This window comes from Flagellimonas alvinocaridis (genome assembly GCF_965248585.1).
GTDB lineage: Bacteria > Bacteroidota > Bacteroidia > Flavobacteriales > Flavobacteriaceae > Flagellimonas > Flagellimonas alvinocaridis.
The window spans coordinates 2,858,615-2,973,957 of record NZ_OZ252111.1 but is presented as its reverse complement, the minus strand read 5'-3'; the positions used below and the strand labels follow the sequence as shown (position 1 = coordinate 2,973,957).

The following is a 115,343-nucleotide window of genomic DNA, read 5'->3' as shown; positions in this document are numbered from 1 at the left end:
CGGGCTAGAGGGTTTTGGAATTCGAAAATACCCCAAATATAAATCTGATTTCGAACGATTCATGGATGACTTGGGTGGAATGAAAGCCAAATGGGGCGAATCTGTCCTCAAGGAGGAAATAGGGGCCGAAGCCTATCAGATTTTAAAGGAATTTAAACAAGCTTCCGAACAAAAGGGAATTCAGGCTAGGATGCCTTTCAGCCTCAACATTAAGTAAACGCATGACGCAAAGCGATAAGAAAAAAGCGTTTTCGATTTATCTCTATATGGGAGCACTGTTCATCACTTCTCTCGTGGTGTCCAATCTCATTTTTCAAAAATTCTTTTTCTGGAACCCTTTTGGGGAAGTCACTGTTTTTGGCGCACCTCTTTTTGAACTTTCGGTGGGGATTTTGCCCTATCCCATCACATTTTTGATCACGGACCTTATTTCCGAGATTTACGGAAAACGGAAGGCCAATCAGGTGGTAACTGCCGGGATTTTTGCCTCGGTGTTTTCCATGGCGATCATTTTGGTGGGCAATTATGTGCCGGCCATACCCTCCTCGCCTGTGGATGATGTTACCTTCACCAAGGTATTTGGCTTGTCCCCTTTGGGTGTTTTGGCTTCCATGTTAGCCTATTTGGCAGCGCAGTACATTGATATTTCTATTTACCATTTTTGGAAAAAAGTCACTGATGGAAAGATGTTATGGCTTCGTAACAATTTTTCAACCTTCACATCGCAGTTTGTGGATACGTTTACTGTAGTGGGCCTCCTCTGTATTTTTGGGGTATTGCCCTGGGACAAGTTTTACGGATTGGTCATCAGTGGATTTGTTTTTAAAGTGATTATTGCTGTGTTCGACACCCCTCTGCTGTATTTTTTCGTATATCTGATGCGGAAAAGATTTAACTTAAAAATAGGGGAAGAGATTCCGTTGGATTGAAATCTTCTCCTTTAATTTGTTGTAAAACATCATCTTATGAAGAGAAAAGTCCTGAAGATTACCGGAATAACCCTACTTATCCTACTAGCCTTGATCATTGCACTGCCCTTTTTCCTCCAGGGAAAAATTGAGCAGATCATTAAAAACAAGGTGAACAACAGTATCAATGCCACGTTGGATTTTGAGAAGGCCGATTTGAGCTTGCTCAAAAGTTTTCCCAATGCCAATGTGGAACTCACCAACATTTCTTTGGTCAACAAGGCCCCTTTTGAGGGGGATACCCTATTTGCCTCTGGCGAGATCGAATTGAAGATGTCCATCAAGGAGCTCTTTAAATCGGCAGACGAACCCATCGTCATCCAAAGCTTGAATGTGGACAAGGCCAAACTCCACATAAAAGTGGATGAAGATGCCAATGCCAATTACGACATTGCCAAGGCGGATGAATCTGCATCGACCGATGCATCTGAAGATTCTGGGGACAATTTTACCTTGGCCATGGATGCTTATGCCATCACCGATTCGGAAATCATCTATGAGGATATGGCCACGGGAATGCGTTTGGCCCTGCTGGAAATGAACCATTCGGGAACCGGGGACCTGTCCTTGGAAAAATCCCAATTAAAGACCTTGACCGATGCCTTGGTCTCCTTTGAAATGGACAGCACAAAATATCTGAATAACCATAAGGTTTCCTTGGATGCCTTGATTGATATCGACCTGAAGGAAAACAAGTACTCCTTTTTGGAGAACAAGGCCATGATCAACCAATTGCCCTTGGTGTTTGATGGTTTTGTAAAGTTGAATGACGATAATCAGGAAGTGGATATCACCTTCAAAACCCCATCTTCCGACTTTAAGAACTTTCTGGCCGTGATTCCTGAGGCCTATTCCAAAAACATAGAAATGGTACAGACCACTGGTAATTTTGAAGTGAACGGGCAGTTCAAGGGTATTGTGGATGACACCCACATTCCTGCGTTCAACATCAAGATCAATTCTGAAAATGCTTCTTTTAAATATCCGGATTTGCCCAAATCGGTGCAGAATGTGTTCATTGATACCGAAATCAATAATACTACGGGAATCACCGAGGATACCTATGTGGACATCAAACGCTTGTCCTTTACCATAGATCAGGACAAGTTTAACCTGACCTCCAAGATTCGTGACCTTATGGGGAACACCAAGGTAAATGCCCATATGGATGGCAGGATCAATCTGGCGAACATTTCCCAAGCCTATCCCGTACCGGAGGATTACAACCTAAAAGGTATCCTGAATGCGGATGTGACCACGGCCTTTGATATGGAATCGTTGGAGAAGAAACGTTACCAGAATACCAAAACAACAGGAAAAGCATCGGTCTCGGGGTTTGAATACGCTTCGGAGGAACTCAAGAATCCGGTGGCCATCAATACCGCTTCGGTCACCTTTAATCCCAATACGGTAACCTTGGATTCCTTTGAAGGAAAAACGGGAAGTACGGATTTCAATGCCAAAGGCACATTGACCAACCTACTCGGGTTTATGTTCAATGATGAAAAAGTGGAAGGAAACTTTTCGTTGGCCTCCAACACTTTTGCCTTGAACGATTTTATGGTTGAGGAAGAAGTGGAAGGTGAAGGTCAGAATGGGACCACTACCACTTCAGAAGGGGAGGAGCGCATCAAAATCCCATCCTTTTTGGATTGTACCATTGACGCCACAGCAGGTACGGTACTGTATGATAACCTAAAATTGAAGAATGTAAAGGGCAAGCTGACCATCAAGGATGAAACGGCCACTGTTGAGAACCTTACCTCGGACCTTTTTGGAGGTACTTTGGGGATGAAAGGGTCGGTGTCTACCAAAGAAGCGGCCTCTACCTTCAACATGGATTTGGGGATGAGCAATTTTAATATTGGGGAGTCATTCCAAGCATTGGAATTGTTCAAGGCACTTACCCCCTTGGCACAAGCGCTTCAGGGAAAACTCAATTCCCAAATTAAGATCGGTGGAAACCTGAAAGACGATTTCACACCCAACTTGGCCACCATTTCAGGGGATTTGTTGGCAGAACTCCTATCCACTAAAGTGGATACCCAGAAAGCACCCTTATTATCGGCATTGGATAGTAAATTGAACTTTTTGAACACTAAGGATATCGACCTACAGGGATTAAAGACCGCTTTGAGTTTTGACAACGGTACGGTAAAGGTGAAACCATTCACCGTAAACTATAAGGATATTGCCGTAAATGTGGATGGAAGTCATACGTTTGACCGTCAGATGGAATACAAGGCTACCTTGGATGTGCCGGCCAAATATCTAGGGAACGAGGTGAACAAGCTCATTGCGCAGATGAACGATGAAAGTTTAAAGGAGGTGACCATTCCTGTTACGGCAAACATTGGAGGGAATTTTACCAGTCCAACCGTGACCACCGATTTGAGCTCCAGCGTAAAGACCTTGACCACGAAACTGGTGGAAATCCAAAAACAGAAATTGGTCAATCAAGGAAAAGATAAGGCCAAGGACCTGTTGTCCGATGTGTTCAAGAAAGACAATGCCGATTCCACTGCCACACAATCTTCCGGGGTCAAAGAGGCCTTGGGGAACCTTTTGGGCGGTGATAAAGCAAAAGATACCACAACCACCAAGACCGAGGAGGACCCGGTAAAGAATACAGCCAAATCCATTTTAGGGGGATTGTTGAAAAAGAAAAAGGATACAGTCAATTAAAAAAAGATGCGGTTAAAACCGCACCTTTTTTTATTGTTCCAACTCTTGGTCGATGACTTTAAGAATGGATTCCAACTGAAATAGCAATGGGTTGTAATGCTCCGTTTCGGTGGATTGACTCGTAATGATAAACATGAGAATATTGTTTTGGAACGTAGTGGATTCCAATACGGATAAATTACTGACAGCCTTTTCATCCACGGGGATTCCCAATTTTTCGGACATGCCCGTATGGTCCAGGATGGTTCGGATGCTATGGCCTTCATCCCTAAAAGCATTGACCGTACTGTTTCGTTGTTCGTCCTGCATTTGTTCTTGATTGGAAATGTCGTCTATGGTGGCGATCCAATTGGTCAGCTTTATCCGTAGAGCATTATTGGTGATGTCCTTAAGACTTCCTGAATTGACCATTTCATTGAGAAGGGAGTTGTTGGGGTTGAAGAAGATATCATAGGCAAAGGCGGTAACGAACAGTTCGGATAGTTTTTCCTCCGAAGGACTTTCTTTTTGGTCCATGATCTTTACAATCTCAATAGCGGCATTGTAGCTGTTTGTATTGAACCTGATCAATTCCTCAAGTTTCAATTTACTGGTTTCAAATTCTTCTTTTAAGCCTTTAAGGTATACCTGTTCTTTTTGCCTTTTTATGCTTTGTTCATTGGCGTTGTTAATGGCCAAGGCAATGAGAATGCCAATCACTACAAGGACGATTTCCCCAAGGGCATATAAGAGGTAATTGCTGATTTTTTTCTCGGCAATCAGTTGCTTTCTAACTTTTCTAAAGAACTTTAGCATAGATGTTGGTTGGTTGTTCCCGTTGGTTTTGGGAAACTAATCTAACTATTTTTTGAACATCACATGTATTTAGGCCTATTGGTACCCTATGGCCACGGATACCACCAAAGCGATTGCGGCAATCAATAAAACGAGCAAGGTAGGTCTAAGGGCAAACTTCAACCATTTGTTATAGGGGATGTTACAAAGCGCCAAAACGGCCATGAGTGCACCATTGGTGGGAACGATCATATCGGCCATGACCGCTCCGTATTGATAGGCCAAAACACAGGTTTGTCTGGACAGCCCTATTAAATCTGAAAGCGGAACCAATATGGGCATGGTCAACACTGCCTGACCCGAATAACTGGGTACCGGAAAGTGCAAAAACGAATGGGCAACCATCATGGAGACGGCAGAGCCAGAAGGTGAAAGATATTTCAGAGGCCCAAAAAGGCCATATACAATGGTGTCCATGATCATGCCTTCTTTCAGGAGCAACGAAATGCTATTGGCGAGCCCCAACAGTATGGCGGCAAACATCATTTCCTTGAATCCGTCGATATAGGATTCGCCGGTGCCATTGACACCCAGTTGGCCAATGAGTCCAGCCACGATGCCCAAGGCAAAGAACGAGGCAGACATTTCATTGAAATCCCAATTCAAAAATAGAAGGCCATAAATAACGCCACAGAAGGTCAATGCGAGGAGTGATAATATGATTTTGCTTCGTGTGGTCATGGACTCGTGAGCGGAAGGCATCTTTATTTTGTCGATCCTGTTCTTGTTGGCGTATCGGATAATAAAGACTATCCATACGACAAGAACCACTGCCAAAACCACAAGCCTAAACTGACTGCCCGAAAGCAATGGGAGCCCAGCTTCTTTTTGGGCGATTATAACCGCAAACGGATTGGATGGACTAAAAGAACTGCCAATGACCGTTGATCCATAACTCATGAGTATAATGGTGAACGTATTATAGCCGAGACTTTTCCCAAACAAGAGTAAAATGGGTATCATGGCAATGACTTCTTCCTGCATGCCTATGGAGACCCCGCCGGCAGTAAAAAGGGCCGTGACTAAAATCAATGCCAAGGTCTCTTTGCCTTCCAAGATTTTGACCAATTTTACCAAACCTTGGTTGAGGGCCCCGGTTTTTTCGATGACATAAAAGCAACCTCCAATCAAAAGGATAAGGACTATGGCATCTGCCCGCCCTATGATCCCTCTTGGGATGGAGAGAATCAGGTCCATAAGGGAGAGATGTTCCGAAGTGACCGTTTGATAGGAGTCGTTCAGGACTTTTGTGGTCCCGGTAGCCTCATCCAGTATACGTTGGTAGCTCCCCTGAGGAATGATGTACGTTAGGATCCAGGAAAAAATGATGACAGCAATGAGTATGACGAAAGCATTGGGAAATTTTTTCATCCGGTTTGGTTTTGGTTATATGAAACAAAGGCCTTTGGGCCCTGTCTTGGTTTCAATGGATACCAATTCCCATACGTGCGGTCAAGTTATTTCTACGCTGCTATTGGGGCTTGTTTTTCATTTTTTCCAAAAAATTGACCATTTCCTTAAGGCTGTCCTGTAGTTCGTCATAGCCAATAACATCACCGATGGACATTAGGTCAAGTAAACTTTCCTTTGTTTTGGTTTTCACGGATTGCTCCAAAAAATCCAATGAATCCTGTACTTCTTGGGACGGGTTCTCAATGCGTTTCAGCATTTTGAGAGTTTGCAGTACTTCTTTTAGCATTTCTTGAGTTTATAGGTGTAAGTTATTAAATCTATATGGAACACACACAGTTGTAGTAAATCTATATAGCTGTTGGAATTTATACGTTTCCGTTGGGTCTCACTTCATCCAAACAGGGGTGGTATTGGATTCATGTTCCATTCCAATGATATCCCTGTACAGTTCGGGGCGTCTTGCGTTCTTATATCGAAAACCTCCGGATAGTTGCAGCTTGTCCTTTACGATTTTGGAAACCGTGATATCATTTTCAAAGGATTTTATTTCCGATAACACTTCGCCATAGGGGTCCAGAATCATGGAGTTTCCATTTTTAAGGTGTTCACCATCATAACCAATAGGATTGGTAAATGCATAATACACACCATTGTCATAGGCCCTTGCGGGCAGCCATCGCATCAGCCAACCTCTTCCTTTGGGGCCATCAAATTCCATACGTAGCGAAACTGGGTCTGTTTCCCTGTTCTGCCAAAGCTCATCCTTTACGAATCCCCGACCGGGCATCGCGGATGGAGTGCAACCGGTCACATGGGGTGCAAAAATGAGCTCGGCCCCCAAAAGGCTGGTGGCCCTTACATTTTCGATCACATTGTTGTCGTAGCAGATGAGAATGCCACATTTCCATCCCAATAGATCAAAGACACAGTATGCATCACCAGCGGACATGTACTTGCTGATGAACGGATGTATCTTTCGGTATTTGGCCAATAGACCGTTTTGATCAACACAGATATAGGTGTTGTAAATATTGCCTTGATCCTTTTCGACCAAACCGGCCAATATGGGAATGTTGAATTCCTTGGCAATCTGGATCAGTGTTTGGGTGCTTTCCCCGTTCGGGACCTCTTCTGCCAAATCCGTTATCTCTGCAAGACTTAAATCCTTGGTATATGTATAGGCGGTAATCGACATTTCGTGAAAGCTGACCACATCGGCTTTTTGTGCTTTTGCTTTTTCGGTCAGTTGTCTGATAATGGATAGATTATATTCCTTATCGGCATCCTTGGGTTGAAATTGGGCTACGGCTACATTCATTTTTTAATCAATATTTATCCCCACATAATACCCCTCACTACCCCGTACATTGAATACGGTGTTGTCCTCAAAAATTAAATACTGTCCCTTTATGCCCTTCAGCACTCCCATGTAGCTAGGGGTTTTGTCCAGGTTGAGGCTTTTTACTTTTTCAGGGTATTGCAATACGGGGAACTCTAGGTTGGTTTCGGAATTGTCCTCAATAAAATATTGGGAGACTTCCTCGGGGATATAGGGTTTTAGTTTGCTGCGCCATTCGGTCAGGTCCAGATCTTCAATATCGTTTTTTAGCATTTTCTGCCAACTGGTCTTGTCGCTCACATGGTCTTTTAGGGCCACCTCCGTTATACCGGCCAGATAGCGGTTGGGCACTTCCACAATTTCAATGGCCTCATGGGCCCCTTGGTCAATCCAACGGGTGGGCACCTGCGATTTTCGGGTCACCCCCACCTTTACATTGCTGGAATTGGCCAAATAGACAATGTGCGGTTGTAGCTGCATCTTCTTTTCAAACTCTAGGTCACGATCTTCTTGGTCCAGATGCGCTGTGCTCAACTCGGGCTTCATGATCCATTCCCCGGCTGTTGGGGTTTCGTAAAAGCAGGTTTTGCAGAACCCTTGTCGGTAAATGGGTCGGTCATGCCCGCAATTCAGGCATTGAAATTTGATGAAATCAATCTGAACCTCTTTGTTCAAGGCTTGGTTCATGTTGATGAAATCGTTCTCAAAGACCAAAAAATATTGGATGGGACTTCCATTTTCGGTTTGCATCTTGCGCAGGACCCCTTCGTAAAGCATAGTGGAATGAATGTTTAAAACTGATTTGAAAATGCGGGGCAGAAAAGCTATTTTAGCTATTACACCCAACTGAATTTCTTGGTTAAATATACCTAAAATGCCAATACCATTATTCAATTCCATTGCTTCTTGGTTACTACGGAAACGTTATCACCAAATAGAACTTTTTTTAAAGTACCCCTTGGATGTTCAGGATGAGGTATTGCGACAGCTGATGGATTTTTCCGAAGACACCATGATCGGGAAGCAGTACGGCTTTAAGGATATGCCCAAATATGACGAATTCAAGAACAGGGTGCCCATTGTGAGCTATGAGGATATTGCCCCGTTGATAGAACGGACCAGAAAGGGGGAACAGAACCTGTTTTGGCCCACCACCATTAAATGGTTTGCCAAGAGCAGTGGTACCACCAACGCCAAGAGCAAGTTTATTCCAGTGAGTGCGGAAGCCTTGGAGGATTGTCATTACAAGTCTAGCAAAGACCTGTTGTGCCTTTACCTGAACAATAACGAAAACTCCCAACTGTTCACAGGGAAGAGCCTCAGGTTAGGGGGGAGCAAGGAACTTTATGAGGACAATGGTACTTTTTTTGGTGACCTTTCCGCTATTCTGATTGACAACATGCCCCTTTGGGCCGAATATAGCAGCACGCCCAGTAATAAGGTTTCATTGATGAGCGAATGGGAATCCAAACTAGAGGCCATTATTGAGGAAAGCATCCGGGAGAACGTGACCAGTTTGGCCGGGGTGCCTTCATGGATGTTGGTATTGCTCAACCAAGTGTTGGAGAAGACAGGTAAGAACCATTTGTTTGAGATATGGGAAAATCTGGAAGTATATTTTCATGGTGGGGTAAGTTTTATTCCCTATAAGGACCAGTACAAAAACCTGTTGCCACGAAAAAGGTTCAACTATTATGAAACCTATAATGCCTCCGAAGGCTTTTTTGGCATTCAGGATAGGAACAATTCGGATGAATTGCTTTTGATGTTGGATTATGGCATCTTTTACGAATTTATTCCTATGGATTCCTATGGAAATGAAGAAAATGCCATTCCGCTCTGGGAAGTTCAGCTTGGAGTAAATTACGCCATGGTCATTACCACCAATGCCGGACTCTGGCGCTATAAAATAGGGGACACTATTCGGTTCACCTCCAAAGACCCATACAGGATACGGATCACTGGTCGAACCAAACACCATATCAATGCTTTTGGAGAAGAGCTGATCATTGAAAATGCTGAGGAGGCCCTAAAGCAGATTTGCCAGAAAACCGATGCAGAAATCATGGACTACACTGCAGCGCCCATTTTTATGAGCGGAAACGAGAAAGGGGCGCATGAGTGGATCATTGAGTTCAGGAAACCACCTGAAGATATTGCCTATTTCACCGAGTTCTTGGACAATGCACTTAAGTCTTTGAATTCCGATTATGAAGCGAAACGGTACAACAACATTACTTTAAAGATGCCTAAAGTACACATGGCACGCAAAAATCTCTTCCACGATTGGTTAAAGTCCAAAAACAAATTGGGAGGACAGCATAAAATCCCCCGATTATCCAATGAAAGGGCCTATTTGGACGAATTGCTTCAAATGAATGGTGAATAAAACTTTGCGAGAAAATAGATAAACTGGATTTTACGAAAACGTTTTCGTAAAGTTTTACCTTTTATCGAACAAAGACCTCTTTTGGACAAATAAAAATGGTCTTTTTGCGTTTAATGTTGAAATTTCCCCATACAAATCTTTGTATAAACACTAAACCATTACAATCATGGCAGAAAAACTCGTTGTTGTCTCAGACATGTGGGGAGCAAAAAAGGGCCTTTGGATAGCTTCCTATTTTGGATATCTCCAACAATACTATGATATCGTTTTCTACGATTGTCAGCAACTGGGAAATATTGACGTTCCCGTATGCACCGACGAAAATATTCACAAAGCTTTTGTTGAAGGGGGTATAGATACAGCTGTGGCACACTTGTTAAAGAAAGAGTCGGAGCCCGCACACTATTTGGCATTTAGTACAGGTGGTACCATAGCGTATAAAGCTGCTTTGAAAGGTTTGCCCATGAAATCATTGACGGCCATCTCAGCTACGCGAGTCCGATTGGAAACCGATAAGCCAGATACCTCCTTAAACTTGGTATATGGGGAATGCGATGAATTTAAACCAACCTTGGCTTGGGCGCGTAAAGTGGGTACGGATTTGAATGTTGTTCCAAATTTTGGGCATCAACTGTATTCCGATGAAAAAATCATCACCCAAGTATGTATGGGGCTTCTTGAACAGGTAACTCGTAAGGCGGTTTAAAGCTTTAAGAAACTGCTTTCAGTTTTTTTATGGTCTCGTAGGATAGTTTTTCCTCGGCATAGGCCTTGGTCACCTTGAATTCGGTATCCTCGCTACTAGGTAAAGTAAACATGGCATCGGTAAAGACCGCTTCACAAAGCGAACGTAGTCCTCTGGCACCCAGTTTATACTCCACGGCCTTTTGTACAATATAGTCCAAAGCCTGTTCAGTTATGGAGAATGTGATACCATCCATGGCAAAGAGCTTTTCATATTGCTTTATGATGGCATTTTTAGGCTCTGTTAGGATGGCTCTCAAAGTTTTTGCATCAAGAGGGTTCATGTGAGTCAGCACGGGTAACCTTCCGATGATTTCAGGAATAAGACCAAATTCCTTCAAATCTTTTGGGATGATATATTGAAGAATGTTTTCTTGGTCTAAATTTTCTTCCGCTTTTGACGCACTGTACCCGACAGCTTGCATGTTCAAACGTTTTGTGATGATGCGCTCAATGCCATCAAAGGCTCCACCTGCAACAAACAGGATGTTTTCCGTATTGACCTCGATAAATTTTTGGTCGGGATGTTTCCGTCCACCTTTAGGTGGAACATTGACCACGGTACCTTCCAATAATTTCAACAGTCCTTGCTGTACCCCTTCTCCTGAAACATCACGGGTTATGGATGGATTATCGCTCTTTCGGGCGATTTTATCGATTTCATCAATAAAAACGATACCCCTTTCGGCTTTTTCCAAGTTGTAATCGGCGGCTTGTAGCAACCGGGTAAGTATGCTTTCCACATCTTCACCAACATAACCTGCTTCAGTAAGCACCGTAGCATCAACAATGGCTAAAGGAACATTGAGCATTCGGGCAATGGTTTTGGCAATAAGGGTCTTTCCTGTCCCAGTTTGCCCTACCATAATGATATTGCTCTTTTGAATTTCTACGTCGTTGTCTTTGCCCTTGGTCTGCAACAATCGTTTGTAATGATTGTACACTGCAACGGACATGACCTTTTTGGTACGCTCCTGGCCAATGACAAAGGTGTCCAGAAAATCCCTGATTTCCATGGGCTTTTTTAAGACCAATTCAGAAGAAAGGTCTTGGTTTTTGGATTGTTTGGATTCTTCCGCAACAATACTATGGGCCTGTTCAATACAACGATCGCAGATGTGCGCATCTAGCCCTGCAATCAAAAGATTGGTTTCAGGCTTTTTTCTACCACAAAAAGAACATTCCAAGTTTTCCTTTGCCATATCAATATCAAATCAACATATATGTTCAACCACTAATAACGCAAAAAAAATGGATTTGGTCTACGTTTTAGCGCTGCTTTTATTTGGTTCTTTTTCTTGATCTAAGATTTTTCCCGGACCAAAATTTCATCGATCATACCATATTCCTTGGCCTCTTTGGCCTTCATCCAGTAATCCCGGTCACTGTCTTCGTAAACTTTATCAAAAGATTGACCGGAGTGTTTGGATATGATTTGGTATAATTCATCCTTTATCTTGAGTACCTCTTTGGCTGCAATTTCTATATCACTGGCTTGGCCTTGAGCACCGGAAAGGGGTTGGTGGATCATGACCCTGGAATGGGTAAGACCACTTCTCTTGCCCTTTTGTCCCGCACAAAGGAGAACTGCCGCCATGGAAGCCGCAATACCTGTGCAAATAGTGGCAACATCCGGTTTTATGAACTGCATGGTGTCATAAATGCCCAATCCCGCATATACACTTCCGCCGGGGGAGTTAATGTATATTTGGATGTCTTTGGAGGCATCTGCACTTTCCAAGAAAAGTAACTGTGCCTGTACAATATTGGCTACTTGATCATTGATTCCTGTTCCCAAAAAGATGATACGATCCATCATCAATCTGGAGAATACATCCATGGCAATGGCGTTCAATTGCCTTTCCTCAATAATGTTAGGGGTCATGTTCACGGGGTACATGCTGCTCATGATGTTGTCATAATGCATGCTGTTTATGCCGTGGTGTTGGGTAGCGTATTTTTTGAATTCTTTTCCGTAATCCATGGGATGGTGTTGAATTTTTTTTAAAAAAAAGGTGCCGAAAAAACAGCTTTTCGGCACCGTAAAGATACTTAATTTTCTTTTAGCCCAAGTTTAGCTGTAGGCTTCCTTGATAAAGTCATCATAACTGACTTCCTTTACCTTTAGATTCGCCTTTTCCTTGTATAAGTCCAATAATTTTTGGCTCATCAACTGCTCAGAGAGTCTTTTTACCTCGTCTTGGTTACCCAAAACCCTGGTGGCAATGTTCTCCAACTCTTCTTCTTTGGGGTCCATATGGCCGTATTGGGCCATTTGGGATTTAATAAAGCCTTTGGCAAACTCCTTCAATTCATCAAACTGAACCTGAAGATTATTTTCTTGGATAATCTTACCTTCAATAAGTTGATAGCGAAGTCCCTTTTCAGATTTTTCAAACTCTTCCTTGGCCTCATCATCGGTCAACAGTTTTTCGCCACTGATCTGAATCCATTTTTTCAAGAATTCAGCAGGAAGTTCAAACTTGGTCTCGTCTATAAGTTTTTCGGTGACATCGTTCAATAACTTTTGATCGGACTGCTGTTCAAACTGCTTTTCAGAATCTTCCTTAATACGACTTTTCAGTTCTTTTTCGGATTTGACATTGTCTTTACCGAACAATTTGTCGAATAACTCTTGATCTAGGGCAGCAGGCTCTCTTTCATTGATTTCCTCAATGGTGAAGTTAACCTCGATGTTCAATTTTTCTGCTTTGTCCGCACTGATTCCCAATGCACTGGGCAAAAGATAGTCTTCTTTAAAAAGTCCTTTTGTGGATACGGTGGCTGTCTCACCAACTTTTTTCCCGACCAAGGCATCGGTAGCTTTCTTGCTTTTTACCTTGCTAAGCTCTATGGTGGTTTTGTGTTCTATTTCCTCAGCTTCGTTCACAAAGGTGCCTGTAACCTCATCATTCTTGCCCACTTCAGTCTTGGAAACCAGTTTTCCGTATTGCTTTTGAATACGTTCCACTTGTTCATCGATCATTTTCTTGTCGGCAACGATCTTGTATTGGGTAACCGCTTTCTTTGTTTTTAGCTGTACATCAAAGTTGGGTGCCAATCCCAATTCAAATTCAAAATCAAGATTCTCACTGTCCCAATCAAAGTTTTCCTGTTGTTTGGGAAGCGGATTTCCTAAAACATCCAACTTTTCCTCAGTAAGATATTTGTTCAGATTATCTTGTAACAGTTTGTTCACCTCATCAACAAGAACGGCCTTGCCGTACTGTTTTTTGATCAAGCCCATGGGAACCTGTCCCTTTCTAAAGCCTGGGATATTGGCTTGTTTTCTGTAGTCTTTTAGGATTTTATCAACTTTCTCCTGGTAATCCTCTTTGCTGATTTCTACCTTCACAACTGCATTGAGGTTGTCAATCTGCTCTTTAGTAATGTTCATCTCCTGCCTATTTGCTATTCAAAAATGGGACGCAAAAGTAATGTATTTTCTGTTTGGCAGCAACTTTTTAAAGCCTTGAATGTCAAACAAAACGAAAACTATACATCTTCTTTGAGAATGGAATGTAAAATGGATTGTAAAAACGAAAGCAACAGGCTGAAGATTATGGCCCACCAAATACTGGTGACTTGAAAACCATCTATCAAATTCGCTGCAATAAGAATAATAATGGCATTGATGACCAGCAAAAAAAGACCGAGGGTGACAATGGTAATAGGTAGTGTCAATACTACGATAATAGGTTTTACAATAAAATTTAAAAGGCTGAGTACCACTGCCACAATAATGGCTGTTACCATGGAATCCACGCCTATGCCGGGCAGTACGTATGAAAGAATGATAACTGCCAGCGCATTCAATAAAAGTCTTAGTATCAATTTCATGGGGTCATGATTTTAGGGTTAAAAAAAAGCACCGTAAAACGGTGCCTTTAATATATGAAATTAAGTTTTTCTTAGTCAATATATAATCCTGTAAAATCTAAAGGCTCAACTTTAGGTAAATTGGAACCATATTTTGCATTGATTGCTGCGGTAAAGGCATTGGCCAGTATGGCATATCCTCTAGGGGATGGATGTACCCCATCCAATGAAAAACCACCACCAGTTGCAAAAGTGGCTGTAACCACGCTTCCGTCGGTTTGCTGAAATCCAGTGGTTTTCAGCTCATTCAATAAACTATTGGCATCCACAAAGGCAAGGTCATAGGCCGTAGCCAATGCTTCAATAGTTTGGTTGTAAGCAGTAAGTGCAGTTTCAACGGAGGCTTGCTCTTCTGGCGTTAACACCCATTTGTCTGCCAAAGGCACTGCAACTCCATTAATGGAAGTTGGATTGTTGGGGTCGGCAAGTGTACCAATAAAAGTTCGGGAAGTAAGTACCATGAGGTCTTCTTCAGTAGCCTGTCTCATACTTACAAGGGCTGGATTAATGCCAGTCAAATCCGTTAAATCCTCATCAAATAAAACTACGGCATTGGTATTGCCAGGGGAAAATGTAATGGTTCTTTTAGCTATTTCCGCATCAGCTTCCTCTTGGGTAATTGCCAATTGGCTGACAAGGAAATTCAAGGCTCCCGCAACACCTGCATTGTAAGCACCATAAGATTGGTTTAAAAGTGCGGCAGTTGCTGCATCCAACGGAACTGGATTATGGGGTACCGTGGTAAAATAGGGAATGTCAGTTACATTGGGTAAATTGGCTATAACACCACCCGCTCCGTTTGCTGTCATGGCTTGTAGCATAGCATCAAGCGAGCCTGCAAATACATTGGGGTCTGTTATATCACTTCTTGAATAGCTGCTGGGGTCCAAGTTTCCAGTTCGGTCAACCCCAGCGCCACCACCTGTAGCGTATAGAAGAATGTCATTGGCTCCTGTCCAAAGCGAGAAGAAGGTAGCGCCTTGCGCTGCGGCATCTCCAATCACTGTGGCGGTTTCCGAGGAAGAAAAGCGAACAAAATAGGGATTGGCGGCACCTATTGCCAAAGCTGCCAAACTCCCATATCCGGGGGCGAGCAATTCATAACTTTTGGAACCTGGAACCCCCATGTTGTTGAACGACCCAGAAAGTTTGTTGGTGATTTCAGTGCTTCCTTGTCCAGAAACTGGAGTAGGGGCCGGGCCGTTTGCGGTAAAGGCCAAAATCAATCGGTTGCCTATATCCGGACTTCCATCCATGTTCAAATCTGTTTCCCCATTGATGGTAGCCCCACCTAGGTTATCGGCCATGTAGGGAATCTCAAAGGAACCTCCACCCACCAATGCGAAATTGGTGGCCAACATATTTGGGAATGATGCTTCCTGACCGGCCCTAAAAAGTGCGTTGTCCGAGAATCCTGCGGTAAGCGAATTTCCTACGGCAACATATTTTGTGAAGTTTGCACTCCCTGCTGTATACTCAACCGGGGTTGGGTCGGGGTTTGTGTCGATAGGAGTGGTATCATCCTCACATGAAATCAAGAATAGGCCCAAGAATGGAAGCAAGGCAAATAACTTTTTCATATCTAAACGGTATTTTTTGAGTTAGTTTAAGTTAAACTTTGGGTTAAGCCGCATTTAACCAAATCTATGTCAAAATTGTTATACAGACAATAAAATAGCCAAAAAAATTATGCATGCATAATAAAAAACCGTCAATTTTAGGAATTCATAAAGCGGAGTGTCTTTTCGAAAAATTGTTTTGGATTTTCGGCATGTAGCCAATGTCCGGCATTATCCACGGTTTCTATGGATGCCTTTGGAAAGTGTTTTTTGATTTCCGGGTAGTCGCTGGGTTGGATGTATTCGGACCGATCTCCCCGAACAAAAAGAGTGGGCCCATTAAAAAGTGAGGTCGGTCCAATGTTGTCACCAATTTCTTCCATTCTATTCTTGAGAACATCAAAATTGAACCGAAAGCCCAATCTTCCAGTTTCTATCCAATAAAGGTTTTTCAGAAGGAATTGCCGTATGCCAAAATCGGTAAGGTGTCTTGAAAGCTCCTCATCAGCCTCCTTTCTACTGGAAATTTTGTTGAAATCCAATTGCGCCAGGGCATCAACAATATATTGGTGGTGTGGGGGATAGAATTTTGGGGCAATGTCGGCAACAATGAGTTTTTTTACTTTTTCAGGATGGGAGGTAGCGAGTTGCATGGCTGTTTTTCCTCCCATGGAATGTCCTAAAATCAGGGCGGATTCAATCTGGTGGTGATCCATGTATCCAACAAGGTCGCTGCTAAGCAGCTCATAATCAAAATCAGGGGAATGGAAACTCTTGCCGTGGTTTCTTTGGTCTACAAGATGTGCCTGAAACCCATTTTCAGCATATTGGCTGCCTAAGGTTTTCCAATTGTCAGACATGCCCAAAAAACCATGCAGAATGATTAAGGGTTCGCCTTCTCCCAATATTTTTGAATGTAATAACTCCATTATTTTAATCGGTCTAAGTACATGTTCACCACATTTTCAATACCTAAATAGATGGATTCGCAAATAAGCGCATGCCCAATGGAAACTTCCAAAAGGTGCGGGATGTGTTCCTTGAAAAATTTAATATTGTCCAAGCTTAGGTCATGGCCTGCATTGATGCCCAATCCAAGTTCATGGGCTATTTGGGCAGCATCCACAAATGGTTTTATGCCTGCTTCCTTCTTACCCAAGGCAAAATCATGCGCAAAACTTTCCGTGTAAAGTTCAATACGGTCTGTACCGGTTTCGGCAGCTCCACGAACCATTTGCACGTCCGGGTTTACAAAAATGGAGGTGCGTATCCCGTTCGCTTTGAAGGTTTTGATAACATCGACCAAAAAATCTTTGTGTTTTAAGGTGTCCCATCCAGCATTGGAGGTGATGGCGTCTTCGGCGTCGGGGACTAAGGTCACCTGGGTAGGTTTTACCTCAAGTACCAGATTTATAAACTTTGGAATTGGGTTTCCCTCTATGTTGAATTCGGTAGAGACTACCTGCTTCAGGTCACGGGCATCTTGATAACGGATATGTCGCTCATCTGGCCGTGGGTGAATGGTAATGCCTTCTGCTCCAAAGGACTCTATGTCCTTGGCGGAGGTGATCAAATTGGGTACATTGCCGCCCCTCGAATTCCGTAAGGTTGCCAGTTTGTTTATATTAACGCTTAGCTTTGTCATGAACTTCTCTTTAGGTGGACAAAAATAAGAATTAGGCACGCCTTTTGCGATTTAAAATTAGTATTTTGCGCCTAATAGTTATGTCATGCAGATTCAGAGCCAGATAATAAATACAGTTCCCATTTTTGAGGTTTCCGAGACCTTAAAGGAGGTAATTCGTTTTTTTGAGGAAACCACATTTTCGCATGTGGCGGTTACGGAAAATGGTATGTATCTGGGACTTTTGTCCGAAAATGATTTGGCTTGTTTTGAACCGGACAAGAGAATAGAGGAATTTAGGTACGAGATGGAAAGTTTTTTTGTCAACAAAGAAACTTCATGGTTGGATGTGCTTGAGATGTTTTCAAGAAACGAAGCCAATATTCTTCCGGTGTTGGATGAAAATCAGACGGTTACCGGATATTATGATCTTGAGGATGTAGTGAGTATGTTCATTGATACGCCTTTCTTCAAAGAGCCAGGTGCCATACTTGTAGTGGCAACTGGGATCAAGGATTATTCGTTCAGTGAAATTGCCCAGATCGTGGAAGGCAACAATGCCCGTTTGTTGGGGGCCTTTATTACAGATTCACAGAACGATGTGGTCCAAATTACCCTTAAAATAGGTGCGCAGAGTCTAAATGAGGTGGCCCAGACCTTTAGGCGTTATAATTACACCATTATTTTTGGAAACAGCGATGACCAGTTCATGGAAGATCTAAAACAACGATCGGATTATTTGGAAAAATACCTTAACGTTTAGCATGAAGGTCGCTATTTACGGACAAACTTTTTTGGAAGAAGACAAAACCAGCATGTTGGAGCTTTTGCACGAGCTCCAAAAAGTGCAGGCCGAGGTTTTTGTGGAAAAAAAATTTGAAGCATTGGTGTCGGACTGTACCATGGGCCGAATCAGTGGTACTTTTTCACAATCCAAAGGATTGGATTCATCTTTTGACATGTTCATCAGTTTTGGTGGTGATGGAACCATGCTCCGGGCAGTTACCTATATAAAGGACTATGGCATACCCATTGTTGGGGTAAATACGGGCAGGTTAGGGTTTCTTTCAACCTTTAAAAAAGAGAATGTACGGAAGTTGGTCACTGAATTTGTGGCCGGACATTATACCGTTGAGGAACGAACCTTGGTTGAGGTAGAAGTGAATCCGGACCTAAACGAATTTGAAAACCTGAATTTTGCATTGAACGAGGTCACGGTAAGCAGAAAGGATACCACTTCCATGATTACGGTGGAAACCTATCTGAACGATGAATACCTTACCTCGTATTGGGCAGATGGATTGATTGTTTCCACCCCAACAGGTTCAACAGGATATTCTCTCAGTTGCGGTGGACCCGTTATAGCCCCAACGGCAAAATCCCTTGTGCTGACTCCGATTGCTCCGCACAACCTGAATGCCCGTCCGTTGGTAATTTCAGATGACACCCAGATCCGGCTTAAGGTTTCAGGGAGGGAGCAGACCCATTTGGTGTCTTTGGATTCTAGGATTGCCGATATCCCCAATGGGAAGGAAATTAGGATCAGAAAATCAGATTTTACCGTCAAAATGATTGAGTATACCTCAGAAAGTTTTCTGAAAACACTTCGAAATAAACTACTTTGGGGGGAGGATAAAAGGAATTGAACCCCTCAAAAACAATAAAAGGAGCTAAAAACTGTTTTACAAGGGAGAATGTAATTAACACTAGGCCTATTGACTTTCCTTTACTTTTAACTTGTGTAATTTTTTGAATGGTATGAGGATAGTTTTGGCTATTTTTCTGTGCGGTATGCTCAAGTTGGGAGCACAGACCTATGAAGTTGGGATTTTTGCTGGAGGCACCAATATGGTGGGCGATGTAGGCCGTACGAACTATATTTTACCTTCGGGACCTGCCTTTGGCGGGCTCTTCAAATGGAACAAGAGCAAAAGGTATGCATGGCGCGCCAGTGTACTCTATGGCACCTTTACCGCAGACGATTCCAAATCCAGTATGCCATCGAGGCAACAACGCAAATATGAAGTGGACAACTCCATTTTTGAGACCTCTCTAGGGGTTGAGTTTAACTTTGTTGAATATAATTTGCACAAGCTCGGACCCGCGTTCACACCCTATCTATATACAGGTATCTCCTACTTCAGATACGATTTTATGTATTTTGATGCCCTCCAAGTGCAGGATATTAACCAAAAAGAAGGTAGTTTTGCAATTCCAATGACAGTTGGGGCAAAGTATCGGTTAAATCAATTTCTGATTCTTGGTGCCGAGATTGGGGCCAGATATACCTTTACGGATAATCTGGACGCAAGTAACCCTGAGGGTTCCAATTTCGAGCAATTTAGGTTCGGTAATATATTGAGCGATGACTGGTACGTGTTCACTGGGTTTACATTGACGTACACCTTTGGACGAAAGCCCTGCCAGGATTGTTTTCAATGACATGCACACGCTAGAGGACGTAAAGAAAGACAAGCAAATTCCAGAACATGTGGCCATTATTATGGATGGCAATGGCAGATGGGCCAAACAGCGGGGCAAGCTCCGTATTTTTGGTCATGAGAATGGGGTGGATGCCGTTAGGAACACTGTGGAGAATTGCGCCAAACTTCAAATAAAATGTCTTACCCTCTATGCATTTTCCACCGAAAACTGGAACAGACCAAAGGTTGAAGTAGAGACTCTTATGAAACTCTTGGTGTCTTCCCTCAAGAAAGAATTGAAGACCCTCAATAAGAACAACATTAAGCTAATGGCTATTGGAAACATAGATTCCTTGCCAAAAAAGGCCCAAAAAGAGCTTTCTGAGGTTATTTCAAAAACAGCGGAAAATACGGGAATGATACTCACTTTGGCCCTAAGCTATGGCTCAAGGGAGGAGCTGAAATCTGCTGTAAAAGAGATAGCTGCCAAAGTTAAAAATAATATAATTTCACTTGAAAATATTGACGAAACCGTTATAAATACACATCTTTACACGCATTTCTTGCCAGATGTAGACCTGCTTATCCGTACCAGTGGCGAGTGCAGGATCAGCAATTTTTTACTATGGCAAATTGCTTATGCCGAATTATATTTTATTGACGTATTTTGGCCTGATTTTAGAGAGCATCATTTGGTAGAAGCAATATTAAGTTACCAAAATAGAGAACGACGATTTGGAAAAACTAGCGAACAACTCAGTTAAGGGTATAAAAAAATCCATACTACCATACCTAAAACTACTCCTTCCTTTATTATTTATTACCGGACAAAGCTTTGCCCAGGAAACTTCATTTGAGGATGGAAAAAGATATATATTGGGCGGACTTACCGTAACCGGTCTACAAAGCTATAATGAGCAGACCGTTAAAACCTATACGGGCTTGCGTGTAGGGCAACCCATTACCGTTCCGGGTGACGAGATAAGTGCAGTGATCAAAAAGTTGTGGAGCTTGGAGCTGTTCAGCAATGTTGAGATGTACTATACCAAAATAGAGGATGATAAGATTTTCCTGGAGTTGAACATCTTGGAGCGTCCAACCCTATCCAATGTTACCGTGTATGGGGTTAAAAAACGTAAGGTTGAGGATATCCTTACTGATACGGACCTGAAAAAAGGCAAGAAAATCACCGAAAGCTTAATTGCCAATACCAAGAATTACCTTCAGAATAAATACAAGAAACAAGGATACCTCAATGCCAAGGTAAATATTGCTACCGCTACGGATACCTCCGAGACCAATACCCAAAACATGGTCATCAATGTAAACAAAGGAGATAAAGTAAAAATTCGGAGCATTGTTTTTGAGGGCAACGAAAAACTGTCCAACAAGCGACTTAGAAAGTCGATGAAGAACACCAAGAAGAAGAAGCTCTATCGTTTCTGGAAAAAATCCAAATACATCGAGGAGGATTTCAATGAAGACCTTTCCAGCTTGGTGGATGCCTATGCCGAACGTGGATATAGGGATGCAAGGATACTTTCGGACACTTTTGTGAAGGTGAACGAAAAGAACATCGACCTAAAGATCAAGGTAGAGGAAGGGGACAAGTACTATTTTGGGGACATCAACTTTGTTGGAAACACAGTGTACACAGATAGGTACTTGAGTCAAATACTGGGGATTCGAAAAGGGCAGACCTACAATGGAGTGTTACTTAAAAAACGTATCGCCGACGATTCCAGACCTGATGCGGCTGATTTGACTAATGAATACCAAAACAATGGGTATTTGTTTTCAAGTATCAATCCTGTTGAGGTCTCCGCAGTGAACGATACCATAGATTTTGAAATCAGGATCATAGAAGGTAAGGAAACCTTTTTGGATCACGTGACCGTTGTAGGTAACGATAAGACCAACGACCACGTAATCTTTAGGGAGTTGCGTACCCGTCCCGGTCAAAAATACAGCAAGGACAATATTGTGCGAAGTATTCGTGAATTGGGACAGTTGGGATTCTTTGACGCCGAACAGATTGTTCCGGACATTCAAAACCCAGACCCAAATGCCGGTACGGTGGACATTCAGTACAGTCTTGTTGAAGCCGGCTCCAGTCAGATAGAACTACAAGGAGGTTTTGGTGGCGGCGGATTCATCGGAACCTTGGGATTGTCTTTCAGCAATTTTTCACTTAAGAATATATTTAATGGGGAGGCATACAAGCCGGTTCCCATGGGAGATGGACAGACTTTTGCACTCCGTTTGCAGGCCAGTAGGTCGTTCCGTGTATATAGCTTGAATTTCTCCGAACCATGGTTGGGCGGTAAAAAACCAGTACGATTCAACCTATCACTTTCCAGGACCCAACAATTTGCGACAGGGTATGATAACAGGGGTAGGATTGATGTGCAAAAAGATCGTGGTTTTTCCATTACAGGAATTTCAGCCGGTTTGGCGAAAAGGGTGCAATGGCCAGATGACTTCTTCACCATATCCCATTCCTTAAGTTATCAACGATACGATTTCAACGATTATAATTTGGGACTTTTCAACTTCGGAAATGGTAGTTCCAATTCGGTAAACTACACATTTGGAATATCTAGAAGCTCACAAGGTCCCAGTAGAATATTTCCGCTTACAGGATCAAACTTTGAGATTACCGCCAAATTTACCCCACCGTATTCTTTGTTCAGTTCCAAAGACTATAAGCAACTTAAGATAGATATCAATGCAGCAACAGAAAGGTTGTTTGAAATAGGAAGTAACCCATCGAGTATTGAAGAGCAATTGGAATTTGCCCAATTGAGTGATGATTTGGAGCGTATGGAAGAGGAGCGGTTTAAACTTCTGGAATTCTACAAAGTAAAATTCAAAGGAGATTGGTACACCCGCTTGGTAGACAAACTGGTGCTTCGTACCAATGCCGAGTTTGGCTTTTTGGGAGCATATAACCATGATATTGGAGCTGTTCCTTTTGAACGTTTCTATGTGGGCGGCGACGGTCTTGGAAACTTTACTTTGGATGGTAGGGACGTTATTCAATTAAGAGGTTACGAAAACCAAGCCCTCACCCCATACGTAACCAATCCAATAACAAACTCCCTTCAGCAAGATGGAGGAACAATTTACAATAAGTATTCCTTGGAACTTCGTTATCCGCTTACCCTTAAACCCTCCGCATCCATTTATGCACTGTCGTTTTTGGAAGCAGGAAACGCGTTCAACAATTTTAATGAGTTTAATCCGTTTGAATTAAAAAGATCTGCCGGAGTGGGGCTACGTATTTTTATGCCGGCATTCGGACTCTTGGGGATTGATTTTGGATACGGCTTCGACACAGATGCCAGACCAGGATCAACAGGACCCAGTGGCTGGCAAACGCACTTCATCATCGGGCAGCAGTTTTAATCTAAGGAAAATAGGGCTTTGCTGATTTATAAGTAGCTTGTTTTTAATTAATTAGTTATTTTGGCACGATATTTTCTATGTAAAAAGCGGAAACAAAGATGAATACCAAAGTTCTTTTGTCGTTGATTGTTTTGATGACATCCTTTTATGGCTTTTCACAGCGCGGGGTACGCATAGGATATGTAGATATGGAGTATATCCTTGAAAATGTGGAAGAATATAGGGAAGCCACCACGCAACTGGAAGCCAAGGCTCAAAAATGGAAACAGGAGATTGAGCTGAAGCAAAGTATAGTGGAGCAAATGAAAAAGGATTTAATGGCAGAAAAAGTACTGCTAACGGATGAACTTATTGCAGAACGCGAAGAGGAAATCCAAATATTGGAAAAGGAAATGTTGGATTACCAGCAAGACCGTTTTGGACCCCAAGGAGATTTGGTCTTGCAGAAACAATTGCTGATTCAGCCTATCCAGGACCAAGTTTTCAACGAGGTCCAAAAAATTGGCGGTAATAAAAGATACGATTTTATTTTTGATAAATCGGCAGATGTTGTAATGTTGTACTCCGAAAAAAGGCACGATATCAGTGACTTGGTCCTAAGGGAGATAGGCCGAACAAGAAAAGTGAGCGCTTCCAACAAGAAGCAGGACGAAAGGAACAGGTTGCAACAGTTCATGGAAGAGGAAGAGCAGGCAGACGATGAAATCAGTGATGCCCTGAGAGAGCGCCAAGAAAAAGCGGAAGAAGCCCAAGAAGCAAAGGCCAAAGCGGCCGAAGACAGAAGGACGGAACAGCTGAAGCTCAGGGAGGAAAGAAAAAAAGCCTACGAGGCCAGAAGACAAAAATTATTGGAAGAGCGCGAAGCCAAACGACAAGCCAAATTGGATGAACGAAAAAAAGCGCAGGAACAAGAAAAGGATTCAATACAACAATAATATTGAAACACTTAATTTAACATCAAAATAGTAACTTAGAACCATGAGAAATGTAAAAAAAATCGCTGTAGCCCTAGTTTTGTTTGTGGCGGCTACAGGTTTTGTAAGTGCGCAGAGCAAGGTTGCCCACATTAATGTGCAGCAATTGTTGTCTGAAATGCCGGAGATGAAAACTGCGCAGGCCGAACTTAAAAAATTGCAGGAAACCTACAGGGCAGACATACAAAGTTCCATGAAAGAGCTTCAAAATAAATTGACTCAATACCAAAACGAAGCTACCTCAAAAACAAACGAGGAAAACGAGAAAAGAGCGTTGGAGCTTCAAGGTTTTGAGAAAAATATTCAAGAAGCCGAGCAAACTGCCATGCAGGAGTTGCAGAAAAAACAACAAGAACTATTTGCTCCAATTTCTGATAAGGCCAAAGCAGCCATTGAAAAGGTTGCGGCTTCACAAGGCTTTGAGTATGTAATCGATGCCAGCCCAGGATTGAGTTTGATCGTGGCCAAGGGAAAAGACCTTTTGCCCGCTGTTAAGCAAGAATTGGGATTCTAAGAAATACATTGTCCAATAACAAGATAGGAACCGCTTTTCCAGAAAGGTAAAGCGGTTTTTTTATGTCAAAACCGCAACAGTGTTTATTTTTAGATATGCAAAGACCAATTGGCATTTTTGATTCTGGGGTAGGGGGAACCTCCATTTGGAGGGAAATTAAAAAGATGCTGCCCTATGAACACACGCTCTATTTGGCAGATAGTGCCAATGCGCCCTATGGTGAAAGGTCCAAGGAAGAGATTGTTCAACTGAGTGTTAAGAACACCAAATTTTTGCTGGAACATGATTGTAAGATCATTGTAGTGGCCTGTAATACGGCCACCACCAATGCGATTGATCATCTACGGGCCAGCTACAAAGTTCCATTTATTGGTATAGAACCTGCCATAAAACCCGCTGCTCTTCAAACCAAAACCAAAAAGGTTGGGGTTTTGGCCACCAAGGGCACCTTATCCAGTAGCTTGTTCCATAATACTTCAAAGCTATTTGCAGAAGGTATTACTATACTGGAGCAAGAAGGAAAGGGATTGGTTGAATTAATAGAGGCTGGGGAGATTGATTCGCCGACCATGCAGGAGCTTCTCAAAAAATACCTGGATCCCATGCTGCAACAAGACATCGACTGTCTGGTGTTGGGATGCACCCATTATCCGTATTTGATACCCCAACTGAAAAAAATGCTTCCCAGCCATATCACAATTATTGATTCAGGCGAAGCCGTAGCAAGGCAGACCAAGGCAGTATTGGAAAAGGGGAATCTTTTGCAACTTGCAAAAAATACTCCCCGACACATGCTTTTTACCAACAGGGATATTGGAGTGCTGAAGAAGTTGGTCAATGATCCAATTGCTGAAATTGCCTATCGTGATTTTTAAAACCTATCTTCTTTTGTAGGTGAGATAGGTAAAAGGGTATTGGTGCCGATCATCCTTAGGATGATGTTCTTCTTTAAGCAATTCCCATTGGGTTTCATCAATTTCTGGAAAAAAAGTATCGGCTTCAAAAGTACCATGTACCCTAGTGAGTTCTATGTCTGTGGCAAGATTCATGGACTGCTTGTATATTTCACCACCCCCAATAATATAGGCTGTTTCTTGGCCATCCACCAAAGCAATGGCATCATCAAGCGAATGTACCACCGTGCAAGGAAATTTGGGTGTATATTTTTTATCCCGGGTAATAACAATATGCTCTCGGTTGGGCAGAGCCTTGGGGAAGCTCTCCAAGGTCTTTCGGCCCATAATGATCTTATGCCCCGTAGTTAGGGATTTAAAACGCTTAAAATCGTCAGGAAGGTGCCACACCAAATCGTTGTCTTTGCCCAAAGCATTGTTTTCGGCTGCTGCCGCAATAATGATCAGTCGCTTCACAAATCTTTTTTTTTATTGATGTTGGAAAGAGGGAAATCCGTTTCAATTTCCTTTTGGATTTCGGCAATCCGCTTTTTCTGGAGTTCCACCAACCGTTCACGCTGTCTGCGCTCCCAATCCTGTCCCATGAACTTGTGGGTCACAAAAACATTAAAGGCGTGCAGCACCAGTAAAAAAGCCCAGAAAAGGATGGCCCAAACAAACCAGTCATAGGCCTCCCCATATTTTAAAATCTTGTTGATCAAGATCAAAAAAACACAGCCTATCAAAAAAATGACAAAGTGGGAGAACAACCGTTTTTTTTGTTTGATGCGTTTCTGCGCATACTCCAAAAGTTCGTGTTGCTCCAAGTCTATTTCCGGTTTTTTCTTTTTACCAAAGGACAACATGGAATGGCTATCTTTAACAACAAATATAACGCAATTGTATCCAAAACCTCAGCTATGCAAAGCCTAAGAAAAAAATTCCCCGTGCTTAACCAATGTATCTATGCCAACACGGCCGCAACGGGATTGTTGAGTGAAGATTTAATGGAATGGCGCCAAGGACATGACTTGGATTATCTGATTGGGGGAAGCGACATGAAGGCTAAGAGTTTTGAGCACATGCCCAAGATCAAGGAAACCGTAGCGCGGTTCTTTGACTGCAAACCCAATAATGTGGCTTTGGTACCCAATTTTAGTTTGGGACTCAACATGCTTTTAGAGGGATTGGACAAAGACCAAAATGTGCTGCTCTTGAGCAATGATTACCCTTCCCTGAATTGGCCATTTGAGACTCGAAATTTCCCGAGGGATTATGTGGGGATCAATGAATACCTGGAGGAAAATATCCTTACCAAGATAAAAACGGGAAAGTTCAATGTTTTGGCCTTGAGCTTGGTTCAGTGGATTAATGGAATTCAAATAGATTTGGAGTTTTTGAAGCAGTTAAAAAAGGATAATCCCAATCTCTTGATCATTGCGGATGGCACCCAGTTTTGTGGTACCCAGGACTTCAGTTTTAAGGATTCTGGAATAGATGTTTTGTTGGCCAGTTCCTATAAATGGCTCTTGGCAGGATACGGCAATGGTTTTGTTTTGGTGAAGGACGGGGCAAGAGACCGATTTAATCTAAAGACCATGGGGAACGGCTCCGTGGACCGGGATGAATCCAAACGGGACAATGTGCACTTTTGTAAATATTTGGAACCTGGCCACCTGGATTCCTTAAATTTTGGGAGCCTTCAATTTTCCTTGGAGTTTCTGGACAACATCGGTATGCAGCATATACAGGCCCAATTGAAAAAACTGTCCAATACGGCAACTACAGTATTTGGGGAACTGGACCTTCTGGACAAATCTGTGCTGAAACGGGAGGTGCACAGCACTATTTTCAACATTAAGGGAGATGGGCAACTCTTTAAAAAGTTAGGTAAGGAAGATGTGGTCTGCGCCTTGAGGGGGGATGGAATCCGATTGAGCTTTCATTTTTATAACACCGTGGAGGAAATAGAGGCAATTGCCAAATTGCTAACAACTTGAAGACCCAGAATTTCTTTTTGAAAAAAACCGTCCCTGGTTTTTACCAAAAGTGATCTTATGGTTAGGTAGATTTTATCAATTTGATAAATCGAACTTAACTAATTGTAAATAAGCGGTTTTATATATTGCTTTGCAGTGGATTTTAATTTTAAGACCATGGCAATTAAGAAGCAATACCTAAAGAGCAAGCCTGTTTGCAAAGTTACTTTTTCAGTACCGGCAGAAGAGGCAAAGAAAGTTGCGGTAGTTGGTGATTTCAACAACTGGAACCCCAAAAGCAGCACGTTGAAGAAATTGAAGAACGGAACCTTCAAAGGAACTTTTGACCTTCCTACAGAGAACGCTTACGAGTTTAGATACCTTATTGATGGTGCCTACACCAATGATGATGAGGCCGATCGTTTCCAATGGAACGACTACGCCGGGACAGAAAACGCTGTTCTGGAACTTTAACTTATGCTATAAATCACCATTGGAGCTCTAAGCTTCAATGGTGACTCCTTTCCAAAATGCTACCCTGCCCTTAATGGCACGGGCCAGTTCACTGGTTTCGGGATAATACCACGCAGCATCGGGATTTTCTTTTCCCTCAACTTCCAAGGTGTAGTATGAGGCTTGACCTTTCCAAGGGCATGTGGTGTGGCTTGTACTTGGCTTAAAAAATTCTTTTTTAATACTGTCTTCAGGAAAATAGTGGTTGTTTTCAATCACCACGGTATCATTGCTTTCCGCTATTACCGTATTGTTCCAAATGGCTTTCATAGGCTTATTTTTTAAATACATGGTCTTTGTACCATTGTCTGTCATCTGAAAATTGGGTGACCATTTTAAGGTTTACCTGTTTGGCCAACCATTCTACAATGGCATCGTCATATTTTTGGGAAATCTCTGTATGTATGGTTTCCCATTCCCTTAGACGGATTTCAAGACCTAAACTTTCAATGGTCACCGTTTGGGCTTTCTTGGACACCAAATAGCTTTTGGCGGTTCCCGTTTCAGGGTCGTAAACTTCCCAGTGCAAAAAATTATCCAGCTCAAAATTGCCGCCCATTTCTTTATTGATGCGAGCCAATATATTCTTATTGAACGCCTCGGTAATGCCCGTTTTGTCATTATAGGCATCCAAAATGGTCTGCGGGTTCTTTTTCTGGTCGAATCCCATAAAGATCAAATCCCCATGGTTGATGGAACTTCTAAGATTTCCAAGAAATTCAACTGCTTGGGGGTGCAACAGGTTGCCAATGTTGGAACCCAGGAATAGGATCACCTTTCGTCTGCCATTGCTGTTTCCAATATCGCGGAGCGAATCAAAATAAGTGCCCTGGATTGGGTTGATCTCCACTTCGGGGATTTCCTCGTGCAAAGATTGTTCAAGCTGGTCAAGGGCATTCTGACTGATATCAATGGGCCTATAATCAAACGTAACCCCATTTTTAATAAGATGCCGAAGCAAGATCTTGGTCTTTTTACCATCCCCGGCTCCCAATTCAAATAGGCTGAAAGCACTCCCATCAGCCTTAAAAAGGTCCACGATCTCATCTTTATGGTTCTCCAGAATGGCAAACTCACAATCGGTAAGATAATATTCCGGCATGGCCATGATGTCCTGAAAGAGCTTGTCGCCCACTTCATCATAAAAATATTTGGAGGAAAGACGCTTGGGATGGGCCATGAGGCCCTCGTACACCTCTTGCTCAAAAATGGAGGCGAATGTGGTTGGATTTTTTTGCATAACAGGTGAGTCGGAATTATTTGGCCAACCTTAATCCAGTAAATTGCCAACGTAATTGTGGATGGAAAAAATTACGGTAGGTATGCCGTGTGTGTTTTTCGGGAGTGGCCACAGAACCGCCACGGAGCACTTTTTGGCTCACCATAAACTTGCCGTTGTATTCGCCTAGGGCACCATCCGGTTTTTGGTAGTTGGGGTAGGGCAGGTAGGCACTTTCTGTCCATTCCCAACGCTTGCCCCAAGGAAAAAATGCCTGGGCCACCTCCCATTCAAACTCGGTGGGCAGGCGATGGCCTTTCCATTGGGCGTAGGCAAAGGCCTCAAAATAGGAAATGTGGGTCACAGGGGTTTCCAAATCCAGTTTTTGAAGCCCTTGGGCTGCATAGTGGTGCCATTCCCCATTTATTCGGTGCCAATATAGCGGGGCTTTTATCTGATTTTGATTTACCCAGTCCCAACCTTCGGCATGCCAAAGATCAAAACGTTGATAGCCCCCATCCAAGATAAACGCTGCAAACTCACCATTGGTGACCAACTTGTTGGAAATTTCATAAGGTTGGAGATACACCTTGTGCCGACCCAACTCATTGTCGTAACAAAAAGATTCAGTGGCATGGCCAATCTCATACAGACCTCCATCAACAGCGATCCAATCTTGCGCATGTATCTCTTTGGGGTGGTCCCGAAACTGCTCCGAATAGACCGGCAAAAGCGGATTGTTCCCCAAAATGTATTTAATGTCCGTGAGCAATAGTTCTTGGTGCTGTTTTTCGTGGTGGATACCGATTTCCAGAACAGCCCGCAGTTCTTCGCTCTGTGGCCCTGAAAAGAAACCCTTGATAGCTTGGGTAACATGGTTTCGGTACTCGTACACTTTTTTTACCGAAGGTCGGGAGAGGTTCCCACGATCGGAACGTACCACCCGTTTACCTACGGTTTCATAATAACTGTTGAAGACAAAGGAAAAATCGGCATGAAACTCAACATAGTCCTTAGCGTGCGGTTTTAGGATGAATTCCTCAAAAAACCAAGTGGTGTGACCCAAGTGCCATTTGGGCGGGCTCACATCTACAATGGGCTGTACCACATAGTCCTCTATCTCCAGCGGTTGGCAAATGGATTCGGTGTGTTGCCGGGTCTCTAGAAAGAAATCTAACAAGGCATCGGTAAGGATCATAATGGGTGTGTTTGCTTAAAGATAGCCAATTATGATGGTTTGGTCGGGAGCATGCAGGTAACCTTAACGTCAAAAGCCCTGTTTTTTCTTGGGGAGGGCTTTTTCTTAAAGATACCTTTCCTTGACGATGTTGATATGGTGTACTTCGTGGCCGATGATGGATTTGAGGAAATCTTCGAGGGTAATGGTATGATGCTTTGCTTGGCCCTTCAACTGTAATTGATGTTCGGAAAGGGTGCCGATAAAACTTTGGGAGGCTTGCCTAACATGCAAAAGGTCATTGATCAATTGTTGTAGGGAAAGCTCATCAAAACGGCTGTTATTGACCAAGGATTCTTGATCGTATCCCCATAATTGTACCTCTTGTTTCCTGCTCAATTGGAAGGCCCTGAACATTTTTATACGCTCATGGTCGGCAATATGCCCCACGATCTGCTTGATGCTCCATTTGTTTGGGGCGTAGCGGTGGACTGCCTTTTCCTTACCAATGGATTGAAGAAACATAAAGGTGTCCGTGGAGAAAAAAAGCTGGTTAAGGTCCTTGTCTTGGACCAGTTCATAGTAGTAGGGGAAGCCGTCTTTTGGGGTATATTTCATAGAGTTGGGGGTTGTTTTGAAATCATAGATTATCTGCCATGTGCCCATGTGCCCATGTGCCCATGTGGACCATGGTCTTTACTTGCGGAATGGGCCTTGGCCTACTCGGCGGTGGTGGGATCAATAATGGTGGCCACCTCGCTCACCGAATTTACAGGAAACCCGCCCTGCTTGGCATGTTCCCGTACCATGTCCGTGTTGGGGGCTATGTACACGCAATAGACCTTGTCCCCGGTGACATAGCTCTGTATCCATTGGATCTCTGGCCCCATGTTCCTGAGAACACCGCAGCTAGTCTGCGATATTCCCTTGAGCTGATCGGCAGATAAATTACTGGCGCCCGGGATTTCCCGCTCAATGACATACTTTGGCATGATGTTGAATTTAGTTCCTACTCGTTTGGCTTTTGGGTTACGCCCCGTTTTTGTGTGGTTGCTGGACTCCACTTAAAGATAAGAAATAATGCAGCTTCTTGAAGGGATTCATACTGAAATCCCATAGTTTTTTGAAACAGTCATAATTTATTATGACCCTTAAAACCAAAAGCTTATCTACATTTGAGACATGTCCCAAAAGAGTGAAAAATTACAGAAGTTTATCAAGGAAGGCTACGGTACCCCGGCTCAATTGGCCGATATCTTGGACCTTGGGGTGGTGATGCTGTTCTATTTGGAAGAAGACACCTTTTCCCGAAGGGAAGTCCAAAGTGTGGTGGAGGCCCTAAAAGGGATTGAGGGTTGGTTGAGGGATTAGTGGTTTTGGATAAGGGAGGTTGTGCTGGTCATCCACATAGTTTTTAGTTTTATATACTGCCTATTAATAGGTATATATAAATGGTTCATGTAAATGGAACTATCTTTTTATGAAACTAATAATAATCCTAAAAGACTAAAAACAGTTATCCACAAGCCTAATTTACCAATAGCTTTCCAAATGCCCCATCTGGATCTGGTGGCATTGGCTTGTTTGAAACTATCAAATGCCATTCCACCACCTTGTGTTCTTCTGTTAAATTTCTCTTCTTCAACTTTGTAATTTAATCTTCCACCAATAATAAAAAGTGTAAAGCCAATAAAAAATATTGGACTTAGTAGTCTATGTCCAGTTAAAATGTCCCAAATATTGTAAAGGAATTCCATAATTAGTTTTTTTGATAAGGTTGTTTTAAAATATGGTGTCACTTTTTATTGGTATGTAAAATACACCTTTTTCTCCGAAGGAGAAGTCCAAAGTCTAGTGGCGACTTTTCATGGGAGATTATTTGCCAAATTCCGATATAAGCTTAGTTTCTGTCTTGTAAATACTGAAAAATGCCCATAAAAGAGTGCTTACAACTACTGATCCAATGCTCCACCCAATATGTTCCGTATCAATAAAAAACCCGAGAAGGGAGGTCAAAAAAGGAATTAAGGAATATTTGATCATATTTTTTGCGCCCAGTTTCTGTGCAAAATCCCACTGCTTTTGATTTTTCATAGAGCGTTTGGTCCGATACCCATACCACCAATTTATATGTTTGGGTGGATTGTTTTTAAAGATAAGCCCGCCAATTAAGGCTATAGCGCCAGTCAACAAACATGGAAGTATTATGATGCCATTAAAGGTCATGTGTTGCTTTGTTGGGCAATGTTATTTTGATTTAAATAATTCAACCTGAAATTCTTCTTTTTGCCAAAATACTTTAACTACAATTGATTCAGGGCCATTTGTCATTACTTCATAAAGGTATTTATCCCCTGGTTGGCTAAGTTCTTTTTTTAAAGGGTCATTACTTTCTTTAAATTCTAGCTCAAATTTGCAGTCGCTCTTCCATTCTATATTCAAAAGTGAATATGTTCGTCCATTATTCATTCTTTCTAAAAACATGTTATTTGAGATGGTGACATGTGTTGTATCTGGAGTGCTTGCATCCGAAGAACTCTGATTTAGGTAATAAAAATCGCCGGATTTTAGGTGCTCGCAAGTCAAATTATGTTGTTTTGCAACAATTTTTTTCTCTTCTTTTTGCTGGTTGGCAAATACCTTAAGAGCATAATCACAAGTTTTCAGCAATCTTGCACCAACTTTATTGCCCATTAAGTCCGTATCAATTTCGGTTATTGATTCAACGCCATTTTCTGCTTTTAGTGCTTCGACATTTTTAAGCATTGCATCTTCAATACATGGCATCATTTGATCGATGTTTTCAGCTCCATTAGAGCCAATGCACTTGCATATTTGATTTGACATAGTGTCGTATACATCTTGGCTGAATGAATATTTTGTAATAAGACTAATGAAAACTAGGGTAAGAAATATTTTTTTCAAATAATAAGTTTTAATATTCTACAACGGACTCGGGTATGGTTTGTTTCTGAGCAGGAATCGTCCGGCTTATAATTTTACGAACTGAAGTTATGGAAAATGTGGTAATAGATTATAGCCAATGTTATGCAACGCAGTTTTTATTGGTTTATCAGGGCAATTTTTTCATTTACCTTGTCCATGAACCCATGAAGAAATTCAGGAACATTGTCTTTTACTTGGTCAATTCTCCAACTTTTCTCTTTCCCATTTTCAGAGTACAGGATGAACAATCCACCACCATCGGCACAATCTGGGCAGCCAAAAACGGTCTCGCTTTGGTTCAATAGCCTATTGGGAAAGAAATCCGTGAGGTTTTTGACTTGTTCAAACAGGTCATTGTCCAATGCTACAAAGTCCGTGTTTTGGCCACTGTAGTCATCAACCGTATCTTCAAAAAGGGAATCATTGGTGAGTTTAAAGGTTTCAACACATCCTTCTCCACCACACTCCCCATAAAAATGGCCGAAAATCAAGTAATTTTCTTCATTGATATTAATGCCACTATCATCACTACTACAGGAAGACAAAATTCCAATGGTTGAAAGGACAAAAAACAATTTTTTCATAACAGCTTTTTTTTGAAGATGTCCTAACCATGGATTGGATGCGTGAAATTCCTTGTGACTCGTGAAATACATCCGTTTCCGTGAGCGGGGAGAAAACTATTCCTTGTTGTCCGCCAAAGGCGAGATCATAATATGGGCCCTGTGCGTTCCCGGATTCATGATCCAAGGGTGGTTGGCCCCCACAGGTTTTTCGGGTAACCCGGTGGATTCGGCCGTCGCAAAGGGCAGATAGACCACGTAGCGGTATTTGGCACCTTCCACTTTATGCGTTTCGGGGTCGTAGCGCTCATTGGGGCCGTAATAAATGTGCAGGGTGGCCCCGGCTATGCCCATATCCAGTTTTCCGGATTTAGCCTCTTCTTCCCGAATATCGAAAATTTCGGGACCTGTCTTTCCCTCTGCCCTGAGTTCACGACCTCGTGCCATGAATGGTTCCAGACTTTTGTGGTAGCAAGCTGCATTGAAGCCTGATTTTTTTGGGTCGTCCGTCAGAACGATGAATTCGTTGTCCCCTTCCTTGAGGGTCACCAGTTCACCAACATCGTTGTACCCTATGACTTTACACCCGGCACGACTTGCCTCTGGGGCGGCCATTAGCGAGGTGGCGATTAAAGCCTCTTCGGTGTCAATCGTAACAAATTGTATTGAGGTGCTGTCTGTTGATGCTTCTTTTGCGGTAGATTCTTCCGCGTTATCCTTGGTCTTGTTTGAGGTGTTGCAGGACATCAAGGCTCCTGTCAGGGCCAATACGGTGATGATATGTTTCATTTTCTCGGGTTTTAAGGGTTGCTGTTGGATCAGTCCTTTTTGGGACGGACAGGTTTAAGATACCACAAAATTTGCAGATTATTTGGAGTAGTCAATTCTCAAGTCGTTGGTACGGACCTCCTTCAGTTTATCCTTTAGTTTTTGTTGAAAATCCTCCACTACATCCGAATAATCAGGATGGTAGGCCAAGTTGGTGTATTGCTTTGGGTCGTTTTCCATATCAAAAAGTTCCATGCCCGATGCCGCATCTTCATCGTATTGGATGTAAGCCCATTTATCGGTCCGTAGCAAAAAGGTTTTTCCACCTTGCGAAACGCTGAAGGCCATATCCCTGACTTTTTCATTGGGGTCATCCAAGAGTTGCACCAAATTTTTCCCCTGTAGATGCTCGGAATACTCCACTCCGGCCAATGAAGCGATGGTGGGGTACAGGTCGATAAGCTCAACAAAAGAATGGCATACCGCGGGTTTTTTGCCCGGTACTTTTATGATCAAGGGAACCCGGGCTGATTCTTCGTGAAGGCTTACCTTCATCCAAAAATCATGTTCTCCCAAATGGAATCCATGGTCAGACGCGAATATGACGATAGTGTTGTCCTCCAGCCCTTCGTCTTCCAAGGTCTTCAATACTTTGCCCACCTGCTCATCCATAAAAGATACGGAAGCATAATAAGCGGCAACGGCCTTTTGTTGTTGTTCAAGACTCATTTGTCCATTTACACTGGTCACGTAATTGATGCCCCTTTTGGGGATGTCGTCCCAGTCATTTTCCACTTTTTTGGGTAGAACAATATTGGCATAAGGGTAGGGGTCAAAGTGTGATTTCGGTGCCACAAAGGGAACATGGGGGCGTACCATTCCCACGGCGAGGAAGAATTTTTCATTCTTGTGTTGCCGAATCAACTCACTGGCTTTTTGTGCTGTTTTTCCATCGGCATGGACCAAATCATTCCCATCCGCCTTCACGATGGTCATGACATTGCCTCCTTTTCGTTCTATGGTCCCATCGGGATTGCCCTGCACAAGTTCGGCCTCTCCCTTAGTTTGCCATTCTGGGGCCTGACTGTTGTATTTTTCATTCCACGAAGCGGGGTCGTCCTTACCATCGCTGCCCTGTTCAATATCGATGGGGACACCCATATGAAAAATCTTGCTCACCCGGGCCGTGTAATACTCATTGTCCTTGAAAGATTGTGACCACGTCTTGCGTTCATCACCAATATTTTCGCGACCGCTCACATATCCGTAGGTGGTGGTGGCATTGGGGTAGTATCCGCTCATAAAAGAGGCCCGTGAGGGACCACACACTGGATATTGACAATAGGCTTTCGTAAATAGGGTTCCTTCCGACGCCAGTTTGTCAATATTGGGGGTATGTACAGCGTTGTTTCCATAGGATGATACGGCCGTTGCGGTAAGGTCATCCGAAATGATAAAAAGTACATTATAGTCCTTTTCTTGTGAGTAGGACAATACATGTAGGCCCACACAAAGGATTAAACTTAGCAATGAACTTCTCTTGGTAAATGGCATTGGTATGGTTTTCTGATGTTGATTTTATATTTTGAATATATGCAAAATGCATCGTAATACTCAAAAACCTAAGATTCTTTATGGGGTGTTTTCCGTAACCCTGAACCGTACTATTTCAGCAATTAAATCAAAGGGAATGGGTTGGGTCAAAGGAAATTGAACGGAGCCCTTTCCTTGTTTGTATTGGGACAGTTGGGCCTCGAATGCACTATGCCCAGTTGGAGTGGCATAAAAACCGATATGCTTTGCATATCCCGCAAAATAGACCAAAGGTTTTTTGTGGAGCTTGTAGGCAGGCATACCATATGCAATGCTTTCAACGGCATCGGGTGCATTTTTTCGGATTACTTTGCGTACTTGGTTGAGCTTTTCCTGAATTTCCAGAGGAAACCCAGTAATATACCCGTCCACATTTTCTGGTTTTGTTTTCATTGTTCTAGTTTTCTTCCTGTGCGGCTTCCTTGCCTTCCACAATAATGGAAACCACTTCTTGTTTCAATTCCGGCTCTATGGCTTTTACGGTTTTATGTCCCGTATCGGTAATGGTAAATGTAGCGAATAGTGGCAAATGGTCGGAGCCAATGGCGGGTAAGGTCTTTATTTGATGCACTTCCATGTTCCTGGAGTGGAACAACAAATCTATAGGGAAGCGGAACAGTTTGGGTTTTACCGGGAAGGTGCTGTAGAACCCCTTTCCCAAGCGCGCGTCTTTTAGTTTGGACACTTTTGAGAACAGCTTAGAGCTTTTGGACCAGCACACATTGTTGAAATCACCCGAAACCAAGGTAGGTATCTTTTTTTTGCATATCAATTGGGCAACCATCATAAGTTCTGCGTCCTTTTGTTTAGAGGTGGGTTTTTCGGTGGGGCTTGGCGGCGGTGGATGGATGCCCCAAAAGATGAAATCGGTACCATTTTTATCTACCAAAGTAGCTTCAATGGAAGGGTGTTCCTCAGAAATCAAGTAATGTCCCTGGCAGGATTTTACCTTGAGCTTGGAGTAGAAATGCATCCCATACCGGTTCTCTTTGGGTATTTTGTGTGAAAAGGCAAAGTCATTTTCAAGCTCTGAAAGTGCTTTTTCCCATTCCAAGTTGCTTTCCATGGTCAGCAAAATATCCGGCTGTATCTGTTTGACCAAGCCAATCAGTTTTTGATGATCGGTATTTTTTTGCAGCACATTGACGCTGATCAGGGTAATGGCCTCTTTTGGAAGTTTTCCAGATTTTTTTCGGAAGGGAATGTAGGGCCAAATCACGAAGAACTGGTAGGTAATTGCAATCAAAAGTAACACTCTGGTGAGTGTCTCCAGAAATATGGGGGCACCACTGAAAAACAAACCAGCGATGAATAGTGCAACCAGTAGTGCCAAGAGCTGGAGCCTGATAAAATCAAATATCCTAAAAAACCAATGCTTGAAATCCAAAAAAGGCAAAAAACTCATCAAGGCACATATAATTGACAAAGTGTTCAGTACAATATGCCAAATATCCATGTGCAGTTTTTATTGAATTTTACTTCGAATGGGAGGTAAAGGAATCAATGGTAAGTTAGCACTAATTTTTTAATCCAACTGGTAATTTCTATACTGCCACCACCCCTTTAATGTGTGGATGTGGGTCGTAATTCAGTAGCTCAAAATCATCAAAAGTAAAGGAGAAAATATCCTTGACTTCCGGGTTGAGTTTCATGGTGGGTAAAGGTCGTGGGTCACGACTCAGTTGCAGTTCCACTTGCTCCCTGTGATTATCGTAGATATGTGCATCGCCAAAGGTGTGAATGAACTCCCCGGGCTGGTAGCCACAAACTTGGGCCATCATCATGGTGAAGAGTGCATAGGAGGCTATATTGAAGGGAACGCCCAAAAAGATATCGGCACTACGTTGATACAGCTGGCAGGAAAGTTTGCCATCGGCCACATAAAATTGAAAAAAGGCATGGCATGGAGGTAAAGCTGCCTTTCCATTGGCCACATTTTCCGAAAAGGATACCGAAGTGTCTGGAAGTACACTGGGGTTCCACGCGGAGACCAGCATTCTTCGGCTATTGGGGTTGTTCTTCAGGGTTTCGATGACTTCTTTGATTTGGTCGATTTCCTCGCTGTTCCAATTGCGCCATTGGTGTCCGTATACCGGGCCTAAATCCCCTTGGTCATCGGCCCATTCGTTCCAAATCCGTACCCCGTTCTCCTGTAGGTATTGAATGTTGGTGTCACCTTTCAAAAACCAAAGCAGTTCGTGGACAATGGATTTCAGGTGCAGCTTTTTGGTGGTCACCATGGGAAATCCTTCGGAGAGGTCAAAACGCATTTGATAGCCAAAAACGCTCAAGGTTCCTGTTCCCGTGCGATCACCCTTGGCATTGCCGTGTTCCAAAACGTGTTTAAGAAGGTCGTGGTATTGTTTCATTATTTTGGTACAAATTAGAGGTCATTTCGAACGAATACAATGAGGAGAAATCCAAGACATCTCGACTGCGCTCGATGTGACAAAAAATCAATCTGTCTAAATTACATCAAGAAAAAAGTATTCAAAATAGAAACTGGATGTACTTATAAAGATTTTATCAACGGACTTTTATCTATCCCAAAATCATTCCGGCAATGGTGGCCGAAAGCAAGGATGCCAAGGAACCGCCCAAAACGGCTTTCATGCCAAATTCGGAGAGGGTCTTGCGTTGTCCAGGAGCCAAGGAGCCAATACCGCCTATCTGAATACCAATGGAGGCAAAGTTGGCAAAGCCACAAAGCATATAGGTGGCCATAATTACTGATTTGTTATAGGCAAAATGCAAGTCATTGGTCATGTTCTTGAGTTCCGCCAATTGAATGTAGCCCACAAACTCGCTGGCGGCGAGTTTGATACCAAGCAGTTGACCCATAAGCATCATGTCTTCTCCCGATACACCAATGAGCCACATTAAAGGGGCGAAAATATAGCCCAAAATGAACTCAAGAGATAGTTTTTGGTATGGAGTGTTTTCCGCTATGATTTCGTTTAAGGAAGTAAAATGCCAAGCAAAATTCCATTTTTCTATAGTGATTCCATCAAAACTTGCCATTCCACCTAAAATTCCATTGATCATGGCAATAAAGGCCACAAAGACCAAGAGCATGGCCCCAACGTTCAGGGCCAGTTTTAATCCTTCCGTGGTTCCATTGGCAATGGCATCCAAGATGTTGGCACCTATTTTTTCCGATGAGACTTGGACATCAGTGTTCACTGTCTCGGTCTGTGGATATAATATTTTTGAAATGACAATGGCTCCCGGAGCTGCCATTACGGAAGCAGCCAACAGGTGTTTGGCAAAAACCAAGCGTAACTCAGGGTCATCTCCGCCCAAAAAACCAATATAGGCAGCAAGAACGGCCCCTGCCACGGTGGCCATCCCGCCAATCATCACCAAAAGAATCTCGGACTTGTTCATTTTTTCGAGATAGGCCTTGATGAGCAATGGGGCTTCGGTCTGCCCCAAAAAGATATTTCCAGCTACCGAAAGACTCTCCGCTCCTGATATGCCCAAGGATTTGGATAGCAACCACGCAAGTCCTTTTACAATAATTTGAATTATTCCAAGGTAATAAAGCACAGAGGTCAATGCAGAGAAAAATATAATGGTGGGCAATACCTGAAAGGCAAAAATATAGCCGAACTTGTCCATGTCCATCACCAAGCCCTCAAACAGAAACTGGCTTCCGGCACGGGTAAATTCCAAAATGCTGACAAAAACTTCCCCGACTTTTTCAAAGGCGTATTGTACAAAAGATACCTTGAGCACTCCAACGGCAATCAATAATTGTAATGCAAGGCCAATACCTACTGTTTTCCAGTTGATGGCTCTTCTATTGGAACTGAACAAAAAGGAAATAAAAATCAGTACGGCCATTCCCAAAGCCCCACGCCATAACGTATGAATGGAAAATCCTTGATTGGGTATGGCTTCGGTCACGCTCTGAACCGAAATATCATCAATAATAGTAGTGCCAATAGCAATGTTGAGGGAGTCGGTGGTTGAGGTATTTTGTCCTAAGGCAATAGCACATAGGAGTAGTAGTGTCAGGAAACTTATGGTCTTTTTCCCCATGTAGTCGGTTTATTTGCGCTTGGAAATTTCGTCCCGCAGTTTGGCGGCCTTTTCATAATCTTCACTGGCCACTGCTTTGTCCAATTCCTTATGGAGCTCATCCAGCGACATTTCCCTATACCCATGGGTGTCGGCTCCAGATTCTATCTCTACGGTTTCGCCTTCTTGAAGGATTTCATCCACTACAATACTATCGTCTTCCTCATTTTCATCATTCTCCTTCGGTGAGAATTTGAGAAAAATCCCAGCTTTGTCCAAGATGGTCTTGTAGGTGAAAATGGGAGCATCAAACCGGAGTGCCAAAGCAATGGCATCACTGGTTCGGGCATCAATGATTTCCTCTGCCTTGTCCTGCTCACAAATGATACTGGAATAAAAGACCCCATCCACTAGTTTATGGATAATGACCTGTTTCACGACAATCTGAAACCTATCGGCAAAATTTTTGAATAGGTCGTGGGTCAAGGGTCTTGGTGGTTTGATTTCTTTTTCCAAAGCAATTGCGATGGACTGTGCTTCAAAGGCACCAATGACAATAGGAAGTTTTCGGTCTCCCTCCACTTCATTTAAAATAAGGGCATACGCACCATTCTGCGTTTGACTGTATGATATTCCCTTTATTTTCAATCGAACTAAGCTCATAATCTCCTCCTAAAACCCCAAAGGGCCGTTCAAATAAGTGGCGTAACCAGTTATCTGAACAGCCCCTTGTTAAGGGCAAATTAACAAAATTTAAGCGTTTTGGGCTTTAAATTCCTTTAATTTTTCGATGAGCTTGGGGACCACTTCAAAGGCATCCCCAACTATTCCGTAATCTGCAGCTTTAAAGAAAGGAGCTTCTGGGTCATTGTTGATGACCACCTTGGTTTTTGAAGCGTTTACCCCAGCCAAATGTTGAATGGCCCCAGAGATTCCTATAGCAATATAAAGATTGCTGGCTACAGGTTTTCCAGTTTGACCTACGTGTTCGCCATGGGGGCGCCATCCCAAATCAGATACGGGTTTTGAACAGGCTGTTGCCGCTCCCAATACCTCAGCCAATTCTTCAACCATGCTCCAATTTTCGGGACCTTTGAGTCCCCGGCCACCTGATACCACGATGTCGGCGTCGGCAATGGATACTTTACCTGCTACTTTGTCCACTTCAATGGACTTAGTGGAAAAGTCTGCATCGCCCAAGGAGGGGTTGAAATCTTCAACAGAAGCTGAAACGTTGTTTTCCATTGTACCATAGGCATTGTTGGACACTCCTATAATTTTCACTTCCGAACTGATTTCGGTGTGTGCAAATCCCTTGTTGCTGAATGCGGTGCGCTTTACTACAAAAGGGGAGGTGCTATCCGGTGCGGCAACCACATTGGGCACGTAACCTGCGTTTAATTTAGCGGTTAGGATGGGTGCCAAAAACTTGGTGTCGGCACTGGAACTTACAATAATGACTTTGGCTCCTTCGGCCTCGGCAGCTTGGGCCAATGCATTGGCATAGGCTTTGGCGTTGAAAGTGGCCAATTGGTCATTGGATATTTTTAAGACTTTAGAAACACCGTAATTACCTAATGATGCATCATCGTTGGCATTAAAGGCAACTGCCGTAACACTTGTTCCAAGGTCTTGCGCCACTTTGTGGGCATAGGAAGCCACTTCGAGGGCACTTTTTTTGAATTTTCCTTTTTCGGATTCGGTATATACTAATACTGACATAAAAATTTCTTTAAATTTTTTCCTGAACTTATTTCAGGAACCTTATGACTTTTTCGAATGGATTCCGAAACGAGTTCGGAATGATTTGGCTGTGCCTTAAATCACTTTGGCTTCGTTATGCAATAGGGTTACCAATTCCCCAACATTATCTGCATCAACCAGTTTCACTGGTCCTTTTGGAGCTGGTTTCTCAAATTTTTGGTCTTGGGTAGGTTGTGAAGCTTCCATGGGTTCTACCACATTGAGTGCTTTTTGACGGGCCATCATGATTCCTCGCATGTTGGGAATGCGAAGGTCACTTTCCTGTACCAATCCTTTTTGGCCTCCAATAACCAAGGGTAGGGAAGTGCTTAATTTTTCTTTACCGCCATCGATTTCCCGAAGGGCCGTGGCCGTATTACCATCGACTTCCAGGCCAATACAAGTGTTCACAAAATTCATATCCAAAAGGGTGGCCAGGATTCCTGGGACCATCCCTCCATTGTAATCAATGGATTCCCTGCCTGCTATGACAAGGTCATACCCCCCATTTTTAACAATTTCAGCCAATTGTTTGGCCACGAAAAAACCATCGGTGGGTTCAGCATTAACCCGTATGGCCTCATCAGCCCCAATGGCCAATGCCTTACGAATGGTGGGTTCGGTCTGTGGACCGCCCACTGTGGCCACATGTACGGTGGCTCCTTGTTTTTCCTTGAACCACATGGCGCGGGTCAATCCAAACTCATCATTGGGATTAATCACAAACTGCACCCCATTTGTATCGAACTTGGTATCACCATCCGTAAAGTTTATTTTGGAGGTGGTATCTGGTACATTGCTAATGCAAACTAAAATCTTCATAGGTACTTAAGGTTTATGGTTTCAAAGATAGCTATTAAATTCATAAATTTATTATGCATGCATAATAAATTTCGCTGTTTTTTTTGATTTATCCCCAAGCATTGTTCTTTTAGTTTTTGCTATTTTTGCTTGCGTTTTTAAGCACACTAACAAAACTTTTAGCATCAGTTAATGAAAACACTACAGTTTAGGGAAGCAATTGCGGAAGCCATGTCCGAGGAAATGCGAAGGGACGACAGCATTTATTTGATGGGTGAGGAAGTTGCGGAATACAATGGGGCCTACAAGGCTTCCAAAGGAATGTTGGACGAATTTGGACCGGAACGCGTATTGGACACTCCCATTTCTGAGTTGGGATTTGCCGGTATCGGTGTAGGTTCCGCCATGAATGGCAACCGGCCCATTATAGAGTTCATGACTTTCAATTTCTCCTTGGTGGGAATTGACCAGATTATAAACAATGCCGCTAAGATTCGCCAGATGTCCGGTGGGCAGTTCAACTGTCCCATTGTATTTAGGGGGCCAACTGCTTCTGCGGGGCAATTGGCGGCTACGCACTCCCAAGCTTTTGAAAGTTGGTTTGCCAACTGTCCAGGATTGAAGGTAGTTGTACCTTCCAATCCAGCTGATGCCAAAGGATTGTTGAAAGCTTCCATCCGTGATGATGACCCCGTTATCTTCATGGAATCGGAACAGATGTATGGTGACAAAGGCGAAGTGCCCGAGGGTGAGTACACCATCCCATTGGGTGTTGCCGATATCAAAAGAGAAGGAACTGATGTAACCATTGTCTCCTTCGGAAAAATCATCAAGGAAGCCTACAAGGCCGCTGATGAATTGGATAAAGAAGGCATTAGCTGCGAAATTATTGATTTGCGCACCGTGCGTCCCATGGACCATGATGCCATCCTTAATTCCGTGAAGAAAACCAATAGAATGGTTATCTTGGAAGAAGCATGGCCTTTTGGAAATGTGGCCTCCGAAATCATCTATCATGTTCAGGATAAAGCATTCGATTATTTGGATGCCCCCATTGTAAGATTGAACACGGCCGATACCCCGGCACCCTATTCGCCTGTTCTTTTGGCCGAATGGTTGCCCAATCATGAGGATGTGATTAAGGCTGTTAAGAAAGTGTTATATAAATAGCTTGCGTATATTTGTAAGGTATATTAGCCCCGTCAACCATGTTGATGGGGCTTTTTTAACGGAACAGTTTTTGATAAGAAGTTACTTTTGAACCAAAATTTGACCTAAAGTACAGTTGGGAACCCGAGCGGTTATCCCAATGTCCCATATATCAACATATGAAGAGATTCCTAGCTGTTTTCTTTTTACTTTCTTCTTTGTCCATTTTATCCCAGACCAAGGTGGGCGGTATTATATTGGACGAATCGGGAGATCCCATTGCCTTTGCCAATATTATCTTTAAAAATTCCTCTGAAGGGACCATTACCAATGACAATGGTAGGTTTTATCTAGAATCAGATGATACTTATGAAACTATAACGGTCACTTTTATCGGTTATGAAAGCAGAGATATTCATTTGCCCCAAAAGGTGAACTACGGAATGGAGATTGTATTGAACGAATCCATGGAGCAACTCAAGGAGGTTATTGTGTATACAGGAAAGCAGTCCAAAAAAGATAACCCGGCCATTGATATTCTTAGAAAAATCTGGGCCAAGAAACGCGAAAACGGAGTTCGTAAGTTCAAACAGTACAAATACGATAAATACGAGAAAATAGAGTTTGACCTTAATACCATAGATAGTGCCCTGATTCAAAGCAAACTGTTCAGGGGATTGGAATTTATGTTTGAGGATTTGGACACTTCGAGGATTACAGGAAAGACCTATTTGCCTTTCTTTTTGAACGAAACCTTTTCCAAGGTGTATGGTGATAACATCCTAAATCGTGAGAAAGAAGATGTCTTGGGGAACAAAAGCTCGGGATTTGAAGGAAACCAGGCCATTACCGCATTTGTGGAAGACTTGTACTCTGATTATGACATCTACGATAACTACCTGCGGTTTTTTGATAAAAGTTTTACCAGTCCGTTGTCCAAGACAGGTATAGACACCTATAATTATGTGTTGTCGGACAGTACCTTTATTGATGATAAATGGTGCTATAACATCATCTATTATCCAAGGAGAAAGAATGAACTTACCTTTAAAGGAGATTTTTGGGTAAACGATACCACCTTTGCCATCAAGAAGATTAACATGCAGGTCACCAAGAGTGCCAACATCAATTGGGTAAAGGACATTTACATTGAACAGGATTTTGATGTGGTCAACGATTCGGTCTTTTTGCTGAAACGGGACTATATGCTAAGCGACTTTGCCTTTTCCAAAAAGGAAAAATCAAGAGGGGTGTACGGTAAACGCACCACGGTCTTTGATAATTATGAGTTTGATGTAAGTCGGCCCGAGCCTTTCTATAAAGCGGAATCAGACCCCTATGACCCAAGGGTTTTTTCCCAGGATACCACTTTCTGGAAGAATGCCCGCTTGGAAAGCCTTAGTGATGACGAATCAGGGATTTTTAAACTTTTGGACACCCTAAAGACCGTTCCCAAATTCCGAACGTACTATGATATTGTAAGTATTTTAGGTTCTGGGTACATCGAAATAGACAAGTGGAACATAGATATCGGGGATGTCTACAGCACCTTCGGCTATAATGATGCGGAGGGAATGCGGATTAGGGGAGGGGCCCGTACCTATTTTGGACAGAACGATACTTGGCGTCTGGAAGGCTATATGGCCTACGGGTTTAGTGACCATAAATTCAAGCACGGGCTTTCAGGCAAGTTCTTACTGGACCGAAAGACGCGGCTTATTCTTTCAGGGGGGAACAGAAGAGATATAGAGCAGTTGGGACTAAGCCTTACCAGCACCAATGATGTTCTGGGCAGGAGTATTGCTTCGTCCTCCTTAGTAACCGTAGGTTCCAATGATAGGCTTACCAATATCAATCTTTCCACATTGGGCTTGGAAATGGAGCCAGTAAAAAATTTCAGGATACGTTTGGGAAGTTCCTTGCGTACTCTGGGCTCAGCCTTGCCCGATGCCTTTAATTTGGATTATGTGGATGCCGATTCACCAACGGGCATTTCATCAGAAGTAAAACAATTTGATGTTAGCACTACGCTTATCTATACACCGGGAAAAAGAACCATTGGATACGGTGTGGAACGGGCCAACATTAATGATGACCATAGCGAAGTGGTATTGAATTATACCAAAGGTATAAGTGGCTTTTTGGAAAGTGACTTTGACTATGAACGCCTCCAATTTTCATATCGAAAACCTTGGCAGGTAGGCGGATTTGGAAGGTTGACCACCAGTGTGGAACTTGGAAAGACCTTTGGTGAAGTGCCTTTGGCTCTTCTGAGTGTTGTTCCTGGAAACCAAACTTTGTTTTCACTCTACAATGTATTTCCCAACTTGGATTTTTACGAATTTGTGACCGATACCTATGCCACCGTGCATTTGGAACACAATTTTAATGGGAGACTGTTCTCCAGAATTCCATTTTTGCGCAAGTTCAACCTGCGTGAAATTGTTGGATTGAGAGGGGCATGGGGCCAGCTTTCCGATGAAAACATCGCACTGAGTGCCCCCGCCAACATCCCATTAATGGCTCCAGAAGACCAGATTTATTGGGAATATTCCTTTGGGGTGGGGAACATCTTCAAGATTTTGCGAATCGATTTCAATTTTAGGGGGAATTATCTAGATAACCCAGATGCACGTCCGTTTGGAATCACCGGAACCTTCGGATTTAATTTTTAATTAATACGAATAACGCAATTTCATTACCCCATTCCATCTGTACAGGCTATTTTTGCAAAAAAATAAAACTTCAAACATGTCCAAAAGAGAACCCGTTACCTTTGATGTACTAATTGAAATTCCAAAAGGTAGCCGAAACAAATACGAGTACGACTTTACCTTGCATAAGATTCGGTTCGATCGAACCCTGTTTTCCTCAATGATGTATCCTGGGGACTACGGTTTTGTTCCCGAGACCTTGGCTTTGGACCATGACCCCTTGGATGTATTGGTGTTGGGTACCGAACCTACTTACCCCATGGTGGTTATGGAGGTGAAGCCTGTGGGGGTCTTCCATATGACCGATGAAAAGGGACCTGATGAAAAGTTGATTTGTGTTCCTGTTTCCGACCCTATCTGGAGCAAGAGGGATGATATCAGCGAACTGAATCCTCATAGACTAAAGGAAATCGAGCACTTTTTCCAGGTGTATAAGGACTTGGAAAAGAAAAAGGTCGACACCGGAGGCTGGGGTGGTGTGGACGAAGCCATAGCGATTTACCACGAATGTGTGAAACGCTATGATGAAAGTGAACACAAAAAGAAACGTACCTATACCATTTAAGGAACAATCACCAAGAATTTATGCGCTTTTACTAAATAAAAGCGCATTTTTTTTATTACTTCGTATTTTACTACATTAGCTGCCATTAAAAAAATCTTAAATAACTACAAACTATGGATTTGATTGTAAAGTTTTTGCCCGTATTTGGTATCCTGGGCCTACTGTACGTGTTCATTAAAAACGTATGGATCTCCAAACAGGAAGTCGGGGATGAAAAGATGGCAAGAATTGCCAAGAACATTGCAGATGGGGCAATGTCGTTCTTGAAGGCTGAATATAAAATATTGAGCATTTTCGTTGTAGCCGTGGCCATTCTACTGTTCTTTAAAGGTAGCAATGAGGCAGGTTCCAATGGCATGGTGGCCGTTTCCTTTATTGTTGGGGCCATTTGCTCTGCTTTGGCCGGTTTTATCGGAATGAAAGTAGCCACCAAAGCAAACGTACGTACCACAAATGCTGCTAGGACTTCTTTGGGTAAGGCTCTTGAGGTTGCGTTTGCAGGAGGTGCCGTAATGGGCCTTGGTGTTGTGGGCCTTGGTGTCTTGGGGTTAAGTGGACTTTTTATGATTTACAGTGGACAAGGTTGGGCCTTGGGTGAAGTACTGAATGTGCTTTCTGGCTTCTCCTTGGGCGCATCTTCCATAGCGCTCTTTGCCCGTGTGGGTGGAGGTATCTATACCAAGGCGGCAGATGTTGGTGCCGACCTTGTTGGTAAGGTAGAAGCAGGTATTCCTGAAGACCACCCTCTTAACCCTGCAACCATTGCGGACAACGTTGGTGACAATGTTGGTGATGTTGCTGGAATGGGTGCCGACCTTTTTGAATCATACGTAGGTTCCATAATTGGTACCATGGTATTGGGTGCTGTATTTGCAGGTCTTCCAGAGTTCCAAGCCGCTTTTGACGGTCTTGGGGCCGTATATCTTCCATTGGCTTTGGCCGCAGTAGGAATTGTAATGTCCATTATCGGGACTTTCTTTGTTAAAGTAAAGGATGGTGGAAATCCGCAGACTGCATTGAACATTGGTGAATTTGGCTCTGCCGCTCTAATGTTGGTGGCATCCTATTTCTTGATTTCAGGAATGCTTCCAGATTCATGGGTTGAAGGAGGAAAAGAATATACTTCAATGGGTGTTTTCTGGGCTACCATCGCCGGTCTTGTTGCCGGATTATTGGTAGGTAAGGTCACCGAATATTATACAGGAACAGGAACTAAGCCTGTTAACTCCATTGTGCGTCAGTCCGAAACTGGTTCTGCAACAAACATTATCGCCGGTTTAGGTGTGGGTATGATGTCCACTGCCATTCCAATCATATTGATTGCCGCTGCGATTTTGGTATCACATTATTTTGCTGGATTATACGGTATCGCTATCGCGGCCGTAGGGATGTTGGCCAATACCGGCATCCAGTTGGCGGTTGATGCCTACGGACCAATTTCCGATAACGCGGGAGGTATTGCTGAAATGGCAGAATTGCCAAGCGAAGTACGTGAGCGCACCGATAAATTGGATGCCGTTGGAAACACCACAGCTGCCATTGGTAAAGGTTTTGCCATTGCTTCCGCGGCTTTGACCGCTTTGGCATTGTTTGCAGCTTTCATGAAGACTGCGGGTGTAACATCCATTGATGTATCTCAACCGGATATCATGGCGGGACTATTGATCGGGGGAATGCTTCCTTTCGTGTTCTCTGCCCTTTCCATGAACGCCGTAGGTAGAGCTGCCATGGCCATGATTGAGGAAGTACGTCGTCAGTTTAGGGATATTCCCCAATTGAAAGCAGCCCTTGAGGTAATGCGTAAATACGACGCTGATATTTCAAAAGCGTCAGAAGAAGATAGAAAGATTTTTGATGCCGCCGATGGTGTGGCCGAATACGAAAAGTGTGTGGCCATTTCCACACAGGCTTCCATTAAGGAAATGGTTTTCCCAGGATTGTTGGCGATTGCCGTTCCTGTGGCCGTTGGGTTTATTGGAGGTGCCGAAATGTTGGGTGGATTGTTGGCTGGTGTTACTACAGCTGGGGTGTTGATGGCCATCTTCCAATCCAATGCGGGCGGTGCTTGGGACAACGCCAAAAAGACCATTGAAAGTGAAGGCCGCAAAGGCTCCGATGCCCATAAAGCTGCCGTGGTTGGAGATACTGTTGGAGATCCTTTCAAGGATACCTCGGGACCATCCTTGAACATTTTGTTGAAATTGATGTCCGTTGTGGCTTTGGTCATCGCGCCAAGTTTGGTAAGCCTATCCCCAGCAGATGAGTTGAGCATGGTGAAAGAAGACGGTACGGTCATCACTATTTCTGAGGAAGGAATGAAAGAGACCAAAACCATTGCCAAGAAGTTCTTGGTGGAGGTAAGCAATACTGCTGATGGTGCCTACAAAGCCATTGTTACTTCAACGTATGAGGCCAATGGGAAAGTAGTGGATGAGATAGAAGAGTTTACTGCTGAGACCAAAGAAGAAGTGGAACAATTGGCGGAAGCATACAAAAAGAAGATAAAGCACTAATTACTTTGTCTCGATACAACTAAAAACCACGCCAAAGGCGTGGTTTTTTTATTGTGAATTCAATTTATGCTAGATTTCTCAGTCGCTACGCTTCTTCGAAATGGCCTTACCGTTCCTACTGTAATTTCGAACCCACCTTGGGAGCGTGAGAAATTTTACATCAATTCAATTTAAACGTAATGGGTATGGAGAAGGGCACCTTTACGGCATTGCCCCGTTGCTTGCCCGGAATCATCCGGGGTAGTTTGGAGATGATGCGGGCCGCTTCGCCTTCCAAACTTTCGTGGGGGCCACGCATGCGTACATCGCCGATGGTGCCATCCTTTTGAATGGTGAACACCACATTTACCCGACCTTCCAGACCCATTTCTTGGGCAATTTCAGGATAGCGGATGTTTTTTTGGATATGTCTTTGCATCATATTCTGAAAACAAATCTTCTTTTCTTCTTTATCGGTTATATTTTCACAACCAGGAAATATGGGTGCGTCTTCAATCAATACCCAGGGAACAAATTCAGGTATGTCATCACTGGCTACCGCTATATCTTCAATAGGTGCAATTTCTGTATCCTGATCAGGTTCTATGGATTCGATAATGGTTTCAATAATTTCTTCATCGTCAGGGGCAATTTCAATAACTGGAGGTGCTTGGATGATTTTGGGTTTGGGAAGTTCAATTTTAGTGATGGGAACTTCTTCAATAAGCTCATCTTGAACGTGTAGTTTTGCATAATCCCAATCTACTTCAGGGTCATACGTTTTCCACTCCAATGCGGTGTAGATAAGGAGCAATACCAAGAACATCCCCATAAAAAAATAAAGGAGACTGTTCCGTTTCAATTCCACATGTTGATTTTTCTTTGGTTCCATGATTTTCAAGTTTTAATGGCCCGTGAGGGTCGCAGTTCGTACCCTTAAACTACTTTGAAAATCATCCGAAAAAAACCTGTAATGAGTGAACGCCCCTTTTGGATTAGGGAATGACCTTGATACGGTTCAAGATGGGTTTTATATGCCCAGAGTGGGGAGGTGTTTCACTTTGTGATAGATGAGGGCAGCCCGTATACAATGCTTGAGTTCATCCACGGGGATTTCATCATCCTTTTGGAAAACAAGGGCTCTTTTTCCTTCAAATTCAAAAACATTCTGGAAGGTTGCCTTGAACGTTTCCACCAATCGGCTGGTACACTTAAAGTACAAGGCATACTGGTTGGGGGCCTTGGATTTCCAATCCATCCGTATGGTGCTGCCATTTTTGGTCAAATAACTGGGTTCACCCCATTTCAGGGTCTCTTCCAGTGTGGATATATCCTCGGTTTCCTTGGCAGTTTCCACAATCAACTCCCGAAGTACTAACAGCTTTTCCCTGGCCCAATCAGGGTAGCGGTCGAACACCATTTGTACTTCGGGATTTGTGGTTATCTGAAGGTTTTCCATGAAAATCAGTCGGTCAACGCTTGGTAAATCAAAGCACGGAGTTTTCCATGGTCGTCAATTTTCCCAGCTGGGATTAATTGGGTAAAATAGACCACTGCCAATTCTTCCTCTGGGTCTACCCAATAGGAAGAGTGATAGGCGCCACCCCAACCATATTCACCTTTGGAGCCTAATACCCCGCGTCTGCCCAAATCCTCCACAACGGAAAAGCCCAGACCGAATCCGGTGCCATTTCCCCAAGGATAAATAACATCACTGGCCAAATGGTTCACGGTCATCAGTTCCACGGTTTTGGGGGATATGATTTGTTTACCATTGAACGTTCCTTTGTTGAGCGTCATTTGTAGGAATTTGGCATAGTCCATGGCGGTGCTCAAAAGACCGGCACCACCGGAAAAGCTTTTTCGGGGACCATTCACATACGCCCCTTGGCCTACCATATGCCCAGGTTCTGGGGCACGCTCCAATCCGTTTTCGGTAGCGGAATATACTGTGGCCAAACGCTGTCTTTTATCCTTTGGAAGATAAAAATGGGTGTCGTTCATGCCCAGAGGGTCCAGAATATTTTTCTTGATGAAAACATCCAAAGGTTCGCCAGAAACCACTTCAATCAAGGCGCCAAGAATATCGGTGTTATAGCCATACACCCATTTTTCACCGGGTTGTGATTCAAAGGGGAGGTCGGCCATACGGTTGATGGTCGCTTGGATGGGTTCGTCACGGTCGGCAAAATACCATCCTTGAATCTTGGCGGCTTCCCAGAGGTCTTTGGCTATGCCACTACCGTAGGAAACTCCCGAGGTATGGGTGAGCAAATCGCGAACGGTGATGGGCCTTTTGGCCTTCACTACATCATAGGAACCATCTTCTTTGGCCACGGCCACCTTGGTTTCCATAAAAGCCGGCATAAATTTTCCCACGGGATCACTGATGAGCAATTGCCCTCGTTCCTGCAAGATCATCACCCCAACACTGATAACGGCCTTGGTCTGCGAAGCAATCCTAAAAATGGAGCTTTCGGTCATGGGGACGTTGTTCTCCATATCGTTCTTTCCAAACGACTGCAAATAGGCCACTTTTCCTTTGCGGGCCACCAGTGCCACCGCACCGGACAGTTCGCCGTCATCCACATACTCCTGAAAGGTCTGGGTGAGTACGTTGAGGCGTTCGGAAGATAGGCCCACCTGCTCAGCAGGGACTTTGGCCAACTCTTGGGCCGTGGTGCCCACATAAAGCAAGGATACAAAGGCAAAAAGTAAAAACTTGGAAAACGATAGGGTTCTCATAATGGGTTGATTGTGATGATTATTTTTTTATTTCTGGATTTCCAACAGCTCCATGGCCTTTTTCAATTCTTCTTGGAGTTCATCATAGCCGATGATTCGGCCAATGCTGACATACTCCAAAAAATGGGTGCGTAGGTTTTGATAAAGGGTTTCCTTGATCTGGCTTTGCAGCTGGATGACCTCTTTGGTCTGTTCCATACTTTCCAACTGCTTGTAGAGCTTTATGATGTCTGAATTCATGGTATTGGGTTTTCTGATTATTACAGGGTAAAATCTTGAATACAAAAACTAAATATACCTAATATCTAAATATATAATCAATGGGCATAATGGTTTTTGGAGATTGAAGTCGAGGACGGTATAGAACTAAGCTGTAATATACAGCTGGATAGATATGATTATGTTAGTTAATAGCCCAATTAAAGAAATGACCCAGTTTTTAGATTTAGATATTAGTCTAGAAAGCAAATAGCATAGAATGGTTAGAAATGAGATAAAAGAAGGTGTGATGAGGTAGATTATGTTTCCGTGATTGCCACTTGGCGAGTATGGGGCTGATAAAGTGAAGAATGTTAACAAAAATGTGATGATGATAATTACAAGTACATTTTGACTTGGACTGTTAATGTCAATTTTATCTTCTTCCACCATAATCTATTCAAACAAGCCGTGGATCTCCGCATCAATGCGGTTGATCACCTTGCCCAAATCCTCGGGAGAGTCCACAAAGTTGAGGTTGTCCACATCAAAAATGAGCAATTTCCCTTTTTCGTAGGTATTGGCCCAAGCCTCGTAACGTTCGTTCAGTCGACTGAGGTAGTCAATGGAGATACTGTTCTCGTAATCCCGTCCACGCTTATGGATTTGGTTCACCAAATTGGGGATGGAACTGCGTAGATAAATCAACAGGTCTGGTGGTTGTACCAAGGTCTCCATCAACTCAAAAAGGCTTTTGTAGTTTTCAAAATCCCGATTGGTCATCAACCCCATGGCATGTAGGTTGGGCGCAAAAATATGGGCATCTTCATAGATGGTCCTGTCTTGGATCACATCCATACCAGTTTCACGGATTTTTAGAATCTGTCGGTAGCGACTGTTCAAAAAGTAGATCTGCAGGTTAAAACTCCATCGTTCCATTTGGGTATAGAAGTCATCCAGGTACGGATTGTCCACCACGTCCTCAAAATGGGCGTCCCACTTATAATGTTTGGCAAGTAAGTTGGTTAAGGTGGTCTTTCCGGCGCCAATGTTTCCTGCTACCGCAATATGCATGGGATGATGTTGTTTAAAGTTGGTGTATTAAGTTGGGGAACCAATGCGCAATATACAAAGTATATCCAGTAGAAGAAAAAAAACCGGTTGAAATGGGAAACTTGTGAACAGTGATCAAACAAAGTTTTAAAATATGTGGCAAATATGTACTTTTGCCCATCTGAATGAGGATAGATTTGACTGATTGCAACCTCGGCCGCCAACAGAAGGGTGTACAAAAATGCTAAAGCAGTTTATACTGAACTAGATTCGGGCTTCTTGATGAAGCATTGTAAACTTCTTGGGGCTTTTCCGTCAAAACCATCCACACTAAAAACGAAATACAATGGCTTATTTGTTTACCTCAGAATCGGTAAGTGAGGGACATCCAGATAAAATTGCAGATCAGATCAGTGATGCCCTTTTGGATAATTTTTTGGCCTTTGACCCCGAGAGCAAGGTAGCTTGTGAAACCTTGGTGACCACGGGCCAAGTGGTCTTGGCGGGCGAAGTGAAGAGTGACACCTATTTGGACTTGCAGAGCATTGCCCGGGAAGTCATAAACAATATTGGTTACACCAAGGGGGAGTATAAGTTCAGTGGCGATTCCTGTGGGGTGATTTCCTTGATTCATGAGCAATCCCAAGAAATCAACCAAGGGGTGGATCGTGGCAGCAAAGAAGAGCAAGGTGCAGGTGACCAGGGAATGATGTTCGGGTATGCTACCAAGGAAACTGACAACTATATGCCCTTGGCCTTGGATATTTCGCACAAGATTTTACAGGTTTTGGCAGAATTGCGACGTGAAGGTACCCAGCTGACTTATCTACGACCTGATGCCAAGGCACAGGTGACCATAGAATATTCGGATGATAACGTGCCACAACGTATCGATACCATTGTGGTCTCTACCCAGCACGATGAGTTTGGAACAGATGTCGATATGCAGGCCAAGATCAAGGAAGATGTAATCAAAATATTGATTCCAAAGGTCAAGGAACTTTTGCCCGAAAACATCCAGAAACTATTCAACGATACCATAAAATATCATGTAAACCCCACCGGAAAGTTTGTGATTGGTGGTCCGCATGGCGATACAGGCCTTACTGGCCGTAAGATCATCGTGGATACCTACGGAGGAAAGGGAGCGCATGGTGGTGGTGCCTTTAGTGGAAAGGACCCCAGCAAGGTGGACCGTAGTGCGGCCTACGCTGCTCGACATATTGCCAAAAACTTGGTGGCCGCGGGAGTAGCCGATGAGATTTTGGTGCAGGTGAGCTATGCCATTGGGGTAGTGGAACCCACATCCATTTTTGTGGATACCTATGGGACCGCCAATGTGGATTTAACCGATGGCGAGATTGCCAAAAAGGCTTCCGAACTCTTCGATATGCGACCCTTTGCCATTGAAGAACGCCTAAAACTACGTAATCCCATTTATTTGGAAACGGCGGCCTATGGCCATATGGGGAAACAGCCCCAAACCTTGACCAAGGTCTTTGAATCACCTTATAATGGAAAAATTGAAAGGGAGGTAGAGCTGTTCACTTGGGAAAAATTGGATAAAGTGGATGCCGTGAAAGCAGCCTTCAACCTATAAAGAAAAATAACCACACTAAACGAAGGAGTCTCGAAAGGGGCTCCTTTTTTGTTTGGGATACTCTGCGGAACTTTAGTAGTTTTAGGCAATCAAAATACAAAGCGATGAAAAGTTTGGTCAAGGTTCTGTTTCTAAGTGTTGGTCTGTTGTTTGTAATTGGCAGTTGTAAGAAGACCGTAAAAACCGGAGTTCAACAAGTTGATACCTATGTACAAGATCATTATACCAAGCAGGAAGTGGATATTGAGATGCGGGATGGGGTAACACTGCACACCACCATATATTCCCCAAAGGACACTTCCAAGGAATATCCCATTCTGATGCAGCGCACCCCCTATAGTTCCCGACCCTATGGTGAAGGGAATTTCAGGACACAGATCGGGCCCAATGTGCATTTAATGAAGGAAGGGAACATTATTGTGTACCAAGATGTGAGGGGGCGTTGGCTCAGTGAGGGACATTATGAAAATATGCGGGCTTATATTCCCAACAAGACCTCCAATGATCAAGTGGATGAAAGTTCGGATACCTACGACACCATTGATTGGTTGGTGAACAATGTGGAGAACAACAATGGCAATGTTGGGGTCTGGGGGATTTCCTATCCCGGGTACTATGCCACCTATGCCACTGTGGATGCGCATCCGGCCTTAAAGGCCGCTTCGCCCCAAGCCTGTATCGGGGATTTCTTTTTTGACGACTTTCACCACAACGGGGCCTATTTATTGAGCTATTTTAGGGCCACTTCCCTTTTTGGGACCCCGCGTCCCAATGGCGATCAGCCTATCGACACGGCTTGGTATGTGTTGCCGGAATTGCCTACGGAAGACCAATACCAATTCTTCTTGGATGCCGGCCCCTTGAAAAACCTGGACTACTTTTTTGAGTATGAAACTGCGGATACCCCAAAAATGCGCCCAGAAGGCGTGACCGATGACTTTTTCTGGAATGAGCTCAAGGAACATCCCAATTATGATGAGATGTGGCAACGCAAGGGTCTTATCCAGCATCTAAAAAATGTAAAGAGCCATGTGGCCACCATGATCGTGGGAGGGTGGTTTGATGCCGAAGACCTTTACGGTCCGTTGGAAACCTACAAAAACATTGAAAAATACAATGAAGGTAACTACAATACCATGGTTTTTGGTCCGTGGGATCATGGACGTTGGTCCAGACGGGATGGTCGAAGCTTGGTGGGCAATTATTATTTTGGGGATTCCATTGCAGAGTTTTATCAGGATAATATCGAAACCAAATTCTTCAACCATTTCTTGAAGGGTGATGGTGATATGAATTCCGGCCTTCCCGAAGCCTACGTGTTTGACACGGGTAAAAAGGAATGGAAACAATACGATACATGGCCACCAGCAGATATGATGAAACAGACCCTATACCTTTCAGAAAATCAAGAATTGACCTTGGAACAAAAAGGAACCGATGGAATCCAGTTTATCAGTGATGTAAAAAAACCGGTGCCTTATTCCGAAGATGTAAAGACTGTGTTCACCCCGCGAAAGTACATGACGGATGATCAACGATTTGCCGCAAGGCGTTCCGACGTTTTGGTGTTTGAAACCGAGGTGATGGATGAGGACCTTACCCTGGCAGGCGATATTATGGCGCATTTAAAAGTGGCCACCACGGGAACGGCGGCTGATTGGATTGTCAAGGTCATTGATGTGCATCCTGCTGATGCCGAAACCAATGAGGAAATGCAGGACCACCTTAAAATGAGCAATTATCATTTAATGGTACGGAGCGAGGTATTGCGAGGACGCTTCCGTAACAGTTTTTCCAATCCGGAACCTTTTACGCCCAATCAAAAGACCGATGTGGATATTAAGCTCCAAGATGTGTTCCATACGGTGAAGAAAGGACATAAATTACAGATTCAGGTGCAGAGTACGTGGTTTCCCCTTATCGATTTGAACCCGCAGACCTATGTGGACAATATCTTTAAAGCGGATGAGTCCGACTTTAAGACCCATACGCATACCGTTTTTACCGATTCGAACATTGAGTTTTCGGTTTTGCGCTAATTTTTTCCAAAAGATTAGGAATTTCGGTGTTTCCATCAGTATATTTGTGCCCACAAGTTCAAACACGTATTGATTAGTTATCAAGAAAGGTGGAGGGAATAGACCCTGTGAAGCCTTAGCAACCCTTGGCCCCTAGTGTCAAGAAGGTGCTACATTCTATCCCAGTTGGGAATAGATAACGACGATCGATTTTTCGATTTCACTTTCTTATAACTTTTTGATTTATCTATGGGCCATGCCCTTGGGTTTGACTTTTACGTATTGTTTTAAAAATTAAAAAAAAGAAAAGTCATGAGTGATCAAAAATTTGCAACCAACGCATTACATGCCGGACACGATACTACCCAAACAGCGGGTACCAGGGCAGTGCCTATTTATCAGTCAACCTCGTATGTGTTCAACAACACGGACCATGCCGCCAACTTATTTTCATTGGCGGAACTGGGCTTCATCTACACCCGATTGAACAACCCTACCAACCAGATTTTACAAGATCGTTTGGCGGCAGTTGAAGGTGGAGTCGGCGCAGTGGTATTTGCTTCCGGGACATCAGCCATTTCAACAGGGTTGTTGACGCTATTAAAGGCTGGAGACCATATTGTGGCTTCGAGCAGTTTATATGGGGGTACCTATAACTTGTTGAATGTGACCCTGCCTAGATTGGGTATCACAACCACTTTTGTGGATGCATCCGATCCTTCCAATTTTGCGGCTGCTGTTCAAGATAATACGCGTGCCTTCTTTGTGGAATCTTTAGGGAACCCCAAGTTGGATGTGCTCGATTTAAAAGGAATATCCAAAGAAGCCAAAGCCGCACAAGTACCTTTTATTGTGGACAATACGGTGGCTACTCCCGGGTTGTTGAATCCGATAGAGCATGGGGCCAATTTGGTGATCCATTCTTTGACAAAATACATTGGCGGCCAGGGGAACTCCTTGGGTGGGGCCATCATTGACGCCGGTACGTTTGATTGGGCCAATGGAAAATTCCCTGAGTTTACCGAACCTTCTGCAGGCTACCACGGTTTGGTGTACCACGAAGCCTTGGGTGCTGCAGCCTTTACTTTTAAATTGATTTTGGAGGGACTGCGTGATTTTGGTGGGGCTTTGAGTCCGTTCAATGCCTTTCAGATTTTGCAAGGTTTGGAAACTTTGCCCGTTCGAATCAAACAGCACAGTGAAAATGCTTTGGCATTGGCCGAATGGCTGGAAAGTAGGGATGAGGTTGCTTGGGTCAATTACCCTGGATTGAAAAGTAGCCAATACAATGATTTGGCAAAAGAGTACCTGCCAAAAGGCCAAAGTGGAATCGTTACCTTCGGGGTAAAAGGTGGGTTTGAAGCGGCCAAACAACTGACCGATGCTACCCAGATATTCTCATTGTTGGCCAATATTGGTGATACCAAATCCTTGATTATACACCCAGCCAGCACCACGCACCAACAATTGAACGAAGAACAACAGGAAAGTGCCGGTGTGACCCAAGATTTAATTCGTTTGTCCGTAGGTCTTGAGGATATCGAAGATTTAAAAGCCGATTTGGAGCAGGCCTTTGCAACCATCGGATAAAAAAATAGAACACGCATATTACAGACACGTACATGTTACAGCATCTTAGCATACCACAATTCACCACACAGAATGGCACCACACAGGATCTGCAATTATCCTATCAGCTTTTTGGGCAGCCCTTATATTCGGCCCCAATTGTTTTGGTGAACCATGCCCTTACCGGAAATTCCAATGTGGCCGGTGAGCATGGATGGTGGTCCGATCTTATCGGTAAGGATAAATCCATCAACACCGATATCTATACCATTTTGGCCTTCAACATTCCGGGAAATGGTCATGACGGTTTTGTAATCGACAATTACAAGGATTTTGTGGCAGGGGATATCGCAAGGATTTTTCTTTTGGGATTGCAACAGTTGAAGATAGACCGGTTGTATGCCATCATTGGAGGATCTTTGGGTGGGGGGATTGCTTGGGAAATGGCAGCGTTCAACCCAGGTATCACGGAACATATGATTCCTGTGGCCTCGGATTGGAAGTCAACTGATTGGCTCATTGCCAACTGTCAGATCCAAGAACAATTTTTGATCAACTCCAAACAGCCCGTTCACGATGCTCGTATGCATGCCATGCTTTGTTATAGGACCCCTGAATCCTTCAAGGAGCGGTTCAAACGGAGTACCAATGAGGAACTTCAGGTCTTTAATGTGGAGAGCTGGTTGATGCACCATGGAAAGAAACTTCAGGAACGGTTCCAACTATCAGCTTATAAGTTGATGAACCAATTGCTGAAGACTATTGACATTACCCGAAATGGGGATGAGGCATTCAAGGCACTTCAAGACAGTGATACCAAGATCCACATCATCGGGGTCAATTCGGATTTGTTTTTTACGGCCGAGGAAAACAAGGAAACCTTTAAGCGATTGGCTCAGGCCAATACCAATGTCACCTATGGTGAAGTACAGTCACTGCATGGCCATGATGCTTTTTTAATGGAATTTGAACAGCTGGAAAAGCTTTTGGAAGCCGTTTTTCCAAAAAAAGGAAAGCAGGAGCGCATCAAGGTCCTAAAGTTTGGTGGCAAGTCCTTGGCTAATGGGGAAGGCATTGAAAGGGTGTTGAACATTATCACCAAAAGGGCGGCCGCCCATGAGAATTTTGCCGTGGTGGTCTCGGCCCGTGGCAAGGCTACGGACCAATTGGAGAACATGCTTGAAAAGGCGGCAAGGGGAGAGGAGTTTGAGGAAGCTCTGGCTACTTTTTCTACCTACCAGAAGAATGGTTTTTCCGTAGCTATTGAAGACGAACTCAAATCCATAGAAAAAATATTGAGCGGAGTCTTCCTTACCGGGGATTATAGTTTGAGAACCAAGGACGAGTTGTTGTCTTTTGGGGAATTGATCTCCGGAAAGACCGTTGCCGCACTTCTGAACAAAGGAGGGTTAAAGGCACAGTTGATAGATTCCAGAAGCTTGATCAAGACCGATGACACCTATAGCAATGCTGAGGTGGACCAGAGTCTTTCCAAAGAGAATGTGATCCGTTGTTTCCATGACTTGGATTCGGATACCATACCTGTGGTGACCGGTTTCATCGCCTCCAATAAAGAGGGTATAACCACAACTTTGGGCAGAAATGGCACCAATTATTCAGCCTCTTTATTGGCTAATTTCTTGGATGCCTCCGAACTCATCAACTATACCCATGTGGATGGTATTTTCACGGCCAACCCGGATTTGGTGAGCGATGCCAAGCTGATTGATATGATATCGTACGATGAGGCAAATGAGCTGGCCAATTTTGGGGCGACCATTCTGCATGCGAAGACCATAATTCCACTTATTGAAAAGAACATCCCCTTGCGTATCTGTAATACGTTCAATGATGACAATGAGGGAACCCTGATTGGTCCGAAAACCCAAAATGGGGGGATCAAGTCCCTTTCGGTTTTGGATAATATGGCCCTCATCAATTTGGAAGGAAGGGGTCTTTTGGGCAAAGTGGGCATTGATGCTAGGATTTTTAGGACATTGGGCCAGAACGATATCAGCGTTGGGATTATTTCCCAAGGTTCCTCGGAAAGGGGAATTGGTTTGGTGGTTGATTCTTCCAAAGCTGAAAAAGCCAAGAAAGTCTTGGATGCAGAGTTTGAGACCGATTACTCTTCGCAAGACATCAACCAGATTACTGTGGCCAAGGATGTGTCTGTGATCTCCATTGTGGGAATGGATTTGAGCAGTTTCCACAAACCCTTTAACGCCCTGGTCAAAAACCAAGTGATCCCCTTGCTTTTCAACAATACTGTTACGGGCAAGAATGTAAGTATGGTGGTGAAAAAGTCAGACCTTCATAAGGCCATCAATGTGATACACGGACAGATTTTTGGTATTGCCAAAAAGGTAAATCTGGCCATTTTTGGGCATGGCAACGTTGGGGGTACGCTTATCGACCAAATATTGGATTCCCAAAAAAGCATAGAAGAACGAAAAGGGATTGGGCTTAAGGTCTTTGCTGTAGCCAATTCTAAGAAAGTACTGTTGGATGCTTCGGGAATTGGTGCTGATTGGAAGAAAAGATTGGAAAAAGAAGGAATCCCCTATCAGATGGAGAGTGTGGTATCTTTTGCCCAAACCCATCACTTGGAGAACCTTATTGCGGTTGACAATACGGCAAGCAAGCCTTTTGTGGAGAACTATGAAACCTTGATCAAGCATGGTTTTGACTTGGTCTCCTCCAATAAGATTGCCAATACATTGAGCTTTGAGAAATACAAGTCCATACGAAAGTGTTTGGACAAGAACCAAAAGCAGTATTTGTACGAGACCAATGTGGGGGCAGGGCTACCCCTGATCGATACCATTAAACTATTACACCTTTCCGGAGAGAACATAACACGAATCAAAGGGGTGTTTTCAGGTTCGTTGAGCTATATTTTCAATACCTTTTCAGAACAGGATAGCCCATTCTCATCCATTGTAAAGGAAGCTATGGAGAAAGGATATACCGAACCAGACCCTCGCGAAGATCTATCAGGCAACGATGTGGGTAGAAAATTGTTGATTTTGGCCCGTGAATTGGATCTTCAAAACGAGTTCTCGGATATTGAAGTGGAAAATCTGATTCCAGCCGAATTGAGGACACTTGAGTTCGATGCCTTCATGAAGAAGGTTGAAGATATGGATGCCGTTTATGAGGATATCAAAAATGCACAAAAAAGAAACCATGTACTGCGATATGTGGGAGACTTGCATGGAGATCTTCAACAGGACAAAGGGGTTTTGGAGGTGAAATTGGTGTCCGTACCCAAAGAAAGTGCGTTGGGACAGGTAAAGGGTTCCGATTCCATTATTGAGATCTATACCGAATCCTATGGGGAAAACCCATTGGTTATCCAAGGAGCTGGAGCTGGGGCTGCGGTCACAGCCAGAGGGGTCTTTGGTGATATATTAAGAATAGCAGAAAAGATATGAGCGAGCAGAAGAAACAATTTGAAACGGAAGCGATCAGAACGCAAATCGAGCGTTCCCAATTTTTGGAACATTCCGTGCCTATGTACCTTACCTCGAGCTTTGTGTTTGAGGATGCCGAGGACATGAGGGCCTCCTTCGCAGAGGAAAAGGACCGCAATATTTATTCGCGTTACGCCAATCCAAACTCCTCTGAGTTTATCGCGAAGGTTTGTAAAATGGAGGGGGCCGAAAGTGGTTTTGCCTTTGCATCGGGTATGGCCGCGGTGTTCTCAACCTTGGCGGCCCTGTTGGATAGTGGCGACCATATCATCTCTTCCAAGAGCATATTTGGGTCTACCCATAGTCTTTTCACGCAGTTTTTTCCAAAATGGAACATTGCCACCAGCTATTTTGATGCCAATAATTTGGACAGTATTGAGGCATTGATTACGCCCACAACCAAGATCATTTATGCCGAATCGCCCACCAACCCAGGTGTGGATGTATTGGATTTGGAGGCGTTGGGGAACATTGCCAAAAAACACGGACTTATTTTTATTATTGATAATTGTTTTGCTTCTCCCTACCTACAACAGCCCATTAAATTTGGTGCGGATTTGGTGATTCACTCCGGAACCAAATTGATAGATGGTCAGGGAAGGGTTTTGGCAGGGATTACTGTTGGAAGCCATGGATTGGTGGACAAAGTATACCGCTTTTCCCGCATAACCGGGCCTTCCCTTTCTCCGTTCAATGCATGGGTGTTGTCCAAAAGCTTGGAAACTTTGGCTGTTCGGGTAGACAGACACTGTGCCAATGCTTTGGAATTGGCTACGTATTTAGAGAAACATGATAAAGTAGAATGGGTAAAATATCCGTTTTTGAAGTCGCATCCCCAATATGAAATCGCCAAAAAGCAGATGAAGGCCGGAGGATGTGTGGTGGCCTTCGAGGTAAAAGGCGGATTGGAAGAAGGACGCAGGTTCTTCAATAGCATAAAATTGTTGTCCCTTTCTGCCAATTTGGGAGATTCGCGAAGTATAGTAACGCACCCGGCATCGACCACGCACAGTAAACTCACCAAAGAGGAACGGGAGGCTGTTGGAATTTCAGATGGTACGGTACGGGTTTCAGTTGGCTTGGAACACATACAGGATATTATTGCGGATATTGAGCAAGCTTTGGGCTAAAACTTATGCGGCCTATATTTTTGAATAGCGGATTGTTAATTTTCGCTATATTCGTGGGATGCTCTCCAAGAAGACAAAATATGGCTTAAAGGCTTTGGCCTACCTTGCCTCGGTAGGGGATAAGGAACCTGTTCAGATTGCCGAAATCGCCAAACATGAGAACATCTCCCAAAAGTTCTTGGAAAGCATTTTGCTTACCCTCAGACGAAATGGTTTTTTGGGTTCCAAAAAAGGAAAAGGTGGAGGGTATTACCTCATTAAGGAGCCTAAAGATATCTTAATGACTTCTGTAATGCGGGTCTTGGAAGGACCCATTGCCATGGTTCCATGTGTCAGCCTCAATTTTTATGAAAAGTGTGATGATTGTCCTGACGAAGGAGAATGTTCCGTGCACAAGTTGATGCTCCAGGTGCGGGACAGTGCTTTGGAAGTCTATCGAAACAACACCTTGGCAGACCTAATTTCATAGGTGAAAATCCATTAATTTTTAGAGTTAATGATCAATGAATTGATAAAAGTTGGTGTATTATCCAATTAATCTACTAAAACGATAGGATAAAAGTAATTTTATATCGATTTTAACGATTTACTTTGATAATTAATTCTATTTTTGAAATCCCTAGTAAATCGATAGGATAAAAAATAACAGATGATTGCAGACCAACTCATAGTTCACAAGACCAAAGAAGAGACTACTACTTATAAAAAGGACAGTAGTTCTGAAAGTCCTAAGCGTAGTATTGTAAAATCTATAAGTTGGAGGATTGTGGGTACTTTGGATACCATTATTATTTCATGGATCATAACCGGGACCTTGTCTTTGGCCTTTTCCATTGGTCTAGTGGAATTGGTTACCAAAATGGTGCTCTATTTTTTTCATGAGCGAATTTGGAATACAATCAAGTGGGGTAAATAAAATTTGATGATATGGCATTGTCAGTAGAAGAAATTCAAAATTTGAACCGTCAGTTTAAGGGCATTCCGCCAGAGGAAATCATTTCTTGGGCCATCGGTCATGGGAAAAAATCCGTGGTCACTACTAATTTTAGACCCTATGAGGTCGCTATTCTTCATGCGGTGACCGAGGTGGATAAGAACACTCCTGTAATTTGGTGTGATACTGGGTACAATACCCCAAATACCTATAAACATGCGGAAGAGTTGATCTCACGTTTGGGGTTGAACATTAAGTTGTATGTGCCCAAACAAACTTCGGCCCATAGGGATGCGGTCATGGGAATTCCCCAAATAGATGACCCAAAACATAAGGAGTTTACTGAGCAAGTGAAGTTGGAGCCTTTCAGAAGGGCTATGGAAGAGCATCAACCCGATGTGTGGTTCACCAATTTACGCAAAGGTCAGACCACCCACCGAGATTCTTTGGATGTGTTGAGCTTGAGCAAGGACGGAGTACTTAAGGTAAGTCCATTTTACCACTGGAGCGATACCCAGTTGGATGCATATCTCACTACACACAAATTGCCCAACGAGCATAAATATTTCGACCCAACAAAAGTATTGGAGAACCGCGAATGCGGTCTGCATACCTAAATCATAAACTAATTGTACCTCGAGTGTAATCGAGAAATCATAAACACAAGACATTGAGCACGATCACAGAAGAATTGCAAAAACCAGAAACCCAAAACCTGACCGATAGGCCCAAAGCCAATGCATTGGAGCATGAGGCCATTTACATTATCCGTGAGGTTGCGGCACAATTTGAAAAACCCGTACTGTTGTTCTCGGGAGGAAAGGATTCCATTACCTTGGTCCGTTTGGCCCAAAAGGCATTCTGGCCTGCCAAGATTCCGTTTCCCTTGATGCACATTGATACAGGACACAACTTTCCCGAAACCATTGAGTTCAGGGATAAATTGGTGGAAGAATTGGGAGTGGAACTGATTGTACGTAATGTTCAGGATTCCATCGATCAAGGAAAGGTAGTCGAGGAAACTGGAAAATATGCCAGTAGGAACATGTTGCAGACCACAACCCTGTTGGATGCCATTGAGGAATTCAAGTTCGATGCCTGTATCGGCGGTGCTCGTCGCGATGAGGAAAAAGCCCGTGCCAAGGAACGTATTTTTTCCGTTCGGGATGATTTTGGCCAGTGGGATGAGAAAAACCAACGTCCAGAACTGTTCGATATGTTGAACGGTGAAATAGAAATGGGACAGAATGTTAGGGTATTTCCTATCAGCAACTGGACCGAGTTGGACGTATGGAGCTATATCCAAAAAGAAAATATTGAGATTCCTTCCATCTACTTTGCCCACAAAAGAAACACTTTCTTAAGGGACGGACTGATTTGGTCCGCTGAGGACGATGTGGTTTTTAGGGCCGATGACGAACAAGTGGAAGAGCGTGTGGTGCGTTTCAGAACGGTAGGGGATATGTCCTGTACCGCTGCTGTGGAATCCCACGCCGATACCATTGACAAGGTAGTGGCAGAGATCAGGAGTTCCAAAATCTCGGAAAGAGGTGCACGAATCGATGATAAACGCTCCGAAGCCGCCATGGAAAAACGTAAACAACAAGGATACTTTTAAAATGGTTGATGGTTTATAGGTGTTGGTTTTTAGAAATATTGATGACCACTAACAAACAACCGTTAACGAACAACAAAATATGGAAGTTTTAAAAATAGCAACAGCAGGAAGTGTAGATGACGGTAAAAGTACCTTGATCGGACGCTTGCTTTACGATACCAAATCCTTGACTGAGGATAAACTGGAGGCTATAGAGCGCACCAGTAAACAAAAAGGATACGATTACCTGGATTTTTCCTTGGCTACCGACGGATTGGTGGCTGAAAGGGAGCAGGGCATCACCATTGATGTGGCCCACATCTACTTTTCAACCGAGTCCAAGAGTTATATCATTGCCGATACCCCCGGCCATGTGGAATATACCCGTAACATGGTTACCGGTGCTTCCACGTCGCAAGCAGCCATTATTTTGATTGATGCCCGAAAAGGGGTCATTGAGCAGACCAATAGACACTTTTTCATCAATAACCTACTGCGGGTGAAGGATGTGATCGTGGCCATCAACAAGATGGATTTGGTCGATTTTTCAGAAGATGTTTTCAATGATATCAAAGCCGATTTTGAGGAATTGATGGGAAAAAGGGATTATCAAGAACAGAAAATCACTTTTATTCCTGTGAGTGCCCTTAAAGGGGACAATGTGGTGAACCATTCCAAAAACACCCCTTGGTATAGTGGTCAAACCTTATTGGAGCACTTGGAAGAATTGAATCTTCAGGATATATACAATACCGGAACCCCAAGGTTCCCGGTCCAGTATGTAATTCGACCCAAAACCGAGGAATTCCATGATTTCCGTGGATTTGCCGGAAAGGTATATGGAGGTGAATTGAGTGTGGGTGATGAAGTAGTGGTATTGCCTTCTATGACAAGGTCCAAAATAAAGGCGATATACTTTTATGATAAGGAATATCAGACAGCACCAAGACGCTCGTCCGTGACCATTACCTTGGAAGATGAGGTAAATGTAAGCCGTGGGGATATGTTGGTGAAGACCGATGACTTGCCTACCATAGACAAGCAATTGACGGCAACGGTATCTTGGATGGATGCCGACCAGTTGACAACGGGCGGCAAGTATATTGTGCAACATGGTGTGAACAAGGTGTTGGCCAAAGTGGATGCCATTGAACATAAGATTCATCCCGATTACTCCGGTATAGAAGAGAATGCCACATCGTTGCAGATGAACGATATTGCCAAAGTGCGTTTCAAATTGAACAAGCCCATTTTTTATGACAAGTTCAAGAATCACCGGACCAATGGCTCGTTCATCATCATCGACAGCAGAACAAACACTACCGCAGGAGTAGGTTTTATCAGTTGATTTTACCATAAGAATTAGCAACCCCGGAAAGGGATAGAGGATTTATAACAAAATCCTATAAAATTGATAGGAAAAATAGAATATGAAAAGCTTCAGAACAGAAATAGAGAACCCGATAGTTGAAAAGGACATCATTGAATTGGAGAAAAAAATCCGCCAGTTCAAAGGAGGTGAAGTGGACGAGGAAAAGTTCAGGAGCCTTCGTTTGGCCCGAGGGGTGTACGGACAACGTCAGCCCGGGGTACAGATGGTACGGATAAAATTGCCCTATGGCAAGGTAACTTCCAATCAACTTTTGGGGATTTGCGACGTTTCCGATGAGTTTTCCAGGGGAAGATTGCATATTACCACCCGTCAGGATATCCAAATCCACTACGTGGACTTGGAAAGAACCCCTGAACTTTGGGCACAATTGGAAAAAGATGAAGTCACCATTCGCGAAGCCTGTGGAAATACGGTCCGAAACGTGACCGCTAGCGAAACCGCAGGGATAGATGTGAACGAACCTTTTGATGTTTCCCCATATGCCCATGGAATTTTTGAATACTTTTTAAGAAACCCCATTGGGCAGGAAATGGGACGTAAATTCAAGGTTTCCTTTTCATCCAGTGATGAAGATACCGGCTTGTCCTACATGCACGATTTGGGCTTCATCGCCAAAATCCAAAACGGGGAAAGAGGCTTTAAGGTCATGTTAGCTGGTGGATTGGGCTCGCAGCCCCGCCATGCCGATGAACTTTATGAGTTCTTGCCCACAGACAAAATAGTTCCCTTAATGGAAGGCGTGATTCGTGTTTTTGATAGATACGGGGAACGTAAAAGTCGTGCCAAGGCCCGTATGAAATTCTTGTTGAAGGATATTGGCTTGGATGGTTTCAAGGCACTTTTGGAAGAGGAACAATTGGCCATACCTGTAAAATCGTATCCGATTGAATATCAAAACTATCCTGAGGTGAAAGTAGCTGAGGTGGAGACGCCCGAAGTCACCATCGAGGACAAAGAAGCGTTCGAACAGTGGAAATCCACCAACTTGGTGCCCCAAAAACAGGATGGCTACGTAGCCATTGGCATCAAGGTGCTTTTGGGAGATTTTTATACCGATAAGGCTAGGGAATTGGCAAAACTGGTTCGCGATTATGCAGCCGGGGAAATACGACTTTCCTTAAGACAAAATATATTGATTCCGTTTGTGAAGGAAGAGTTGGTGCCTTTCTTTTATGTGGAGCTCCAAAAATTGGGTTTTGCAGAAGCAGGTTACAACAAGGCTTTGGACATCACCGCATGCCCGGGTACCGATACTTGTAATTTAGGTATTGCCAGTAGTACGGGGATTGCCGATGAGTTGGAGCGCGTGATCAAAGCGGAATATCCACAATATATAAGCAACCCTGATGTGGTGATCAAGATCAGTGGATGTATGAACGCCTGTGGGCAGCACAATATGGCCCATATCGGATTCCAAGGAATGTCTGTTCGTACCAAGGATAAATTGGTGGCTCCTGCTTTGCAGGTGCTATTGGGAGGTGGAAACCTTGGAAATGGAAACGGTAAATTTGCCGATAAGGTGGCCAAAATACCTAGTAAAAGAGGTCCAGAAGCCCTTCGTTTGATCTTGGATGATTTCGAGGCCAATGGTAATGGAGCATCCTATACCGAATACTACGAAAAACAAGGCCAGCATTATTTTTACGATTTCCTAAAACCGCTCACCGATGTGGAAAACCTTGCCCCGGAAGACTTTATTGATTGGGGGAATGAGGAAAAATACAAACAAGAGATAGGTGTAGGTGAATGTGCCGGTGTAGTGATCGATTTGGTGGCTACGTTGTTTTTCGAAAGTCAAGAAAAAATAGAGAATGCCCAAGAGGCCATTAAAGAAGGAAAATGGGCGGCCAGTATCTACTACTCGTATCAGTCCATTGTAAATTCGGCCAAGGCATTGCTTACTTCTGAAAAAGTGAAGACCAACACCCATGCCAGTATCATCAAGGATTTTGAGGAACTCTATGTGGTATCCGGGAAGATTGCCTTTGAGGGAGGTTTCGATACTTTGGCCCTTCAACTGAACAAAAATGAACCCTCTGAAGACTTCGCCAAAAGCTACTTGGAAGATGCCAAGACCGTTTTGGAACGATTGGAAGCCTTTAGAAAATTGGAATTGCAACATGCGTAGTGGAAAATTGACAGTGGTTGGGGCTGGCCCCGGGGATGTGGATTTGATTACCCTGAAAGGAATCAAGGCCCTTCAAAATGCAGACGTTGTCCTGTTCGACGCATTGGTAGATCAGGAACTGTTGGGATATGCCCCACAAGCGGAGCAGATTTTCGTGGGAAAACGAAAAGGCTGTTACCGATATCAACAGGAACAAATCAATGAATTGATCGTACAACGGGCCAATTTGGGCTTGCATGTGGTACGCTTAAAAGGAGGTGACCCATTCGTGTTCGGAAGAGGAGCGGAGGAAATGGAGTATGCGGCCCAATATGGTCATGAAGTGGCCGTGGTACCGGGAATTTCATCTTCGGTATCCGTACCTGCTTCGCAGAATATCCCAGTGACCAAAAGAGGAGCTTCCGAAAGTTTTTGGGTAATTACCGGAACCACAAAGGAGCACAAACTTTCCAATGATGTGGCTCTGGCCGCCAAGTCCAGTGCTACCGTGGTCATTCTTATGGGTATGTCCAAGTTGGGAGAGATCATGAAGCTCTTCAGGCAAGAGGGCAAACAGGAGGTTCCCGTGGCCATTATCCAGAATGGCACCACGAGTCAGGAACGAGTGGGGATAGGAACTGTGGCTACCATTGAAGATACGGTAAGGGAACAAAAATTGGCCAATCCGGCCATCATTGTGATTGGCGAAGTGGTACAACACCGCCAGCAGATATTGGATATCCAAAAAGCATATCAAGAAAAGGGAAAAGAATTGTTTGAAAAAGTGTAAAAGCGGTCTGGTAAACCATCGTCAAGACCGAATAAAAGTAGTATTATGATTAAAACAGACATCATTATAATTGGAGCGGGACCCACAGGATTGTTCACCGTTTTTGAAGCAGGTTTGTTAAAGCTGAAGTGTCATTTGATTGACGCCTTGGCCCAACCGGGAGGACAGTGTTCCGAGATTTATCCAAAAAAACCCATTTACGATATTCCAGCCTATCCCGAAATTTTGGCAGGAGACTTAGTAAGCAAGTTGATGGAGCAGATAAAACCTTTTGAACCTGGATTTACCTTGGGCGAACGTGCCGAAACTTTGGAAAAGCAAGAGGATGGGTCTTTTATTGTCACAACCAGTAAGGGTACCCAGCACCATGCCCCCGTTGTGGTCATTGCAGGGGGATTGGGTTCATTCGAACCCAGAAAACCTTTGATAGCCAACCTTAACTTGTTTGAAAGCAAGGGGGTGGAGTATATGATCAAAGATCCTGAGGTGTTCCGAAATAAGAAAGTAGTCATTTCTGGAGGTGGGGATTCCGCTTTGGATTGGTCTATTTTCTTGGCCGATGTAGCTTCTGAAGTTTCCTTGGTACACCGAAGAAATGAATTTAGAGGCGCTTTGGACTCGGTTGAAAAAGCAAGGGAATTGGCCAAATTGGGTAAGATTCAACTCTACACCGAAGCTGAGGTGAAGGAAATCCATGGGAAGGAAGATCTTCAAGCCGTTGTGATCAAATACAACGACGAGACCAAGGAAGAGAGCTACGTGGAAACCGATTTCTTCATTCCGTTGTTCGGTTTGTCCCCAAAGCTGGGACCTATCGGCAATTGGGGCTTGGAGATAGAAAAGAATGCCATCAAGGTGAACAATGCAAAGGATTACCAGACCAACATCCCTGGTGTATTTGCCATTGGTGATGTAAATACCTATGAAGGTAAATTAAAGTTGATTTTATCCGGTTTTCATGAAGCAGCCGTAATGTGCCAGTATGCCTATCAGATTATCAATCCAGATAAGCGCTACGTGATGAAGTATACCACTGTAGGCGGCGTGGAAGGATTCGATGGATCCAAAAAAGAAGCCAAAAAAGAAGTGGTACAGAGTATTTCATAATAGATACTATTACTAAAGTAAGAACACCCTCCAAATACTTTTGGAGGGTGTTTTGTTTTATGACGTATATTTGAATTTTACAATTCCATGCAGAGCCTTTTTACCTTACGGGATTTTTACAGCAATCATGGCCTGCCTATTCCTGAAAACATAGGAAAGGATATTGGGCATTTCAATGTGTTTAAGATTGATGAATATATAGCTCGCCTTAAAAGCGGTGAAATGCGTTATGATAGACGCTCGTATTTTAAGATCAGTCTCATCAATGGAAGGAATAGGGCAGAGTATGCGGACAAGGTCATCCATATAGAAAACAAGGCACTTTTGTTTGCCTCTCCCAAGATACCGTACCATTATGTGCCGCAGGATAAAGTTCAATCAGGATACTTCTGTGTGTTTACCGATACCTTTCTTTCCAAGGATAAAAGTGGGGTCATTTTGGATAATCTCCCCTTGTTTCAGCCGGGAGGGTTTCCCATTTTCAATATTTCTGATGAGGATTATACCGAATTGGAGCAATTGTTCAAAAAAATAGATGGGGAACTGTCTTCGGACTACGCCTATAAATTTGACCTTATCAGGGCCTATGTGGTGGAGTTGTTACATCTCGGACAGAAGTTGCACCCAACACAACCTCAGGAAAACAACAAAAATGCCGCTACCCGAATTACGGATCTGTTCGTGGAACTGTTGGAGCGTCAGTTTCCCATCAATTCTCCGGCACAGCGTTTGGGGTTGAAAACGGCCCAGGATTTTGCCGAGCGATTGGCGGTGCATGCCAATCACCTGAACAAGGTACTGAAAGAGACCACCGGAAGCACTACAACCGCCATTATCCATTCCCGAATTTTTGAGGAAGCCAAGATTTTGCTCAACAATACGGATTGGAACGTTTCCGAAATTGCCTTCAGTTTGGGGTTTGAGGAAGTGGCCCATTTCTCCAATTTCTTCAAAAAACACGCCGCACTATCCCCTTTGCACTACCGAACGGGAACAAAAGTTTGATTTTTACAAAAAGTGGATTGATGGTCGCAATTCCTTCGGAAGGGTATGGATGATCTTTGTCCCATACTTAAAAATCATACAAAATGGGAAATTCAAAGATTGCGTTGGTGACCGGGGGCAGTAGAGGCCTCGGTGAAAATATGGCCATCAGTTTGGCCCAAAAGGGATTGGATGTGATATTGACTTATCGAAGTAATGAGAATGAGGCTCAAAAAACAGTCAATGAAGTGGAGCAATTGGGCCAAAAAGCCCATGCGCTTCAACTGGATGTGGCTGATATGGGCAGTTTTGATGCCTTTGTCCAAGAGGTCCAAAAAGTGGTTGGATCCCGATTTGGGACGGAAAAAATCGATTTTTTGATCAACAATGCCGGTATTGGGATCAATGCCACGATAGATGAAACCACGGAAGAACAGTTTGATACCTTGGTGGATATCCACTTCAAAGGAGCATTTTTCCTGACGCAGAAGCTGTTGCCTTTGTTGGCGGACGGAGGTGGAATCGTAAACATTTCTAGTGGGTTGGCACGGTTTTCACTTCCAGGATTTTCAGTCTATGGCTCCTTGAAAGCGGCCATGGAAACCCTTACCAGATACCAGGCCAAGGAATTGGGGTCAAGAAGAATCAGGTCCAACGTGGTTGCACCGGGAGCCATTGAAACCGATTTTGGGGGCGGCGTCAATAAAACTGATGAGGAAAAGAGAACGATCATTGCCAATGTAACCGCTTTGGGAAGGGTTGGTTTGCCCGATGACATTGGGGGAGTAGTGGCCTTTTTATGCACGGAGGATGCCAAATGGATCAACGGACAACGCATTGAAGCATCGGGGGGAATGATGATATAATGTACTACTGAAATGGTTTAAAAAGGATTGGGCTTGCCCAATCCTTTTTTATTGCCCCAAAACCTAAAATTAGTGGCTCTTTTTTTGCTTTTCAGTCAGGAGTGCCGTTATTTTGTACCCTAGTTCATTTATAAACTGAAGTGGTTATCAAGAAAGGTGGAGGGAATGGACCCTGTGAAACCTTAGCAACCCTCGTCTTCGAGAAGGTGCTACATTCTACCCCTGTCCGGAATGGTACTGAACATGTTTCAGTATGATTTGGGAACTCATGGAAGGAAAACCGTCCATGGTAAGGGAAGGATAACAAAAATACATTCCTGTTGTATTTCCATATTTTCTTGATACCGTTTTATTTCCTGTATAGGGAGATTGTGTAGTTATGGAAAAGATTGAAGACATTTTACAAAAACGCATTTTAGTGCTGGATGGTGCCATGGGTACCATGTTACAGCGGTATAAGTTCGAGGAAGAGGATTTTAGGGGGGAGCGCTTCAAGGATTGGGAGCATCCTTTGAAGGGGAACAATGATTTGTTGTCCTTGACCCAGCCCCAAGCCATTGCGGACATTCATCGCAAATATTTTGAGGCGGGTGCCGATATCGTGGAAACCAACACGTTTTCGGGGACTACCATAGCCATGGCCGATTACCACATGGAAGATTTGGTGTACGAGCTCAATTACGAGTCGGCCCGGATTGCCAAGGAGGTAGCCAACGAGTTTACTGCCAAGGAACCCCATAAACCCAGATTTGTGGCCGGAAGTATAGGTCCCACCAATAAAACGGCTAGCATGTCCCCCGATGTGAATGATCCGGGTTTTAGGGCCATTTCCTTTGATGAATTACGTGAAGCCTACAAACAGCAGGTGGAAGCCTTGTTGGATGGAGGTTCGGATTTGTTGCTGGTTGAGACCATTTTTGATACCCTGAACGCCAAAGCGGCACTTTTTGCCATAGAAGAAGTTAAGGACGAACGCAATATTGATGTGCCCATCATGGTCAGTGGAACCATTACGGATGCATCAGGGCGGACTTTGTCCGGACAGACGGCAGAAGCTTTTCTGATCTCGGTTTCCCATATCCCCATTTTGTCAGTTGGCTTTAACTGTGCCTTGGGGGCCAAACAGTTGGTTCCCCACTTGGAGGTGATTTCGGCCAAGTCGGATTTTGCCACATCGGCCCACCCCAATGCGGGTTTGCCCAATGCCTTTGGGGAATATGATGAAACCCCGGAGCAAATGGCATCACAGATCAAAGAGTATTTGGAAAAAGGATTGGTGAACATCGTAGGCGGTTGCTGCGGTACTACACCGGAGCACATCAAGGCCATTGTGGAATTGACAGAGCAATATTCACCCAGAAAATTAAAATCGACCCATGAAACGTATGCATAACATAGTGATGATTTTAGGAGTCATGATGACCTTGGCTTCCTGTGGAAAAAAGGAAAAGGCCGAGGAAACCATTTCAACCCCAATTGAAGAAGAAAAAAGTATCATGGGCACTTGGAAACTGGTCTATGGTGAAATAAAGACCGAAGATTCGTTGGAAATAAAGGATTTGTCCAATACCGAGTTCGTAAAGATTTTGAATGAGGACCATTTTGCCTTTTTCAATCAAGTGAAGGATACCGCAGATGGATTCTATGGCGGTGGTGGAACCTATGTTTTGGATGGAGACACCTACGTGGAACAATTGGATTATGTGGGTGTGAGGGAAATAAGGGGACACGAGTTCACTTTCAATGTGGAGATCAAGGGAGATACCTTGATTCAATCTGGTATTGAGGATGTGCCCGAAGCCGGCATCAAGCGGCATATTGTGGAAAAATATATTAGGATCAAGTAAGGAAGAGATACATGGCCCAAACAAGAGCTTTAAAACTATCAGGTCTGGAACCGTTGGTCGTTACCCCGGAAAGTAATTTCATCAATGTGGGGGAGCGAACCAATGTGGCGGGCTCCAAGAGGTTTCTTAGGCTTATCAAGGAAGAAAAGTTTGATGAAGCCCTGGAGATTGCCCGTCATCAGGTAGAGGGAGGAGCACAGATCATAGATGTGAACATGGATGATGGATTGATCGATGGCAAAGCTGCCATTGTCAAGTTCCTGAACCTTATCGTATCCGAACCGGACATCGCCAGGGTGCCTATTATGATCGATAGTTCCAAATGGGAGATCATCGAGGCAGGTCTCCAAGTGGTACAGGGAAAATGTGTGGTCAATTCCATCAGCCTGAAAGAAGGGGAAGAGGAGTTTATACATCATGCCAAACTCATCAAGCGTTATGGGGCGGCAGTAATTGTCATGGCCTTTGATGAGGTAGGACAGGCGGATACCTATGAACGCCGTATAGAAATAGCCAAACGTTCCTACGATATCTTGGTCAATCAGGTGAAATTTGCCCCTGAAGATATCATTTTCGACCTTAATATTTTTCCCGTGGCAACGGGAATGGAAGAACACAGGCGTAATGCCCTCGATTTTATTGATGGCACCAAATGGGTGCGCGAAAACCTGCCCCATTGTAGTGTAAGTGGGGGGGTTAGTAATGTGTCTTTTTCTTTTCGTGGGAACAACCCCGTACGTGAGGCCATGCACTCCGCTTTCTTGTTCCATGCCATCAAGGCTGGAATGAATATGGGTATCGTAAACCCTGCTATGCTGGAAGTATATGACGATATCCCGAAAGACCTGTTGGAACACGTTGAGGATGTTTTGCTCGATAGACGCGATGACGCCACGGAACGCCTTTTGGAATTTGCCGAAACCGTGGTGGGAACTGCAAAGGAAAGCAAAGTGGACCTGTCATGGCGGGAAGACCCCTTGCAGGATAGGATCACGAGGGCTTTGGTGAAGGGAATAGACCAATACATCATTGAAGATGTGGAGGAAGCCCGTCAAAATGCCAAAAGACCTTTGGAGGTCATTGAAGGAAATCTAATGACTGGAATGAACGTGGTTGGAGATTTGTTTGGAAGTGGAAAGATGTTTTTGCCGCAGGTGGTAAAATCGGCCCGGGTCATGAAGAAAGCAGTGGCCTACCTTACCCCATATATTGAGGCGTCCAAGGATGCCAATGCCAAGGCGGCCGGAAAAATATTGATGGCCACCGTGAAAGGGGATGTCCATGATATTGGAAAGAACATTGTTAGTGTGGTGCTGGCCTGCAACAATTATGAGATTGTGGATATGGGGGTTATGGTACCGCCAGAAAAAATCATCAATAAGGCCAAAGAAGAGCAAGTGGATATCATTGGCTTGAGCGGATTGATCACACCGTCATTGGATGAGATGGTCTTTTTGGCCAAGGAAATGGAGCGCCAAGATTTTGAAGTTCCCCTTCTGATCGGTGGTGCCACTACCAGTAAGGCCCATACCGCGGTTAAGATTGACCCCGTGTATAGCAATGCTGTGGTTCATGTCAACGATGCTTCGCGGGCGGTTACCGTGGTGGGCGATTTGTTGCAAACTGAAACCTCTGATGCCTATAAGAAGTCCATCAAATTGGATTATGAGAGCTTTAGGGACAAGTTTTTGGGAAGGTCCAAACAGAAAACCTATTTGAGCTTGGAGGAAGCCCGAAAGAACAAACTCCAAATAGATTGGAATCCAAATGATATTGTGGTCCCTAAGCAACTGGGTATCGAGGTCTGGGATGATTTCGACCTGAAAAAATTGAAAGAGTTTATAGATTGGAGCCCTTTTTTCCGAAGCTGGGGATTGCATGGAAAATATCCCGATATCCTCACCGATAAGGTTGTAGGGGAACAGGCCACGGAACTTTTCAAGGATGCCCAGATCATGCTGAAGAAGGTGTTTGATGAAAAATGGTTGACGGCCAAGGCCATCTTTGGCTTGTTTCCAGCCAATCAGGTGAATGACGATGATATTGAACTTCAGACAGGGTCATTGGATGAATCGAGTGCAGGTGTGAATGATACAGCCATGTTCAGGACACTTCGGCAACAGCTCAAAAAGAGGGATGGCGTGCCCAATATTGCCCTTGCGGATTTTATTGCCCCCAAGGATAGCGGCCTGCAAGATTATATGGGCTGTTTTTGTGTTTCCACCGGTTTTGGGACCCAAGAACTTGCGGCTGATTTTGAGAAAAAGCACGATGATTACAATTCCATCATGATCAAAGCCATTGCCGACCGTTTGGCAGAGGCTTTTGCGGAATATCTCCATAGGCAGGTGCGAACCAAATTCTGGGGCTATGCTGCCGCAGAATCACTGTCCAATGATGAACTTATTGAGGAAAAATACTTGGGAATCCGTCCGGCACCGGGATATCCGGCCTGCCCTGACCATTTGGAGAAACTTACCATTTGGGAGTTGCTGGGTGTCAAGGAGAAAATTGGAGTGGAACTCACCGAAAGCTTGGCCATGTGGCCGGCGGCCAGTGTAAGTGGCTATTATTTTGCGCATCCGCAGGCAAAATATTTCGGATTGGGAAAAATAGAGCAAGATCAAGTAGAGGATTTTGCAAAACGAAAGAATATTGAATTGGAGAAAGCCCAAAAATGGCTGGCTCCCAACATAGTTGAAGGCTAAAAAGTCAATAGTTGATGGTTATTTGTTGATTGTATTATGGAGTATACGGATTTAGATGTTTGGATAGCGTCCCGAAAGCTTGTCAATTCAACATATGATTTGACCAAAACCTTTCCTGTGGAAGAAAAATATGGATTGGCGAATCAAATGAGAAGGAGCAGGATATCGGTTCCTTCAAATATTGCGGAAGGATGTGGTAGGCGAACTTCGGCAGATACAATCCAATTTTTGCATATAGCCAGAGGTTCCTTATACGAACTGGAAACGCAACTTTATCTAGCTTTTGACCAAAAATACTTGAGTGAATCCGGATTGAAGTCACTTCTTTCCGAAATCAAAACGTGTAAAAAGTTGTTGAATGGCTTTATCAATTATTATTCAAAGTTGTAAATGGCTATCAACAGACAACCAAAAACAGACAACTAATTTCAATGAAAGTAACCGACCATATTAAAAAGGCAAAAGGGAAAACCCTTTTTAGTTTTGAAATCATACCTCCGGTAAAGGGAAAGAGCATTCAGGAGCTATACGATAACATTGATCCCTTGATGGAGTTCAAACCCCCATTCATTGATGTGACCACCTCGCGGGAGGAGTACGTATACATTGACCGTGATGGGCTGCTCGATAAAAAACTGACCCGGATGCGTCCCGGGACTTTGGGCATCTGTGCATCCATCAAACACAAATATGATGTGGATACCGTTCCCCATGTCCTTTGTGGAGGATTTACCAAAGAGGAGACCGAATACCTTTTGGTGGACTGTCATTATTTGGGAATAGAGAATGTGATGGCCCTACGTGGCGATGCCATGAAGGAGGAAAAGTATTTTGCCCCAACACGGGGAGGCCATCAATATGCGTCAGAGTTGGTAAAGCAGATCCATGACATCAATGGTGGAAACTATTTGCACGAGGTCATAGAAACCGATGACTGTGCCAGTTTCTGTATTGGAGTGGCCGGGTATCCGGAAAAACACATGGAAGCGCCTTCTTTGCAATCGGATTTGAGACGATTGAAGGAAAAAGTGGATTTGGGAGCGGATTATGTGGTGACCCAAATGTTTTTTGACAATCAAAAATTCTTTGCCTTTGTGGAGGCGGCACGGGAGATGGGAATCAATGTGCCCATTATTCCCGGAATTAAACCTATTGCCGTCAAAAGGCACTTGCAATTGTTGCCCCAAGTGTTTCGGGTGGACATTCCGCAGGATTTGGTGGATGCCGTGGATGCCTGCAAGACCAACAAAGATGTGCGCCAAGTGGGTGTGGAATGGTGTATTCAACAATCCAAGGAACTCAAGGAAGCGGGAGTGCCGGTTTTGCACTATTATTCTATGGGGAAATCGGATAATATCAAGGCAGTTGCCAAGGAGGTATTTTAATTTCCTACTTTAGCGGCCCATGAGGCACCTACTTTTTTTGGTTATTGTTTTCTGTGGTTATTTTGGATTTTCCCAAAAAGGGGAGACTCCCAAGAAGTATGTGCTGGACGCCAGTCAGTTCTACGGTTCCATTTTACTGCACAACCCAGATATTTCCCATTTGATTACGGCCCATCCCGGAGGGATTATTTTGGGATTCAACCGAAAACGTTTTGGGCATGAGGATTGGGAGGCCAGTTTAGGGTATCCTGATACGGGCTTTTCGTTTGTGTATCAGGACATGAACAATCCTACCTTGGGCAAGCACTTTGGGTTGTATGCCCACTACAATTTCTATTTTTTAAGGAGAAACCTACAATTTCGGATAGGGCAGGGGGTGGCCTATAACACCAACCCCTATGATAAGGTTGAAAATTTTCGGAACAATGCCTACGGAAGTCATTTGTTGAGTTCTACCATGGTCATGTTCAATTATCACAAAGAAAATCTATTGGCCGGACTGGGATTCAAAGCAGGGATTTCCCTAATCCATTATTCCAACGCCAATTTTAAGGCGCCCAACACCTCTACCAATACCATGGCTTTGAATTTTGGGCTCACCTATGATTTGGACGGCGGTGAAACCTATGAGTTTCAAGAAGCAAGACCTCAAGAGAAGATTGTTGAACCCATCCGATACAATTTTGTGTTACGGGGTGGTGTAAACGAGAGTGATGTAATCAATTCGGGCCAGTATGGATTTTGGATTTTGTCTGCCTATGCTGATAAGCGGTTGGGCAATAAAAGTGCCCTGCAACTGGGAACAGATGTGTTCTTTTCCAACTTTTTGAAGGAGTTGATTCGGTTCCAATCCACTTCCTTCCCAGAGATGGATGTGGCCCCGGATACCAATTTCAAGCGTGTGGGTGTATTTGTAGGTAATGAACTCTTTATCAACAAAATGAGTGTAGTGGCTCAATTGGGATATTATGTGTATTATCCGTTTGATTTTGAAGGGCAGGTATACAACCGTGTGGGATTGAAAAGGTACTTTGGGGACAAGCTATTTGGGGCCGTGACCTTAAAATCGCACGGAGCCAAGGCAGAAGCAGTCGAATTTGGAATCGGGATTAGATTATAGTGATGATGCGAATTGTAAGAAGATATAAAAGAAGTAGGAATGTCACCTCGAGCGCAGTCGAGAGGTCTTGCCTTGCGTTACTTCTACTAGTGTTGCTTTCCTGCAATGGTGACAATGTGCCTGATTGTTTTCAAAATGCAGGGGATACGGTAAGATTGACCGTGGATGTCCCGGAATTTAGTACCATTACCGTTTTTGAAAATCTAAATGTGGTGCTCAAACAGGGTGAGGAACAACGTGTTGAAATTGAAACCGGGGAGTTCCTTCAGAATGATGTATCAGTAGAGGTCAAGGACAATCGACTCATTGTACGAAACGAAAACAGCTGCAATTATGTTCGAAAGTATGGTTTGACCACCATTTATGTAACATCGCCCAATATTACTGAAATACGGAGCAGTACGGGACTCTTGATTTCCAGTGATGGAGTCTTGCAATATCCCAACCTTTCCTTGATTACCGAAAGTTTCAATAATCCAGAAACCGAGACAACGGATGGTTCCTTTGATCTGCAATTGGATACCGAAAGGGTCAGTATTGTGGTAAATGGCATTGCCTATTTTAAATTGGCAGGGACTACCAACGATTTGAATGTGACCATTGCCGCCGGGGATTCCAGAATAGAGGCGGAGAACCTTGTCACCCAACGTGTAAGCCTTAATCATAGAGGTTCAAATGATGTTCTTATCAACCCACAACAACGCATCAGTGGGACAATTAGTGGGACAGGTGATGTGATCAGTCTAAACCGCCCGCCTGAAGTTGAGGTGGAGGAGCTATTCAATGGCCGATTGATATTCAAAGATTGATGTTTGGCTTCAACTTATGGGAAAACCCATGGATGCCACCTAATTTCTCATTACTTTCGAAAGTATCAAACCTAGACCTTTAAAGTCTGTGTTCACGTATTTAAAAAAACTATTTTATTCAGGCCCCAAGGTCAAATCCCTTGATGGGCTTCAAGGCCTGGAAAGGGCCGATGCACTCTTTCACAACTTGGCCGTGGAAGGTCAAATCCCCGGTATGGCGGTTACCATTCTTGAAAACGGTAATCCCATACTCCAGAAGGGATATGGTTATGCCTGTGTGGAAGAAAACATCCCAGTGGATCCCAAGGATACATTGTTTCGAATAGCCAGTATTTCCAAATGTATCACAGGATTGGCTTTGGGCAAGATGTTGGAGGAGGGTATTTTGAATTTGGACGATTCGTTTTATACCCATGTGCCTTATTTTCCAAGGAAAAAGTATGATTTCACCTTGCGCCAACTGGCAAGTCATACCGCAGGTATTCGATGCTATCGCGGAAAGGAATATGCCCTGAACCGGCCTTTTGGAATTAAGGATAGCATTAGTGTGTTTCAGGATGATCCCTTGGTCTTTGAGCCGGGAAAGGGGTATCTGTACAATAGTTTTGACTTTGTATTGCTCTCTTTGGCCATGCAAGGGGCTTGCGGTATGCCCTTTGAGGATTATGTGGAACAAAAAGTACTGCATCCGCTGGGGATGCTGCATACATTCCCTCCAAAAACAGGCGACACTGATACTTCGGCCCAATGGTATACCAAGACTGCTTTGTGTTTTAAAAAGGCCGTTGAGGTGGATAATTTCTATAAGTTGGCCGGTGGAGGGTATTTATCTACCAGCGAGGACGTAGCTCGATTGGGACAAGCCATTCTGGACCAAAAACTGCTCCAAAAAGAAACCTATGATGCACTCTTGACCGCACAAGAAGTCAATGGAAGATTCACCTTCTATGGTTTGGGCTTCCAAGTGAGCCAAGACGCCCAAGGTAGACCCTTTGTAGGCCATGTGGGCAGCAGCGTTGGGGCATATACTAACTTTTACGTATATCCTAATGACAAAGTGGTAGTTTCCGTGTTGATCAATTGTACCGATCCCAAGGTGCAGCAGACTTTGGATGATGCCATTACAGCCATTTTGGATTTGCGAAGCTTATGATTTTTGCTGAAATTTATTCCAAATGAGAAGGATCTTGAAATTTATACGCCTGTTCACCGGAGCTTTTTTGCTTTTGGCGATTTCTTCTTCCTATGCCAATGAGTCAAAGTTTTCCTTGGAACAGATTGAGGTTGAAAAAGATAGCCTTTCTGATGGCTTAAGCACCCAAGAATGGAAAAAGTTCAAATATTTTGAGGATCAGTTGGAGGCTTCCACCTTATCGACCAAGGAAAAAGAAAGCCAATTGGCAGGATATGCCCGGGATTCCCTGAATATTTTAAAGGTGAAACTGGTCGCCATCAAGGTTCTGGACCAAAAGAATCTTTTGGACAGGGATATTGCTGAAAATATAGCATACTACACCTCGTTGCTTACGGATTTTAAGGAAAGTGATATCGCGCCATTGGAATACCGTTTCCTTGAAGAGAAATTGGCTTACCTGAATCAGGATGCCCTTGGGCGGGAGTTACAGTGGAGTAGAGGGCTGAATATGGGTCTTGCTTTACTGGTACTTTTTCTAGGTTTGGCCATGTGGTTCCAGTATTGGAAGCGGAAAAAAGGGGCCACTCCCCAATTGAGCAAGCAGGAGACTTTGGTACATGGTCTTATTGTGCAGGGAAAGAGCAATAAAGAAATTGCCAACGAGCTATTTATAAGTTTGAGCACCGTTAAAAGCCATATTACCTCTATCTATGGTAAGCTCAATGTGACCGGAAGGCAGGAACTTCTAAAAAATAGTACGGGTACTAGCACCTAATCCATACCCCAAATTCTTTACATCAAATCTTTTGCAAGCTTTTTTTGTCTCAAAAACAGATGGTATTGAAACATGCAATTTGGTGGGTGCTTCTTGGGGTGCAATTTTTACAAGGGCAAGAACAGATTTCTCTAAAGGGAAAGGTTTTGGATAGGAACAAGGTCCCGGTGGACATCGGGGATGTGTTGCTCTTGGTTCCCGAAACTAGGGAGTTGGTATCCTATACTACATTGGTACAGGGAAATTTTGCTTTTAAAGAGGTGCCCAAGGGCGAATACCTATTGGAAATCTCCGCCTTGGGATATACCACATTCTCCAATGAATATGCGCTCCATGGTTCGTTGGAAGTGGTAATTCAACTGGAGGAAGAGACTACCCAATTGGAAAATGTTGAAGTAGTGGCCTCCAAGAACCCGATAACCAACAAAAACGGAAATTTTAAGATTGATGTCCAAAACCCTGTTTTTTCATCCATGGTAGACCCTCTGGAAGTGTTGGTGAAACTTCCCAATGTCCAGATTTCACCAAATAGGGAGTCCATTTCGGTCCTTATGAAAGGAACACCCTTGATTTATCTCGGCAATCAAAGAATCAGCTTTGGAGAGTTTGCTGCCTTATCGGTAGACTCCATTGAAAGTATTGAGCTTATCAACAATCCTTCGCCAAAGTATGAAGCTGAGGGGCGGGCGGTGATTTTGATTCAGCTTAGGAAAAATAATGACAAAGGCACCACAGTAACGTTGGGTGAAACACTTTCTTTCAGACAAAACACCAACAACTATATCAGTGCCAACGGAAACCATTCCAACGGAAAATGGAACCTTCGGGGAAACCTTAATTACAATACCATTGGCCAATGGGAGAGCAATACCTTTGCATTTGCCATTCCTACGGAGAATATCCGTTCTGATTATTTGGTGCTCATCCCGGATAATAAGCGGATGCAAATCAACAGTGGAATGGGATTCTATTATCCCATCAATGCCAATGACTACATTTCCCTGAATACTATTTTTCGCCGTCAAACTGATGATGCGGGTTTTGAAACCAGCACTTTTCTTCAAAATGGGGGTGAAACGAATGAAATCACGTCTGAAACACAGAACGAGAACCGGAGGGATTATTTTAGTGCCAATTTCAATTTCAACAAAAAGCTTAGTGAAAACTTGAACCTTTTTACGGGAATCCAATATTCCTCTTTTGATCAAAAGCTGCAAACGGATATCGCAAACAACTACAATGATGAAGGCTTGGTACTGGACCAAATCAGAAACCAGGATTATAAAATTGAATCCTTGGCGGCCCGCATGGATTTTGAACAGGTGATTTCCGAAAATTTGCAGCTGGATTTTGGTACAAGCTGGAACGAGGCCAAAGCTGATGCGTTCAGTCAGATTGATCAACCTGAATCAGCCAATGAGAACGTTACCAACTACGATTATAAAGAAAGTCTTTATGCCATTTATGCAAATGCGGCATCAAGTTTTGGGGAGAAGTTCAAGTTCAACCTAGGAGCCAGAGTGGAGTATAATCAAGTTGAGGGCCAGCTTGAAAAGGACCTGCAACCTTTGGTTGAACGTGAAAATACCCGGGTTTTTCCCAAAGTGGGTTTGAATTTTACCATAGACACCACCAAAACCCTTTCGTTGAACTACTCCAGAAACATCAATCGGCCCAATTTTTCCCGAACCAGCTCCGTGAGGGTGTTCATAAACCCCTTTTTGGAAGCAGGGAACAATGTGGATTTGATACCTACGAGCACCAATGAAATTTCCACGAATCTTCAGGTAGGGAACACATCTATCTTTGGAGGTATCTACACGAATAAGAACCCCAGATATTTTATGATTGGATACAACGAAAACGACACGGCTGCCCTGCTGGCTGAGAATAATCTGGATGAAGAATCCGGTTATTATCTTGGATTGACAGTGCCATTTTCCCATAAAATCTGGTCTTCGACCAATTCAGTGAGCATGACCTATAATAAGATCAAGGATTCATCTGCGGTGTTCACCAAGGTCAAACCCTATCTGTACGTCTACACCGATCAACAGTTGAGAGTAGCGAAAGACACCATCTTTTCCGTAGGAGGATATGCTTTGACCCAACGTAAAGAGGGGATTATTGAAAGAAATGGAATGGTAGTGCTGAATGCCTCTGTGACCACCACTTTATTTGAAAAACTGCAATGTGCCCTGCGGTTCAACGACATTACCAAAGCCATGAACTATGGAGAAAACTATTCCATCAACGGAGTGGAGGCCCATGGAACCTATTATGTTGACGGGCGCGAAATGGCCCTATCCCTAAAATATAGTTTTGGAGGAACTGCATCCAATGCATTCAAAAACAAGAATGTGGATGAGAATCTGGATAGAATCAACTAAGACTCTATCCTTTTGCCAATTTTTCCTCTATTTCGGCGGCAAAGCCTCCGCAGAGTTCCAGGGTTTCCTTTACATCATCCAAGGTGGTTCTGGGGTTGATCAAACACATCCGCAATACCACCTGTCCGTGGAGGATGGTGGTGACCAGTAAAGCCTTTCTGGAGGACACCACTTTTTCAGAAATGTACTGGTTGATGCCATCCAGTTCCTTATCGGTATACCTTTTGGAAATGGGATTGTACCTAAAATTGATGACGGCCAAAGTAGCCGGAAAAACTACTTCCCAACGTTTGCTTTTGCGTAAAATGCCTTCTGTGGCCTCGGCAAGCTCAATATTATAGCTGATGGCATTGCGGAACTCTTTGAGGCCAAAGGTTTTTAGGGACATGTAAAACTTGAGTGCCCTAAACCTTCGGGTCAACTGGATACCGTGATCGTAAAAGTTGATTTCAGACGTGTTCCCCTCAATGTCCCTCAAGTATTCAGGCTTTTCGGTAAAGGTGTGGCTCAGGTATTTGTGGTTGCGGACCAATAAACAGCCCATTTCATAGGGTTGATAAAACCATTTGTGGGGATCTACAGTAAGCGAATCTGCTTTTTCGATGCCCTTCATCAATTGTTTCCCTTTTTTAGATAAGATAGCCGCTGCGCCGTAAGCGCCATCGATGTGGAACCAGATATCTTCCTTTTTACAGATGGCCGCCAACTCGGAAAGGGGATCCACCGTCCCCGTATTGGTGGTTCCTGATGTGGCAATCAGGCAGAAGGGCATAAGACCTTCCAATCGGTCTTTGGCAATACAATTCTTCAGTTTATTCACCGAAAATTTAAACTCACTATCCGTGGGAATGATGCGGATTTGTTCCTTTTTGAATCCCAATACCCGAATGGCCTTGATGTTGGAGGAATGGGCTTGGTCTGAGAGATAAATGATGGCTTTGGAAAAATCATCCCCACATTTGATCCTTCTGGCGGTGGTCAGGGCGGTTAAATTGGCCATGGAGCCACCACTAGTGAAAATGCCTCCCCCTTTTTTCTTTGGAAACCCAAAAATCTTCAGCAGCCATTGAATAGTAACGATTTCCAACTCTGCCGCGGCTGGGGAAGCTGCCCATCCCCCAGAGAAAATGTTGTATCCCGTGGCAAGGGCATCGGCCATGGCGCTGATATAGTTGCTGGGACCGGGAACAAAGGAATATGATTTGGGGTGCGACATGAGCGTGCTCTTCGTCATGACCTTTTCCAATACAAAATCAAGTACTTCGGTAGGTTCGGTGCCCATTTCGGGTGCTTCTTCCAAAAAGAGGGAGTCCATTTCTTCCCTTGATCCCAAGGCTACGGGTAATTTTTCCTTTTGGGTATCATGGTGCTCCACTATGGCATCAATAATCTGATAGCCATAGGAGGTCATTTCTTCTTTCGTAAGTTCCAGTTGGGAACGATTCTTCTTCATGAGGTTGCTTTTGTTTCCAACCGTAAAAGTACCATATTTTGTTGTGGAAGCTAGTTTCAAAGGGGGTGGTTTACCTGTGTGGCCATATATTATTGGTCGGATAAAAAGCAAAAAAATAGAGCTATAATTTTTATTATAAGGAATCCTAACTATATTTGCATAGCAATAGTGCTACAACTTAAAATAAACAAAATGAGTAAAGCAATTTTTTATCATGCAGGCTGCCCTGTGTGTGTAGGAGCGGAAAGTGAAATCCTTGATTTAGTGGGAATTGAAAACCTAAATATCGTTCATTTAGGTAAAGAAAAAGACCAAATTCCAGTGGCTGAGGATTTTGGTGTTAAATCGGTTCCTGCTTTGGTGACGCCCAACGGGCATGTATTACATATCAACTTTGGAGCTTCTATGGAAGATGTAAAGTCTTAGTTTGAATTTAATAGTTAGGAATCCTAAATTTATAAAAATGAAAATGTTTCGAACAATTATACTTGGTATTGCAGTTTGTGGTTTTATCTATAATTCCATTGCTCAAGAAAGCAATTATGATACCGATGATTTTGCTATCCAGTCCGTACAAATTTCCCATGACCCAGATTTGGGTGTCCTAGTATGGGAAGTAATGGTCAAAGGTCAAGCAGGTAATACGGTGCCCGTGCCAAACGGACAGTTGGATGGTGCACCCGTTTTAGGTTATGTTTTTCCCACAAGTTTGAAATCCACGGATGTTGGTTTTGGAAATACAGATGGGATTGTGGCTTTGGCCCTAACATCGCATCCAGATTTTGACGACACGCCTCTCTGGGACGAAAACAATGATGCCAATTATACGAATGATGGTATTGTTTGGCATCCCCATTGGGTAATTTTGACTGAAGACAAACGTGTACAGGGAGGGTTGTCGGTAAAACAGTTCAAAAAAGCGGATGAAACTGTAGTACTGCCTCCAACCAATCCCGGAATGCCTATGTATATGGATTCACCAGGATATCCTGTGATCACTAAACGGCAAACCATTAAGGTTGTAGTACCCAAATATCGTATGAACAATAGAACGGATTTTAAGTATGATGGTGTAGCCGCTTTCATGAAGGTGAACACGAGCATTGATAACAAGCCCATGCTGGGGGTGTATCAAGTTTTTAGTGTTGCTAGTGGGGACTTGTCACTACCTTATTCTGTTAGATGGATACCATGAAAGTTTCTGTTTGGGATACCTATGTACATCGTATGGATGGGAATACCATGCACTTTGATATTTTAGTGCCCAATACGTTGCAGGATACCATTACCATTTTTTCCTATGGTAGGGAGTATTTAGAAACCAAACCTTTCGGGACAGGACAATTATCCACTGAAGAATGTAGGTTTTGCCATATACAAGCTGTGCCAGATGAAGTGGCCTTGAAAATCCAAGAAAAAGGATATTATATTATTGAAATGGAAAATTGCACCTAATTTAATTAGGATTGCTAACTTTGCCTGTCGAAAAGCCTTTGGCAGGCATTGTTTTTTATGAAGAAAAGTATTTTTGATACAAAACAGCAGCAGCAAGATGTTTCCAGCAAAATTGTGGCAGGCCTAGAGCGTATTTCCCAAGCTTTTAAAGTATTGTTATGGGAAAAAGCAAAAAGTTTGGGGCTTAGCCCCATTCAAATTCAAATCCTGATTTTTGTGGCCTATCACAAAACAGGCTACAACAATGTTAGTTTTTTGGCCAAGGAATTCAATGTAACAAAGCCAACTATTAGCGATGCCATTAAAGTTTTGGAAAGAAAAGGTCTTATCACAAAAGACCACTCTTCTGAAGATAGTAGGAGTTACTCCATTTTCTTGTCGGACAAGGGAAAGCAAATGGTAGCGCAAACCGAAGATTTTGCCAACCCCTTGGCATCGCAATTGGAGAGCGTATCCAACGGTGAAAAGGAAATACTATTCAAGACCTTGGGCAACCTTATTTATCAGTTGAACCAGCAGGGAATCCTAACGGTGCAACGAACTTGTTTTGCCTGTAAATTTTATACAAAAGATGGTACCGGTCACTATTGTCGCTTACTGGAAAGAAAGTTGCGCCACTCGGACATCCGCCTGGATTGCAATGAATTTGAAGAGAAACCATAATCTTGGTCATGGAAAGAAAGGATATTGAAAACAGGGAGGATGTTTCAAAATTGGTACACCGGTTCTATGAAAAAGTTCGCGCCGATGCCGAGATAGGGCATTTTTTTAATGATACCATTACAGATTGGCCCGAGCACATGGAAAAACTGACCGACTTTTGGGAAACCAACCTCTTTTTTGTCCAAAAATATAAAGGGAACCCCTTGTTGGTGCATGCTGAGTTGGATAAGGAAAAGGGGTATTCCATAACCGATTATCATTTTGGAATATGGCTACGCCATTGGATAGCTACTTTGGATACGTATTTTATTGGTCCAAATGCGGAGAAGGCCAAGCAGCGGGCCAGAAACATCAGTGTTCGTATGTTCATCACCATTTTTGAACAGCGAAAAAGGGATGGTGTACTCAATCAATCCAAAGATTAGCGGGTAAGTTCGGTGAACAGACTTTCCAGATTTTTGTTCTTTCGGCTAAGTTGCAATGTTTTGAGTTGGTTGTCGTGGGCGAAATCAAACACTGCAGGGCGCATATCGGTTGAGGTGTTAAAACTGATTTCATAAACAAAACCTCCTACATTCATGACATTGGAAACATTCGGCAGCTGCATAAGCAATTGTTCCTCTACCCGAAAATCAAACTCAACTTCGATAATTTGCTCCTCTGATGTGCGCAGCTCCTCCAACTTCTTATCCGCAACAAGTTTACCTTTGTTGATAATGATGACCCGATCACAAACCGCTTCTACCTCTTTCATGATATGGGTAGACAGGAGAATGGTCTTTTCTTTTCCAATTTCCCGAATCAGTTTTCGAATCTCTATCAATTGATTGGGATCAAGGCCAGTAGTAGGTTCGTCCAAAATCAATACCTCAGGGTTATGGAGCAATGCAGCTGCCAGTCCCACACGTTGACGGTATCCTTTGGAAAGCTGACCAATTTTTTTGTGGGCTTCAGGGCCCAATCCTGTTTGTTCAATAACTTCCTGTACCGTATTCTTGGATACGTGGTATACATCGGCATTAAAGGATAGGTACTCCTTTACATACATTTCCAGATAGAGTGGATTGTGCTCGGGAAGGTATCCTATGCTTTTCTGTACATCGGTTTCCGATTTCAGTATATCGAAACCGTTTACTTCTGCATTTCCGCTGTCTGGTTTATAATAAGTGGTCAAGATGCGCATCATTGTGGATTTTCCCGCACCGTTTGGTCCCAAGAACCCTACAATCTCTCCTTTTTGAATGGAGAAAGAAACATTGTTCAAGGCTTTTTGCGGGCCAAAGCTTTTGGAAACGTTCTGAACAGTGATGGACATGCTTACGTTATTTAAGTCTCAAAAATACATTTTTAGACGTTTCCATAAGAGGTAGTCCACTTTTTTTGAAGCCAGTTTTGTGCAAACCGTCCAAACCGAAAAAATAGAATTTGTCAAAAAATGAAGCTTTTTTCAAATCGAAATGCAACAAAAAATCATATTTCAAAAAAAATCGAAAAAAAATGAAGCTTTGCTGTTGGTTTTGGTTTGAATGCCTATATTAGCCCCATATTTATCACAAATGACAACAACGTATTTCTGGAACCGTTTTTATTTTTACTTCTTTTTTCAGGGAGGAACGGGACTATTGTAGATACGCTTAAAGTATATTAACATGATAAAGTCCCGATAAAATCGGGGCTTTTTTTTTGCCATGGGTTTAAAAGTAGCCATTCAGGGAATTAAGGGATCCAACCACCATCAGGTAGCCAAGGATTTTTTTGGAGACGACATTGAATTATTGGAATGTTTATCCTTTGATGCAATAATTGACCATTTACAAGATGGTACAGCGGACAAAGGGGTTATGGCCATAGAAAATTCCATAGCAGGGTCCATTATACCAAATTATAATTTGGTGTACCACAACAATATGCACATTATTGGGGAGCATTATCTCAGTATTCACCACAACCTTATGGTACTGAAAGGTGGATGTATGGAAGACATCAAGGAAGTGCACTCGCATCCAATGGCATTATTGCAATGCAAGGAGTTTTTTAAGGAGTATCTCCATATAAAGTTGGTGGAAAGTGTGGATACCGCGGAAACCGCAAAGCGTATCAAAGAAGGTCAATTGAACCATATTGCCGCAATAGCACCCAAGATGGCCGCTGAACTTTACGGTTTGGACATTATTGCATCTGAAATCCAGACGATTAAAAATAACGCTACCCGTTTCATCATATTAAAAAAGAAAAATAAGGTGCTGCCTGAAGAGGAAATCAACAAGGCTTCGCTGCGGTTCATTACCGACCATAAAAGAGGCAGTTTGGCCACGGTGTTGAACGTTATGAGCGATTGTAACCTCAACCTCACCAAGATTCAATCCCTTCCGGTCATTGAAACCCCATGGAAGTACGCCTTTTTTGTGGATGTCACTTTTGAGAAGTATAGGCACTTTGCCAAGGCAAAGTCGTTGTTGGATATCATGTCCGAAGATTTTAGGGTCTTGGGCGAATATAAAAATGCATTGTTGATATGATCACCGCAAATAGACTGAATAGTGTACAGGAATACTACTTCTCAAGAAAATTAAGAGAGGTACGGGAACTTATGGCCCAGGGCAAGCCTATTATAAACATGGGTATTGGAAGTCCAGATTTGGCTCCATCCCCTGAAGTGCTTACCACTTTAAGGGATTCCATAACAGACGCTGGTGCGCACCAATACCAAAGTTATCAAGGCTTGCCAGAACTGAGGGCTGCCATTGCTGAGTTCTATCAGCAAAAATTTGGGGTGAGTATAGATCCGGCCAATGGGGTATTGCCTTTAATGGGCTCAAAGGAAGGAATCATGCATATTAGTATGGCATTCTTGAATGCGGGCGATGAGGTGCTCTTGCCCAATCCAGGTTATCCTACCTATGGTTCGGTGACCCGGTTGGTGGAAGCCGTTCCAAGAACCTACGATCTTTCTGAAGAGAATGGTTGGTTTCCAGACCTAGAGGCACTTTCCAAAGAAGATTTGTCCAAAGTAAAGCTGATGTGGGTGAGTTATCCACATATGCCCACAGGGGCCACCGCCACCATGGAACAGTTGACGTCCTTGGTTGATTTTGCCAAGGCAAACGATATTTTATTGGTCAATGACAATCCGTACAGTTTTGTGTTGTCCAGCAACCCCACCAGTATTTTGTCCATAGATGGAGCCTTGGATTGCACTTTGGAACTGAACAGTTTGAGTAAAACATTCAACATGGCCGGGTGGCGAGTAGGAATGGTGTTGGGAAGTCCGGAGAACATCAATGCGGTGCTTAAAGTAAAGAGCAATATGGACTCCGGTATGTTCTACGGTATCCAAAAAGGAGCCATAGCGGCATTGCAAAGTGGTCCGGAATGGTTCGCGGAATTGGACAAGGTATATACCAAGAGACGAAAGCTCATGTTCCAACTAGCGGATAAATTGGGTTGTAAATATAGCGAAGACGCAGTGGGTATGTTCGTGTGGTGCAAACTTCCCGAAGGTGCTCCATCTTCGGAGGCATTTGTGGATGAAGTGTTGTATGACAAAAACATCTTTATAGCTCCAGGTACCATATTTGGGAGCAATGGAGAGGGGTATATCCGTTTTTCACTTTGTGTTAAAGAGGAAAAAATAAAAGAAGCCATAGAAAGATTTTAAGAAATGAACGTAGTCGTCATAGGAATAGGGTTGATCGGAGGTTCTTTTGCCAAGGATGTGAAGCAATTGTTTCCCGAGGCCCATATTATTGGGATTGATAAAAACAGCTCTCATTTGGATGAGGCCTTGGAACTGAACCTTATTGATGAAAAAGGAGATTATGGGGTCTTGGCCTCGGCCGATGTGGTCTACGTAAGCATTCCGGTAAACGCCTTGGTACATGAATTGCCGAAGATTTTGGATGCTGTGGGGGATGAGACCGTGGTATTGGATGCAGGATCCACCAAAAGGTTGATCTGCGAATCTGTAGCCAATCACCCAAAGCGGAGAAATTTTATGGCATGTCACCCCATTGCGGGTACAGAATTCTCAGGACCTTCCGCAGCCATAAATGGTTTGTACGAAGGAAAGACCAATATTATCTGCGAGGTTGAAAAAACGGCCTTCAAGCTTCAGGAAAAAGCCTTGGATGTTTTTCAAAAGATGCAAATGCGCATCCGGTACATGAATCCTGAGGCCCACGACAAGCATATTGCCTACGTATCACATTTGTCACATATAAGCTCATTTATGTTGGGAAAGACGGTAATTGAGAAAGAAAAGAACGAGCGTGATATTTTTGACATGGCGGGCAGTGGTTTTGAGAGCACGGTGCGTTTGGCCAAAAGTTCCCCAGACATGTGGACCCCCATTTTTGAACAGAACAGGGACAATGTGGTAGAAACTTTGGAGGAGTATATCCAAAACCTTGAAAATTTTAAACAACTCCTTTTGGACCAAGAGTATGGAAAGGTGCATACGGAGATGAGCAATACAAATAAGATAAAACAAATATTAAAAGGAATTCCACTCACAAAAAACAGAACATAGTATGGAAAACAGTAAGCAAATGAGGAAATGGTTGGATGACATGAACCTGTCGCATCCCTTGGTCATTGCAGGACCCTGCAGTGCCGAAACCGAAGAGCAGGTGCTTAAGATAGCACATGAGCTTAAGGATACGGATGTAAACTACTTTCGTTCCGGTATTTGGAAACCAAGAACCCGCCCTGGAAATTTTGAGGGCGTAGGTGCCATTGGCCTCAAGTGGTTGCAAAAAGTAAAGGAGGAAACTGGTTTAAAAACGGCTACCGAAGTGGCCAACAAAGCCCATGTGGACTTGGCCTTGGAACATGACATTGACCTACTTTGGATAGGAGCACGATCTACCGTGAGTCCGTTCATTGTACAGGAGATTGCAGATGCCCTCAAAGGAACCGATAAGATTGTATTGGTGAAAAATCCAGTAAACCCAGATCTTTCGCTTTGGTTGGGAGCCGTAGAGCGTCTATATTCTGCGGATATTAAAAAGTTGGGGGTAATCCACCGTGGATTTTCAACCTACGAAAAAACCAAGTACCGAAACATTCCGGAATGGCAGTTGGCAATAGAACTACAGACCAAGTTTCCAGATTTGCCCATCATTAACGACCCTAGCCACATTACAGGTAAGCGGGATATGATTTTTGATGTATCGCAAACCGCTTTGGATTTGAATTTTGATGGGTTGATCATTGAGACCCATTGTGATCCAGACAATGCATGGAGTGATGCAGCTCAGCAGGTAACACCCAAAACATTGATACAAATCATGAAAGACTTGCGCATCAGAAAAGAAACCGATGAGGAGGCAGAGTACAACAATAATTTGAGCAACCTGAGAGCACAAATAGATATATTGGATAATCAATTGATTGACCTTTTGGGTAAGCGTATGAAGGTATCCGATGGCATTGGCGAATTAAAAAAGCAGAAAAACGTTGCTGTATTGCAAAGCAACCGTTGGAATGCCATTTTGGGCAATATGATCTTGGAAGGCGAGCAACGTGGATTGAGCGAGGAGTTTGTGTTGAGAATGTTCAAGGCCATTCACCAAGAATCCATTAATCACCAAGAGAAGATTATCAATTCTTAAGGTGAAAAGTGTACAAATGAATATGAAAAAGGCCCAACATTTGTTGGGCCTTTTCTTTAAAGGAATAGTTCTTGGGAATTATTTCCTAAAGATGTATCGGGTAATGAAGATACCTTGGCCATCGCCTTTTCCTCCTTCACTTTCCACACCACTTACTACAAAAGCAAGCTCCCATCCATTGGAAATCATATCATTGATCATGGAAGTGATCATGGCATCATTGGCGGCAATGTTCTGGAAACGGATACCACCTAGGTTGTAGAAGTTCAATAATTTGGTCTCCTCAAAATTCTTTACACGGATATCACTTCTATCCGATTTGTTCCTAGTGTTGTCCTCTTCCGTTTGTACACTGGTGTATTCCCTATAATCCTTATCCTCAAGGGCATTGATGATTCTAGATCTACCCAAACCATTGGGTACGATGGATTCTACACTGGTGATTACCTTGTATTCTTGTGCATTCATGGAGAATAATGAAGCAAGGGCAATCGCAGCGGTAAAAAAGATTTTTTTCATAATGGTTACGTTATTGATTGTTAAAACTGTAAACAAAGATATACGTACAAGAACAAGGATTATTGTTTCTTTGCAGAGAAATATGAACAAATAGTGAAAGGAACTGTCTATAAATCCACTGGAAGTTGGTACACCGTGAAGGCGGAGGATGGTCTTTTTCACGAATGTAGAATAAAGGGTAAGTTCCGTACTCAAGGCATAAAAAGTACCAACCCTATTGCCGTAGGTGACCAGGTCACATTTTCTTTGGAAAACATTGGTGATGAAGCAGTGGGGGTTATTTCTGAGATAGGCGAAAGAAAGAACTATATCATTCGGAAATCGGTAAAACTTTCCAAGCAGACCCACATCATAGCAACAAATCTTGACCAAGTTTTTTTGTTGGTCACGCTGAACAATCCTACTACTTTCACCAGTTTTATAGATCGATTTCTGGTCACTGCCGAAGCATATGACATCCCCGTAGTGCTATTGTTCAATAAGATGGATGTGTATGATGATGATGAGACTGTGGAGGTAAGTTATTTGGTGAATCTATATAGGCAGATTGGATATACATGTCTGGAGATTGCGGCCAAGGAAGGGAAGAATGTGGACCAAGTTAAGAATTTGATGATAGATAGGACGAGTATGTTCGCAGGTCATTCCGGCGTAGGAAAGTCAACATTGGTAAATGCCTTGGAACCCGGACTTCACTTGAAGACGGCAGAAATTTCGGAGCAACACTTACAAGGGCAGCATACCACCACTTTTGCTGAAATGTACGATTTGTCATTTGGTGCTAGGATCATAGATACTCCAGGAATCAAAGGATTTGGTATAGTGGATATGGAACCCGATGAAATAGGGGATTATTTTCCTGAATTCTTTGAGTTGAAATCAGAGTGCAAGTTCAATAATTGCCTTCATATGGACGAACCCAAATGTGCTATAAAAGAAGCGTTGGAAAACAATGAAATTGCTTGGAGCAGATACCGGAGCTATGTGCAAATGATTACTGGGGAGGAAGATACATATAGAGAAAGATAATGAGGGCAGTTATACAGCGAGTATCCAAAGCAAGTGTTACCGTGGAAGGGGAAAACATATCCAGTATTGGCCAAGGCCTTCTGATACTATTGGGGATTGAAGATGAGGATGGAAAAGAGGATGTTGAATGGTTGTCAAAAAAAGTGGCCAACCTTCGTATTTTTAATGATGGGGACGATGTGATGAACCTGTCTGTATTGGATGTTGGGGGAGATGTGATCGTGGTCAGTCAATTTACCTTGCACGCCCTGACCAAAAAAGGAAATAGGCCATCCTACATTAAAGCTTCAAAACCCGATGTGGCCATTCCAATCTATGAAGAGTTTGTTGAAAAAATGGAGAAAGAACTTGGTAAGGAAGTGGGTACGGGTATCTTCGGTGCCGACATGAAAGTAGAACTCTTGAACGATGGTCCTGTGACCATAATTATCGATACCAAAAACAGGGAATAGCGGTTTTTTGTCGATTTAGTTTTTTGTTTTTGTAAGAAATTGGTCATATTGCTGTTATTAAATAACCGACCAATCTTACAATGCGAATATTTCCAATATGTCTCCTGATCCTTAGCGTCCATTTTTCATTTTCCCAGAATTACAGCTATCATACTATTCCTGAGGAGCTTATGGAGAATGCCAATGCAGTGGGGCGACTTGACGAGATGGATATCCGCATTGACGCTATGGATAAGATGACCTATTCGGCAAAACAGGTGGTTACGGTACTGAACAAATCTGGTGACGCCTTTGCCCGAACAAGAGCATTTTATGATAAGGAGAAGAAAATCAAGAAAATTGAGGCTGTGGTCTATGATGCCTCGGGGAATGAAATTCAACGGATCAAGCGCAGAGATTTTAGCGATATAGCCGCAGTAGATGGCTTTTCCCTCTATTTGGACGATAGATTACTGTATTACAGATATGTGCCCGTTCAATACCCATATACATTGGAATTTAGTTATGAGATTGAAACCTCTGATACCGGCATTTTGCCTCCATGGTATTTTTTATCGGGATATGGTATCAGCGTAGAGCAAAGTAGCTATGCTATCAGTTACCTTTCCAATGATTTAAAACCCATTATTGAGGAGGAAAATCTTTCCAATATTGTTTTTGAAAAGAATGAGAACCAAGGAACAATAAGTTATACTGGGACAAATATCCCAGCCATGGTTGCTGAAAGCCTAAGCCCATCGTTTAATGCAATCTGTCCTAAATTGTCGGTTCGATTGCCCAACTTTCACTACAAAGGGTTCAATGCCAAGGTGGGCAACTGGAAAGATTTGGGGCTCTGGATACAGAAAGAGCTTTTAGCAGGTCGTGCAAACTTGGAGGACGCTACCATACAAAAAGTAAAAGAACTTGTACAAGGGGTGGATGATGATATTGAGAAGGCAAAGATTGTCTACCAGTACATGCAGGACAATACCAGATATATTAGTGTGCAGATTGGAATAGGGGGCTTTCAACCTATAAGCGCCATTGAGGTTGATAGGGTGAAATATGGGGATTGTAAAGGACTTTCAAATTATACAATGGCTTTGCTGAAAGCAGTTGGGGTAGAATCGTACTATGTTGTGGTTGAGGCTGGAGGTACCAAGGTTGACTTTAAAGAGGGTTTTGCGGATCTATCGCAAGGCAACCATGCTATTGTGGCCATCCCTTACAAAGGAGAATATTTTTGGATAGATTGTACATCCCAGGTACACCCCTTTGGGTTTATAGGCGATTTTACGGACGATAGAAAGGTTTTGGTAGTAAAACCCGACGGTGGTGAAATTGTAACTACCACGTCCTATTTAAATGAGCAAAACCTTAAGAAAATTCGTTCCACTTATAAAATTCTTGAAGATCTTTCCCTTGAAGCCAAGGTCACAATTGAGACCATGGGAGTGCGCTATGATGATCATTTTGGATTGGAGCGAGACAAAAAGGAAGATGTCATTGAATATTACAAAAAGTTTTGGGGGAACATCAATGGATTAAGCGTAACAGGTTACAGCTTTGTAAATAATAGAGAAGATGTGGTTTTTACTGAAGAAATTCAACTAAAAGCACATGATTTTGTTTCTAAAAATGGGGAGGATTATTTACTCACTTTAAATCCGTTGGACAACAATTCTTTTGTGCCGCCCAGATATCGAAACAGAAAGCAATCATTTGTTATACAGAGAGGGTATTTGGATGAGGATGAATTTATCATTCAGTTGCCCCAAAATTTTTCTTTCACTTTTTTGCCAGAGAAGCATACCGAAGAAACCAGATTTGGAACATACGAAGTAGAGGTTCATAAAAAGAGTGATACGGAGTTGTTGTATAAAAGGAAACTACTCATAAAAAAAGGACATTATCCAAAAGAGGACTACAACAAGTATAGATCCTTTAGAAGGAACGTTGCCAAGTTAGATAACCAAAAAATTGTTTTAAAACGTAGAGACTTATGATTCGAATACTTACGATACTGATTGCCTTGGTTTCTGTCCATATGCAAGGACAAGACTTAAAATTTGGAAAAGTATCCAAAGAAGAACTTTTGGAAACCACCTATGCCAAAGATACTTCAGCTCCCGCTGCTTATCTGTTAAAAAAGCGGCAATCTTACTATACCTACAATAGTGCAATAGGACTCGAACTTGTGACGGAGGTGCATGAACGGATAAAAATCTATAATGCTGATGGATTTGATTATGCCACAAAGGCAATTAATCTTTATGAGAGCGGTGCCAGCGATGAAAAGGCAACTTCCATAAAAGGCTATACCTATACACTGGAGGGAGATAAAGTAATTGAGACAAAACTAGATAAAGGGAGCATCTTCAAGTCGAAACAATCCAAAAACAGGAACCAAGTAAAATTTACCATGCCCAATGTGAAAGCAGGTTCCGTTGTGGAGTATCAATATAAGATAACTTCGCCTTTTGTGCAAAGTATAGATGAATTTGTATTTCAGCATTTTGTTCCCATTAAAAGGTTGGAAGCCGAAATGAGAATTCCAGAATATTTTAAGTTCAACCAAAGACAAAAAGGGTTTCTTCTTCTGGCGCCAAAAGTAGATCAGAATAGGGATGCAAGCTTGGGTATGGAGGTGACAAAGGTTTCTTATAACCTACAGGATATACCCGCTTTAAAGAATGAAAGCTTTGTATCCAACATAATCAATTTCAGGTCTGGAGTTACTTTTGAGATAAAATCCTTGGAAATCCCCGGATCCACCTATGATGTTTATTCCAAAACATGGGATGATGTGGCAAAAACAGTTTACGAGTACAGTTCTTTTGGAGACGAAATGAAAAAAAGCAATTATTTTGAAGAAGAACTAAATATGGTCTTGCAGGGAGCAAGTGACCCACATGAAAAGGCCAAAAGGATATTGGCATTTGTTAAGGAGAAGGTCAAATGGAACTCCTTTGTGGGATACACTTCGGACGAGGGCACCAAAAAGGCGTACAAAGAAGGAACAGGAAACTGTGCCGACATAAACCTAATGTTGGTATCAATGCTCAACCATGCCAATGTTCCTGCATATCCTGTCTTGGTGAGCACGCGGGACAATGGTATTCCACTTTTCCCAACCCTGCAGGGGTATAACTACGTGGTAGCTGTCAGCAAAATAAATGGGGAATATCATTTGTTTGATGCGACAAATGCCTTTAGTACCATGGATGTATTGCCTACTAGGACATTGAATTGGTATGGAAGAATGATTTCTGAAAATGGGAATTCTGAAGAAATTGACCTGATGCCCAAGAAAAGCTCTATGGATGCCATAACTATGACGGTTGAACTTAATGAAGACGGATCCATGGAGGCCAAGTGTAGGCAACAGTATACCAATCACAACGCACTTGTTTTTAGAAACCGATATAACAAAGGAACAGAGGAATCGTTTCTTGGGAATTTGGAAAAAGAAATGGGGGATATTGAAATTTCCGAGTACAATATGCAGAACAATCTAAATTTAGATAAACCGGTAGTACAGAATTTTAACTTTTACAAAGAAGACGCATTTGAATCCATTTCAGGGAAATTATATCTCTCTCCCATGTTTCACCTTGCCATGGGTGAGAATCCGTTCAAATCAGAAAAAAGGGAATATCCGATAGATTATGGATTTCCTTGGGAAGATAAATACTTGATTACCATAAACATTCCAGAAGGATATAAAGTAGAGCACTTGCCAGAGCCCTTTGCCATGGTACTCCCAGATAATTTGGGGCAATTTAAATACAACATTTCCACTAATCAAAACTTTATTAATGTTCGAGTGGAAATGAGAATGAATACAGCTATTTTTCCTCCAAGTTATTATTTGGGACTGAAGGAATTTTATCGACAAGTGGTTGAAAAAGAGTCGGAGAAGGTGGTTTTGGCCAAGATTTAATCGGAAAGGAATTGTACAGAAAATTAATTTTATTGACCCTATTTGGCTTTGTGGGGGTGCTCTCTGCCCAACAGGCCAATGAATTTGGGGTGCTGAACCAGTTTGAAAGGGATTTCAAAACCTATGACAAGGACACTACTGCCAATGCCATATACCTCTATGAAAAGGGAGAGAATTATTTTGAAGTGAGACAAGGATATATCTGGCTGATTACTAAGTACCATGCAAAAAAGAAAATACTGAAAAAGCAAGGTTTTGATGAGGCCGAAATAGAGATTCCATATTATCACTCCAAAAAAGGAAGGGAAACGGTCAATAAAATAAAGGCCATGACCCATAACGGGGACAGAAAGCAGATGATTCCGGACAACAAGATTTTTGATGTTGATTTGAATGAAAGCTGGTCCCAAAAGAGATTTACTTTTCCAAGCGTGCAAGTAGGATCGGTATTGGAATATAGTTATGAGGTCCAATCCCCTTTTTTCTACAATCTCACGGGATGGGAGTTTCAAGATGGAATACCAAAAGTATACTCGGAATACAATGCAATGATTCCAGGAAACTTTAAGTACAATAGGTCCTTGGTCGGGGAAATTGGTCTGGATGTGAATGATGCCACCATCAAAAAGAACTGTTTTAGTGTGCCGGGCATTCCTAAAATGGCAGATTGCGAAGTTTTAAAATATGTCATGAATGATGTCCCTGCTTTTAAGGAAGATGAGGAATACATGCTTTCGCCCGACAATTACAGAGCCATATTGGAGTTTGAACTTTCAGAGTATGTGTCATTGGACGGCATAAAACAAAAGTTCACCAAGACATGGAACGATGTGGACAAGGAGTTTAGATCGGACAAGGATATTGGTGGACAATTAAGAAAGAAAAATTTTTTTGAAAGAAACGTCCCTTTGGAGATAATTACTGGGGATGAAGGTGATTTGGAAAAGGCCAAAAATGTCTATGAATTTGTCAAGAGCCACTACACATGGAACAACAAATATGGTATTTTTAGGAACAACAATGTAAAGAATGCCTTTGATGAGAAAAAAGGAAATGTGGCTGAAATCAATATTACCCTTATAAACCTGCTCAATGCAGCAGGGATAAAGACAGATATCATGTTGCTTTCTACGCGATTGCACGGGTTGCCCAAACGTAATCATCCGGTGATGTCCGACTTCAACTATGTGGTGGCCAAGACCACAATCGATGGAAAAGAATACCTGCTGGATGCCACTGAAAAGCAAATGCCTTTTGGAATGCTGCCCTATCGTTGTTTGAATTATTATGGAAGGGTCATGGATTTGGACGGGGACAGTTATTGGTATGACATCCTCCCAGAGAAAAATAGCAGCCGAAGTATACAGGTTAAAGCAGAACTAATGGATGATAGGGTAGTGGGAATAATGGATGACATTACCATGGGGCATGAAGCCTTTTCCAAACGGAATGAGATAGCCTCGACCTCGGAAGAGGAATATCTGGGGAAAATCGAAAAGGAAATGGATGATGACTTTGTCATACATACATATGAAGCTGACAACGAAAAATCCGATGAAAAAGCATTGGTTGAGCGTTTTGGGTTTGAACTGGAAAATGTGAAAATGGACAACACTGTATTCTTCAACCCATTTTTGGTTCGTTTTTTTGGAAAAAACCCTTTCAAATCTGAAAAACGATACTACCCAATTGATTTTGGATTCCTTAGGAATTATAGATACATGGCAAAACTGAAAATTCCAGAAGGGTATAAAATAAAACAGCTTCCTGAGGCCCTTAACTTGGCCCTTCCAGATAGAAGTGGTTTACTTCGGTTTGAGTGTAAAGACTATCAGGATGTCATAAATGTTTATTTTACCTTTAAGCTCAATTCAACACAATACAACAGTCAAGGCTATGCCTACATAAAGAAGTTTTTTGAAATGGCAGTAAATGTCCAGAACCAAAGCTACTTGGTGCTGGAAAAACTAAAGGATTAGTCCAGAGCGTATTAAATTTGTGCGAGAATATTTGGTAACCTAAACAACATCATTGTGAATATACAGAACGCCCAACTAGCCGTAGACGAATGGATCAAGAACCACGGGGTTCGTTATTTTAATGAGCTCACCAATATGGCCCAACTTACGGAAGAAGTAGGGGAGGTGGCCCGGATTATTGCCCGACGCTATGGGGAACAGAGCGAAAAAGAATCCGACAAGGCCAAGGATCTTGGAGAAGAATTGGCCGATGTGCTTTTTGTGGTACTCTGCTTGGCCAACCAAACTGGAATAGATCTTCAAGAAGCTTTTGATAAAAAACTGGAGTTAAAGACCAAGCGGGATCACGATCGTCATCAAAACAACAAAAAGCTTAAATAAAGTTGCGTGGCTAAACGGCCATTAGGTACGTTTTTTCTAGCTTTGGAGATTCATTCAAACCAAAGCAGTTTTGAGACTTCAACTTAGCACCCCACAAGACAGAAAACTTCAAAAAACCATTCAGATTACAGGTTCTAAAAGCGAGACCAACCGATCTTTGTTGCTTCAGGCCCTTTTTCCCAATGTAAGGATTGAAAACCTTTCCAATTCTGATGACGGTGAAGTCATGCAAAAAGGGTTGAAGAAGGTTAGTGGGGAAGTGGATATCCACCATGCAGGCACCGCAATGCGGTTTTTAACGGGCTATTTTGCTTCGCAAGAAGGCAAAGAAGTCATATTGACAGGTTCCCAGCGAATGCAGGAACGTCCCATAAAAGTTTTGGTAGAAGCTCTGAGAAGTCTGGGGGCGAGTATTGAATATGTGCAGGAAGAAGGATATCCTCCCATAAAAATATCTGGGAAAAAATTGGAAAAGGACAAGGTTTCCTTGCCGGCCAACATCAGTAGTCAGTACATTTCATCCCTGCTTTTGATTGCACCCAGCCTAAAAAATGGATTGGAATTGAATCTTGTGGGAAAGATCACTTCCGTGCCCTACATCAAAATGACCTTGTCTCTTTTGGAACAGATAGGTGTCACCACGTCCTTTGAAGGAAACACGATTAAGGTAGAACCAAAAGATATGGTTCAGGATACCACTCTTGTGGTGGAATCGGACTGGAGTTCGGCCAGTTATTTTTACAGCATTGTGGCGCTTTGTGAAGTGGGGACGAAAATCCAATTGTCGTCCTACAAAAAGAACTCACTCCAAGGTGATAGTGTTATGGCTAAAATCTATAAAGATTTTGGGGTGGAGACTACCTTTGGTGACCATACCATTACCTTGACAAAAACCTCGGATGAAATCCCTCAACATGTAGAATACGATCTGTCCAATGCGCCCGATACAGCCCAAACCATATCTGTTACTTGTTTGGGGTTGGGAATGGGTTGCCATCTTACGGGATTGCATACCCTCCCCATAAAAGAGACCGACCGTTTGGCTGCCATGCAAACCGAACTGTCCAAGTTTGGTGCAAAAGTGGATATTGATGCCGAGAGCCTAACATTGCAACCTACATCAAGTCTGAAATCGGGTGTGGCGGTAGATACGTACAACGATCACAGAATGGCCATGGCCTTTGGTCCCTTGGCGGTTAAAACTTCCTTTAAGGTCAATGATGCCGAGGTGGTTTCCAAATCCTATCCAGATTTTTGGAACGACCTAGGCACCCTAGGTTTTGGGGTTGCCGAACTGTAATGGGCATTTAATCACCAAATTACTTGACATCCCCTATGGTGAGGTTGTATATTTGCCGCTCTTAAAAAAATCGAAAAAAAGCTTAAATGAAATTATCAAACTTCAACTTTGAACTACCCAAGGAATTATTGGCCGAATATCCTGCTGAAAACAGGGATGAATCCAAACTGATGGTAGTTCATAGGGACACTGGAAAAATTGAACATAAAATGTTTAAGGACCTAATCGATTATTTTGATGAAGGTGATGTAATGGTCCTGAACAATACCAAGGTCTTTCCTGCACGACTTTATGGAAACAAAGAGAAGACCGGTGCCCGTATTGAAGTTTTTTTGCTTAGGGAGCTAAACCAAGAACAACGCTTGTGGGATGTTCTGGTAGACCCGGCCAGGAAAATCCGAATTGGGAACAAGCTTTATTTTGGCGAGGATGAAAGTTTGGTGGCAGAGGTCATCGACAATACAACTTCCAGAGGGAGAACGTTACGCTTCCTTTATGATGGTTCCTATACCGATTTCAGGAGAAAACTCCGTGAATTGGGAGAAACACCACTTCCCAAATACATCAAAAGAAATGTTGAGCCAGAGGATGAGGAAAGATACCAGACCATCTATGCCAAATATGAAGGAGCCGTTGCGGCCCCTACAGCCGGATTGCACTTTTCCAAGCACTTGTTGAAACGTTTGGAAATCAAGGGAATCGATTTTGCCGAAGTGACCCTTCACGTTGGTCTGGGAACCTTCAACCCGGTTGAGGTGGAGGATTTGTCCAAGCACAAAATGGACAGCGAGGAGTTGGTCATCGATGAAAAAGCTACCGAAGTGGTAAATTCGGCCAAGGACGACAAGAGAAAAGTCTGTGCCGTGGGGACTACGGTAATGCGGGCCTTGGAAAGTGCGGTTTCGTCTGAGCACACGCTCAATACTTTTGAGGGATGGACCAACAAGTTCATTTTCCCCCCTTACGATTTTAGTATAGCCAATTGCATGATCACCAACTTCCATTTGCCAAAGTCGACCTTGTTGATGATGGTATCTGCGTTTGCAGGTCATGACCTGATAAAGAAAGCATACAAGCAGGCCATTTTGGAAGGGTACCGTTTTTATTCCTACGGGGATGCGATGTTGATTCTGTAAATAGATTATTTGAGAGTTTTATCGTTAATAAAGCTTTAGTCAACCTGAACTTGATTCAGGTTCTCATAAAGTATGTTTTCCCTAATCGTTATGAGATTCCGAAATAAATTCGGAATGACGCAGAGAGGGATTAAAAAGTACAACAGATATCTAATGAGATAAAATGGAATCCCGCTCGGTATGTAGCCAACGGGATTTTTTCTTCTGTATCTTTAAGTAATGGAAATCAAAAAGAAAGACATACGGGCCTTGACCAAGGAACAACTGCGGAATTTTTTCGTGGAGCGCGGTGATAAAGCTTTCCGGGGCAATCAGGTGTATGAGTGGCTCTGGCAGAAATCGGCCCACACCTTTGAAGCCATGACCAATGTTTCCAAAGAAACCCGGCAAATGTTGGAAGAACACTTTGTGATCAATCACATTCGGGTAGACCAAATGCAACGTAGTTCAGACGGAACCATAAAAAATGCAGTGCGCCTCCATGACGGTTTGGTGGTGGAATCAGTACTTATTCCTACGGAGACCCGCACTACAGCCTGTGTATCCAGTCAGGTAGGATGTAGTTTGGACTGTAGATTTTGTGCTACGGCACGGATGAAGCGCATGCGCAACCTCAATCCGGATGAGATTTACGACCAAGTGGTGGCTATAGATAATGAAAGTCGATTGTATTTTGATCGACCCCTGAGCAATATTGTCTTCATGGGAATGGGAGAACCACTTATGAACTACAACAATGTCCTGAAGGCCATAGACATGATTACTTCACCTGAAGGATTGGGCATGTCTCCCAAAAGAATTACAGTTTCCACATCGGGGGTTCCCAAGATGATTAAGAAAATGGCTGATGAGGAGGTCAAGTTTGGCTTGGCGGTTTCCCTGCATTCCGCTATTGATGAGGTTCGAACTTCCATAATGCCCTTCAATGCCACTTTTTCCTTGGCTGATTTACGGGAAGCTTTAGAATATTGGTACAGTAAGACCAAAAGTAGGATTACATATGAATATGTAGTCTGGGAAGGTATCAACGACACCCAAGAAGCCGCTGACGCCTTGGTCAAGTTTTGCAGGTTTGCCCCATCTAAAGTCAACCTGATTGAATACAATCCCATTGATGATGGCGAATTCCAACAAGCTTCAAGTACCGCAGTGGATATGTACCAGCGTACCTTGGAGAAAAATGGAATTACCGTTACCGTGCGCCGGTCCAGAGGAAAGGATATTGATGCCGCTTGTGGGCAGTTGGCCAATAAGACGTAGTTTTAAGATGTCTGATGTCTGATGTCTGATGTCTGATGTCTGATGTCCGATGTCCGATGTCCGATTTCTGATGATCAACCATCATCCAATCATCGAGCATTTGGTTCATCTGTCCTAAAACTTGCAGCATCCTATGACCAACTCTCGCATTTTCGCTACTTTTAGGGTTTTAAAACAAATTAGCCAAACCCAACGCGTTGAAAATCGTTTCTCAGATTAGGGAGCCTATTGAAGACGAAATGGAACTTTTTGAGGAGAAGTTTCTGAAATCCATGTCGTCCAAAGTAGCTTTGTTCAATAGGATTACCTATTACATTGTTAACCGAAAGGGCAAGCAGATGCGGCCCATGTTCGTGTTTCTTACCGCTAAATTGCTCAATGGCGAAGTCAATGAAAGGACCTATTGTGGTGCATCCATAATCGAGTTGATCCACACGGCCAGTTTGGTCCATGATGATGTGGTGGACGATAGCAATAAAAGGCGTGGGTTTTTCTCCATCAATGCCTTATGGAAGAACAAAATTGCCGTTTTGGTAGGCGATTTCCTGTTTTCTAAAGGACTTTTGGTAGCCTTGGAAAACAAGGATTACGATTTGTTGCATATTATTTCCAATGCGGTTCGGGATATGAGTGAAGGAGAGCTCTTGCAAATTGAAAAAGCTCGACTTCTGGATATCACCGAGGAGGTGTATTACGATATCATCCGGCAAAAAACAGCGACTTTAATCGCAGCCTGCTGCAGTATGGGAGCGTGTTCGGTCCGCCCCGATTCCGAAGAGGTGGAAACTTTCCGAAAGTTTGGGGAGCTTTGTGGTATGGCGTTCCAGATAAAAGATGATCTCTTTGATTATGGTGCCGAAAAGATTGGAAAACCTACGGGAATCGACATCAAGGAGCAAAAAATGACCCTTCCGTTGATATATGCCCTTAATCAAAGTGATAAGGAGAAAAAAAGTTGGCTCATCAACTCCATCAAAAAACACAACAAGGACAAGAGAAGGGTAAAAGAAGTCATCGCCTATGTAAAAGAAATGGGCGGTTTGGAATATGCCGTGGAGAAAATGTTGGAGTTTAAGGACCAAGCACTTGCTTTGTTGGACAATTACCCTGATTCAGATTACAAAGCATCCCTTACTCTGATGGTGAACTACGTAGTGGACCGCAAAAAGTAGTGTTCGTATCAGAGGACAAGTTCAAGCTCAAATTCAAGTTCATTCAGTTGTCAGTTCGAGCGTAGTCTAGAACAATAAAATAAGCTTTACACGATTTTCCAAGAGCCTCTACCTTGAAGAAATCAATGCCTGTTCCATCTCAGGGGTAAACTCTTCTTTGTAATAGATCCGTTTGCAGTGCGAGCACTCTACATAACTGGTATTGTTTATGGTAAAAACGGAAATCCAAAATATATGGGCTTTATTGGATTGCTGAACAGCTGTAAGAGTTCCTGTTTGCTGACAATGTGTACAGGTAACATTCCTTAATATTTTGGTCTCTTTTTTTCCAGGTTTTGTTCCGAAGAAAAGAATCATACAATACATTTTACACCGCAAAGATACCACGTTTGCATTACTCGTTAATCAGTCGTTCAATTTCATTTTTTAACGATTCTTCACGCCAACCGGCCTTATAACCCGAATCAACAATAAACACCTTTATATCTGCCTGATATTCCCTTTCCACAAAGAAAATGGCAAAGTCGGCCAGGTACTCCCTATCCGTAAAAAACCAACGCCCTTCATTACCACTTGCTTTGTAGTCCCGATCTACTTTATAAACCAAAAGATCGGCTTTATATTCTTGGTCAACTTCGACCACTGTTATGTCTGCCTTGTATTCAGCGTTGGTTTGGAACACCTTTTGGGCCGGTAGATTTTGGTTGGTTAGTATGAATATGAGAATTGGAATCGTATTTTTCATGATAAACTGTTTTCTGGGGATGACCTAAAAAGAAAATCAAATACCTTACCAAATAAAATAAAACTACGCTTTTAAATATTTTCTACATTCGCACACATTTTGAAAAAAGTTGAAAGCCTATCATAGTATAGAGAATTGGTTGTCCTGGATGGATGATATCTCTGATAAGGATTATGTGATTATTGATCATTTTCTTCGGGATGATCTCTATGCCGAAATCCGGTCTTTTTTTCTTGATAAGCTTCCTGTTTTTAAGGAAGCCAGCATTGGTACGGATATGGACAAGCATATTGACAATAATGTCAGGGGCGATTTTACCTATTGGTTGGATAGAAAAAGAGATGCCAATATCCAGGAACTTTGGAACCTGGTCGATGAGGTGATTCACATGTTCAACCGCTATTGTTTTTTAAGTCTTTCCGGATACGAATTCCATTTGGCCCACTATCCATCCGGAGGGCATTACGATAAGCATTTAGATCAATTTGAAAATCGGAATAACCGAATGATCTCCGTGGTGATCTATCTCAATGAAGGTTGGCAAAAAGGAGATGGGGGTGAATTGGAAATTTTTGAAAACGACAATGAATCGTTTTTAGTGGAGCCCATTGCGGGCAGATGTGTCATGTTTAAAAGTGCCAAGGTGCCCCACGCCGTACTGGAAGCTCATAAAAGTAGGTTTAGTTTAACTGGATGGTTATTGTACCAGCCCTCTGCTCTTGGTCAGTTCTTCGGATAGGGCTTATTGTCTATTGGAAGGAATTTTTTGGATCAAATCCACATTTTGATTGTGTTCTGCACTGTTGGACATAACCATGGTGCCCAACACGCCATCGTTGGCCTTAATGGCAAAAACCGTGGCTTGGTCACTAGGGTTGGTCATGCCTTCAAAACGATACGAAGCCAAGATGATAAGCTCGTTGGGCTGGTATTCTTTTTTGGAATATAGTGCCCTGATACAATCGTCTTCAGCCTCAAAATCTTCTTTGTACCCTTCTTGACTCAAGGTATTCACAGCTTCGGAGAGAGTGTCAAAATGGTAATGTTTCATGATTTAATGATTAATTTATAATGATGCGTACAAAATTATTTTCTGTTTAATGATTGATTGGCCCAATCCAACCAATTCGTTAGGACACTTTTAAATTGAACAGGATTCCCAATACTATGCCCTGCATTTGGATAAAGAATCATTTCTACTTCTTTTTTGGCATCCTTCATGGCACGATACATTTCCCAAGCTTGTAAAGTTGGACTTCTGGTATCATTTGAGCCATGTAATATCAATAGAGGGGTAGTGGCATTTTTTACAAAGAAAATGGGAGATGATCTCCTGTAGTTCTCAATACTATCAATAGGTAATGCTTTGTATTCCCACATTCCAATTTTTCTGTTGCTAAACTCATGTTGACCATATAGACTGACCAAGTTGGATACTCCTGCAACACTTATTGCGGCCTTAAACCTATTGGTTTGTGTGATGGCCCAATTGGCCATATAACCACCATAACTCCATCCTCCAATAATAAGTTTGTTTTCATCAGCGATGTTGAGTTTGATCAATTCATCCACACCGGCCATGATATCTTCAAAATCATTTTTTCCGAAAGAATTCCTGTTTCCGGCATAAAAATCCCTGCCATACCCAATACTTCCCCTATAATTGGGTTGAAAAACAATATACCCGTTATCGGCGAAATATTGTCCCATCCAATTGAAGTCGTCCAGAACAACTGCATCTGGACCACCATGGGGTATCACCATAAGGGGATATTTTACGGAACTTTCATAATTGGGAGGGTATGTTACTATCCCCTGTATCTCAACACCATCGATACTTTCATAATTTAAAAGACGACTCGTTGTTTTGATTTTAGGAACTAATTCGGAATTTATGTTGGTCAATTGGATGGCTTTTCCAGGGTTTTGGCCAATTTTTACTTTGTAGAGTTGCTTGGTTCTTGGATTTCGGGAGGCGGTAAAAAAAATCTCATTGTCATTGATCTGAAAATCATAGATAACCCAATATGGATTTAGTATAGAAGTTATGTTGCCATTTGTATCTAAGCTATAAATCCCAGTATACCCGTCCCCTGGAGTTGAAAAGCATATGCTTTTTTCATCGATCCATTGTATTTTTTCAATGGTTGGGTCAAATTCATAGGTCATGTTTTCAACATGCCCCGTTTCTAAATTCGCTATGAAAAGCCCATCATTGGAGGCAAACCCTTCAGTACTTCCAGCAAATGCAAGTTGCTTGCCAGATGGTGAAAAAACAACATGGTTAAGTGAATTGGCCTCATTATATCTGAAAGTTGAGCTCTTGGTTGCAATATCGATTACTTCCACCCAACTGTTTGTTATAGATTCATAGGCATCATAGTTTATAGCGGCCAGAACAGCTATTTTTTTTCCATCTGTACTAATATCAAAATTGATGATTCTATAACTTCCATCCGTTATCTTTTTCTTTTTACAAGAGTTGATATTGTAAGACCAAAGTGCATTTTTAAAGAACTCGGTTCCGACTTTATATCCGCCGCCGTTCATTTTTTCCATTGCCAGTAAAGTGCTGTCCCGTGGTTCATCATCAACATAGGCTATGGTTTCTTCATCGAGCCATTGATAATTTGATAGATAGTTTTGAGCATCCGAAGCTATTTTGGGCTCTCCTCCTTTTTTGGGGATAACATAAATTTGTTGCAGATGATTTCTATATGATATGAAAGAAATCCATTTGCCATCTTTGGACCATTTGGGGTCATAATCATACTCACCTTCGGTTAAGTTGGTTTTGTTTCTTCCATCTAAATCGGAAATAGCCAAGGAAGAGAATGATTTTCCATCCCATTTTTCTTTTGTTGTACTGGCGAATAGAATATTGTCTCCATAAACCAATGGGCTATTCAGATTCTCCATGGCCAAGTGATCTTCAATGGAAAGTTGGGAAAAAGTAGAGTCGTGAAGTAGTAAAAAAAATGATGTGACTAAAAAAAAGAATTTCATGGCTTTGCGGAACTCATGGTTAATCAGTAAAATCCAAACATTTCTTTAAGATACTAAATCTTAAACTCCAATTACTCCAAATTTCGTTTTTTAGCTACCTTTAAAGGCTGCAAATAGTAATTCTATTGATTTCAAAAACCACCATAGATCAGGTATATGAAACTTCCCGGGTAGAGGAAGTGATTGGGGATTTTGTACAGTTGAAGAAATCAGGGTCCAATTTTAAGGGATTGAGCCCCTTTACGGATGAACGCACCCCGAGTTTTATGGTCAGTCCCGTAAAGCAAATTTGGAAAGATTTCAGTAGTGGCAAAGGGGGCAATGTGGTAGCCTTTCTCATGGAGCACGAACATTTTACCTACCCTGAAGCCATTAAGTACTTGGCCAAAAAATATAATATTGAAATAGAGGAGACCGAGCAGACCGATGAACAAAAAGAACAGGCCAATGAACGGGAGAGCATGTATCTGGTCTCGGAATACGCACAAAAATATTTTACCAAAACCCTTTGGGAAAGTGAACCAGGAAAAGCCATAGGGCTCAGCTATTTTAAGGAGCGCGGTTTTACCGATGAGACCATAAGGAAGTTTGGACTGGGATATAGTTTGGATGAGTGGGAGGCTTTTACAAAGTCGGCCATGGAAGAAGGGTATCAATTGGAATTTCTGGAAAAAACTGGACTCACCATTGTAAAGGAGCAGACTGGCGGAGAAACCAAGAAGTTTGATAGATTCAAGGGAAGGGTGATGTTTCCCATACACTCCATGAGTGGCCGGGTATTGGGATTTGGTGGTCGTATTCTTACCAGCGATAAAAAGGCGGCCAAGTACCTCAATTCGCCAGAAAGCGAGATTTATCACAAGAGCAAGGTACTTTACGGGATATACTTTGCCAAGCAGGCCATAGCCAAGGAAGACAATTGTTTTTTGGTGGAAGGCTATACCGATGTCATCCAGATGTACCAGCGGGGTGTTGAAAATGTGGTGTCCTCCAGTGGAACTGCCCTTACGCCGGAACAGATTCGATTGATCAATAGGCTTACCAAGAACATTACCGTACTTTTTGATGGTGATGCGGCAGGTTTGCGCGCATCTCTGCGAGGCATAGACCTTATTTTGGAACAGGGCATGAATGTTAAGGTCTGCACCTTTCCTGATGGTGAAGACCCTGATAGTTTTGCAAAGAACAATACCTATGAGGATTTGGTGCTCTATTTGGAGGAGAATGGCAAGGATTTTATCCAGTTTAAGGCTTCCATTTTAACAAAAGAAGCGGCCAACGATCCTATAAAACGGGCCGATACAGTTCGGGATATTGTAAACAGTATCAGTAAGATACCGGACCGTATCAAAAAAGAAATCTATATTCAGGAGTGTGCCAAGATAATGGCGATTTCCGAAGCGGTGCTCTACAATACCTTGGCCCAGATTGATAAGAAATTGGCGACGGAGGTAAATAAAGCATACAAACAGGAACAGAAAGCTTTTGAAGTGGTCAAAAATGACCCTGTGGTCGAAAAGGTCGATGTTCAATATGAACTGGAGCGCAAGATTATTGAGATGCTACTGCTCTACGGAAACCAGAAGCAAGAGTTTGAGGACTTGGTGTTGAAAGAGAACGAAGAAGGAGAGCTGGTTCTAGAGCCTGAAATTATAGAGGCCAAAGTGTATGAAAAAGTCTATTTGGACCTTCAGGAAGATGAAATTGAACTTACCAACGAACAGTTTAGAGCCATTTACTACAAACTCATTGAAAGTTTGAATGAGAATGAGGATTTTGCAGTGAATACCTTTTTGTCTGAATTGGACCAAGATATCATTTCCGAAGTATCCTCCATTTTAATGGAAGAGGAACAGTACACCTTGCACGATTGGGAACGAAAGGACATCTATCCGAAAGAAAAACAAACCGGAGTGGCACAGCTCGTAGGTGAAACCATTTTGACCTTGCGATGCAACCTAATCAAAAACCGGATTCAAAAACTGCAGGAGCATACTGAGGGCAACAATGGGGACAATAGTGAGGTTTTAGAGGAAATCATGAACTACCTGCAATTGAACAAGTTGTTGAACGCCAAATTGAATAGGGTGTTGTCCTAAACAGAAAATCCTGGACAAATGCCCAGGATTTACCAGCTTTAGTTTGTTTGGGTTGGTTATTTAATAAAGTTCTAAAGCTTTAGCTTGTTGCAGTAGATCCACCAAGTTGTCCACATTTAACTTTTTCATTAAACGGGCCTTGTAGGTGCTTACTGTTTTTTCATTTAGATTGAGCCCTTCGGCTACCTCTTTGTTACGTTTTCCACTGGCCAAAAGTTTTAATACTTCCACCTCTCTGGAGGATAGCTTTCTAAAGAACCTACGTGGTTTTTGTGTGCCTTCATCAAAAGCAAGGCGTTGGGCCAATTCATTGGTGATGAACATGTTGCCTTCGCTTACTTTTTTCACTGCAGAGATGATGTAATCCAAATCGGCTGTTTTTGACAGGTAGCCAAATGCTCCGGCACGTATGGTGCTAAGAGCATATACATCTTCTGATTGTCCACTGTACATCAGTGTCTTAATGTCAGGGAACTCCAACTTCATTTTCCTCAAGGTGGCAATTCCGTTAATTTCAGGAATGTCCATTTCCAACATCACCACATCTGGGGTAACCTTGGCGAGGGCCTCAAATAATTCAGATGTTGTAGAAACATCGGCAATGATTTCAATATCTTGGCTGGATTCAAGCACTTGTTTGATGCCAAGCCTAACAATCGGGTGATTGTCGGCAATCAATACTTTTATCATTCGGTTTGAGTTTAGTCCAATTATTTGGTTAGTTAGTGACTTATTTACCTACACGGTATGGCAGGCAAGATAACAATTTGATGACGTAAAACTGTAATTTTTTTCTTAAAACCATAGAATTTCTATGGTTTTTTTCGTCTTAAATTGGGTTTTCTTGGTCAAAAGGTCACTTTAATTGTTCTGGAATCTCACAAATAGGTATGGGAATCATCTTGTGCTTGTTAGCCGTATTGAATCTTTTATAAATGGAGAAAACTTCATTTTCCCTACCAGAGAAATCTGCTGCAATTTTTCCTTGGTCATCCATTTTCATGGCCCACTCCAATTCTGGATAAGAGGCCCCAATTTGATCTTCGTCGGTACGGCTATCTCCCCATAGGCCATCCGTGGGAGCGGCATCCATAATATCTTGGTTTACTCCAAGTACCCGCCCCAACTCATAGACCTCTGTTTTTAAGAGGTCGGCAATTGGGCTCAGGTCAACCCCACCATCACCGTATTTGGTATAGAAGCCAACACCAAAATCCTCAACTTTGTTACCTGTTCCGGCCACAAGGTATCCTTCTAAAGCAGCAAAGTAGTATAAGGTCGTCATGCGTAAGCGTGCACGCGTGTTGGCAAGGGACATAAACCTTTCCTCTTCGTTTTCCACCTTTGGGAAGGCAGCTACCAGACTGTCAAAGACAGGGGTCAGGTTTACAGGTTGACGGGATACATTGGAAAAATTTTCCATGAGCCAGTCAATATGCCGATCTGCACGGGTCACCTGATTTTCACCTTGGTGAATAGGCATCTCCAAACACAAAAGGTCAAGCCCGGTTTTGGCGCATAGGGTAGAGG

General features: G+C 43.0%; 112 protein-coding genes and 2 riboswitches (2 of these 114 running past the window's edge). Of the genes, 66 read left to right on the top strand and 46 right to left on the bottom strand.

Going from position 1 to position 115,343, the window contains the following annotated elements; genetic code table 11:
- The 3 genes in view from sppA to ACP14V_RS13400 are tightly spaced (at most 36 nt apart) and all read left to right on the top strand, a layout consistent with a single transcriptional unit that may run on beyond the window.
- Nucleotides 1-217, top strand: the 3' end of a protein-coding gene (sppA, locus tag ACP14V_RS13410) for a signal peptide peptidase SppA (RefSeq protein ID WP_272608501.1). The gene continues 1,544 nt to the left of window position 1, outside the view; 217 of the gene's 1,761 nt are visible here — the last part of the coding sequence; its start codon lies beyond the left edge, outside the window; its stop codon occupies nt 215-217.
- A 4-nt stretch (nt 218-221) separates the two neighbouring features.
- Nucleotides 222-929 carry a queuosine precursor transporter gene (locus ACP14V_RS13405; RefSeq protein ID WP_272608499.1) on the top strand — a complete coding sequence of 236 codons (708 nt, stop codon included), beginning with the start codon at nt 222-224 and terminating at the stop codon, nt 927-929.
- Between the two features lie 36 nt (nt 930-965).
- The gene (locus ACP14V_RS13400; protein WP_424987496.1) at nt 966-3,653 is read left to right on the top strand and encodes an AsmA-like C-terminal region-containing protein; all 2,688 of its coding nucleotides are present in this window, start codon (nt 966-968) and stop codon (nt 3,651-3,653) included.
- Between the two features lie 30 nt (nt 3,654-3,683).
- Here ACP14V_RS13400 and ACP14V_RS13395 read toward each other — a convergent pair whose 3' ends face one another.
- From ACP14V_RS13395 to ACP14V_RS13375, 5 genes are all read right to left on the bottom strand, one after another.
- The gene (locus tag ACP14V_RS13395; protein ID WP_272608496.1) at nt 3,684-4,448 is read right to left on the bottom strand and encodes a DUF6090 family protein; all 765 of its coding nucleotides are present in this window, start codon (nt 4,446-4,448) and stop codon (nt 3,684-3,686) included.
- A 75-nt stretch (nt 4,449-4,523) separates the two neighbouring features.
- Nucleotides 4,524-5,858: a YfcC family protein gene (locus tag ACP14V_RS13390; RefSeq protein ID WP_272608495.1), complete on the bottom strand. Its 1,335-nt coding sequence runs from the start codon at nt 5,856-5,858 to the stop codon at nt 4,524-4,526.
- Between the two features lie 100 nt (nt 5,859-5,958).
- Nucleotides 5,959-6,186, bottom strand: a complete 228-nt coding sequence (locus ACP14V_RS13385) for a hypothetical protein (protein ID WP_129654857.1) — start codon at nt 6,184-6,186, stop codon at nt 5,959-5,961.
- A 99-nt stretch (nt 6,187-6,285) separates the two neighbouring features.
- Nucleotides 6,286-7,218 (bottom strand): nitrilase family protein, encoded by a 933-nt coding sequence (locus ACP14V_RS13380; RefSeq protein ID WP_272608490.1) that lies wholly within the window; start codon nt 7,216-7,218, stop codon nt 6,286-6,288.
- Nucleotides 7,219-7,221: 3 nt separating this feature from the next.
- A complete protein-coding gene (locus ACP14V_RS13375) occupies nt 7,222-8,016 on the bottom strand; it encodes a DUF2797 domain-containing protein (RefSeq protein WP_272608489.1) in 795 nt (264 codons plus the stop codon).
- 97 nt (nt 8,017-8,113) lie between these two features.
- Here ACP14V_RS13375 and ACP14V_RS13370 point away from each other — a divergent pair, with 97 nt between their 5' ends.
- Complete coding sequence (locus ACP14V_RS13370) at nt 8,114-9,628, top strand: GH3 auxin-responsive promoter family protein (RefSeq protein WP_272608487.1); 1,515 nt, start codon at nt 8,114-8,116, stop codon at nt 9,626-9,628.
- Nucleotides 9,629-9,794: 166 nt separating this feature from the next.
- Nucleotides 9,795-10,334, top strand: coding sequence for a hypothetical protein (locus ACP14V_RS13365; RefSeq protein WP_272608484.1), 540 nt, complete (start codon nt 9,795-9,797; stop codon nt 10,332-10,334).
- Nucleotides 10,335-10,338: 4 nt separating this feature from the next.
- Here ACP14V_RS13365 and clpX read toward each other — a convergent pair whose 3' ends face one another.
- The 7 genes from clpX to ACP14V_RS13330 form a co-directional block, all read right to left on the bottom strand.
- The gene (gene clpX, locus ACP14V_RS13360) at nt 10,339-11,574 is read right to left on the bottom strand and encodes an ATP-dependent Clp protease ATP-binding subunit ClpX (RefSeq protein ID WP_136566583.1); all 1,236 of its coding nucleotides are present in this window, start codon (nt 11,572-11,574) and stop codon (nt 10,339-10,341) included.
- 101 nt (nt 11,575-11,675) lie between these two features.
- Nucleotides 11,676-12,356, bottom strand: a complete 681-nt coding sequence (gene clpP, locus ACP14V_RS13355; protein ID WP_272608482.1) for an ATP-dependent Clp endopeptidase proteolytic subunit ClpP — start codon at nt 12,354-12,356, stop codon at nt 11,676-11,678.
- Nucleotides 12,357-12,446: 90 nt separating this feature from the next.
- Complete coding sequence (tig, locus tag ACP14V_RS13350; protein ID WP_272608480.1) at nt 12,447-13,769, bottom strand: trigger factor; 1,323 nt, start codon at nt 13,767-13,769, stop codon at nt 12,447-12,449.
- Nucleotides 13,770-13,867: 98 nt separating this feature from the next.
- Nucleotides 13,868-14,212, bottom strand: a complete 345-nt coding sequence (locus tag ACP14V_RS13345) for a phage holin family protein (protein ID WP_136566580.1) — start codon at nt 14,210-14,212, stop codon at nt 13,868-13,870.
- A gap of 71 nt (nt 14,213-14,283) precedes the next feature.
- A complete protein-coding gene (locus tag ACP14V_RS13340; protein WP_272608478.1) occupies nt 14,284-15,831 on the bottom strand; it encodes a G-D-S-L family lipolytic protein in 1,548 nt (515 codons plus the stop codon).
- A 137-nt stretch (nt 15,832-15,968) separates the two neighbouring features.
- Nucleotides 15,969-16,739 (bottom strand): alpha/beta fold hydrolase, encoded by a 771-nt coding sequence (locus tag ACP14V_RS13335; protein WP_272608476.1) that lies wholly within the window; start codon nt 16,737-16,739, stop codon nt 15,969-15,971.
- Nucleotides 16,739-17,455, bottom strand: coding sequence for a pyridoxine 5'-phosphate synthase (locus tag ACP14V_RS13330; protein ID WP_272608474.1), 717 nt, complete (start codon nt 17,453-17,455; stop codon nt 16,739-16,741). The genes ACP14V_RS13335 and ACP14V_RS13330 overlap by 1 nt, the downstream gene beginning before the upstream one ends.
- Before the next feature lie 85 nt (nt 17,456-17,540).
- Between ACP14V_RS13330 and ACP14V_RS13325 the strand changes: the two genes are divergently transcribed.
- From ACP14V_RS13325 to murI, 8 genes are all read left to right on the top strand, one after another.
- Entirely contained in the window at nt 17,541-18,197 is a 657-nt protein-coding gene (locus tag ACP14V_RS13325; RefSeq protein ID WP_136566576.1) for a CBS domain-containing protein, read from the top strand.
- A 1-nt stretch (nt 18,198) separates the two neighbouring features.
- Entirely contained in the window at nt 18,199-19,080 is an 882-nt protein-coding gene (locus ACP14V_RS13320; protein WP_136566575.1) for an NAD kinase, read from the top strand.
- 112 nt (nt 19,081-19,192) lie between these two features.
- Entirely contained in the window at nt 19,193-19,876 is a 684-nt protein-coding gene (locus tag ACP14V_RS13315) for a DUF6089 family protein (protein ID WP_272608471.1), read from the top strand.
- A 1-nt stretch (nt 19,877) separates the two neighbouring features.
- Nucleotides 19,878-20,621 (top strand): isoprenyl transferase, encoded by a 744-nt coding sequence (locus ACP14V_RS13310; protein WP_136566573.1) that lies wholly within the window; start codon nt 19,878-19,880, stop codon nt 20,619-20,621.
- Entirely contained in the window at nt 20,593-23,265 is a 2,673-nt protein-coding gene (locus ACP14V_RS13305) for a BamA/OMP85 family outer membrane protein (RefSeq protein WP_272608468.1), read from the top strand. Before ACP14V_RS13310 ends, ACP14V_RS13305 begins: the two co-directional genes overlap by 29 nt.
- 98 nt (nt 23,266-23,363) lie before the next feature.
- Nucleotides 23,364-24,200: an OmpH family outer membrane protein gene (locus tag ACP14V_RS13300; RefSeq protein ID WP_272608466.1), complete on the top strand. Its 837-nt coding sequence runs from the start codon at nt 23,364-23,366 to the stop codon at nt 24,198-24,200.
- Nucleotides 24,201-24,243: 43 nt separating this feature from the next.
- Nucleotides 24,244-24,753, top strand: a complete 510-nt coding sequence (locus tag ACP14V_RS13295; protein ID WP_136566570.1) for an OmpH family outer membrane protein — start codon at nt 24,244-24,246, stop codon at nt 24,751-24,753.
- 95 nt (nt 24,754-24,848) lie between these two features.
- The gene (murI, locus tag ACP14V_RS13290) at nt 24,849-25,628 is read left to right on the top strand and encodes a glutamate racemase (RefSeq protein ID WP_272608464.1); all 780 of its coding nucleotides are present in this window, start codon (nt 24,849-24,851) and stop codon (nt 25,626-25,628) included.
- A 3-nt stretch (nt 25,629-25,631) separates the two neighbouring features.
- On the opposite strand, the gene ACP14V_RS13285 is transcribed toward murI, so the two are convergent.
- Nucleotides 25,632-26,123, bottom strand: coding sequence for a dihydrofolate reductase (locus tag ACP14V_RS13285; RefSeq protein ID WP_272608462.1), 492 nt, complete (start codon nt 26,121-26,123; stop codon nt 25,632-25,634).
- A complete protein-coding gene (locus ACP14V_RS13280) occupies nt 26,120-26,512 on the bottom strand; it encodes a 2TM domain-containing protein (protein WP_136566567.1) in 393 nt (130 codons plus the stop codon). The genes ACP14V_RS13285 and ACP14V_RS13280 overlap by 4 nt, the downstream gene beginning before the upstream one ends.
- Nucleotides 26,513-26,566: 54 nt before the next feature.
- On the opposite strand from ACP14V_RS13280, the gene ACP14V_RS13275 reads away from it, so the two are divergent.
- Nucleotides 26,567-27,646 (top strand): aminotransferase class V-fold PLP-dependent enzyme, encoded by a 1,080-nt coding sequence (locus ACP14V_RS13275; RefSeq protein WP_272608460.1) that lies wholly within the window; start codon nt 26,567-26,569, stop codon nt 27,644-27,646.
- A gap of 156 nt (nt 27,647-27,802) precedes the next feature.
- Nucleotides 27,803-28,099 carry an isoamylase early set domain-containing protein gene (locus tag ACP14V_RS13270; RefSeq protein WP_136566565.1) on the top strand — a complete coding sequence of 99 codons (297 nt, stop codon included), beginning with the start codon at nt 27,803-27,805 and terminating at the stop codon, nt 28,097-28,099.
- A 27-nt stretch (nt 28,100-28,126) separates the two neighbouring features.
- On the opposite strand, the gene ACP14V_RS13265 is transcribed toward ACP14V_RS13270, so the two are convergent.
- The 5 genes from ACP14V_RS13265 to ACP14V_RS13245 all read right to left on the bottom strand — a co-directional run bounded on the left by ACP14V_RS13265 (nt 28,127) and on the right by ACP14V_RS13245 (nt 31,526).
- The gene (locus tag ACP14V_RS13265) at nt 28,127-28,408 is read right to left on the bottom strand and encodes a DUF427 domain-containing protein (protein WP_272608457.1); all 282 of its coding nucleotides are present in this window, start codon (nt 28,406-28,408) and stop codon (nt 28,127-28,129) included.
- A 4-nt stretch (nt 28,409-28,412) separates the two neighbouring features.
- Complete coding sequence (gene egtD / locus ACP14V_RS13260; RefSeq protein ID WP_272608455.1) at nt 28,413-29,378, bottom strand: L-histidine N(alpha)-methyltransferase; 966 nt, start codon at nt 29,376-29,378, stop codon at nt 28,413-28,415.
- Nucleotides 29,379-29,394: 16 nt separating this feature from the next.
- The gene (egtB, locus tag ACP14V_RS13255) at nt 29,395-30,555 is read right to left on the bottom strand and encodes an ergothioneine biosynthesis protein EgtB (RefSeq protein ID WP_272608454.1); all 1,161 of its coding nucleotides are present in this window, start codon (nt 30,553-30,555) and stop codon (nt 29,395-29,397) included.
- Between the two features lie 105 nt (nt 30,556-30,660).
- Nucleotides 30,661-31,152, bottom strand: a complete 492-nt coding sequence (locus tag ACP14V_RS13250) for a DinB family protein (protein ID WP_272608453.1) — start codon at nt 31,150-31,152, stop codon at nt 30,661-30,663.
- Between the two features lie 101 nt (nt 31,153-31,253).
- Entirely contained in the window at nt 31,254-31,526 is a 273-nt protein-coding gene (locus ACP14V_RS13245) for a DUF4242 domain-containing protein (protein WP_272608452.1), read from the bottom strand.
- Nucleotides 31,527-31,716: 190 nt separating this feature from the next.
- On the opposite strand from ACP14V_RS13245, the gene ACP14V_RS13240 reads away from it, so the two are divergent.
- Entirely contained in the window at nt 31,717-31,905 is a 189-nt protein-coding gene (locus ACP14V_RS13240) for a hypothetical protein (protein WP_272608451.1), read from the top strand.
- A gap of 107 nt (nt 31,906-32,012) precedes the next feature.
- On the opposite strand, the gene ACP14V_RS13235 is transcribed toward ACP14V_RS13240, so the two are convergent.
- From ACP14V_RS13235 to ACP14V_RS13175, 13 genes are all read right to left on the bottom strand, one after another.
- Nucleotides 32,013-32,291: a hypothetical protein gene (locus tag ACP14V_RS13235; RefSeq protein ID WP_272608449.1), complete on the bottom strand. Its 279-nt coding sequence runs from the start codon at nt 32,289-32,291 to the stop codon at nt 32,013-32,015.
- Nucleotides 32,292-32,409: 118 nt separating this feature from the next.
- Nucleotides 32,410-32,760 carry an SdpI family protein gene (locus tag ACP14V_RS13230; protein ID WP_409557915.1) on the bottom strand — a complete coding sequence of 117 codons (351 nt, stop codon included), beginning with the start codon at nt 32,758-32,760 and terminating at the stop codon, nt 32,410-32,412.
- 21 nt (nt 32,761-32,781) lie between these two features.
- Complete coding sequence (locus ACP14V_RS13225) at nt 32,782-33,459, bottom strand: hypothetical protein (RefSeq protein WP_272608448.1); 678 nt, start codon at nt 33,457-33,459, stop codon at nt 32,782-32,784.
- Nucleotides 33,460-33,596: 137 nt separating this feature from the next.
- On the bottom strand, nt 33,597-34,064 hold the full coding sequence (locus tag ACP14V_RS13220) for a hypothetical protein (RefSeq protein ID WP_272608446.1): 468 nt from the start codon (nt 34,062-34,064) through the stop codon (nt 33,597-33,599).
- Nucleotides 34,065-34,160: 96 nt separating this feature from the next.
- Nucleotides 34,161-34,832, bottom strand: a complete 672-nt coding sequence (locus tag ACP14V_RS13215) for a hypothetical protein (protein ID WP_272608443.1) — start codon at nt 34,830-34,832, stop codon at nt 34,161-34,163.
- Nucleotides 34,833-34,910: 78 nt separating this feature from the next.
- Nucleotides 34,911-36,365, bottom strand: a complete 1,455-nt coding sequence (locus tag ACP14V_RS13210; RefSeq protein ID WP_272608441.1) for a sulfatase — start codon at nt 36,363-36,365, stop codon at nt 34,911-34,913.
- Nucleotides 36,366-36,443: 78 nt separating this feature from the next.
- A complete protein-coding gene (locus ACP14V_RS13205) occupies nt 36,444-36,797 on the bottom strand; it encodes an iron chaperone (RefSeq protein WP_272608439.1) in 354 nt (117 codons plus the stop codon).
- 4 nt (nt 36,798-36,801) lie between these two features.
- Nucleotides 36,802-37,860, bottom strand: coding sequence for an endonuclease/exonuclease/phosphatase family protein (locus ACP14V_RS13200; protein WP_272608437.1), 1,059 nt, complete (start codon nt 37,858-37,860; stop codon nt 36,802-36,804).
- An 88-nt stretch (nt 37,861-37,948) separates the two neighbouring features.
- Nucleotides 37,949-38,773, bottom strand: coding sequence for a thymidylate synthase (locus ACP14V_RS13195; RefSeq protein ID WP_272608435.1), 825 nt, complete (start codon nt 38,771-38,773; stop codon nt 37,949-37,951).
- Between the two features lie 172 nt (nt 38,774-38,945).
- Nucleotides 38,946-40,448, bottom strand: a complete 1,503-nt coding sequence (locus tag ACP14V_RS13190; RefSeq protein WP_272608433.1) for a NupC/NupG family nucleoside CNT transporter — start codon at nt 40,446-40,448, stop codon at nt 38,946-38,948.
- Nucleotides 40,449-40,457: 9 nt separating this feature from the next.
- The gene (locus ACP14V_RS13185; RefSeq protein WP_272608432.1) at nt 40,458-41,090 is read right to left on the bottom strand and encodes a bifunctional nuclease family protein; all 633 of its coding nucleotides are present in this window, start codon (nt 41,088-41,090) and stop codon (nt 40,458-40,460) included.
- 90 nt (nt 41,091-41,180) lie between these two features.
- Nucleotides 41,181-42,149, bottom strand: a complete 969-nt coding sequence (locus tag ACP14V_RS13180) for an electron transfer flavoprotein subunit alpha/FixB family protein (RefSeq protein WP_272608430.1) — start codon at nt 42,147-42,149, stop codon at nt 41,181-41,183.
- Between the two features lie 96 nt (nt 42,150-42,245).
- Nucleotides 42,246-42,992, bottom strand: a complete 747-nt coding sequence (locus ACP14V_RS13175; RefSeq protein WP_272608429.1) for an electron transfer flavoprotein subunit beta/FixA family protein — start codon at nt 42,990-42,992, stop codon at nt 42,246-42,248.
- A 171-nt stretch (nt 42,993-43,163) separates the two neighbouring features.
- Between ACP14V_RS13175 and ACP14V_RS13170 the strand changes: the two genes are divergently transcribed.
- The 4 genes from ACP14V_RS13170 (at nt 43,164) to ACP14V_RS13155 (ending at nt 49,912) form a co-directional block, all read left to right on the top strand.
- Entirely contained in the window at nt 43,164-44,141 is a 978-nt protein-coding gene (locus ACP14V_RS13170; protein ID WP_272608427.1) for a pyruvate dehydrogenase complex E1 component subunit beta, read from the top strand.
- 158 nt (nt 44,142-44,299) lie between these two features.
- Nucleotides 44,300-46,795 carry a DUF5686 and carboxypeptidase-like regulatory domain-containing protein gene (locus ACP14V_RS13165; protein WP_272608425.1) on the top strand — a complete coding sequence of 832 codons (2,496 nt, stop codon included), beginning with the start codon at nt 44,300-44,302 and terminating at the stop codon, nt 46,793-46,795.
- Between the two features lie 76 nt (nt 46,796-46,871).
- A complete protein-coding gene (locus tag ACP14V_RS13160) occupies nt 46,872-47,399 on the top strand; it encodes an inorganic diphosphatase (protein WP_136566540.1) in 528 nt (175 codons plus the stop codon).
- A 113-nt stretch (nt 47,400-47,512) separates the two neighbouring features.
- Nucleotides 47,513-49,912: a sodium-translocating pyrophosphatase gene (locus tag ACP14V_RS13155; RefSeq protein WP_272608423.1), complete on the top strand. Its 2,400-nt coding sequence runs from the start codon at nt 47,513-47,515 to the stop codon at nt 49,910-49,912.
- Between the two features lie 160 nt (nt 49,913-50,072).
- Here ACP14V_RS13155 and ACP14V_RS13150 read toward each other — a convergent pair whose 3' ends face one another.
- The 5 genes from ACP14V_RS13150 to ACP14V_RS13130 form a co-directional block, all read right to left on the bottom strand.
- Nucleotides 50,073-50,783, bottom strand: a complete 711-nt coding sequence (locus tag ACP14V_RS13150; protein ID WP_272608421.1) for an energy transducer TonB — start codon at nt 50,781-50,783, stop codon at nt 50,073-50,075.
- A 138-nt stretch (nt 50,784-50,921) separates the two neighbouring features.
- Entirely contained in the window at nt 50,922-51,350 is a 429-nt protein-coding gene (locus ACP14V_RS13145; protein WP_272608419.1) for a DUF1801 domain-containing protein, read from the bottom strand.
- Between the two features lie 5 nt (nt 51,351-51,355).
- Nucleotides 51,356-52,636, bottom strand: coding sequence for a serine hydrolase domain-containing protein (locus ACP14V_RS13140; RefSeq protein ID WP_272608417.1), 1,281 nt, complete (start codon nt 52,634-52,636; stop codon nt 51,356-51,358).
- A 27-nt stretch (nt 52,637-52,663) separates the two neighbouring features.
- Complete coding sequence (locus ACP14V_RS13135; protein ID WP_272608415.1) at nt 52,664-52,876, bottom strand: hypothetical protein; 213 nt, start codon at nt 52,874-52,876, stop codon at nt 52,664-52,666.
- A gap of 414 nt (nt 52,877-53,290) precedes the next feature.
- Nucleotides 53,291-53,908, bottom strand: a complete 618-nt coding sequence (locus ACP14V_RS13130) for a deoxynucleoside kinase (protein WP_136566534.1) — start codon at nt 53,906-53,908, stop codon at nt 53,291-53,293.
- Nucleotides 53,909-54,233: 325 nt separating this feature from the next.
- On the opposite strand from ACP14V_RS13130, the gene metK reads away from it, so the two are divergent.
- The 25 genes from metK (at nt 54,234) to ACP14V_RS13005 (ending at nt 85,627) form a co-directional block, all read left to right on the top strand.
- Nucleotides 54,234-55,487: a methionine adenosyltransferase gene (gene metK / locus ACP14V_RS13125; protein ID WP_272608412.1), complete on the top strand. Its 1,254-nt coding sequence runs from the start codon at nt 54,234-54,236 to the stop codon at nt 55,485-55,487.
- A gap of 104 nt (nt 55,488-55,591) precedes the next feature.
- The gene (locus tag ACP14V_RS13120; protein ID WP_272608410.1) at nt 55,592-57,526 is read left to right on the top strand and encodes a CocE/NonD family hydrolase; all 1,935 of its coding nucleotides are present in this window, start codon (nt 55,592-55,594) and stop codon (nt 57,524-57,526) included.
- A 74-nt stretch (nt 57,527-57,600) separates the two neighbouring features.
- Nucleotides 57,601-57,708: riboswitch (SAM riboswitch) on the top strand.
- A gap of 109 nt (nt 57,709-57,817) precedes the next feature.
- Nucleotides 57,818-59,095, top strand: a complete 1,278-nt coding sequence (locus ACP14V_RS13115) for an O-acetylhomoserine aminocarboxypropyltransferase/cysteine synthase family protein (protein ID WP_272608408.1) — start codon at nt 57,818-57,820, stop codon at nt 59,093-59,095.
- Nucleotides 59,096-59,127: 32 nt separating this feature from the next.
- Nucleotides 59,128-62,511: a bifunctional aspartate kinase/homoserine dehydrogenase I gene (thrA, locus tag ACP14V_RS13110; protein ID WP_272608406.1), complete on the top strand. Its 3,384-nt coding sequence runs from the start codon at nt 59,128-59,130 to the stop codon at nt 62,509-62,511.
- Nucleotides 62,508-63,680 carry a trans-sulfuration enzyme family protein gene (locus tag ACP14V_RS13105; RefSeq protein WP_272608404.1) on the top strand — a complete coding sequence of 391 codons (1,173 nt, stop codon included), beginning with the start codon at nt 62,508-62,510 and terminating at the stop codon, nt 63,678-63,680. Before thrA ends, ACP14V_RS13105 begins: the two co-directional genes overlap by 4 nt.
- 58 nt (nt 63,681-63,738) lie before the next feature.
- Nucleotides 63,739-64,149 (top strand): RrF2 family transcriptional regulator, encoded by a 411-nt coding sequence (locus ACP14V_RS13100; protein WP_136566528.1) that lies wholly within the window; start codon nt 63,739-63,741, stop codon nt 64,147-64,149.
- A gap of 180 nt (nt 64,150-64,329) precedes the next feature.
- Nucleotides 64,330-64,596, top strand: a complete 267-nt coding sequence (locus ACP14V_RS13095; protein ID WP_136566527.1) for a DUF2061 domain-containing protein — start codon at nt 64,330-64,332, stop codon at nt 64,594-64,596.
- Nucleotides 64,597-64,607: 11 nt separating this feature from the next.
- Nucleotides 64,608-65,231 carry a phosphoadenosine phosphosulfate reductase family protein gene (locus ACP14V_RS13090; protein WP_272608401.1) on the top strand — a complete coding sequence of 208 codons (624 nt, stop codon included), beginning with the start codon at nt 64,608-64,610 and terminating at the stop codon, nt 65,229-65,231.
- A 62-nt stretch (nt 65,232-65,293) separates the two neighbouring features.
- Nucleotides 65,294-66,232 (top strand): sulfate adenylyltransferase subunit CysD, encoded by a 939-nt coding sequence (gene cysD, locus ACP14V_RS13085; protein WP_409557925.1) that lies wholly within the window; start codon nt 65,294-65,296, stop codon nt 66,230-66,232.
- Between the two features lie 79 nt (nt 66,233-66,311).
- Nucleotides 66,312-67,559, top strand: a complete 1,248-nt coding sequence (locus ACP14V_RS13080) for a sulfate adenylyltransferase subunit 1 (RefSeq protein ID WP_272608399.1) — start codon at nt 66,312-66,314, stop codon at nt 67,557-67,559.
- Between the two features lie 82 nt (nt 67,560-67,641).
- Nucleotides 67,642-69,732, top strand: coding sequence for a HEPN domain-containing protein (locus tag ACP14V_RS13075; protein ID WP_272608398.1), 2,091 nt, complete (start codon nt 67,642-67,644; stop codon nt 69,730-69,732).
- Nucleotides 69,725-70,501 carry a uroporphyrinogen-III C-methyltransferase gene (gene cobA / locus ACP14V_RS13070; protein ID WP_272608397.1) on the top strand — a complete coding sequence of 259 codons (777 nt, stop codon included), beginning with the start codon at nt 69,725-69,727 and terminating at the stop codon, nt 70,499-70,501. Before ACP14V_RS13075 ends, cobA begins: the two co-directional genes overlap by 8 nt.
- 45 nt (nt 70,502-70,546) lie before the next feature.
- Entirely contained in the window at nt 70,547-71,608 is a 1,062-nt protein-coding gene (locus tag ACP14V_RS13065) for an NAD(P)/FAD-dependent oxidoreductase (protein WP_272608395.1), read from the top strand.
- Between the two features lie 87 nt (nt 71,609-71,695).
- The gene (locus ACP14V_RS13060; protein ID WP_272608393.1) at nt 71,696-72,613 is read left to right on the top strand and encodes a helix-turn-helix domain-containing protein; all 918 of its coding nucleotides are present in this window, start codon (nt 71,696-71,698) and stop codon (nt 72,611-72,613) included.
- A gap of 83 nt (nt 72,614-72,696) precedes the next feature.
- Entirely contained in the window at nt 72,697-73,458 is a 762-nt protein-coding gene (locus ACP14V_RS13055) for an SDR family NAD(P)-dependent oxidoreductase (protein ID WP_272608392.1), read from the top strand.
- 141 nt (nt 73,459-73,599) lie between these two features.
- Nucleotides 73,600-73,699, top strand: a riboswitch (SAM riboswitch).
- A gap of 138 nt (nt 73,700-73,837) precedes the next feature.
- On the top strand, nt 73,838-74,851 hold the full coding sequence (locus ACP14V_RS13050) for a homocysteine S-methyltransferase family protein (RefSeq protein ID WP_272608391.1): 1,014 nt from the start codon (nt 73,838-73,840) through the stop codon (nt 74,849-74,851).
- Nucleotides 74,835-75,305, top strand: a complete 471-nt coding sequence (locus tag ACP14V_RS13045; RefSeq protein WP_272608390.1) for a hypothetical protein — start codon at nt 74,835-74,837, stop codon at nt 75,303-75,305. Before ACP14V_RS13050 ends, ACP14V_RS13045 begins: the two co-directional genes overlap by 17 nt.
- An 11-nt stretch (nt 75,306-75,316) precedes the next feature.
- Nucleotides 75,317-78,013, top strand: coding sequence for a methionine synthase (gene metH / locus ACP14V_RS13040; RefSeq protein WP_272608388.1), 2,697 nt, complete (start codon nt 75,317-75,319; stop codon nt 78,011-78,013).
- A gap of 36 nt (nt 78,014-78,049) precedes the next feature.
- Nucleotides 78,050-78,403, top strand: coding sequence for a four helix bundle protein (locus ACP14V_RS13035; protein ID WP_272608386.1), 354 nt, complete (start codon nt 78,050-78,052; stop codon nt 78,401-78,403).
- A 41-nt stretch (nt 78,404-78,444) separates the two neighbouring features.
- Nucleotides 78,445-79,398, top strand: a complete 954-nt coding sequence (gene metF / locus ACP14V_RS13030; RefSeq protein ID WP_136566517.1) for a methylenetetrahydrofolate reductase [NAD(P)H] — start codon at nt 78,445-78,447, stop codon at nt 79,396-79,398.
- Between the two features lie 19 nt (nt 79,399-79,417).
- Nucleotides 79,418-80,518: an acyloxyacyl hydrolase gene (locus ACP14V_RS13025; RefSeq protein ID WP_272608384.1), complete on the top strand. Its 1,101-nt coding sequence runs from the start codon at nt 79,418-79,420 to the stop codon at nt 80,516-80,518.
- A 2-nt stretch (nt 80,519-80,520) separates the two neighbouring features.
- On the top strand, nt 80,521-81,327 hold the full coding sequence (locus tag ACP14V_RS13020) for a head GIN domain-containing protein (RefSeq protein ID WP_272608383.1): 807 nt from the start codon (nt 80,521-80,523) through the stop codon (nt 81,325-81,327).
- 88 nt (nt 81,328-81,415) lie between these two features.
- Nucleotides 81,416-82,480, top strand: coding sequence for a serine hydrolase domain-containing protein (locus tag ACP14V_RS13015; RefSeq protein ID WP_272608382.1), 1,065 nt, complete (start codon nt 81,416-81,418; stop codon nt 82,478-82,480).
- Nucleotides 82,481-82,502: 22 nt separating this feature from the next.
- Nucleotides 82,503-83,237, top strand: coding sequence for a response regulator transcription factor (locus ACP14V_RS13010; protein WP_272608381.1), 735 nt, complete (start codon nt 82,503-82,505; stop codon nt 83,235-83,237).
- A gap of 65 nt (nt 83,238-83,302) precedes the next feature.
- On the top strand, nt 83,303-85,627 hold the full coding sequence (locus ACP14V_RS13005; protein WP_272608379.1) for an outer membrane beta-barrel family protein: 2,325 nt from the start codon (nt 83,303-83,305) through the stop codon (nt 85,625-85,627).
- A 4-nt stretch (nt 85,628-85,631) separates the two neighbouring features.
- Here ACP14V_RS13005 and ACP14V_RS13000 read toward each other — a convergent pair whose 3' ends face one another.
- Nucleotides 85,632-87,080, bottom strand: a complete 1,449-nt coding sequence (locus ACP14V_RS13000; RefSeq protein ID WP_272609300.1) for a pyridoxal phosphate-dependent decarboxylase family protein — start codon at nt 87,078-87,080, stop codon at nt 85,632-85,634.
- A 192-nt stretch (nt 87,081-87,272) separates the two neighbouring features.
- Here ACP14V_RS13000 and ACP14V_RS12995 point away from each other — a divergent pair, with 192 nt between their 5' ends.
- The 5 genes from ACP14V_RS12995 to ACP14V_RS12975 are packed head-to-tail and all read left to right on the top strand — an operon-like array spanning nt 87,273 to nt 89,623.
- Nucleotides 87,273-87,506 carry a thioredoxin family protein gene (locus ACP14V_RS12995; protein WP_272608377.1) on the top strand — a complete coding sequence of 78 codons (234 nt, stop codon included), beginning with the start codon at nt 87,273-87,275 and terminating at the stop codon, nt 87,504-87,506.
- Nucleotides 87,507-87,543: 37 nt separating this feature from the next.
- A complete protein-coding gene (locus tag ACP14V_RS12990; protein WP_424987469.1) occupies nt 87,544-88,275 on the top strand; it encodes a hypothetical protein in 732 nt (243 codons plus the stop codon).
- Complete coding sequence (locus ACP14V_RS12985; protein ID WP_272608374.1) at nt 88,272-88,535, top strand: DUF2024 family protein; 264 nt, start codon at nt 88,272-88,274, stop codon at nt 88,533-88,535. Before ACP14V_RS12990 ends, ACP14V_RS12985 begins: the two co-directional genes overlap by 4 nt.
- Before the next feature lie 57 nt (nt 88,536-88,592).
- Nucleotides 88,593-89,198: a MarR family winged helix-turn-helix transcriptional regulator gene (locus ACP14V_RS12980; protein ID WP_272608372.1), complete on the top strand. Its 606-nt coding sequence runs from the start codon at nt 88,593-88,595 to the stop codon at nt 89,196-89,198.
- Between the two features lie 8 nt (nt 89,199-89,206).
- Entirely contained in the window at nt 89,207-89,623 is a 417-nt protein-coding gene (locus ACP14V_RS12975) for a group III truncated hemoglobin (RefSeq protein ID WP_272608371.1), read from the top strand.
- Here the strand turns inward: ACP14V_RS12975 and gldA are convergent.
- A complete protein-coding gene (gene gldA / locus ACP14V_RS12970; RefSeq protein ID WP_272608370.1) occupies nt 89,620-90,513 on the bottom strand; it encodes a gliding motility-associated ABC transporter ATP-binding subunit GldA in 894 nt (297 codons plus the stop codon). The genes ACP14V_RS12975 and gldA overlap by 4 nt on opposite strands.
- A gap of 373 nt (nt 90,514-90,886) precedes the next feature.
- Between gldA and ACP14V_RS12965 the strand changes: the two genes are divergently transcribed.
- From ACP14V_RS12965 to ACP14V_RS12950, 4 genes are read left to right on the top strand one after another with little or no spacing between them, the layout of a single operon-like run.
- Entirely contained in the window at nt 90,887-91,717 is an 831-nt protein-coding gene (locus tag ACP14V_RS12965) for a prephenate dehydratase (protein WP_272608368.1), read from the top strand.
- Nucleotides 91,714-92,856: a pyridoxal phosphate-dependent aminotransferase gene (locus tag ACP14V_RS12960; RefSeq protein ID WP_272608366.1), complete on the top strand. Its 1,143-nt coding sequence runs from the start codon at nt 91,714-91,716 to the stop codon at nt 92,854-92,856. Before ACP14V_RS12965 ends, ACP14V_RS12960 begins: the two co-directional genes overlap by 4 nt.
- Nucleotides 92,857-92,859: 3 nt before the next feature.
- A complete protein-coding gene (locus ACP14V_RS12955) occupies nt 92,860-93,726 on the top strand; it encodes a prephenate dehydrogenase (protein WP_272608364.1) in 867 nt (288 codons plus the stop codon).
- Nucleotide 93,727: 1 nt separating this feature from the next.
- Complete coding sequence (locus ACP14V_RS12950; protein ID WP_136566505.1) at nt 93,728-94,810, top strand: bifunctional 3-deoxy-7-phosphoheptulonate synthase/chorismate mutase type II; 1,083 nt, start codon at nt 93,728-93,730, stop codon at nt 94,808-94,810.
- Between the two features lie 78 nt (nt 94,811-94,888).
- Here the strand turns inward: ACP14V_RS12950 and ACP14V_RS12945 are convergent, their stop codons facing one another.
- On the bottom strand, nt 94,889-95,329 hold the full coding sequence (locus ACP14V_RS12945; RefSeq protein ID WP_272608362.1) for a hypothetical protein: 441 nt from the start codon (nt 95,327-95,329) through the stop codon (nt 94,889-94,891).
- 93 nt (nt 95,330-95,422) lie between these two features.
- On the opposite strand from ACP14V_RS12945, the gene rsgA reads away from it, so the two are divergent.
- From rsgA to ACP14V_RS12895, 10 genes are all read left to right on the top strand, one after another.
- Nucleotides 95,423-96,358: a ribosome small subunit-dependent GTPase A gene (gene rsgA / locus ACP14V_RS12940; protein ID WP_136566503.1), complete on the top strand. Its 936-nt coding sequence runs from the start codon at nt 95,423-95,425 to the stop codon at nt 96,356-96,358.
- Nucleotides 96,358-96,810 carry a D-aminoacyl-tRNA deacylase gene (dtd, locus tag ACP14V_RS12935; RefSeq protein WP_272608360.1) on the top strand — a complete coding sequence of 151 codons (453 nt, stop codon included), beginning with the start codon at nt 96,358-96,360 and terminating at the stop codon, nt 96,808-96,810. Before rsgA ends, dtd begins: the two co-directional genes overlap by 1 nt.
- Nucleotides 96,811-96,890: 80 nt before the next feature.
- On the top strand, nt 96,891-98,798 hold the full coding sequence (locus tag ACP14V_RS12930; RefSeq protein ID WP_272608358.1) for a DUF3857 domain-containing protein: 1,908 nt from the start codon (nt 96,891-96,893) through the stop codon (nt 98,796-98,798).
- Nucleotides 98,795-100,735, top strand: a complete 1,941-nt coding sequence (locus ACP14V_RS12925) for a DUF3857 domain-containing protein (RefSeq protein ID WP_272608357.1) — start codon at nt 98,795-98,797, stop codon at nt 100,733-100,735. The genes ACP14V_RS12930 and ACP14V_RS12925 overlap by 4 nt, the downstream gene beginning before the upstream one ends.
- An 11-nt stretch (nt 100,736-100,746) precedes the next feature.
- A complete protein-coding gene (locus ACP14V_RS12920; RefSeq protein ID WP_272608356.1) occupies nt 100,747-102,714 on the top strand; it encodes a DUF3857 and transglutaminase domain-containing protein in 1,968 nt (655 codons plus the stop codon).
- Nucleotides 102,715-102,768: 54 nt separating this feature from the next.
- Nucleotides 102,769-103,095 carry a nucleotide pyrophosphohydrolase gene (locus ACP14V_RS12915; protein WP_136566499.1) on the top strand — a complete coding sequence of 109 codons (327 nt, stop codon included), beginning with the start codon at nt 102,769-102,771 and terminating at the stop codon, nt 103,093-103,095.
- Nucleotides 103,096-103,165: 70 nt separating this feature from the next.
- Nucleotides 103,166-104,395 (top strand): 3-phosphoshikimate 1-carboxyvinyltransferase, encoded by a 1,230-nt coding sequence (locus ACP14V_RS12910; RefSeq protein ID WP_272608354.1) that lies wholly within the window; start codon nt 103,166-103,168, stop codon nt 104,393-104,395.
- 86 nt (nt 104,396-104,481) lie between these two features.
- A complete protein-coding gene (gene queA, locus ACP14V_RS12905) occupies nt 104,482-105,531 on the top strand; it encodes a tRNA preQ1(34) S-adenosylmethionine ribosyltransferase-isomerase QueA (RefSeq protein WP_136566497.1) in 1,050 nt (349 codons plus the stop codon).
- A 219-nt stretch (nt 105,532-105,750) separates the two neighbouring features.
- Entirely contained in the window at nt 105,751-106,791 is a 1,041-nt protein-coding gene (gene rlmN / locus ACP14V_RS12900; protein WP_272608351.1) for a 23S rRNA (adenine(2503)-C(2))-methyltransferase RlmN, read from the top strand.
- 197 nt (nt 106,792-106,988) lie between these two features.
- Nucleotides 106,989-107,963, top strand: coding sequence for a polyprenyl synthetase family protein (locus ACP14V_RS12895; RefSeq protein ID WP_272608336.1), 975 nt, complete (start codon nt 106,989-106,991; stop codon nt 107,961-107,963).
- Between the two features lie 108 nt (nt 107,964-108,071).
- Here ACP14V_RS12895 and ACP14V_RS12890 read toward each other — a convergent pair whose 3' ends face one another.
- Nucleotides 108,072-108,320 carry a zinc-ribbon domain-containing protein gene (locus tag ACP14V_RS12890; protein ID WP_136566494.1) on the bottom strand — a complete coding sequence of 83 codons (249 nt, stop codon included), beginning with the start codon at nt 108,318-108,320 and terminating at the stop codon, nt 108,072-108,074.
- A gap of 37 nt (nt 108,321-108,357) precedes the next feature.
- Nucleotides 108,358-108,708, bottom strand: coding sequence for a DUF6150 family protein (locus ACP14V_RS12885; RefSeq protein WP_272608333.1), 351 nt, complete (start codon nt 108,706-108,708; stop codon nt 108,358-108,360).
- Nucleotides 108,709-108,856: 148 nt separating this feature from the next.
- Here ACP14V_RS12885 and ACP14V_RS12880 point away from each other — a divergent pair, with 148 nt between their 5' ends.
- Entirely contained in the window at nt 108,857-109,447 is a 591-nt protein-coding gene (locus ACP14V_RS12880) for a 2OG-Fe(II) oxygenase (protein WP_424987462.1), read from the top strand.
- 3 nt (nt 109,448-109,450) lie between these two features.
- On the opposite strand, the gene ACP14V_RS12875 is transcribed toward ACP14V_RS12880, so the two are convergent.
- Together ACP14V_RS12875 and ACP14V_RS12870 are read right to left on the bottom strand one after the other, a co-directional pair.
- Entirely contained in the window at nt 109,451-109,759 is a 309-nt protein-coding gene (locus ACP14V_RS12875; RefSeq protein ID WP_136566492.1) for a phosphoribosylpyrophosphate synthetase, read from the bottom strand.
- A gap of 35 nt (nt 109,760-109,794) precedes the next feature.
- Nucleotides 109,795-111,714 carry a S9 family peptidase gene (locus tag ACP14V_RS12870; RefSeq protein ID WP_424987460.1) on the bottom strand — a complete coding sequence of 640 codons (1,920 nt, stop codon included), beginning with the start codon at nt 111,712-111,714 and terminating at the stop codon, nt 109,795-109,797.
- Between the two features lie 125 nt (nt 111,715-111,839).
- On the opposite strand from ACP14V_RS12870, the gene dnaG reads away from it, so the two are divergent.
- Nucleotides 111,840-113,813 carry a DNA primase gene (gene dnaG / locus ACP14V_RS12865; RefSeq protein WP_136566491.1) on the top strand — a complete coding sequence of 658 codons (1,974 nt, stop codon included), beginning with the start codon at nt 111,840-111,842 and terminating at the stop codon, nt 113,811-113,813.
- Between the two features lie 60 nt (nt 113,814-113,873).
- Here the strand turns inward: dnaG and ACP14V_RS12860 are convergent, their stop codons facing one another.
- Complete coding sequence (locus tag ACP14V_RS12860; protein WP_136566490.1) at nt 113,874-114,503, bottom strand: response regulator; 630 nt, start codon at nt 114,501-114,503, stop codon at nt 113,874-113,876.
- A 166-nt stretch (nt 114,504-114,669) separates the two neighbouring features.
- Nucleotides 114,670-115,343, bottom strand: partial view of an NAD(+) synthase gene (gene nadE, locus ACP14V_RS12855; protein ID WP_272608328.1) — the 3' portion only. 115 nt of this gene lie beyond the right edge of the window; 674 of the gene's 789 nt are visible here — the last part of the coding sequence; its start codon lies off the right edge, out of view — the gene reads right to left on this strand; it ends in the stop codon at nt 114,670-114,672.

Excerpts from the sequence above, each read along its gene's own strand:
- ACP14V_RS13405 (WP_272608499.1), top strand. The coding sequence starts at position 222 with ATGACGCAAAGCGATAAGAAAAAAGCGTTTTCGATTTATCTCTATATG.
- ACP14V_RS13400 (WP_424987496.1), top strand. The coding sequence starts at position 966 with ATGAAGAGAAAAGTCCTGAAGATTACCGGAATAACCCTACTTATCCTA.
- ACP14V_RS13395 (WP_272608496.1), bottom strand. The coding sequence starts at position 4,448 with ATGCTAAAGTTCTTTAGAAAAGTTAGAAAGCAACTGATTGCCGAGAAA.
- ACP14V_RS13390 (WP_272608495.1), bottom strand. The coding sequence starts at position 5,858 with ATGAAAAAATTTCCCAATGCTTTCGTCATACTCATTGCTGTCATCATT.
- ACP14V_RS13385 (WP_129654857.1), bottom strand. The coding sequence starts at position 6,186 with ATGCTAAAAGAAGTACTGCAAACTCTCAAAATGCTGAAACGCATTGAG.
- ACP14V_RS13380 (WP_272608490.1), bottom strand. The coding sequence starts at position 7,218 with ATGAATGTAGCCGTAGCCCAATTTCAACCCAAGGATGCCGATAAGGAA.
- ACP14V_RS13375 (WP_272608489.1), bottom strand. The coding sequence starts at position 8,016 with ATGCTTTACGAAGGGGTCCTGCGCAAGATGCAAACCGAAAATGGAAGT.
- ACP14V_RS13370 (WP_272608487.1), top strand. The coding sequence starts at position 8,114 with ATGCCAATACCATTATTCAATTCCATTGCTTCTTGGTTACTACGGAAA.
- ACP14V_RS13365 (WP_272608484.1), top strand. The coding sequence starts at position 9,795 with ATGGCAGAAAAACTCGTTGTTGTCTCAGACATGTGGGGAGCAAAAAAG.
- clpX (WP_136566583.1), bottom strand. The coding sequence starts at position 11,574 with ATGGCAAAGGAAAACTTGGAATGTTCTTTTTGTGGTAGAAAAAAGCCT.
- clpP (WP_272608482.1), bottom strand. The coding sequence starts at position 12,356 with ATGGATTACGGAAAAGAATTCAAAAAATACGCTACCCAACACCACGGC.
- tig (WP_272608480.1), bottom strand. The coding sequence starts at position 13,769 with ATGAACATTACTAAAGAGCAGATTGACAACCTCAATGCAGTTGTGAAG.
- ACP14V_RS13345 (WP_136566580.1), bottom strand. The coding sequence starts at position 14,212 with ATGAAATTGATACTAAGACTTTTATTGAATGCGCTGGCAGTTATCATT.
- ACP14V_RS13340 (WP_272608478.1), bottom strand. The coding sequence starts at position 15,831 with ATGAAAAAGTTATTTGCCTTGCTTCCATTCTTGGGCCTATTCTTGATT.
- ACP14V_RS13335 (WP_272608476.1), bottom strand. The coding sequence starts at position 16,739 with ATGGAGTTATTACATTCAAAAATATTGGGAGAAGGCGAACCCTTAATC.
- ACP14V_RS13330 (WP_272608474.1), bottom strand. The coding sequence starts at position 17,455 with ATGACAAAGCTAAGCGTTAATATAAACAAACTGGCAACCTTACGGAAT.
- ACP14V_RS13325 (WP_136566576.1), top strand. The coding sequence starts at position 17,541 with ATGCAGATTCAGAGCCAGATAATAAATACAGTTCCCATTTTTGAGGTT.
- ACP14V_RS13320 (WP_136566575.1), top strand. The coding sequence starts at position 18,199 with ATGAAGGTCGCTATTTACGGACAAACTTTTTTGGAAGAAGACAAAACC.
- ACP14V_RS13315 (WP_272608471.1), top strand. The coding sequence starts at position 19,193 with ATGAGGATAGTTTTGGCTATTTTTCTGTGCGGTATGCTCAAGTTGGGA.
- ACP14V_RS13310 (WP_136566573.1), top strand. The coding sequence starts at position 19,878 with ATGCACACGCTAGAGGACGTAAAGAAAGACAAGCAAATTCCAGAACAT.
- ACP14V_RS13300 (WP_272608466.1), top strand. The coding sequence starts at position 23,364 with ATGAATACCAAAGTTCTTTTGTCGTTGATTGTTTTGATGACATCCTTT.
- ACP14V_RS13295 (WP_136566570.1), top strand. The coding sequence starts at position 24,244 with ATGAGAAATGTAAAAAAAATCGCTGTAGCCCTAGTTTTGTTTGTGGCG.
- murI (WP_272608464.1), top strand. The coding sequence starts at position 24,849 with ATGCAAAGACCAATTGGCATTTTTGATTCTGGGGTAGGGGGAACCTCC.
- ACP14V_RS13280 (WP_136566567.1), bottom strand. The coding sequence starts at position 26,512 with ATGTTGTCCTTTGGTAAAAAGAAAAAACCGGAAATAGACTTGGAGCAA.
- ACP14V_RS13275 (WP_272608460.1), top strand. The coding sequence starts at position 26,567 with ATGCAAAGCCTAAGAAAAAAATTCCCCGTGCTTAACCAATGTATCTAT.
- ACP14V_RS13270 (WP_136566565.1), top strand. The coding sequence starts at position 27,803 with ATGGCAATTAAGAAGCAATACCTAAAGAGCAAGCCTGTTTGCAAAGTT.
- ACP14V_RS13265 (WP_272608457.1), bottom strand. The coding sequence starts at position 28,408 with ATGAAAGCCATTTGGAACAATACGGTAATAGCGGAAAGCAATGATACC.
- egtD (WP_272608455.1), bottom strand. The coding sequence starts at position 29,378 with ATGCAAAAAAATCCAACCACATTCGCCTCCATTTTTGAGCAAGAGGTG.
- egtB (WP_272608454.1), bottom strand. The coding sequence starts at position 30,555 with ATGATCCTTACCGATGCCTTGTTAGATTTCTTTCTAGAGACCCGGCAA.
- ACP14V_RS13250 (WP_272608453.1), bottom strand. The coding sequence starts at position 31,152 with ATGAAATATACCCCAAAAGACGGCTTCCCCTACTACTATGAACTGGTC.
- ACP14V_RS13245 (WP_272608452.1), bottom strand. The coding sequence starts at position 31,526 with ATGCCAAAGTATGTCATTGAGCGGGAAATCCCGGGCGCCAGTAATTTA.
- ACP14V_RS13240 (WP_272608451.1), top strand. The coding sequence starts at position 31,717 with ATGTCCCAAAAGAGTGAAAAATTACAGAAGTTTATCAAGGAAGGCTAC.
- ACP14V_RS13235 (WP_272608449.1), bottom strand. The coding sequence starts at position 32,291 with ATGGAATTCCTTTACAATATTTGGGACATTTTAACTGGACATAGACTA.
- ACP14V_RS13230 (WP_409557915.1), bottom strand. The coding sequence starts at position 32,760 with ATGACCTTTAATGGCATCATAATACTTCCATGTTTGTTGACTGGCGCT.
- ACP14V_RS13220 (WP_272608446.1), bottom strand. The coding sequence starts at position 34,064 with ATGAAAAAATTGTTTTTTGTCCTTTCAACCATTGGAATTTTGTCTTCC.
- ACP14V_RS13215 (WP_272608443.1), bottom strand. The coding sequence starts at position 34,832 with ATGAAACATATCATCACCGTATTGGCCCTGACAGGAGCCTTGATGTCC.
- ACP14V_RS13210 (WP_272608441.1), bottom strand. The coding sequence starts at position 36,365 with ATGCCATTTACCAAGAGAAGTTCATTGCTAAGTTTAATCCTTTGTGTG.
- ACP14V_RS13205 (WP_272608439.1), bottom strand. The coding sequence starts at position 36,797 with ATGAAAACAAAACCAGAAAATGTGGACGGGTATATTACTGGGTTTCCT.
- ACP14V_RS13200 (WP_272608437.1), bottom strand. The coding sequence starts at position 37,860 with ATGGATATTTGGCATATTGTACTGAACACTTTGTCAATTATATGTGCC.
- ACP14V_RS13195 (WP_272608435.1), bottom strand. The coding sequence starts at position 38,773 with ATGAAACAATACCACGACCTTCTTAAACACGTTTTGGAACACGGCAAT.
- ACP14V_RS13190 (WP_272608433.1), bottom strand. The coding sequence starts at position 40,448 with ATGGGGAAAAAGACCATAAGTTTCCTGACACTACTACTCCTATGTGCT.
- ACP14V_RS13185 (WP_272608432.1), bottom strand. The coding sequence starts at position 41,090 with ATGAGCTTAGTTCGATTGAAAATAAAGGGAATATCATACAGTCAAACG.
- ACP14V_RS13180 (WP_272608430.1), bottom strand. The coding sequence starts at position 42,149 with ATGTCAGTATTAGTATATACCGAATCCGAAAAAGGAAAATTCAAAAAA.
- ACP14V_RS13175 (WP_272608429.1), bottom strand. The coding sequence starts at position 42,992 with ATGAAGATTTTAGTTTGCATTAGCAATGTACCAGATACCACCTCCAAA.
- ACP14V_RS13170 (WP_272608427.1), top strand. The coding sequence starts at position 43,164 with ATGAAAACACTACAGTTTAGGGAAGCAATTGCGGAAGCCATGTCCGAG.
- ACP14V_RS13165 (WP_272608425.1), top strand. The coding sequence starts at position 44,300 with ATGAAGAGATTCCTAGCTGTTTTCTTTTTACTTTCTTCTTTGTCCATT.
- ACP14V_RS13160 (WP_136566540.1), top strand. The coding sequence starts at position 46,872 with ATGTCCAAAAGAGAACCCGTTACCTTTGATGTACTAATTGAAATTCCA.
- ACP14V_RS13155 (WP_272608423.1), top strand. The coding sequence starts at position 47,513 with ATGGATTTGATTGTAAAGTTTTTGCCCGTATTTGGTATCCTGGGCCTA.
- ACP14V_RS13150 (WP_272608421.1), bottom strand. The coding sequence starts at position 50,783 with ATGGAACCAAAGAAAAATCAACATGTGGAATTGAAACGGAACAGTCTC.
- ACP14V_RS13145 (WP_272608419.1), bottom strand. The coding sequence starts at position 51,350 with ATGGAAAACCTTCAGATAACCACAAATCCCGAAGTACAAATGGTGTTC.
- ACP14V_RS13140 (WP_272608417.1), bottom strand. The coding sequence starts at position 52,636 with ATGAGAACCCTATCGTTTTCCAAGTTTTTACTTTTTGCCTTTGTATCC.
- ACP14V_RS13135 (WP_272608415.1), bottom strand. The coding sequence starts at position 52,876 with ATGAATTCAGACATCATAAAGCTCTACAAGCAGTTGGAAAGTATGGAA.
- ACP14V_RS13130 (WP_136566534.1), bottom strand. The coding sequence starts at position 53,908 with ATGCATATTGCGGTAGCAGGAAACATTGGCGCCGGAAAGACCACCTTA.
- metK (WP_272608412.1), top strand. The coding sequence starts at position 54,234 with ATGGCTTATTTGTTTACCTCAGAATCGGTAAGTGAGGGACATCCAGAT.
- ACP14V_RS13120 (WP_272608410.1), top strand. The coding sequence starts at position 55,592 with ATGAAAAGTTTGGTCAAGGTTCTGTTTCTAAGTGTTGGTCTGTTGTTT.
- ACP14V_RS13115 (WP_272608408.1), top strand. The coding sequence starts at position 57,818 with ATGAGTGATCAAAAATTTGCAACCAACGCATTACATGCCGGACACGAT.
- thrA (WP_272608406.1), top strand. The coding sequence starts at position 59,128 with ATGTTACAGCATCTTAGCATACCACAATTCACCACACAGAATGGCACC.
- ACP14V_RS13105 (WP_272608404.1), top strand. The coding sequence starts at position 62,508 with ATGAGCGAGCAGAAGAAACAATTTGAAACGGAAGCGATCAGAACGCAA.
- ACP14V_RS13100 (WP_136566528.1), top strand. The coding sequence starts at position 63,739 with ATGCTCTCCAAGAAGACAAAATATGGCTTAAAGGCTTTGGCCTACCTT.
- ACP14V_RS13095 (WP_136566527.1), top strand. The coding sequence starts at position 64,330 with ATGATTGCAGACCAACTCATAGTTCACAAGACCAAAGAAGAGACTACT.
- ACP14V_RS13090 (WP_272608401.1), top strand. The coding sequence starts at position 64,608 with ATGGCATTGTCAGTAGAAGAAATTCAAAATTTGAACCGTCAGTTTAAG.
- ACP14V_RS13080 (WP_272608399.1), top strand. The coding sequence starts at position 66,312 with ATGGAAGTTTTAAAAATAGCAACAGCAGGAAGTGTAGATGACGGTAAA.
- ACP14V_RS13075 (WP_272608398.1), top strand. The coding sequence starts at position 67,642 with ATGAAAAGCTTCAGAACAGAAATAGAGAACCCGATAGTTGAAAAGGAC.
- cobA (WP_272608397.1), top strand. The coding sequence starts at position 69,725 with ATGCGTAGTGGAAAATTGACAGTGGTTGGGGCTGGCCCCGGGGATGTG.
- ACP14V_RS13065 (WP_272608395.1), top strand. The coding sequence starts at position 70,547 with ATGATTAAAACAGACATCATTATAATTGGAGCGGGACCCACAGGATTG.
- ACP14V_RS13060 (WP_272608393.1), top strand. The coding sequence starts at position 71,696 with ATGCAGAGCCTTTTTACCTTACGGGATTTTTACAGCAATCATGGCCTG.
- ACP14V_RS13055 (WP_272608392.1), top strand. The coding sequence starts at position 72,697 with ATGGGAAATTCAAAGATTGCGTTGGTGACCGGGGGCAGTAGAGGCCTC.
- ACP14V_RS13050 (WP_272608391.1), top strand. The coding sequence starts at position 73,838 with ATGGAAAAGATTGAAGACATTTTACAAAAACGCATTTTAGTGCTGGAT.
- ACP14V_RS13045 (WP_272608390.1), top strand. The coding sequence starts at position 74,835 with ATGAAACGTATGCATAACATAGTGATGATTTTAGGAGTCATGATGACC.
- metH (WP_272608388.1), top strand. The coding sequence starts at position 75,317 with ATGGCCCAAACAAGAGCTTTAAAACTATCAGGTCTGGAACCGTTGGTC.
- ACP14V_RS13035 (WP_272608386.1), top strand. The coding sequence starts at position 78,050 with ATGGAGTATACGGATTTAGATGTTTGGATAGCGTCCCGAAAGCTTGTC.
- metF (WP_136566517.1), top strand. The coding sequence starts at position 78,445 with ATGAAAGTAACCGACCATATTAAAAAGGCAAAAGGGAAAACCCTTTTT.
- ACP14V_RS13025 (WP_272608384.1), top strand. The coding sequence starts at position 79,418 with ATGAGGCACCTACTTTTTTTGGTTATTGTTTTCTGTGGTTATTTTGGA.
- ACP14V_RS13020 (WP_272608383.1), top strand. The coding sequence starts at position 80,521 with ATGATGCGAATTGTAAGAAGATATAAAAGAAGTAGGAATGTCACCTCG.
- ACP14V_RS13010 (WP_272608381.1), top strand. The coding sequence starts at position 82,503 with ATGAGAAGGATCTTGAAATTTATACGCCTGTTCACCGGAGCTTTTTTG.
- ACP14V_RS13000 (WP_272609300.1), bottom strand. The coding sequence starts at position 87,080 with ATGAAGAAGAATCGTTCCCAACTGGAACTTACGAAAGAAGAAATGACC.
- ACP14V_RS12995 (WP_272608377.1), top strand. The coding sequence starts at position 87,273 with ATGAGTAAAGCAATTTTTTATCATGCAGGCTGCCCTGTGTGTGTAGGA.
- ACP14V_RS12990 (WP_424987469.1), top strand. The coding sequence starts at position 87,544 with ATGAAAATGTTTCGAACAATTATACTTGGTATTGCAGTTTGTGGTTTT.
- ACP14V_RS12985 (WP_272608374.1), top strand. The coding sequence starts at position 88,272 with ATGAAAGTTTCTGTTTGGGATACCTATGTACATCGTATGGATGGGAAT.
- ACP14V_RS12980 (WP_272608372.1), top strand. The coding sequence starts at position 88,593 with ATGAAGAAAAGTATTTTTGATACAAAACAGCAGCAGCAAGATGTTTCC.
- ACP14V_RS12975 (WP_272608371.1), top strand. The coding sequence starts at position 89,207 with ATGGAAAGAAAGGATATTGAAAACAGGGAGGATGTTTCAAAATTGGTA.
- gldA (WP_272608370.1), bottom strand. The coding sequence starts at position 90,513 with ATGTCCATCACTGTTCAGAACGTTTCCAAAAGCTTTGGCCCGCAAAAA.
- ACP14V_RS12965 (WP_272608368.1), top strand. The coding sequence starts at position 90,887 with ATGGGTTTAAAAGTAGCCATTCAGGGAATTAAGGGATCCAACCACCAT.
- ACP14V_RS12960 (WP_272608366.1), top strand. The coding sequence starts at position 91,714 with ATGATCACCGCAAATAGACTGAATAGTGTACAGGAATACTACTTCTCA.
- ACP14V_RS12955 (WP_272608364.1), top strand. The coding sequence starts at position 92,860 with ATGAACGTAGTCGTCATAGGAATAGGGTTGATCGGAGGTTCTTTTGCC.
- ACP14V_RS12950 (WP_136566505.1), top strand. The coding sequence starts at position 93,728 with ATGGAAAACAGTAAGCAAATGAGGAAATGGTTGGATGACATGAACCTG.
- ACP14V_RS12945 (WP_272608362.1), bottom strand. The coding sequence starts at position 95,329 with ATGAAAAAAATCTTTTTTACCGCTGCGATTGCCCTTGCTTCATTATTC.
- dtd (WP_272608360.1), top strand. The coding sequence starts at position 96,358 with ATGAGGGCAGTTATACAGCGAGTATCCAAAGCAAGTGTTACCGTGGAA.
- ACP14V_RS12930 (WP_272608358.1), top strand. The coding sequence starts at position 96,891 with ATGCGAATATTTCCAATATGTCTCCTGATCCTTAGCGTCCATTTTTCA.
- ACP14V_RS12925 (WP_272608357.1), top strand. The coding sequence starts at position 98,795 with ATGATTCGAATACTTACGATACTGATTGCCTTGGTTTCTGTCCATATG.
- queA (WP_136566497.1), top strand. The coding sequence starts at position 104,482 with ATGAAATTATCAAACTTCAACTTTGAACTACCCAAGGAATTATTGGCC.
- rlmN (WP_272608351.1), top strand. The coding sequence starts at position 105,751 with ATGGAAATCAAAAAGAAAGACATACGGGCCTTGACCAAGGAACAACTG.
- ACP14V_RS12890 (WP_136566494.1), bottom strand. The coding sequence starts at position 108,320 with ATGATTCTTTTCTTCGGAACAAAACCTGGAAAAAAAGAGACCAAAATA.
- ACP14V_RS12885 (WP_272608333.1), bottom strand. The coding sequence starts at position 108,708 with ATGAAAAATACGATTCCAATTCTCATATTCATACTAACCAACCAAAAT.
- ACP14V_RS12880 (WP_424987462.1), top strand. The coding sequence starts at position 108,857 with ATGGATGATATCTCTGATAAGGATTATGTGATTATTGATCATTTTCTT.
- ACP14V_RS12875 (WP_136566492.1), bottom strand. The coding sequence starts at position 109,759 with ATGAAACATTACCATTTTGACACTCTCTCCGAAGCTGTGAATACCTTG.
- ACP14V_RS12870 (WP_424987460.1), bottom strand. The coding sequence starts at position 111,714 with ATGAAATTCTTTTTTTTAGTCACATCATTTTTTTTACTACTTCACGAC.
- ACP14V_RS12860 (WP_136566490.1), bottom strand. The coding sequence starts at position 114,503 with ATGATAAAAGTATTGATTGCCGACAATCACCCGATTGTTAGGCTTGGC.